117 protein-coding genes and 4 tRNA genes (1 of these 121 cut by a window edge) are annotated in these 111,190 nt (G+C 70.0%); 29 read left to right on the top strand and 92 right to left on the bottom strand.

From position 1 onward, the window contains the following. Positions 1 to 533 precede the first annotated feature (533 nt). Both eccCa and QSK30_RS17415 read right to left on the bottom strand, forming a co-directional pair. Positions 534 to 4,526 (bottom strand): type VII secretion protein EccCa, encoded by a 3,993-nt coding sequence (gene eccCa / locus QSK30_RS17410; protein ID WP_285504025.1) that lies wholly within the window; start codon positions 4,524 to 4,526, stop codon positions 534 to 536. 42 nt (positions 4,527 to 4,568) lie between these two features. Continuing rightward, entirely contained in the window at positions 4,569 to 5,237 is a 669-nt protein-coding gene (locus QSK30_RS17415; RefSeq protein ID WP_285504026.1) for a hypothetical protein, read from the bottom strand. A gap of 191 nt (positions 5,238 to 5,428) precedes the next feature. Between QSK30_RS17415 and eccD the strand changes: the two genes are divergently transcribed. After that, a complete protein-coding gene (eccD, locus tag QSK30_RS17420) occupies positions 5,429 to 6,820 on the top strand; it encodes a type VII secretion integral membrane protein EccD (RefSeq protein ID WP_285504027.1) in 1,392 nt (463 codons plus the stop codon). 10 nt (positions 6,821 to 6,830) lie between these two features. Then, positions 6,831 to 8,258 carry a type VII secretion-associated serine protease mycosin gene (gene mycP, locus QSK30_RS17425; protein WP_285504029.1) on the top strand — a complete coding sequence of 476 codons (1,428 nt, stop codon included), beginning with the start codon at positions 6,831 to 6,833 and terminating at the stop codon, positions 8,256 to 8,258. A gap of 51 nt (positions 8,259 to 8,309) precedes the next feature. Here the strand turns inward: mycP and hisS are convergent, their stop codons facing one another. Then, on the bottom strand, positions 8,310 to 9,590 hold the full coding sequence (gene hisS, locus QSK30_RS17430; RefSeq protein WP_285504031.1) for a histidine--tRNA ligase: 1,281 nt from the start codon (positions 9,588 to 9,590) through the stop codon (positions 8,310 to 8,312). Positions 9,591 to 9,716: 126 nt separating this feature from the next. On the opposite strand from hisS, the gene QSK30_RS17435 reads away from it, so the two are divergent. Beyond that, complete coding sequence (locus QSK30_RS17435) at positions 9,717 to 10,664, top strand: hypothetical protein (RefSeq protein WP_285504032.1); 948 nt, start codon at positions 9,717 to 9,719, stop codon at positions 10,662 to 10,664. Positions 10,665 to 10,666: 2 nt separating this feature from the next. Here the strand turns inward: QSK30_RS17435 and QSK30_RS17440 are convergent, their stop codons facing one another. From QSK30_RS17440 to eccB, 3 genes are all read right to left on the bottom strand, one after another. Then, entirely contained in the window at positions 10,667 to 12,082 is a 1,416-nt protein-coding gene (locus tag QSK30_RS17440; protein WP_285504034.1) for a WXG100 family type VII secretion target, read from the bottom strand. Between the two features lie 8 nt (positions 12,083 to 12,090). Then, a complete protein-coding gene (locus QSK30_RS17445; protein WP_285504035.1) occupies positions 12,091 to 12,405 on the bottom strand; it encodes a DUF2563 family protein in 315 nt (104 codons plus the stop codon). Positions 12,406 to 12,590: 185 nt separating this feature from the next. After that, the gene (eccB, locus tag QSK30_RS17450) at positions 12,591 to 14,222 is read right to left on the bottom strand and encodes a type VII secretion protein EccB (protein ID WP_285504037.1); all 1,632 of its coding nucleotides are present in this window, start codon (positions 14,220 to 14,222) and stop codon (positions 12,591 to 12,593) included. 568 nt (positions 14,223 to 14,790) lie between these two features. On the opposite strand from eccB, the gene eccE reads away from it, so the two are divergent. From eccE to QSK30_RS17465, 3 genes are read left to right on the top strand one after another with little or no spacing between them, the layout of a single operon-like run. Beyond that, positions 14,791 to 15,975, top strand: coding sequence for a type VII secretion protein EccE (gene eccE, locus QSK30_RS17455; protein ID WP_285504039.1), 1,185 nt, complete (start codon positions 14,791 to 14,793; stop codon positions 15,973 to 15,975). Then, a complete protein-coding gene (locus QSK30_RS17460) occupies positions 15,972 to 16,703 on the top strand; it encodes a hypothetical protein (protein WP_285504040.1) in 732 nt (243 codons plus the stop codon). Before eccE ends, QSK30_RS17460 begins: the two co-directional genes overlap by 4 nt. A gap of 54 nt (positions 16,704 to 16,757) precedes the next feature. Beyond that, a complete protein-coding gene (locus QSK30_RS17465) occupies positions 16,758 to 17,906 on the top strand; it encodes an ArsB/NhaD family transporter (RefSeq protein WP_285504041.1) in 1,149 nt (382 codons plus the stop codon). An 88-nt stretch (positions 17,907 to 17,994) separates the two neighbouring features. Here the strand turns inward: QSK30_RS17465 and QSK30_RS17470 are convergent, their stop codons facing one another. From QSK30_RS17470 to infA, 11 genes are all read right to left on the bottom strand, one after another. Beyond that, positions 17,995 to 18,681: a hypothetical protein gene (locus tag QSK30_RS17470; RefSeq protein WP_285504042.1), complete on the bottom strand. Its 687-nt coding sequence runs from the start codon at positions 18,679 to 18,681 to the stop codon at positions 17,995 to 17,997. After that, the gene (locus QSK30_RS17475; protein ID WP_285504044.1) at positions 18,665 to 18,859 is read right to left on the bottom strand and encodes a hypothetical protein; all 195 of its coding nucleotides are present in this window, start codon (positions 18,857 to 18,859) and stop codon (positions 18,665 to 18,667) included. The genes QSK30_RS17470 and QSK30_RS17475 overlap by 17 nt, the downstream gene beginning before the upstream one ends. Before the next feature lie 98 nt (positions 18,860 to 18,957). Next, positions 18,958 to 19,803, bottom strand: a complete 846-nt coding sequence (truA, locus tag QSK30_RS17480; protein ID WP_502871847.1) for a tRNA pseudouridine(38-40) synthase TruA — start codon at positions 19,801 to 19,803, stop codon at positions 18,958 to 18,960. Then, positions 19,800 to 20,498: a 50S ribosomal protein L17, sunset domain variant gene (gene rplQ, locus QSK30_RS37160; RefSeq protein ID WP_502871845.1), complete on the bottom strand. Its 699-nt coding sequence runs from the start codon at positions 20,496 to 20,498 to the stop codon at positions 19,800 to 19,802. Before rplQ ends, truA begins: the two co-directional genes overlap by 4 nt. 47 nt (positions 20,499 to 20,545) lie before the next feature. Further along, complete coding sequence (locus QSK30_RS17490) at positions 20,546 to 21,595, bottom strand: DNA-directed RNA polymerase subunit alpha (protein ID WP_285504045.1); 1,050 nt, start codon at positions 21,593 to 21,595, stop codon at positions 20,546 to 20,548. Positions 21,596 to 21,711: 116 nt separating this feature from the next. Continuing rightward, a complete protein-coding gene (gene rpsD, locus QSK30_RS17495; RefSeq protein ID WP_285504046.1) occupies positions 21,712 to 22,317 on the bottom strand; it encodes a 30S ribosomal protein S4 in 606 nt (201 codons plus the stop codon). A 23-nt stretch (positions 22,318 to 22,340) separates the two neighbouring features. Next, entirely contained in the window at positions 22,341 to 22,748 is a 408-nt protein-coding gene (gene rpsK, locus QSK30_RS17500) for a 30S ribosomal protein S11 (RefSeq protein WP_285504048.1), read from the bottom strand. Positions 22,749 to 22,763: 15 nt separating this feature from the next. After that, positions 22,764 to 22,946, bottom strand: coding sequence for a hypothetical protein (locus tag QSK30_RS17505; RefSeq protein ID WP_092777701.1), 183 nt, complete (start codon positions 22,944 to 22,946; stop codon positions 22,764 to 22,766). Continuing rightward, entirely contained in the window at positions 22,943 to 23,323 is a 381-nt protein-coding gene (gene rpsM, locus QSK30_RS17510; RefSeq protein ID WP_121389596.1) for a 30S ribosomal protein S13, read from the bottom strand. The genes QSK30_RS17505 and rpsM overlap by 4 nt, the downstream gene beginning before the upstream one ends. Before the next feature lie 170 nt (positions 23,324 to 23,493). Then, positions 23,494 to 23,607 carry a 50S ribosomal protein L36 gene (gene rpmJ, locus QSK30_RS17515; RefSeq protein WP_018682809.1) on the bottom strand — a complete coding sequence of 38 codons (114 nt, stop codon included), beginning with the start codon at positions 23,605 to 23,607 and terminating at the stop codon, positions 23,494 to 23,496. A gap of 82 nt (positions 23,608 to 23,689) precedes the next feature. Further along, positions 23,690 to 23,911: a translation initiation factor IF-1 gene (gene infA, locus QSK30_RS17520; protein WP_005166804.1), complete on the bottom strand. Its 222-nt coding sequence runs from the start codon at positions 23,909 to 23,911 to the stop codon at positions 23,690 to 23,692. 300 nt (positions 23,912 to 24,211) lie between these two features. Between infA and QSK30_RS17525 the strand changes: the two genes are divergently transcribed. After that, the gene (locus QSK30_RS17525) at positions 24,212 to 24,673 is read left to right on the top strand and encodes a DUF6416 domain-containing protein (RefSeq protein ID WP_285504052.1); all 462 of its coding nucleotides are present in this window, start codon (positions 24,212 to 24,214) and stop codon (positions 24,671 to 24,673) included. A gap of 33 nt (positions 24,674 to 24,706) precedes the next feature. Here the strand turns inward: QSK30_RS17525 and map are convergent, their stop codons facing one another. The 31 genes from map to QSK30_RS17680 all read right to left on the bottom strand — a co-directional run bounded on the left by map (position 24,707) and on the right by QSK30_RS17680 (position 44,684). Then, positions 24,707 to 25,477, bottom strand: a complete 771-nt coding sequence (gene map, locus QSK30_RS17530; RefSeq protein ID WP_285504220.1) for a type I methionyl aminopeptidase — start codon at positions 25,475 to 25,477, stop codon at positions 24,707 to 24,709. 53 nt (positions 25,478 to 25,530) lie between these two features. Beyond that, positions 25,531 to 26,085, bottom strand: a complete 555-nt coding sequence (locus QSK30_RS17535) for an adenylate kinase (protein WP_285504054.1) — start codon at positions 26,083 to 26,085, stop codon at positions 25,531 to 25,533. Then, the gene (gene secY / locus QSK30_RS17540; protein WP_285504056.1) at positions 26,082 to 27,383 is read right to left on the bottom strand and encodes a preprotein translocase subunit SecY; all 1,302 of its coding nucleotides are present in this window, start codon (positions 27,381 to 27,383) and stop codon (positions 26,082 to 26,084) included. Before secY ends, QSK30_RS17535 begins: the two co-directional genes overlap by 4 nt. Before the next feature lie 207 nt (positions 27,384 to 27,590). Next, positions 27,591 to 28,235 (bottom strand): LysE family translocator, encoded by a 645-nt coding sequence (locus QSK30_RS17545; RefSeq protein ID WP_285504058.1) that lies wholly within the window; start codon positions 28,233 to 28,235, stop codon positions 27,591 to 27,593. 452 nt (positions 28,236 to 28,687) lie between these two features. Then, a complete protein-coding gene (locus tag QSK30_RS17550; protein WP_285504060.1) occupies positions 28,688 to 28,861 on the bottom strand; it encodes a hypothetical protein in 174 nt (57 codons plus the stop codon). A gap of 88 nt (positions 28,862 to 28,949) precedes the next feature. After that, positions 28,950 to 29,396: a 50S ribosomal protein L15 gene (gene rplO, locus QSK30_RS17555; protein ID WP_285504223.1), complete on the bottom strand. Its 447-nt coding sequence runs from the start codon at positions 29,394 to 29,396 to the stop codon at positions 28,950 to 28,952. Further along, entirely contained in the window at positions 29,393 to 29,575 is a 183-nt protein-coding gene (rpmD, locus tag QSK30_RS17560) for a 50S ribosomal protein L30 (protein WP_285504225.1), read from the bottom strand. The genes rplO and rpmD overlap by 4 nt, the downstream gene beginning before the upstream one ends. A 2-nt stretch (positions 29,576 to 29,577) precedes the next feature. Continuing rightward, positions 29,578 to 30,246: a 30S ribosomal protein S5 gene (gene rpsE / locus QSK30_RS17565; protein ID WP_285504062.1), complete on the bottom strand. Its 669-nt coding sequence runs from the start codon at positions 30,244 to 30,246 to the stop codon at positions 29,578 to 29,580. 28 nt (positions 30,247 to 30,274) lie between these two features. Beyond that, positions 30,275 to 30,676: a 50S ribosomal protein L18 gene (rplR, locus tag QSK30_RS17570; RefSeq protein WP_285504064.1), complete on the bottom strand. Its 402-nt coding sequence runs from the start codon at positions 30,674 to 30,676 to the stop codon at positions 30,275 to 30,277. Positions 30,677 to 30,678: 2 nt separating this feature from the next. Then, positions 30,679 to 31,218, bottom strand: a complete 540-nt coding sequence (rplF, locus tag QSK30_RS17575; protein WP_285504065.1) for a 50S ribosomal protein L6 — start codon at positions 31,216 to 31,218, stop codon at positions 30,679 to 30,681. A 12-nt stretch (positions 31,219 to 31,230) separates the two neighbouring features. Continuing rightward, complete coding sequence (gene rpsH, locus QSK30_RS17580) at positions 31,231 to 31,629, bottom strand: 30S ribosomal protein S8 (RefSeq protein WP_285504067.1); 399 nt, start codon at positions 31,627 to 31,629, stop codon at positions 31,231 to 31,233. Positions 31,630 to 31,747: 118 nt separating this feature from the next. After that, entirely contained in the window at positions 31,748 to 31,933 is a 186-nt protein-coding gene (locus QSK30_RS17585; RefSeq protein ID WP_285504069.1) for a type Z 30S ribosomal protein S14, read from the bottom strand. Between the two features lie 3 nt (positions 31,934 to 31,936). After that, a complete protein-coding gene (rplE, locus tag QSK30_RS17590) occupies positions 31,937 to 32,500 on the bottom strand; it encodes a 50S ribosomal protein L5 (protein ID WP_285504070.1) in 564 nt (187 codons plus the stop codon). 2 nt (positions 32,501 to 32,502) lie between these two features. Continuing rightward, on the bottom strand, positions 32,503 to 32,820 hold the full coding sequence (rplX, locus tag QSK30_RS17595; RefSeq protein WP_285504072.1) for a 50S ribosomal protein L24: 318 nt from the start codon (positions 32,818 to 32,820) through the stop codon (positions 32,503 to 32,505). A gap of 1 nt (position 32,821) precedes the next feature. After that, positions 32,822 to 33,190, bottom strand: coding sequence for a 50S ribosomal protein L14 (gene rplN / locus QSK30_RS17600; RefSeq protein WP_285504075.1), 369 nt, complete (start codon positions 33,188 to 33,190; stop codon positions 32,822 to 32,824). Positions 33,191 to 33,266: 76 nt separating this feature from the next. After that, entirely contained in the window at positions 33,267 to 33,563 is a 297-nt protein-coding gene (rpsQ, locus tag QSK30_RS17605) for a 30S ribosomal protein S17 (RefSeq protein ID WP_285504077.1), read from the bottom strand. Continuing rightward, positions 33,560 to 33,811 carry a 50S ribosomal protein L29 gene (gene rpmC, locus QSK30_RS17610; protein ID WP_285504079.1) on the bottom strand — a complete coding sequence of 84 codons (252 nt, stop codon included), beginning with the start codon at positions 33,809 to 33,811 and terminating at the stop codon, positions 33,560 to 33,562. The genes rpsQ and rpmC overlap by 4 nt, the downstream gene beginning before the upstream one ends. 1 nt (position 33,812) lies before the next feature. Further along, positions 33,813 to 34,232, bottom strand: a complete 420-nt coding sequence (gene rplP / locus QSK30_RS17615; RefSeq protein ID WP_285504082.1) for a 50S ribosomal protein L16 — start codon at positions 34,230 to 34,232, stop codon at positions 33,813 to 33,815. Between the two features lie 3 nt (positions 34,233 to 34,235). Further along, a complete protein-coding gene (rpsC, locus tag QSK30_RS17620) occupies positions 34,236 to 35,066 on the bottom strand; it encodes a 30S ribosomal protein S3 (RefSeq protein WP_285504084.1) in 831 nt (276 codons plus the stop codon). Beyond that, positions 35,067 to 35,498 (bottom strand): 50S ribosomal protein L22, encoded by a 432-nt coding sequence (rplV, locus tag QSK30_RS17625; RefSeq protein ID WP_285504085.1) that lies wholly within the window; start codon positions 35,496 to 35,498, stop codon positions 35,067 to 35,069. Between the two features lie 51 nt (positions 35,499 to 35,549). Next, positions 35,550 to 35,831 carry a 30S ribosomal protein S19 gene (gene rpsS, locus QSK30_RS17630; RefSeq protein ID WP_092777667.1) on the bottom strand — a complete coding sequence of 94 codons (282 nt, stop codon included), beginning with the start codon at positions 35,829 to 35,831 and terminating at the stop codon, positions 35,550 to 35,552. Between the two features lie 18 nt (positions 35,832 to 35,849). Next, positions 35,850 to 36,686, bottom strand: a complete 837-nt coding sequence (gene rplB, locus QSK30_RS17635; RefSeq protein WP_285504087.1) for a 50S ribosomal protein L2 — start codon at positions 36,684 to 36,686, stop codon at positions 35,850 to 35,852. 14 nt (positions 36,687 to 36,700) lie between these two features. After that, positions 36,701 to 37,000, bottom strand: a complete 300-nt coding sequence (gene rplW, locus QSK30_RS17640) for a 50S ribosomal protein L23 (RefSeq protein WP_285504089.1) — start codon at positions 36,998 to 37,000, stop codon at positions 36,701 to 36,703. Beyond that, positions 36,997 to 37,695, bottom strand: coding sequence for a 50S ribosomal protein L4 (gene rplD / locus QSK30_RS17645; protein ID WP_285504090.1), 699 nt, complete (start codon positions 37,693 to 37,695; stop codon positions 36,997 to 36,999). Before rplD ends, rplW begins: the two co-directional genes overlap by 4 nt. Next, positions 37,695 to 38,345, bottom strand: a complete 651-nt coding sequence (gene rplC / locus QSK30_RS17650; RefSeq protein ID WP_285504091.1) for a 50S ribosomal protein L3 — start codon at positions 38,343 to 38,345, stop codon at positions 37,695 to 37,697. Before rplC ends, rplD begins: the two co-directional genes overlap by 1 nt. Positions 38,346 to 38,378: 33 nt before the next feature. Continuing rightward, positions 38,379 to 38,684: a 30S ribosomal protein S10 gene (rpsJ, locus tag QSK30_RS17655; protein WP_003938093.1), complete on the bottom strand. Its 306-nt coding sequence runs from the start codon at positions 38,682 to 38,684 to the stop codon at positions 38,379 to 38,381. Between the two features lie 335 nt (positions 38,685 to 39,019). Next, a complete protein-coding gene (tuf, locus tag QSK30_RS17660) occupies positions 39,020 to 40,213 on the bottom strand; it encodes an elongation factor Tu (protein ID WP_285504093.1) in 1,194 nt (397 codons plus the stop codon). A gap of 160 nt (positions 40,214 to 40,373) precedes the next feature. Then, positions 40,374 to 42,473 carry an elongation factor G gene (gene fusA / locus QSK30_RS17665; protein ID WP_285504094.1) on the bottom strand — a complete coding sequence of 700 codons (2,100 nt, stop codon included), beginning with the start codon at positions 42,471 to 42,473 and terminating at the stop codon, positions 40,374 to 40,376. Positions 42,474 to 42,545: 72 nt separating this feature from the next. Continuing rightward, positions 42,546 to 43,016, bottom strand: a complete 471-nt coding sequence (gene rpsG, locus QSK30_RS17670) for a 30S ribosomal protein S7 (protein ID WP_285504096.1) — start codon at positions 43,014 to 43,016, stop codon at positions 42,546 to 42,548. Position 43,017: 1 nt separating this feature from the next. After that, on the bottom strand, positions 43,018 to 43,392 hold the full coding sequence (gene rpsL, locus QSK30_RS17675; RefSeq protein WP_018682837.1) for a 30S ribosomal protein S12: 375 nt from the start codon (positions 43,390 to 43,392) through the stop codon (positions 43,018 to 43,020). A gap of 395 nt (positions 43,393 to 43,787) precedes the next feature. Beyond that, entirely contained in the window at positions 43,788 to 44,684 is an 897-nt protein-coding gene (locus QSK30_RS17680; protein ID WP_285504097.1) for a DUF4082 domain-containing protein, read from the bottom strand. A gap of 316 nt (positions 44,685 to 45,000) precedes the next feature. Here QSK30_RS17680 and QSK30_RS17685 point away from each other — a divergent pair, with 316 nt between their 5' ends. Both QSK30_RS17685 and QSK30_RS17690 read left to right on the top strand, forming a co-directional pair. Continuing rightward, entirely contained in the window at positions 45,001 to 45,591 is a 591-nt protein-coding gene (locus tag QSK30_RS17685; RefSeq protein WP_285504099.1) for a TetR/AcrR family transcriptional regulator, read from the top strand. A gap of 72 nt (positions 45,592 to 45,663) precedes the next feature. Further along, on the top strand, positions 45,664 to 46,380 hold the full coding sequence (locus QSK30_RS17690) for an SDR family NAD(P)-dependent oxidoreductase (RefSeq protein ID WP_285504101.1): 717 nt from the start codon (positions 45,664 to 45,666) through the stop codon (positions 46,378 to 46,380). A gap of 638 nt (positions 46,381 to 47,018) precedes the next feature. On the opposite strand, the gene QSK30_RS17695 is transcribed toward QSK30_RS17690, so the two are convergent. The 15 genes from QSK30_RS17695 to rplJ all read right to left on the bottom strand — a co-directional run bounded on the left by QSK30_RS17695 (position 47,019) and on the right by rplJ (position 68,075). Beyond that, entirely contained in the window at positions 47,019 to 50,918 is a 3,900-nt protein-coding gene (locus tag QSK30_RS17695; protein WP_285504102.1) for a DNA-directed RNA polymerase subunit beta', read from the bottom strand. Between the two features lie 103 nt (positions 50,919 to 51,021). Then, positions 51,022 to 54,525, bottom strand: a complete 3,504-nt coding sequence (gene rpoB / locus QSK30_RS17700) for a DNA-directed RNA polymerase subunit beta (RefSeq protein WP_285504103.1) — start codon at positions 54,523 to 54,525, stop codon at positions 51,022 to 51,024. 332 nt (positions 54,526 to 54,857) lie between these two features. Beyond that, a complete protein-coding gene (locus QSK30_RS17705) occupies positions 54,858 to 56,042 on the bottom strand; it encodes a hypothetical protein (RefSeq protein WP_285504104.1) in 1,185 nt (394 codons plus the stop codon). A 16-nt stretch (positions 56,043 to 56,058) separates the two neighbouring features. Continuing rightward, positions 56,059 to 56,640 (bottom strand): Rv1363c family protein, encoded by a 582-nt coding sequence (locus QSK30_RS17710; protein ID WP_285504106.1) that lies wholly within the window; start codon positions 56,638 to 56,640, stop codon positions 56,059 to 56,061. Positions 56,641 to 56,726: 86 nt separating this feature from the next. Continuing rightward, positions 56,727 to 57,992 carry an MCE family protein gene (locus QSK30_RS17715; protein WP_285504108.1) on the bottom strand — a complete coding sequence of 422 codons (1,266 nt, stop codon included), beginning with the start codon at positions 57,990 to 57,992 and terminating at the stop codon, positions 56,727 to 56,729. Beyond that, on the bottom strand, positions 57,992 to 59,197 hold the full coding sequence (locus QSK30_RS17720) for an MCE family protein (RefSeq protein ID WP_285504110.1): 1,206 nt from the start codon (positions 59,195 to 59,197) through the stop codon (positions 57,992 to 57,994). The genes QSK30_RS17715 and QSK30_RS17720 overlap by 1 nt, the downstream gene beginning before the upstream one ends. After that, positions 59,194 to 60,390, bottom strand: coding sequence for an MCE family protein (locus QSK30_RS17725; protein ID WP_285504111.1), 1,197 nt, complete (start codon positions 60,388 to 60,390; stop codon positions 59,194 to 59,196). The genes QSK30_RS17720 and QSK30_RS17725 overlap by 4 nt, the downstream gene beginning before the upstream one ends. Beyond that, on the bottom strand, positions 60,387 to 61,379 hold the full coding sequence (locus QSK30_RS17730; RefSeq protein ID WP_285504112.1) for an MCE family protein: 993 nt from the start codon (positions 61,377 to 61,379) through the stop codon (positions 60,387 to 60,389). Before QSK30_RS17730 ends, QSK30_RS17725 begins: the two co-directional genes overlap by 4 nt. After that, on the bottom strand, positions 61,376 to 62,410 hold the full coding sequence (locus QSK30_RS17735; protein ID WP_285504114.1) for an MCE family protein: 1,035 nt from the start codon (positions 62,408 to 62,410) through the stop codon (positions 61,376 to 61,378). Before QSK30_RS17735 ends, QSK30_RS17730 begins: the two co-directional genes overlap by 4 nt. Next, positions 62,407 to 63,768, bottom strand: coding sequence for an MCE family protein (locus QSK30_RS17740; RefSeq protein WP_285504116.1), 1,362 nt, complete (start codon positions 63,766 to 63,768; stop codon positions 62,407 to 62,409). Before QSK30_RS17740 ends, QSK30_RS17735 begins: the two co-directional genes overlap by 4 nt. Beyond that, positions 63,765 to 64,616 (bottom strand): MlaE family ABC transporter permease, encoded by an 852-nt coding sequence (locus QSK30_RS17745; RefSeq protein WP_285504118.1) that lies wholly within the window; start codon positions 64,614 to 64,616, stop codon positions 63,765 to 63,767. The genes QSK30_RS17740 and QSK30_RS17745 overlap by 4 nt, the downstream gene beginning before the upstream one ends. Positions 64,617 to 64,618: 2 nt before the next feature. Further along, positions 64,619 to 65,416 carry an MlaE family ABC transporter permease gene (locus tag QSK30_RS17750; protein WP_285504120.1) on the bottom strand — a complete coding sequence of 266 codons (798 nt, stop codon included), beginning with the start codon at positions 65,414 to 65,416 and terminating at the stop codon, positions 64,619 to 64,621. Next, positions 65,413 to 66,573: an ABC transporter ATP-binding protein gene (locus QSK30_RS17755; protein ID WP_285504122.1), complete on the bottom strand. Its 1,161-nt coding sequence runs from the start codon at positions 66,571 to 66,573 to the stop codon at positions 65,413 to 65,415. The genes QSK30_RS17750 and QSK30_RS17755 overlap by 4 nt, the downstream gene beginning before the upstream one ends. A gap of 491 nt (positions 66,574 to 67,064) precedes the next feature. Next, positions 67,065 to 67,451, bottom strand: coding sequence for a 50S ribosomal protein L7/L12 (gene rplL / locus QSK30_RS17760; RefSeq protein ID WP_285504124.1), 387 nt, complete (start codon positions 67,449 to 67,451; stop codon positions 67,065 to 67,067). Positions 67,452 to 67,514: 63 nt separating this feature from the next. Further along, a complete protein-coding gene (rplJ, locus tag QSK30_RS17765; protein WP_285504126.1) occupies positions 67,515 to 68,075 on the bottom strand; it encodes a 50S ribosomal protein L10 in 561 nt (186 codons plus the stop codon). A 276-nt stretch (positions 68,076 to 68,351) separates the two neighbouring features. Here rplJ and QSK30_RS17770 point away from each other — a divergent pair, with 276 nt between their 5' ends. Further along, complete coding sequence (locus tag QSK30_RS17770) at positions 68,352 to 69,119, top strand: hypothetical protein (RefSeq protein WP_285504127.1); 768 nt, start codon at positions 68,352 to 68,354, stop codon at positions 69,117 to 69,119. A 368-nt stretch (positions 69,120 to 69,487) separates the two neighbouring features. Here the strand turns inward: QSK30_RS17770 and rplA are convergent, their stop codons facing one another. From rplA to QSK30_RS17835, 13 genes are all read right to left on the bottom strand, one after another. After that, on the bottom strand, positions 69,488 to 70,207 hold the full coding sequence (rplA, locus tag QSK30_RS17775; RefSeq protein ID WP_285504128.1) for a 50S ribosomal protein L1: 720 nt from the start codon (positions 70,205 to 70,207) through the stop codon (positions 69,488 to 69,490). Between the two features lie 107 nt (positions 70,208 to 70,314). Further along, complete coding sequence (gene rplK / locus QSK30_RS17780; protein WP_285504129.1) at positions 70,315 to 70,746, bottom strand: 50S ribosomal protein L11; 432 nt, start codon at positions 70,744 to 70,746, stop codon at positions 70,315 to 70,317. Between the two features lie 106 nt (positions 70,747 to 70,852). Beyond that, a complete protein-coding gene (nusG, locus tag QSK30_RS17785) occupies positions 70,853 to 71,614 on the bottom strand; it encodes a transcription termination/antitermination protein NusG (protein WP_285504130.1) in 762 nt (253 codons plus the stop codon). Positions 71,615 to 71,678: 64 nt separating this feature from the next. After that, positions 71,679 to 72,107: a preprotein translocase subunit SecE gene (gene secE, locus QSK30_RS17790; RefSeq protein WP_285504132.1), complete on the bottom strand. Its 429-nt coding sequence runs from the start codon at positions 72,105 to 72,107 to the stop codon at positions 71,679 to 71,681. Positions 72,108 to 72,169: 62 nt separating this feature from the next. Further along, positions 72,170 to 72,242, bottom strand: a tRNA-Trp gene (locus QSK30_RS17795). Positions 72,243 to 72,467: 225 nt separating this feature from the next. Further along, positions 72,468 to 73,565 carry an aminotransferase-like domain-containing protein gene (locus tag QSK30_RS17800; RefSeq protein ID WP_285504134.1) on the bottom strand — a complete coding sequence of 366 codons (1,098 nt, stop codon included), beginning with the start codon at positions 73,563 to 73,565 and terminating at the stop codon, positions 72,468 to 72,470. Positions 73,566 to 73,616: 51 nt separating this feature from the next. Further along, entirely contained in the window at positions 73,617 to 74,021 is a 405-nt protein-coding gene (locus tag QSK30_RS17805; protein WP_285504136.1) for a MaoC/PaaZ C-terminal domain-containing protein, read from the bottom strand. Further along, positions 74,018 to 74,476, bottom strand: coding sequence for a MaoC family dehydratase N-terminal domain-containing protein (locus tag QSK30_RS17810; protein ID WP_285504137.1), 459 nt, complete (start codon positions 74,474 to 74,476; stop codon positions 74,018 to 74,020). The genes QSK30_RS17805 and QSK30_RS17810 overlap by 4 nt, the downstream gene beginning before the upstream one ends. A gap of 84 nt (positions 74,477 to 74,560) precedes the next feature. Continuing rightward, positions 74,561 to 74,725 carry a 50S ribosomal protein L33 gene (rpmG, locus tag QSK30_RS17815; protein WP_285504139.1) on the bottom strand — a complete coding sequence of 55 codons (165 nt, stop codon included), beginning with the start codon at positions 74,723 to 74,725 and terminating at the stop codon, positions 74,561 to 74,563. Between the two features lie 185 nt (positions 74,726 to 74,910). Further along, positions 74,911 to 74,983, bottom strand: a tRNA-Met gene (locus QSK30_RS17820). Between the two features lie 62 nt (positions 74,984 to 75,045). Next, positions 75,046 to 75,118: transfer RNA gene (locus QSK30_RS17825), tRNA-Thr, on the bottom strand. 65 nt (positions 75,119 to 75,183) lie between these two features. Beyond that, positions 75,184 to 77,913, bottom strand: coding sequence for a putative bifunctional diguanylate cyclase/phosphodiesterase (locus QSK30_RS17830; RefSeq protein ID WP_285504142.1), 2,730 nt, complete (start codon positions 77,911 to 77,913; stop codon positions 75,184 to 75,186). A 145-nt stretch (positions 77,914 to 78,058) separates the two neighbouring features. Beyond that, positions 78,059 to 78,844, bottom strand: a complete 786-nt coding sequence (locus QSK30_RS17835; RefSeq protein ID WP_285504143.1) for a PhzF family phenazine biosynthesis protein — start codon at positions 78,842 to 78,844, stop codon at positions 78,059 to 78,061. 61 nt (positions 78,845 to 78,905) lie between these two features. Between QSK30_RS17835 and QSK30_RS17840 the strand changes: the two genes are divergently transcribed. Next, a complete protein-coding gene (locus QSK30_RS17840) occupies positions 78,906 to 79,820 on the top strand; it encodes a GNAT family N-acetyltransferase (protein WP_285504145.1) in 915 nt (304 codons plus the stop codon). Here QSK30_RS17840 and QSK30_RS17845 read toward each other — a convergent pair. Together QSK30_RS17845 and QSK30_RS17850 are read right to left on the bottom strand one after the other, a co-directional pair. Continuing rightward, positions 79,789 to 80,754, bottom strand: a complete 966-nt coding sequence (locus QSK30_RS17845) for a winged helix DNA-binding domain-containing protein (RefSeq protein WP_285504148.1) — start codon at positions 80,752 to 80,754, stop codon at positions 79,789 to 79,791. The two genes, QSK30_RS17840 and QSK30_RS17845, sit on opposite strands and share 32 nt — an antisense overlap. Further along, positions 80,751 to 81,167 (bottom strand): VOC family protein, encoded by a 417-nt coding sequence (locus QSK30_RS17850; protein ID WP_285504150.1) that lies wholly within the window; start codon positions 81,165 to 81,167, stop codon positions 80,751 to 80,753. Before QSK30_RS17850 ends, QSK30_RS17845 begins: the two co-directional genes overlap by 4 nt. A 102-nt stretch (positions 81,168 to 81,269) precedes the next feature. On the opposite strand from QSK30_RS17850, the gene QSK30_RS17855 reads away from it, so the two are divergent. Together QSK30_RS17855 and QSK30_RS17860 are read left to right on the top strand one after the other, a co-directional pair. Beyond that, positions 81,270 to 81,794, top strand: coding sequence for a sigma-70 family RNA polymerase sigma factor (locus tag QSK30_RS17855; RefSeq protein WP_285504152.1), 525 nt, complete (start codon positions 81,270 to 81,272; stop codon positions 81,792 to 81,794). Further along, on the top strand, positions 81,791 to 83,008 hold the full coding sequence (locus QSK30_RS17860) for a hypothetical protein (protein ID WP_285504154.1): 1,218 nt from the start codon (positions 81,791 to 81,793) through the stop codon (positions 83,006 to 83,008). The genes QSK30_RS17855 and QSK30_RS17860 overlap by 4 nt, the downstream gene beginning before the upstream one ends. 62 nt (positions 83,009 to 83,070) lie before the next feature. On the opposite strand, the gene QSK30_RS17865 is transcribed toward QSK30_RS17860, so the two are convergent. From QSK30_RS17865 to QSK30_RS17875, 3 genes are all read right to left on the bottom strand, one after another. After that, entirely contained in the window at positions 83,071 to 83,622 is a 552-nt protein-coding gene (locus QSK30_RS17865) for a hypothetical protein (protein ID WP_285504155.1), read from the bottom strand. 548 nt (positions 83,623 to 84,170) lie between these two features. Then, a complete protein-coding gene (locus QSK30_RS17870; RefSeq protein WP_285504156.1) occupies positions 84,171 to 84,794 on the bottom strand; it encodes a ScbR family autoregulator-binding transcription factor in 624 nt (207 codons plus the stop codon). 112 nt (positions 84,795 to 84,906) lie between these two features. Continuing rightward, positions 84,907 to 85,536 carry a ScbR family autoregulator-binding transcription factor gene (locus QSK30_RS17875; RefSeq protein ID WP_285504158.1) on the bottom strand — a complete coding sequence of 210 codons (630 nt, stop codon included), beginning with the start codon at positions 85,534 to 85,536 and terminating at the stop codon, positions 84,907 to 84,909. Positions 85,537 to 85,780: 244 nt separating this feature from the next. Here QSK30_RS17875 and QSK30_RS17880 point away from each other — a divergent pair, with 244 nt between their 5' ends. The 5 genes from QSK30_RS17880 to QSK30_RS17900 all read left to right on the top strand — a co-directional run bounded on the left by QSK30_RS17880 (position 85,781) and on the right by QSK30_RS17900 (position 90,447). Next, the gene (locus tag QSK30_RS17880) at positions 85,781 to 86,665 is read left to right on the top strand and encodes a ScbA/BarX family gamma-butyrolactone biosynthesis protein (RefSeq protein WP_285504160.1); all 885 of its coding nucleotides are present in this window, start codon (positions 85,781 to 85,783) and stop codon (positions 86,663 to 86,665) included. Next, positions 86,658 to 87,650, top strand: coding sequence for an NAD-dependent epimerase/dehydratase family protein (locus tag QSK30_RS17885; protein WP_285504162.1), 993 nt, complete (start codon positions 86,658 to 86,660; stop codon positions 87,648 to 87,650). Before QSK30_RS17880 ends, QSK30_RS17885 begins: the two co-directional genes overlap by 8 nt. An 81-nt stretch (positions 87,651 to 87,731) precedes the next feature. Then, positions 87,732 to 88,931 carry a tryptophan synthase subunit beta gene (trpB, locus tag QSK30_RS17890; RefSeq protein ID WP_352231585.1) on the top strand — a complete coding sequence of 400 codons (1,200 nt, stop codon included), beginning with the start codon at positions 87,732 to 87,734 and terminating at the stop codon, positions 88,929 to 88,931. Further along, a complete protein-coding gene (gene trpA, locus QSK30_RS17895) occupies positions 88,928 to 89,698 on the top strand; it encodes a tryptophan synthase subunit alpha (protein ID WP_285504163.1) in 771 nt (256 codons plus the stop codon). The genes trpB and trpA overlap by 4 nt, the downstream gene beginning before the upstream one ends. Then, positions 89,695 to 90,447, top strand: coding sequence for a GntR family transcriptional regulator (locus QSK30_RS17900; RefSeq protein ID WP_285504166.1), 753 nt, complete (start codon positions 89,695 to 89,697; stop codon positions 90,445 to 90,447). The genes trpA and QSK30_RS17900 overlap by 4 nt, the downstream gene beginning before the upstream one ends. 6 nt (positions 90,448 to 90,453) lie before the next feature. Here QSK30_RS17900 and QSK30_RS17905 read toward each other — a convergent pair whose 3' ends face one another. Next, the gene (locus QSK30_RS17905) at positions 90,454 to 91,170 is read right to left on the bottom strand and encodes a hypothetical protein (RefSeq protein WP_285504167.1); all 717 of its coding nucleotides are present in this window, start codon (positions 91,168 to 91,170) and stop codon (positions 90,454 to 90,456) included. A gap of 277 nt (positions 91,171 to 91,447) precedes the next feature. Between QSK30_RS17905 and QSK30_RS17910 the strand changes: the two genes are divergently transcribed. Beyond that, positions 91,448 to 91,837 (top strand): helix-turn-helix domain-containing protein, encoded by a 390-nt coding sequence (locus QSK30_RS17910; RefSeq protein ID WP_285504169.1) that lies wholly within the window; start codon positions 91,448 to 91,450, stop codon positions 91,835 to 91,837. Positions 91,838 to 91,989: 152 nt separating this feature from the next. Here the strand turns inward: QSK30_RS17910 and QSK30_RS17915 are convergent. Further along, positions 91,990 to 92,070 (bottom strand) — tRNA-Tyr (locus QSK30_RS17915). Positions 92,071 to 92,223: 153 nt separating this feature from the next. Here QSK30_RS17915 and QSK30_RS17920 point away from each other — a divergent pair. Both QSK30_RS17920 and rfbA read left to right on the top strand, forming a co-directional pair. After that, positions 92,224 to 92,715, top strand: coding sequence for a YajQ family cyclic di-GMP-binding protein (locus tag QSK30_RS17920; protein WP_285504171.1), 492 nt, complete (start codon positions 92,224 to 92,226; stop codon positions 92,713 to 92,715). A gap of 244 nt (positions 92,716 to 92,959) precedes the next feature. Then, positions 92,960 to 93,841, top strand: a complete 882-nt coding sequence (rfbA, locus tag QSK30_RS17925; RefSeq protein ID WP_285504172.1) for a glucose-1-phosphate thymidylyltransferase RfbA — start codon at positions 92,960 to 92,962, stop codon at positions 93,839 to 93,841. A gap of 5 nt (positions 93,842 to 93,846) precedes the next feature. Here rfbA and htpX read toward each other — a convergent pair whose 3' ends face one another. Together htpX and QSK30_RS17935 are read right to left on the bottom strand one after the other, a co-directional pair. After that, positions 93,847 to 94,710: a zinc metalloprotease HtpX gene (gene htpX, locus QSK30_RS17930; RefSeq protein ID WP_285504174.1), complete on the bottom strand. Its 864-nt coding sequence runs from the start codon at positions 94,708 to 94,710 to the stop codon at positions 93,847 to 93,849. An 85-nt stretch (positions 94,711 to 94,795) separates the two neighbouring features. Then, the gene (locus QSK30_RS17935) at positions 94,796 to 95,578 is read right to left on the bottom strand and encodes a siderophore-interacting protein (RefSeq protein ID WP_285504176.1); all 783 of its coding nucleotides are present in this window, start codon (positions 95,576 to 95,578) and stop codon (positions 94,796 to 94,798) included. An 81-nt stretch (positions 95,579 to 95,659) separates the two neighbouring features. On the opposite strand from QSK30_RS17935, the gene QSK30_RS17940 reads away from it, so the two are divergent. Continuing rightward, complete coding sequence (locus tag QSK30_RS17940; protein WP_285504178.1) at positions 95,660 to 96,991, top strand: amidase; 1,332 nt, start codon at positions 95,660 to 95,662, stop codon at positions 96,989 to 96,991. After that, positions 96,975 to 97,517 carry a TetR/AcrR family transcriptional regulator gene (locus QSK30_RS17945; RefSeq protein ID WP_285504180.1) on the top strand — a complete coding sequence of 181 codons (543 nt, stop codon included), beginning with the start codon at positions 96,975 to 96,977 and terminating at the stop codon, positions 97,515 to 97,517. The genes QSK30_RS17940 and QSK30_RS17945 overlap by 17 nt, the downstream gene beginning before the upstream one ends. Here the strand turns inward: QSK30_RS17945 and QSK30_RS17950 are convergent. Beyond that, positions 97,498 to 97,644, bottom strand: a complete 147-nt coding sequence (locus QSK30_RS17950; protein ID WP_285504182.1) for a hypothetical protein — start codon at positions 97,642 to 97,644, stop codon at positions 97,498 to 97,500. The two genes, QSK30_RS17945 and QSK30_RS17950, sit on opposite strands and share 20 nt — an antisense overlap. 250 nt (positions 97,645 to 97,894) lie before the next feature. Here QSK30_RS17950 and QSK30_RS17955 point away from each other — a divergent pair, with 250 nt between their 5' ends. Continuing rightward, on the top strand, positions 97,895 to 98,278 hold the full coding sequence (locus QSK30_RS17955) for a hypothetical protein (protein WP_285504184.1): 384 nt from the start codon (positions 97,895 to 97,897) through the stop codon (positions 98,276 to 98,278). 182 nt (positions 98,279 to 98,460) lie between these two features. Continuing rightward, positions 98,461 to 98,793, top strand: a complete 333-nt coding sequence (locus QSK30_RS17960; protein WP_285504186.1) for a site-specific integrase — start codon at positions 98,461 to 98,463, stop codon at positions 98,791 to 98,793. Positions 98,794 to 98,997: 204 nt separating this feature from the next. On the opposite strand, the gene ddaH is transcribed toward QSK30_RS17960, so the two are convergent. Continuing rightward, complete coding sequence (ddaH, locus tag QSK30_RS17965) at positions 98,998 to 99,870, bottom strand: dimethylargininase (RefSeq protein WP_285504187.1); 873 nt, start codon at positions 99,868 to 99,870, stop codon at positions 98,998 to 99,000. 75 nt (positions 99,871 to 99,945) lie between these two features. Between ddaH and QSK30_RS17970 the strand changes: the two genes are divergently transcribed. The 4 genes from QSK30_RS17970 (at position 99,946) to QSK30_RS17985 (ending at position 104,371) form a co-directional block, all read left to right on the top strand. Further along, positions 99,946 to 100,395 carry an Lrp/AsnC family transcriptional regulator gene (locus QSK30_RS17970; protein ID WP_285504188.1) on the top strand — a complete coding sequence of 150 codons (450 nt, stop codon included), beginning with the start codon at positions 99,946 to 99,948 and terminating at the stop codon, positions 100,393 to 100,395. Between the two features lie 11 nt (positions 100,396 to 100,406). Further along, positions 100,407 to 101,180, top strand: coding sequence for an enoyl-CoA hydratase (locus QSK30_RS17975; RefSeq protein ID WP_285504190.1), 774 nt, complete (start codon positions 100,407 to 100,409; stop codon positions 101,178 to 101,180). A 237-nt stretch (positions 101,181 to 101,417) separates the two neighbouring features. After that, positions 101,418 to 103,316 carry a 2-oxoacid:acceptor oxidoreductase subunit alpha gene (locus tag QSK30_RS17980; RefSeq protein ID WP_285504191.1) on the top strand — a complete coding sequence of 633 codons (1,899 nt, stop codon included), beginning with the start codon at positions 101,418 to 101,420 and terminating at the stop codon, positions 103,314 to 103,316. Continuing rightward, positions 103,313 to 104,371: a 2-oxoacid:ferredoxin oxidoreductase subunit beta gene (locus tag QSK30_RS17985; RefSeq protein WP_285504192.1), complete on the top strand. Its 1,059-nt coding sequence runs from the start codon at positions 103,313 to 103,315 to the stop codon at positions 104,369 to 104,371. Before QSK30_RS17980 ends, QSK30_RS17985 begins: the two co-directional genes overlap by 4 nt. Positions 104,372 to 104,629: 258 nt before the next feature. Here the strand turns inward: QSK30_RS17985 and QSK30_RS17990 are convergent, their stop codons facing one another. The 5 genes from QSK30_RS17990 to QSK30_RS18010 all read right to left on the bottom strand — a co-directional run. Continuing rightward, the gene (locus tag QSK30_RS17990; RefSeq protein ID WP_285504193.1) at positions 104,630 to 104,998 is read right to left on the bottom strand and encodes a sunset domain-containing protein; all 369 of its coding nucleotides are present in this window, start codon (positions 104,996 to 104,998) and stop codon (positions 104,630 to 104,632) included. Between the two features lie 73 nt (positions 104,999 to 105,071). Continuing rightward, on the bottom strand, positions 105,072 to 108,122 hold the full coding sequence (locus QSK30_RS36895) for a sunset domain-containing protein (RefSeq protein WP_352231586.1): 3,051 nt from the start codon (positions 108,120 to 108,122) through the stop codon (positions 105,072 to 105,074). A 145-nt stretch (positions 108,123 to 108,267) separates the two neighbouring features. Further along, positions 108,268 to 109,281: a polyprenyl synthetase family protein gene (locus QSK30_RS18000; protein ID WP_285504195.1), complete on the bottom strand. Its 1,014-nt coding sequence runs from the start codon at positions 109,279 to 109,281 to the stop codon at positions 108,268 to 108,270. A 136-nt stretch (positions 109,282 to 109,417) separates the two neighbouring features. Continuing rightward, complete coding sequence (gene nuoN / locus QSK30_RS18005) at positions 109,418 to 110,986, bottom strand: NADH-quinone oxidoreductase subunit NuoN (protein ID WP_285504228.1); 1,569 nt, start codon at positions 110,984 to 110,986, stop codon at positions 109,418 to 109,420. 14 nt (positions 110,987 to 111,000) lie between these two features. Then, positions 111,001 to 111,190 carry the final stretch of an NADH-quinone oxidoreductase subunit M gene (locus QSK30_RS18010; protein ID WP_285504198.1) on the bottom strand. It continues 1,448 nt past the right edge of the window, so the window shows 190 of its 1,638 coding nt (coding positions 1,449-1,638); its start codon lies off the right edge, out of view; the stop codon is at positions 111,001 to 111,003.

Consider the following 111,190-nt stretch of genomic DNA (forward strand, 5'->3'; position numbering starts at 1 on the left):
CTCGATCTAGTGAACTCGCTTCGTGTGGGGCCCCTAGAGCACCGCGGTGGAGAGAAAAGGGCAGGTAAGGGCATCCCCACCCACGGCAAGTTTAGCGGCACTCTCCCCCCACACGAAGCGAGTCCACCAGATCGAGCATCCGTAGCGGGACTTGCGTTCCAGCGGGGTCGGCCTCACCGCTGCGGTTTACTGGGGGGGTACGGGCTTCACTTAGGTGTCAGCGGGGTCGGCCTCACCGCTGCGGTTTGCCGGGGGACGGGACTTGCTTGGGTGCCAGCAGAGTCGGCCTCACCGCTGCGGTCTGCTGGGGGGGCAGGATCCTGTTGCGTACCAGCGGGGTCGGCCTCACCGCTGCGGTCTGCTGGGGACGGGACCCTGGTCGCGTGCGGGTGGGGTCGGTCTTTCCGTGCGGGTGGGCGGATTGACGGGTGGCGCTTTGCATTCTTTAGTAGACATTGTTTCGATTCGGTTCAAAAGGCAATCCCCGACTACCTTGGTGCGGGCGGTAGTCGGGGATTGTTCGTGCCGAGTTGCTATTCCGGTTGGATCCAAGCGATGTGCATGAGGGATTGGCCCACCTTTCGGCTGACCAGGGTGCCTCGGCCCGGGGGGAGGGCGGACGGTTTGACCGTGCCCAGGAGGGCGCCTTCGTCCTTGCTGCCGCTCATGACGATGCCCGGGCTGGCGATCTCGCGGAGTTTGCCGAGGACCGGGTCGAACATCGCGCGGCTGGCGCCGCCGGTGCGGCGGGCGGTGATGACGTGCAGGCCGACGTCCTTGGCCTGGGGGAGGAACTCTGCGATGGGTTGCAGGGGGTTGTTGCCCTGGGTGGCCACCAGGTCGTAGTCGTCGACGATGACGAAGAGTTCTGGGCCCTTCCACCACGAGCGGTTGCGGAGTTGGTCCTGGGTGACGTCGGGGCCGGGGAGGCGTTTGAGCATGGAGCCCCGGACGTCCTTGATCATGTCGCCCAACTGGTTCGAGGACACCGCGTAGCCGAGGAGGTGGTCGGTGTTGACGAAGCCGAGCATGGTTCGGCGGTAGTCGACCAGGATGATGACCGCTTCCTTGGGGGTGTAGCGGTCCATGATGCCGCGCACGATGGTGCGGAGCAGGTTCGTCTTGCCCGACTCGCCGTCGGCGAAGGCGATGAAGTGGGGTTCGGCGTCGAGGTCGAGGTAGACCGGGGCGAGGTCGTTCTCGTCGACGCCGATCGGGACCAGTCTCGAGTCGCGGCGCGGGTCTTGGGCCAGGAGGTCCTCATAGCCGAGCAGTTCCGGCAGGAGTCGGACCTTCGGGGCGCCTCGGCCGCGCCAGCCTGCCTTGATCTTGGCCACGGCGTCCTGGACGCCGCCTGCGACGTCCTCGGGATTGCTCGAGCCGTCGACGCGGGGGAGGCCGGTGAGGAAGTGCAGCTTGTCGCGGGACAGGCCGCGGCCGGGGCGGCCCGCTGGGACGTTGACCGCGACTCGACGGTCCACATCGGACTCGCTGGGGTCGCCGAGGCGGAGTTCGAAGCGGGTGCCGAGCAGGTCCTTGAGCGCGGGGCGGATCTCGGCCCAGCGGTTGGCGGCCACGATGACGTGGATGCCGTAGGACAGGCCCTGCGCCGCCAGGTTGACGACCTGCATCTCCAGCGCCTCGAACTCCTGGCGGAAGTTCAGCCAGCCGTCGACGATCAGGAAGACGTCGCCGAAGAGGTCGTCCTTGATCTCGCCGCGGCGCTTGCGGTTGCGGAAGTCGGTCATCGAGTCGATGCCCAGGTCGCGGAAGCGCTGCTCCCGCTCGGTGACCAGGCCGGTCACCTCGGCGACCATCCGGCGCGCCTTGTCCGGGTCGATGCGGCCCGCGACGCCGCCGACGTGCGGCAGTCCGTCCAGTGTGCCGAGGGTGCCGCCGCCGAGGTCGAGGAGGTAGAACTGGACCTCCTCGGCGGTGTGCGTGAGCGCCATCGACATCACCAGCGTGCGCAGCAGCATCGACTTGCCCGACTGCGGGCCGCCCGCGATCGCCGCGTGGCCCGCGGCGCCGGAGAAGTCGGCCCACAGCAGGTCGCGGCGCTGCTCGAACGGCTTGTCGATGATGCCGAGCGGGATCTGCAGCCTGCCGTTGCCGTAGAACCCGACCGGCGAGAGGCCGCGGTCCTCGGTGGGCTGCAACGGCGGGAACAGCGTGTCGAGCGAGTTCGGCTCGTTGAGCGGCGGCAGCCACACCTCGTGCGCGGGCGGGCCCTGGCCGACGAGCCGGGTGACGACCACGTCGAGCTCGCTGGCCTCCTGGCCGCCCTCGGGCTTCTTCTCCTCGCGCGGCGCCTCGGCGGGCTGCTCGGGCTCCTTCGGGATCTCCACGTAGTCCGGCACGAACAGCTTCGCCCGCCGGTCGCCGCTGACCGCGGCCGCCGGTCCGGCCGCCTGCATGCCCGCGGGCCGGTACGGGCCGGACACGTAGGACGCCTTGAACCGCACCATGGTGCTGGTGTCGAACTTCAGGTAGCCCGAGCCCGGGATCGAGGGCAGCTCGAACGCGTCCGGAACACCGATGGCCGCGCGGGACTCGGCCGCGGAGAAGGTCTTGAGGCCGATCCGGTAGGACAGGTGCGAGTCGAGACCGCGCAGCTTGCCCTCCTCGAGGCGCTGCGAGGCGAGCAGCATGTGCATCTGCAGCGAGCGGCCCAGCCGCCCGATCGCGACGAACAGGTCGATGAAGTCCGGCTTGGCCGAGAGCAGCTCGGAGAACTCGTCGACGACGATGAACAGCGCGGGCAGCGGGTCGAGGTCGGCGCCGTTCTCGCGGGCCTTCTCGTACTCCCACACGTTCTTGAAGTTGCCACCGTTCTTCAGCGCCTCCTGGCGCCGGTTCATCTCCCCGGCGAGCGCGTCCTTCATGCGGTCGACCAGGGTGAGGTCGCCCTGCAGGTTGGTGATCGTCGCGGCGACGTGCGGGGCGCTGTCCAGCCCGAGGAACGTCGCGCCACCCTTGAAGTCGACCAGGATGAAGTTGAGCGTGGTCGAGGAGTGCGTGGCCAGCATGCCCAGCACCAGGGTGCGCAGGAACTCGGACTTGCCCGAGCCGGTCGCGCCGATGCACAGGCCGTGCGGGCCCATGCCCTCCATGGCCGCTTCCTTGATGTCGAGCTCGACGGCCTGGCCGAACTCGCCGACGCCGAAGGGCACCCGGTAGCGGTCGCGCACCGGGCGCGGGCGCCAGGCCTGCTGCACGTCGAAGGTCATCGGGTCGCCCGGGATGCCGAGCAGCTCCAGCAGCGTCGGGTTGGACAGCAGCGGCTCCTCGTCGCCGGAGTCGGCGGCCGCGGCGCTGAGCCGGTACGGGGAGAGCTTGCGCGCCAACGCCTCCGCCTCGGCCACGCTCAGCGTGTCCGGCTTGGCGAACCACTCCACCCCGCTGGCGCTGCGCGCGCCCAGCCGGTCCTCCTCGACGACCAGGCGCAGGCCGCGCCGGGCGGTCAGGTTGCCCAGGCTCTCCGACAGGTCCATCAGCGTGACGCCGACCAGGCCCTCCTCGAGGATGATCTGCTCCTCGCGGGTGACCTCGCCGTCGTCGATGACGATCACCACGTGCGGCTGGTCGGGCTGCGGCGGGGCGTTGCGGGTGAACCGCTGCCGGTCGCGCAGCTCCTCGTCGAGCCACTGCTCGATCTGGGCCAGCGACCCGGAGATCATCCGCAGCTGGCCGATGCCGTCGACCAGGGCGGGGTGCTGGGTGTGCGGCAGCCACTTCGCCCACTCCCAGTCCGCCTTGGCCTTGCCCGCCGTGACCACGGCGACCAGTACGTCATCCGGGGTGTGGAAGGTGACCAGCTGGGCCAGCAGGGCGCGGGCCAGGCCGCGGGTGAGCTCCTTGTCGCCGGTGAGCCCGACCGCGGCGAACCCGCGCACGGCCACCTGGATCGGCAGGTCGGGCACGATCGAGTGGGCCCGGACGAACCGGCGCAGGGCCAGCGTGGCGATCGGCTCCAGCTCGTCGACCGGACCGGTCTGCGGCGGCACCAGCCGGGTGGCCAGCCGCTGCGAGCCGCGACCGACGCGCAGGTGGCAGAAGTCGGAATCGGCCTGGCGGCGCTCCCACATCCGCCTGCTGGTGGCGATCGACCACAGGGCCTGCGGGTCCGGGTGGGTCCACTCCAGGGAGGCGCGCTGGTCGAGCGAGGCCTCGCGGGCGCGGTCGCGCATCTGGCCGAGGTAGCGCAGGTAGTCCTTGCGGTCCTCGTTCATCTCGGCCTTCTTCTGGCCGCCGCCGCGCCCGCCCATGCCGCCGGCCATCATGCCCACGGTGGACATCAGGAACATGCCGCCGAAGAGCAGGGACGTGGGGTTGCGCCCGCCCACGACGAACATGAACGCCATCATGCCCACCGAGGCCACGATCATGACCCCGGGCAGCACCTTCATCAGGATGTTGCCCGGGATGACCCTGGGCACCTCGGGCGGTGGCTCGAGGTGGACCTCACCGCCGGGCTGGCGCGGGGCGGCTAGGCGGGGCGAACGCTTGAACTGCAGCGTGCTCACCGGGTGGACACCTCTTCGACTCGACGTGCGCTTGGGAGGAAACTACCGAACAGCGGACCCACCGCCCGGCCGTTCGGCCGAACCGCCGCGCCCGGTGAGCACGAGCGCGGCGAGCAGCGCCACCAGGAACAGCACGCCCAGCACCAGCGGGACCGCGCCCCGGCCGGACACGGCCAGGAAGTAGACGAGCGCCGCGGACACCGCGCACACCAGGGCACCCGCGGCGAAGCGGCCCGGTCCCGCGGCCTGCCCGCTGACCAGGAACACCACGGCGGCGAGGAGGAACAGGCCACCGAACACCAAAGCCGACGGATCGTCCGGGGTGCTGAACACCTGGTGCAGGGCCAACCCGGCCGCGGCGGCCACGGCGACCAGCGGCAGCACCGAGGCGGGCCCCGATGCCCGGCGCACCAGGCTGTCGACCAGCGCGCCCGCCACGCCGACCGCGGCGAAGAACCCGGAGAAGAGCGACTGCGCGTTGTGGCCGCCCTGGTAGTACAGCAGGACCGAGATCTCGACCGAGGCGACCAGGGCCACGACACCGAGGGCGATCCGGCCCGGCAAGTCGGCGCCCGCGGCCGACCACACCAGCGCGGAGAACGCGGCGAGGTAGACCAAGCCGGGCAGCACGGCGGCGGGATGCCTGCCGGACACCACGAACATCAGCGCGCTGACGCCGATGGTGACCAGCACGACCAGGATGGGCGCCACTTTCCGCAGCATCGACGAGTCTCGACCCGAACCGCGCGCCGGCCCACGTCCGGACACCAACTAGCACCCCCGCTGGTCGACTTCTGGCGAACCGCCGCATCCGGCGATACCGGTGCGGCCATACTAGGACCGATCCCGGTCAGCCAGGGGTCGGTCCGAGCAGACCTGTGGACAACTCGAGGGAGCAGGCGGTGGCAACGGGTACGACCGTGTTCAGCCGAGTGACAGTGGTCGCGCCGAGGACACGCATCGACGTCGCGCTCCCGGCCGACGTCTCGGTGGCCGACCTGCTGCCGATGCTGCTGGAGATGGCCAAGGAGACCACCCCGGACGGCGGCGCCCGGCACGGCGGCTGGTGCCTGGCCAAGCTCGGCGACAACCCGCTCGACCCGAGTCGCACGCTGGGTTCGCTGGGCATCGTCGACGGCGACATGCTGCAGCTGCGCAAGCGCGCGGAGAACCCCCCGCCCCCGCTCTACGACGACGTCGTCGACGCCATCGCCGAGTCGACGCCGGACAGCTACCGGCCGTGGACCAAGGAGACGGCCAACCGCATCGGCCACATCGCGGGCGCGCTCGCCCTGCTGACCGCCGCCTTCGCGGTGCTCATGGCGGGACCGCTGTTCGGCGGCGGCAACGTCGGCCCGGCCGTCACCGCCGGTGCCGGGGCGGTGATCGCGGTCGCGCTCGGCGCGGTGATCGCGCGCGCCTACCAGGCCCGCACCACCGGCGTGCTGATCGCGGCGGCGGGCGGGCTGCCGCTGGCGTTCGTCAGCGGCCTCTCGATCGTGCCCGGTGAGCCCGGCCGGGCCAGCCTGCTGCTGGCCTCGGCGCTGGTGCTCATCGTGTCCTCGGCGTCGATCATGCTGATCGGCGCGGGCATCACCACCTTCGTCGCCGCCGGGACCGCCGCCACGCTGGGCGTCATCGCGTTCGCGGTGGCCACGCTGATCGCGCACCCGGCCGAGGGCATCGCGGCGGGGACGGTCGCGTTCGCGCTCGGCGCGCTGTCGGTGCTGCCGAGGCTGACCATCCAGCTGGCCAGGCTGCCGCTGCCCAACGTGCCCGGCAGCGCCGAGGACCTCAAGGAGGACACCGGTTTCCCGGACTACCGCTCGATCGAGCGGCGCGCGGGCCTGGCGCACGAGTACATGACCGGCATGATCATCGGCTGCGGGGTGGCCGCGGCGATCGGCGCGGTCGTCTCGGCGGGCTCGCCGAAGGTGTGGGGCGTCATCCTGGGCGTCGTGGCCACCGTGGTGCTGCTGCTGCGCGCGCGGACCTACGCCAACGGCAGCCAGGCGATCGCCCTGCTGGGCACCGGGATGCTGGCCGCGGCGGGCATCGTGCTCGGCTGGCTGTTCAGCGCCGACAACCTGCAGCGGCTGCTGTGGGTGTTCGGCGCGCTGGTGCTGCTGGCCGCCGGGGCGCTGGTGCTCGGCGTGATCTTCCCCGAGCAGCGCTTCTCACCGCCGTTGCGGCGCACGGTGGAGATCATCGAGGCCATCTGCATCGCCGTGGTGCTGCCGCTCGCGCTCGCGGTGATGGACCTGTACTCGACGCTGCGCCACGTGACCTTCTAGAGGGTTGGACATGCCGAGGACCAGTACACGGATCATCGCCGCGCTGATGGCCGCCGGACTCGCCGTGGCGGTGCCGCTGCCCGCGTCGGCCCAGCAGACCCCGGAGACCGCGGGTCCCACACCGCCGCCGCTGCCGCCCAACGCCGAGGTGCCCGGCGGCACGGAGCCGGACGCGAAGTACAACCTGGTCAACCGCTGCATCGGCTCGCTCAACCAGGGCGTCGACCTGAAGAACAAGCCGTGGGGCCAACTCCAGCTGCGCTTCGACGAGCTGCACCGGTTCGCCACCGGCCGGGACCAGCTGGTCGCGGTGATCGACACCGGGGTCAAGGGCGACCACCCGTACTTCGGCGGTCGGGTCGCCCCGGGCGGCGACTTCGTCCTGCCGGAGAAGCGCGGCCTGGAGGACTGCGACGGGCACGGCACGGAGGTCGCGGGCATCATCGCGGCCAACCCGCCCGCGGGCAGCGACATTGGCTTCCGCGGCATCGCGCCGGACGCGCGCATCCTGTCGATCCGCCAGTCCAGCGCGAACTACAAGGGCAAGCGCCCGACCACCGCGCGCCCCGAGGGCGAGGACCTGACCGCGGGAACCCTGGAGACGCTGGCCAAGGCCGTCGTCTCGGCGGCGAACCAGGGTGCCCGCGTGATCAACATGTCGGTGGACAACTGCCGCGCGGTCTCCGAGGGCCCGATCAGCCCCGCCGAGCGGCAGCTCCAGGCGGCGCTGCGGTACGCCTTCGAGCAGAAGGACGTCGTGCTGGTCGCCTCGGCGGGCAACACCGGCGAGCACGGCTGCCCCGACCAGCGCAACGGGATCGACCCGAACAAGCCGACGCACATCGTGACCCCGCCGTGGTTCGCCGACTACGTGATCTCGGTGGCGGCCATGCAGCGCAACGGCGACCCGGCGGAGTTCTCCGTGCAGGGCCCGTGGGTCACCGTCGCCGCGCCGGGCACCGACATCATCTCGCTCGACCCGGCGACCAACGGCCTGGCCAACCTGCAGGTGCTGCCGAACGGGCAGCCCGCGAGCATCCAGGGGACCAGCTTCGCGGCCCCGTACGTGGCCGGCCTGGCGGCGCTGATCCGCGACCGGTTCCGCAACCTGACGGCGAAGCAGGTGATGGAGCGGATCAAGTTGTCCGCCTCGCACCCGGCCGCACCCGGCGGGCGGGACAACCTGGTCGGCTACGGGATGATCAACCCCATCGGGGCGCTGACCACGTTGATCCCGTCGGAACAGGGTGTGCAGCCGGACAAGGCGCTCGACATCAAGGCGACCATGCCCGCGCCGGAGGTCAAGAACTGGGCCCCGATGCAGGTGGCGCTGGTCGGCGCGGGGGGCGGCGTGCTGTTGCTGCTGCTGACGTTGTTCGTCGTGCACACGGTGCGGCGCAACAAGCCCGGCAAGAAAGAAGTACGCGGGATGGCGTGAGGCCCGCCGCGCCGGTGTGGCCGATCGCGACCACACCGGCGGACGACCGGTCTACTTCGCCGAGCCCAGGGCGCGCTCGGTCTCGACGGTCCCGTCGGTCAGCACCTCGCGCAGGTGGACGAAACCGCTGTGCCCCTGGGCTTCCAGCCGGTTCAGCTGGGTCGGGAGCTTGCCGCTGCGGCGGATCACCGTGGTCTCGCGGCCCTGCGCGCGCACCTGGCGGGCGCGCTCGAGCGCGTAGGCGATCGGGACGTCCGGTTCGAACAGCACGGCCAGGGCCGAGCGGGCCGGGGTCTGCGGGATGAGGTCGACGATGCGCTCAAAGCCCAGCGAGAAGCCGCAGGCCGGGATGTCCTTGCCCAGTGAACGGCCGACGAGCCGGTCGTAGCGGCCGCCGCCCGCGACCGAGGAGGACGACCCCGGGTGCGAGATCTCGAAGATCTGGCCGGTGTAGTAGCCCATGCCGCGCACCAGGGTGGGGTCGAACTCCCAGCGGACCGGCCTGCTCCGACCGAGGTCGGCGAGGCAGCCGACGGTGGTGGCCAGGTCGGTGACGACCTCGTCGGCCAACGTGGGCACGGCGTCGGCGAGGCGGTCGGCGACCTGGTCGGCGGGCAGGCCGACCAGGCCCTCGATGATCGACTGCGCCTCGTCCACGGACTTCTCCGCCAGCCCGCGCTTGTCGACCAGCTCGGCGCGGACGCCCGCCCAGCCGATCTTGTCCAGCTTGTCCAGGCCGATGAAGAACCCCGCCCACTCGGACTCGGCGAGCCCGACGTGGCCCGCCAGCGCCGAGAGGAAGCGCCGGTCGGACAGCCGGACGGTGGTGTCGGTGATCCCCACCGCGTCCAGCGCCTCGGTGGTCGCCTCGATCAGCTCCACCTCGGCCAGCACCGACGCGTCGCCGATGAGGTCGATGTCGCACTGGTAGAACTGCCGGTAGCGGCCCTTCTGCGGCCGCTCGGCGCGCCACACGGGGGCGAACTGGAACGCCCGGAAGGGCGAGGGCAGCGCGGCGTGGTTGTTGGCGTAGAAGCGCACCAGCGGCACCGTCAGGTCGAACCGCAGGCCCAGGTCGACCAGGTCGCCGAGCTTGCCGCCCGCGGCCACGTCGTCCAGGCCGCGCTTGAGGATCTGGAAGATCAGTTTCTCATTCTCGCCGCCCTCGCCGCCCTGCAGCCGCCGGATGTCCTCCACCGCGGGCGTCTCGATGCGCTGGTAGCCGAACCGGTGGTAGACCTCGCTGATCCTGGCGAGCACGTGGTCGCGCACGGCGACGCTGTCCGGCAGCAGATCACGGGTACCACGCGGCGGACTGTTGTCGATCTTCACCTATCGGCCCTCTACGGCTCACAGCTCACGGTTGCGGACCGTTGAAAGGTACCCCTCCGGCCCAGCGAGTTCTCGGCACGAGCCCGGGCTGCCGGTCGAGGTGGGGCACCTGGCAGCCTGCCGCGGGTGAGCGAATACCAGTACTACGAGTTCCGCGCGGTGGACGAACCGCTCTCCGAACAACAGCTGGGCGAAGTCCGAGCGCTGTCCACCCGCGCCGAGATCACGCCCACCAGCTTCGTCAACGAGTACCACCGGGGCGACTTCCGCGGCGATCCCCGGGATCTGGTCGAGCGGTACTACGACGCCTTCCTCTACTACGCGAACTGGGGAACCCGGACCCTCGTCCTGCGCCTGCCCAAGAAGCTGCTGGAACCGAGCACGGCAACCCGCTACGGCGTGGACACCTGGACGCACAAGGGCGACGTCCTGGTGTCGTTGGGCTCCGACGACGAGAACGCGGACTTCGTCGACCAGGAGTTCACGCTGGACGCCTTGATCGAGGTCCGGGACGAGATAGCCGCAGGAGATACCCGTCCGTTCTACCTGGACTGGCTTGGCCGCGCGCGAATCAGGCTCGACGAGGACACAGCGCTGCCCCCGCCGCCTGCGGGCCTTGACGCGCTTTCGGATGCGCAGCAGACCCTTGCTGAGTTCCTGCGCGTGGACGACGAGCTGCTGGCCGCCGTCTACGGCGACCCGCGCCCACGTCGAGTGGACGACCTCCTCCAGGCCGCCCAGCAGCAGCGGGACGAGCGCGACCACCGGGCGCGGCTAGCACAGGCGCGGCAGGTGGAACTCGAGCGGGTGCAGGTGGCCGAGGCCGCGGCGAGGCGCGCGGAAAGGTTGCGGGGCAAGGAAGGGGAATCATGGGCGAAGGTGATGCGGCTGGTGGCGACCTACAGCCCGAAGGACTACGACTCCGCTGTCGCGCTCTTGGGCGACCTGCACGAGCTGAGCAGGCGAAGCGGCGACCAAGAGGAGTTCTTCCGCCGATGCGCCCACTTGCGCGCCGAGTTCGCCCGCAGACCCGCGTTCATCCGCAGGCTCGATGAGGCAGGTCTGCCCGGCTGAGGTCAGTCGTTGCCGATGACGGGTGGGGAGGACTTGGTGGGGTCGCCGAAGATGTCCTTGGGGTCACCGGTGACCTGGACGCGGCGCTTGTGCTCGCCGCCCGCGCCGCCCTGGCCCATTCCGCCCATGCCCATGGGCATGCCGCCCATCATGCCGCCCGCACCGCCCGCCTTCCCGCCCTCGGCGGCCGGTGTGGCGACGGGGAGGCCCGCGGGCTTGCCGGGGGCGGCTTCGCCGACCGCGACGTAACCGCCGGGTTGGGGTGGGGTCGCGCTCGCCGCGCTGCCCATGCCCGCGCCGCCGCCACCGATGCCGCCGCCGAGTCCGCCGCCGCCCAGGCCGCCACTCTTGAGGCCCGCCAAGGGATCCGCGCCTGCGGCGGCCGGGATCGAGGAGGTGTCGGAAGGCACGGTGACGGTGGGGACGTCGGTCTTGAGGGCCCAGTTCTCCTCGGGGAAGGTGTGCGCCATGGCGACCGACTCGAAGACGCGGGAGCCGTCCATGCTCTCGCACAGGCGGACCAGCGCCTCAAGGATTTGGCGGACCGCCTCGAACAGCTCGCGGGTCGGGCGGCGCATGCTGTCGAGGTACTGGCGGGTGCGGTCGTCGTTGCGGGCGGGCAGGCTCATCGCCCGCGAACCGTTGTCGGCGACCTCGGCGAGCAGGCCCGCCATGTCGGTGACGATCTCGCGCAGGCCGTCCGCGGTGAGGTCGAGGATCTCGCCCATCGCGGCCATCGCGTCGGACATGTCGTTGCCCGCCAAGCCGACCCGGGTCATGTACTCGATGAACGAGTCGGCGTCGGCGCCCTTCCAGGCGGCGTCGAGACCGCCGAGGGGTTTGGTCAGCTCGTTGGCCACGTGCTCGGCCTTGCCACCGACCGCGCGCCAGCGCTCGGCCTCGGCGTGCAGCTCGCTCCAGCGGCCGACGACCGGGGCGAAGTACTCCTCGACCGGGTCGGGCATGCCCAGCTGGCGGCACAGGGCGCTGAGGAAGTCGAGGTAGCCGGCGATGTTGGCCTGCAGCTCAGGGCCGTCGAGACCGCCCTTGGGGTCCAGCGCGGGCAGCGTGGTGGCCTCGACCTCGGGCTGCGCGGGTCGTGCCGGGTCCGGGGACTCGTCTTGGTCCATGTCGTCGAAGCGGATCGGGTCGGCCTCGTACCGGTCCGCGGGCACCGGTTCGGGGCGGGCGACCTCATCGCGGGCAGGTTCACCGCGGGCGACTTCGCTGCGGTCGACTTCACCGCGGGGAACGGGCTCGTGGTCCATGTCGTCGAACCGCATCGCGTCGCCGTCGGGCTCCGGGCGCGGCTCGCTGCCGCCGAGCGGGGCACCGGTCAGCGCGGTGCCGATGTCATCGCCGCCGATGGCATCGGCACCGCCGAGGAGATCCGCGTGCTCGTCCCGTCGCGTCCGCATCGCTCCCCCTACGCCTGGCCGCTGCGCTTGATCGACTGGGCGCCGTCGTCATCGGAGCCCTGGTACTTGTCGGCGACCTGGCCGAGCGCGGTGGCGGCCGACTCCAGGGCCTCGACACCACGGGTGAGCTGGGTGCGCAGCGCGTCGGCCGCGCGGGTGTAGGAGTCGGAGACCCTGGCGGTGCGGCCCAGGGAACCGAACGCCTCCGGGGTGAGCGGGGCGGTGCGCAGGATCTCGGCGCCCTTGGACAGCTCGTCGGCGGCGGCGGAGACCTTCTGGGCGTACGCGCTCACCCAGGCCGGGTCGACCTCGATGGCAGCCACGATCGACCTCCTCGGCGCGGGGATGGTGACCCTTTGACGGTAGGCGATCTGGGCTGGTTCCGGTGAGTTTCTTCGCTTGCTGCCCGTTGGGGCTTGCCGGGTGCCGCTCTGCTGGATGTTGGCCCCGGTGCTCGCGTTGTGGGCTCGATGGGGTGCGGCGTGCAACAACCACCGGACTAGCGGGGTCAGCCGCCCCCGGTGGGGGTTTGGGGTTGGGGGGCGGCGGCCTGGGTGGTGGAGGGGAACTGGCCGGGGGCCACCGGGACGACGTCGTAGGTCTGCAGGACATCCCGGGTGTTCAGGGACGCGCCGTTGGGAAGCAGGCGGACGATGGCGTCGGGTGCGGGCAGCTGCTCGGTGAGGCCAAGGGCCACCGCGGTGCGCTGGTCGGGGACGCCGAACTTCACGCCGCGGTCGGAGATCAGGTAGATCGGACCGGTGCGGAAGTCCTGCTGCGAGGTCGCGCCGCGGACCACCGCCGCGCGGCCAGGGGGCATGTAGAAGTGGTGCAGCCGCTGGCCGTCGGCGCTGGGGCTGCTGACGTCGATCGACGCGGGCTTGCCGGTGGCGTTGCGCGGGAGCGGGAGCTGTTTGCCGACGTGGACCTCGGTGTGCTGGTCGGCGTTGGGGCCCTCGCCGACGACGTTCCAGCCCAGGCAGGCGACCGGGTAGTTCGCGGGCGCCAGCGCCTCCGGGATGACCTGCGGGAACGTGGTGTCGTCGATGGTGCCCTGGCTGGGCGCGGCCGGGATCTGGTCGGGGCGGACCTTGGTGATCTCGGCGCCGCCCGCGGTGGCGGTGAAGCGGATCAGGTCGGCGGTGGTCTTCTTGATCTGCTGCACGCCGTTCTGCAGCAGCACGTAGTAGTCGGTCTGGCCCGCGCGCTCGACCTGCACGACCGAGCCGACCGGCAGGTTGTTGATGTTGACCTGGCTGCCCGAACCCTGGCCGGGGATGGTCGGCGGGGCCAGCGCGGGGGCCTCGGGGATCGCGTTGAGCAGGCCGGTGCTGATGCCGCGGATCGCGCTCTCCTTGAGGTTGAGCGCGGAGCGGACGTTGCCCTTGGTCATGTCGACCTCGGCGCGCACGGTGTTGGCGTTCTTGATGTTGGCCGTGGCGGGCGTGCGGTAGACCAGGTACGCCTTGCCGGTCGGCGACTTGACCAGCAGCGCCTCGTTCTCGGCCAGCTCGGGGCCGAGTTCGGTGACGCCCGCGGCCACGGTGGTCTCGATCTTGTTCTCGCTGGCCGGGTTGATCAGCGTCGGGTCGAGCTGGTAGTCGTCGCAGACCGCCCAGTCGCTGCCGATGCGCTGGCCCTTCTCGGGCAGCAGCTGCGGGCCGTCCTGGATACCGGTGAGCCGGTCGCGCGGGATGTCGACGAGCTTGGCGTCCGGGATGACCTCGGCGGGGGCCGGACCCGCGTCACCACCGCCCTCGGTCTGGCTGCCGGGCTGCTGCTGGGCGCCGGGGTTGGAGCGCGCGAGCAGCAGCAGCCGGGCCGAGGCGAGGTTGAAGGTGGGGACGAGGACCTTGCCCTTCTCGGTGTTGGTGAGCAGCACGTACACCGCCCCGGAGGGCTCGGCGATGATGATCCCGGGCTTGTCCGGGACCTTCGGCGCCGGGCTGAGCAGGCCGTAGACCAGGAAGCCGACCACGCCCACCGCGGCCAGGCAGACCCCGACGACGGTGGCGCGGGTGTGCGTGCGCATCGGGTCGTGCAGCATCACCGCGTCCTTGCGCACCAAGGCGGACTGCATCCTGCGCAGGACGAAGCGGTAGGCCTGGACCTGTGACTTCGTGGTGGGTGTTGATGGCATTCGTGGCCTGCTGCTCTCCCCGTCGCGGTACCGTTTCGCAGGATAGCCGTACCGTGTCGGCCACATGTGGGTTCTCCACCAAAGCTGTGGACAACTCCGCGCGCACCGAGCTTGAGGGGAAGAGAACGAGCGGATGTCGGTGACCACTCCTCCACGACAGGGCCGCACGCCTCCCCCCGGCCAGCCACCGCGACGCGGTCCGGGCGGTCCAGGTGGACCGGCTGGTCCCGGTGGTCCTAACGGTCCCGGTGGCCCCGCGAACCCCGGCGCCCCTAACGGACCCGGTGGTGCAGGCGGCCCCACCGGGCCCGGTAATTCCGGTAGGCACAACGCCCCGAACGGACCGGGTGCACAAGGCAGCGCTGGCGGTCCGGGAGGACCAGGCAGCCCTGGCGGACCGGGTGGCCCAAGTGGTCCTGGTGGACCCGGTGGTCCTAACGGTCCTGGTGGTCCTGGTGCACCCCCGCCCGGTAGACCGCCAGCGGCCGAGCCGCCGCAGCCGAGCGGACCGCGCACCAAGGTCGCGGCCCGCAGGCGCAACCGCGGCGCGAGCCTCGGCGCGCTCCCGGTGGCGAACCTGATCGTCCTCGAGCTCGGCGTGGCGATCGGCCTGATCTTGCTGGCCGTCAACCTGAACCTGCGCTACATCGCCATCGGTATCGCCGCCGTTGCCCTGATCGTGGCATTCCTGCGCTGGCGCGGCCGTTGGTTCACCCAGTGGGTCGGTCTGACGGTCCGCTACACCTTCCGTTCGCACTCCCGGGTGAGCAAGCCGCCGAGCCCGGTGACCATCGAGAACCTGGCCGCCGAGGACGGCGCCGCGGTCACCGGCCCGGACGACGCGCGGGTCAGCCTGCTGCGGCTGGCCGTCCCCGACCTGGTGGTGGCGCACGGCGTCGACCACGAGCGCAGGCCGCTGGGCCTGGCCTGGCACGAGGGCACCTGGACCGCGGTGCTGCTGGTCGACCCGGCGCCCGCGCTGGTCAGCCAGGTCGGTTCGACGCCGAGCCTGCCGCTGGGCGCGCTGGCGCCGTGCCTGGAGGACCGCGGCGTGGTCCTCGACGCGATCCAGGTGATCTGGCACTGCTACCCGGGCAGCGCGGCGCTCCCGCCGAACTCCCCCGCGCTGGCGTCCTACCTGGAGGTTCTCGGCCCGCTGTCCGCGGTGGCCCGACGCACCACGTGGGTGGCGGTCCGGCTGGACCCGCGCCGCTGCCCGGCCGCGGTGCGCGAGCGCGGCGGCGGCGTCGTGGGCGCCCACCGCGCGCTGATCGGCGCGCTGTCGCGGGTGCGCAACGCCCTGGAGTCACGCGGCGTGCCGACCCGGCCGCTGGACCCGGACGAGCTGCTCAAGGCGGGCATCGCCTCGGCCGAGCTCACCGGGGTGGCGGGCTCGAACGACAAGGTCAACCTGCGCGAGCGCTGGACCGGCGTCACCGCGGCGGGCATCGGGCACGCCAGCTACGCGATCACCGGCTGGCCCCAGGGCAAGGTCGCGACCAGCCTCAACGCGCTCACCGGGGTACGCGCGCTGTCGGCCACCGTGGCAATGTCGATCTCGCCGGGCGCCGACGAGGGCCAGGTCGGCCTGCGCGGTCTGGTCCGGGTCAGCGCCCGGACGCCGGAGGAGCTGGCGCACGCCGACGACCGGCTGACCGCGATCTCCGACCGGCTCGGCATCACGCTCACGCCGCTGCGCGGGCTGCAGGTGGCCGGGCTGGCGGCGACGCTGCCGCTGGGAGGACGGGCATGAGCGGGTCGAGCAGGCTGCTGGACACCCAGGGCGGCGCGGGCGGCATCGCGCCGGAGTTCCTGGTCTCGCCGGAGATGCTGGACGCGGTCAGCCCGTCCGGCGACCGCGGCGGCATGGTGCTGGGCTCCGGCCTCGCGGGCGAGCCGCTGACGATCTCGGCGCTGCGGCCCGCACCGACCAGGATCGTGCTGGTCGGCGGGCTCTACCTGGCCCGACAGGTCGCTTTGCGGGCGATGGCGGTGGGCGCGTGGGTGGTCGTGGCCACCGGTCGCCCGGCGGCCTGGCAGGTGCTGCAGAAGGCCGCCGGGACCACTCCGGACGGTCGGCCCGCGCCGCTGGTGCAGATCCGCCGGTTGAGCCCGGTGGAGCTGCCGCGCCCGTCCGAGGACGGCCCCCTGCTGGTCGTGCACGACGGCGGTCCGACACCGCAGGAGCTGTTCCCGCCGCGTTCCCCTTGGCAGACCACGGTTTACGTCCTGCCGTACATGCACCCGCAGGCAGGCGCGACGGCCAACGCGGCGGATCTCGTCCTGCTGCAACGGCTCCCGGTCGGCCAGGCCCAGCTGGCGGCCCGCATCTGGCGGCTGCCCCCGCCGATGGTGCAGCAGCTGACCACCCTCGCCGACGACCAGGTGGTGGCCCTCGGCCGCAACCTCTGGCGCCCGCTGCGGCTGGTCACCACGGCGAAGGAGCAGCAGATCCTCGGCCCGGTCCGCCGGGGCGACTGAACGGGTCAGGCTCGGCCGAATTGCGCTTCGCCCGCGAGGTTGCGAGCATCGCGCGTGCGCATCCAACCGCTGGACTGGGTCCGAATCGGCCTGCTGGCCCTCGGAGTCCTGTTCGTCCTCACCGGACTCCTCCCCGCCACGGACGCGGCGGCCAGTATGCGCCGGATCGCGCCGCTGCTGCTGTTCCTGGCCAGTGTGATCGTCTTGGCGACCCTGGCCAGGTACGCCCAGGTCTTCGACGTCATCGCGACCCGACTGGCCATCCTGGGCCGGGGCAACCGGGTGGCGCTCTTCCTGCTGTGCGCCGGTTTCGCCGCGCTCACCACCACGATCCTCAACCTCGACACCACCGCGGTGCTGCTGACACCGGTGTTCCTGGCACTGGCGGCACGCTGCGGACTGGCACCGCTACCACTGGCCATGACCACGATCTGGCTGGCGAACACCGCGAGCCTGCTACTCCCGGTGTCCAACCTGACCAACCTGCTCGCCGCCGACCGCGTGGCCATGTCCGCGACGGAGTTCGCCGCGCGGATGTGGCTACCCCAACTGGTTTCCATCATGGTCACGCTGGTGTTCCTGTGGTTCTGCTACTGGCGCAAGACCACGAAGTACGTGCCGCCCGAACCGCTGCGCCCCGACCACCCGGTCCTGTGCGCGATCTCAGCGGTGGCGTGCGTGCTGTTCGTGGCAGCCATCCCGATCTTCGGCGACGCGATCGGATTCGCGGCACTGGGCGCGGCCCTGGTCGTGGTGGCGGCATTCGCGGTACTGGACCGACCACGACTCCGCCCCACACTGGTCCCGTGGCGACTGCTGGTGTTGGTGACCGGCCTGTTCCTCGTGGTGCCAACACTGGGCAGATTGGGGTTGACCGACCTGGTGACCGCGGTGGTCGGGACGAACCCGGACGCCCTGCGAGTGGCCCTGAGCGGAGCCGGACTGTCCAATGTGGTCAACAACCTACCCGCCTACGCGGCGGTGGAACCCGCCGTACCAACGGATCGCTTGCTGGCACTGTTGGTGGGAGCGAACGTCGGCCCGATCGTGACCCCGTGGGCCTCACTGGCCACGCTGCTGTGCCTGGAAATCTGCCGCACACACGGACTGCGCGTCAGCCTCCGCAGATTCACCCTCACCGGACTGGGACTGGCCGCAATAGCACTACCGGCCTGCGTCGGAGCCCTACTCCTGACCGCGTGAGCAACACGATCAGGTCCAACTGGCGGGCCGCCCGCACGATAGACATCCGACTCGACCGACTTCAGAACGGCTGATCGAGAACGCGGCGTCACCAGCAGTGCAGCGCCTTGGGTTCGTCCATCGGGTGTCCACCAGCGGGTGGGAGCACCGTGTAACCCAGTCGACTCAGGGCGGTGGCCGCGGTCTCGGGCATGTCCCTGACCACGGTCATCGCCTGGTAGCGCCGCCACCGTGCCCGACCACCTCGAACGAGGTGCTCCCAACCGGGTTCGGCGTCCATGCCGCAGTCGCGCACCAAGAACTCGATGACGTCCTCGACGCACGGCCGGAATCGAGCACCGCCAACCGGGAGGTGCAGGGATTCCATGCTGTGCGGGGTCGAGTGACCTGCACGGGCAAGGAGGTGGGAGAGGGCGCCACGGTGGCCATGGACCTGGATGTGGGCGGTGGGCTTGCTGTGCGCGTCACGTTCGTAGTCCCAGCGGACTATGGGCGCCCGGTCGACGTCAGCACTGAGCTTCATCGTCGACTTCTCGACCGCGAGGAACGACCGGGAGGAGTCGACGCGGCAGCGCACACTGATGTCGAGCCTGCCCAGCCGCAGGCCTTGGGCGCGCAACGAGATCGGCGTCTCCGGCCGGACGACCCGCCGATCATCGAGGCGTTCGACAACCACGTTGGGGGCGTCGGCGAAGACGCCGCCCAGCAGTGTGCCGAGCTCGTCGGCGAAAACCGCGACCCCGTCGTCCAGGAGATCGTCAAGCGGCTGGGTCATGTTCACCGAGGAGGAAACCGATCTCCTGCAGGTCGTCCCAGTCCGCCCACTCTTCACCTGTCAACTCGAAGGAGGCAGCCCGCCGGTGCATCTCGGCCAGCGTGGTGCGGCGCGTCTCGAGGATCCGACGGCGGCGCTCAAGGAGTTGCGTGTGGGTCACATCCACGATCCGGGTCATCACACCTCCGCAGCCGAAGTCCAGGGTCTCTTTGTACCACCGGGGACCGACGAAAGCCGAGGCCGAGTCCGCACCCGGACCTCACCCCATCAGGTGATTCACCGGGTGCGTACGTTGCGGGTGACCTGGGCTCTCGCGGCCAGGTCCTCGTCCGCCGGGTAGTCGACGCCGATCAGGGCGAGGCCGTGGGCCGGGGCGACGGAGATCGCGCTGGGGCGTTCGGTGGCGCTCAGCATGGATGCGGGCCAGTCGACCGGTTTGCGCCCTTCTCCCACCGCCAGCAGTGCGCCCACGAGGCTGCGGACCATCGAGTGGCAGAAGGCGTCCGCTGACACCCAGGCCTCCAGCAGAGACCCCGTGCGGGTCCACTTGAGACGTTGGAGTTCGCGGATCGTGCTGGCGCCGTCGCGGCGTTTGCAGAAGGCGACGAAGTTGTGTTCGCCGGTCAGCAGGGTTGAGGCGGCGTTCAGGGACGGTAGGTCCAGGGGGCGCGGCCACGGCACGATGTGCCCCCGGGTGAGCGGGTCGGCCTGCCAAGCGGCGTCGCACACGCGGTAGACGTAGTGCCTGCGGAGTGCGGTGAAGCGGGCGTCGAAGTCCAGCGGGACTTGGCGCATGGCGGAGACGCGCACATCTACGGGCAGGGCGCGCGAAAGGCGTGGCACCAAGGCATCCACGTCGACGTCACTGGGGATGTCCATGTGCGCCACCTGGCCCGTCGCGTGGACCCCGGCGTCGGTGCGGCCCGCGACGGTCAGCCGGACGCGGCGGCGCAGGATCTGGGTCAGGGCCTCCTCCAGCACCCCGCACACCGTGCGGCGGGCCGGTTGTACCGCCCAACCCGAGAAATCCGTGCCGTCGTAGGCGATGTCGAGCCGGACGCGGACGAGCCCGCCGTCCCCGGGGGGAGTGGCGGGCTCGTCTGCTGGGTCGTGCTGGGTCAGGACTTGTCCTCAGTGGACTCTTCGGCCGCGTCGGTCTGCTGCGACTTGGGCAGCGAGAAACCGGCCGCCTCGGCCGCCTCGGCGGTGGCGAACCACACCTCGGCCACGGTCCGGTCGTAGAACTGGCTGTCCGGCACGTGGTAGAGCATCGAGTCGGCGTTGCCCTTGATCGAGAAGCCCTCGGGGGCCGAGCCGTCCGCCAGCGGGGCGTGCGAGCCCTCGCCGTAGGGGGCCTCGTCCGCCGGGTCGGCGGCCTCGGTCTTCGGGGTCTCGTCGACCTTCTTGGTGTCCTTGGCGAACTTGGTCTTGCGCGCGGCCTCGGCCTCGGCGGTGACCGTCTTCTCCTGGATCAGCTCGATGACCGCCATGGGGGCGTTGTCGCCCTTGCGCGGCATGGTCTTCACGATCCGGGTGTAGCCACCCTTGCGGTCGCTGAAGAACGGGCCGATCTCGACGCACAGGCGCTGCACGACGTCCTTGTCGCGGATCACCTTCATGATCTCGCGGCGGTTGTGCAGGTCGCCGACCTTGGCCTTGGTGATCAGGCGCTCGGCGTACGGGCGCAGCCGCTTCGCCTTGGCCTCGGTGGTGGTGATCCGGCCGTGCTGGAACAGCGCGGTGGCCAGGTTCGCCAGGATCAGCCGCTCGTGGGCCGGACCGCCGCCGAGACGGGCGCCCTTGGTTGGGGTGGGCATTTCTTGCTCCTTGGGGAAATCCGCTGCTCAAGCAGTCCGGTATGGACTTAGAGCTGCTCGGTCTCTGCGTAGTCCTGGCCGTCGTCGGTGCCGGTGTCCGGGGTGTCCGACCAGCTGTCGGTCGCGTAGTCCGCGGCGGCCGCGGTCGGGTCGAACCCGGGCGGGCTGTCCTTGAGCGCGAGGCCGAGGCCGACGAGCTTCATCTTGACCTCGTCGATCGACTTCGCCCCGAAGTTGCGGATGTCGAGCAGGTCCGCCTCGCTGCGCGAGACGAGCTCGCCCACCGTGTGGATGCCCTCGCGCTTGAGGCAGTTGTAGGAGCGCACGGTGAGGTCGAGGTCCTCGATCGGCATCGCGTAGGCGGCGATGGTGTCCGCCTCCTGCGGCGAGGGGCCGATCTCGATGCCCTCGGCGTCGACGTTGAGCTCGCGCGCCAGCCCGAACAGCTCGACCAGCGTCTTGCCCGCGGACGCCACGGCGTCGCGCGGGGTGATCGACGGCTTGGTCTCGACGTCGAGGATGAGCTTGTCGAAGTCGGTGCGCTGCTCGACGCGGGTGGCCTCGACCTTGTAGGTCACCTTCAGCACCGGCGAGTAGATCGAGTCGACCGGGATCCGGCCGATCTCGGCGCCCGCCTGCTTGTTCTGCACGGCCGGGACGTAGCCGCGACCGCGCTCGACGACGAGCTCGATCTCCAGCTTGCCCTTGCCGTTCAGGGTGGCGATGTGCAGGTCGGGGTTGTGCACCGTGACACCGGCGGGCGGCACGATGTCACCCGCGGTGACCTCACCGGGGCCCTGCTTGCGCAGGTACATCGTCACCGGCTCGTCCTCCTCCGAGGAGACGACGAGCTCCTTGAGGTTGAGGATGATGTCGGTGACGTCCTCCTTGACCCCCGGCACGGTGGTGAACTCGTGCAGCACACCGTCGATGCGGATGCTGGTGACCGAGGCACCGGGGATCGAGGACAGCAGGGTGCGCCGCAGCGAGTTGCCCAGGGTGTAGCCGAATCCGGGCTCGAGCGGCTCGATGACGAAGCGGGAGCGGGTCTCGACGACCGGCTCCTCGGCAAGGCCGGGACGCTGTGAGATGAGCACTTCTTGGTTCTTCCTTCCCGATGGCGCCCGCTATTTGACGCCGGTGGTGATGGGACGGCCGCTCTCCGGGGAGAGCGGCCGGGGCGGCGGCTCCCGCGCCGCCGCCCCGTTCTCGCTTACTTCGAGTAGAACTCGACGATGAGCTGCTCCTGCACGGGCACGTCGATCTGCGCGCGCTCGGGCAGCTGGTGCACCAGGATCCGCAGGTTGGACTGCACGACCTGCAGCCAGCCCGGGATCGGGCGGTCGCCGAAGGACTCCTTGGCGGCCACGAAGGGCAGCGTCGGCAGCGACTTGGGCTTCACGTCGATGATGTCGAACTTCGACACCTGGAAGCTCGGGATGTTGACCTTCTTGCCGTTCACGATGAAGTGACCGTGGCTGACCAGCTGGCGGGCCTGACGGCGCGTGCGGGCGAGCCCGGCGCGGTAGACCACGTTGTCCAAACGGGACTCCAGCAGCTGGAGCAGGACCTCACCGGTCTTGCCCTTGCGGCGCACGGACTCCTCGTAGTACTTGCGGAACTGCCGCTCGAGGATGCCGTAGGTGTAGCGCGCCTTCTGCTTCTCCTGCAGCTGGAGCAGGTACTCGCTCTCCTTGACCCGACCGCGGCCGTGCTGGCCGGGCGGGTAGGGACGACGCTCGAACGCCTGGTCGCCGCCGACGAGGTCGACCTTGAGCCTGCGCGAGATGCGGGTCGCGGGGCCGGTGTAACGTGCCATGACTTGCTATTCCTCCCCGTTCCTCAGACCCGGCGCCGCTTGGGCGGGCGGCAACCGTTGTGCGGCTGCGGGGTCACGTCCTGGATGGTGCCGACCTCGAGGCCCGCCGCCTGCAGCGAGCGGATCGCGGTCTCCCGGCCGGAGCCGGGACCCTTGACGAACACGTCGACCTTCTTCATGCCGTGCTCGGCCGCCTTGCGGGCCGCGCTCTCCGCGGCCATCTGGGCGGCGAACGGGGTCGACTTGCGGGAGCCCTTGAAGCCGACGTGGCCGGAGGACGCCCAGGCGATCACCGCGCCGGTCGGGTCGGTGATCGAGACGATCGTGTTGTTGAACGTGCTCTTGATGTGGGCGTGCCCATGCGAGACGTTCTTCTTTTCCTTGCGCCGGACCTTCTTGACTCCGGTGCCGGTACGGGACTTCGGTGGCATGTCTGTGGGGTTCTCCTAGCTGGTGCGCGAGGTGGTGATCTCAGGAGCTGCGTTGCGGATGATTGATCCGGCGTCCGTGTAGAGCTCGCGCAAAGCGGCCGGGCGGGCACACTTGGGCGCGACGGTGAGGGCCATGAAGGCCCGGTTCCGGCGTCGTTGGGGAACGACGGCGACCACGGTCTCGCAGCTCTTGGTCACTTCTTTCCGGCCTTCTTCTTGCCTGCGACCGTCTTCTTCGGGCCCTTGCGGGTACGGGCGTTGGTCTTGGTCCGCTGACCGCGGACGGGCAGACCGCGGCGCCACCGCAGGCCCTCGTAGCAGCCGATCTCGATCTTGCGGCGAATGTCGGCCTGCACCTCGCGGCGGAGGTCACCCTCGACCTTGAAGTTGGTCTCGATGTATTCCCGGAGCCGGACGACGTCCTCGTCGGACAGGTCCTTGGCCCGCAGGTCCGGACTGATTCCGGTGGCGGTCAGCAGCTCCTTGGAGCGGGTCCGACCGATACCGAAGATGTAGGTCAGCGCGATCTCCATCCGCTTTTCGCGGGGGAGGTCCACGCCGGCGACGCGTGCCATTGCGGCGATGTCTCCTCTTGAGTTCGCTCCAGGTCTGCTCCCGCACCACCCCGGGCGGTTGCCCGGGCCCCGGCCTGAAGTCCGGGGGTGAGCCGGATCCGTGTGATCCGACAGGTAGCGGGAGGTCGTCTTCGTGCTGTCGCGTCGTTCCGCGACCGGCTAGGCGGCGATCAGCCCTGGCGCTGCTTGTGGCGCAGGTTCTCGCAGATCACCATGACCCGCCCGTGACGGCGGATCACCTTGCACTTGTCGCAGATCTTCTTGACGCTCGGGTTGACCTTCACGTCTGCTTTCTCCTGCTTCGGCCGCGTGTCCCCGCACGAGCGGGGACACCAGTAGTGGCTTCCCGGCTGGTTCGCCGGGGGGTCACTTGTAGCGGTAGACGATGCGGCCGCGGGACAGGTCGTAGGGCGAAAGCTCTACGACGACCCGGTCCTCGGGCAGGATGCGGATGTAGTGCTGCCGCATCTTGCCGCTGATGTGTGCCAGGACCTTGTGGCCGTTCTCCAACTCGACGCGGAACATCGCGTTGGGGAGTGGCTCGACCACGCGGCCTTCGACCTCGATGGCCCCGTCCTTCTTGCCCATGTCCTCCGCGTTTCGTGACAGTTGTGGGTGTAGCTTCGGCTTGTTCGAGCTGGCCGCCAAGCACGCAGCACGGCAACAACCAGCACACCGGGCGACACGCACGACGGAATCGGCGCTTTGACAGCGCCAGCGGTCAAGTGTACGCGCGTGTACACCAGGCACCCAAATCGGGTCCCGCGCGGGGCCGTGTCGAACACCCATCCCCGCTCCCCACCTCTCCGAGATGTCTCTCAGGGGGTATTGGATATCTCCGCCGCCATCCAGTAGGCTTTGAGGTATCCAAGAGCCCTGGGAGGTTCCATGCACACCCACACGACCGATGTAACCGTCGCGGTCCCGACCGACCGACTGCCCGAGTTCTACAGCTGGTACGGGGCCTGGCTCGGCGGGCGGGTCGCCGACGCCGAACAAGGCGTCGCAGAGACCGAGCCCGCGGTCGCCACCGCGTGGACGGCTGAAGACGACGAGCTCGCGGCCGCTCTCTGGGCGAAGCTCAGCCGAACCGCGCGCGCCCTCTTCTCGACCTGGATCGACGCGCCTGAGCACCGGTTCAGCGGAGACGAGCTGGCCGAACTGCTCGGCCAGAGCAAGGGCAAACACGCCATCGCGGGCATCCTCGCGTGGCCGGGCAAGTACTGCACCGCGCTGGGGCGCACGTGGCCGTGGTCTTGGGAGTACCCGGAGAACAGCACCGCCCGGTACTGGATGAGCACGACCATGGCGACGCTGTTCGCCGCTGCCCGCGCTCAGGTCGACGGGTGATCAACAGTGAGGGGCGGTTTCCGGCGCTGAGCGCTACTCCGGGGCGGTGAGGACCCAGGGGCCGTCTTCGGTGACGGCGACCGTGTGCTCCCAGTGCGCCGCGCGGGAGCCGTCGGCGGTGACGACGGTCCAGCCGTCCTCCAGCTCGACGGTCTCCTCGGTGCCCAGGGTCAGCATCGGCTCGATGGCGATGGCCATGCCGACCCGCAGGCGGGGGCCCTTGCCGGGCTTGCCGTAGTTGGGCAGGAACGGGTCCATGTGCATCGCACTGCCGATGCCGTGGCCGCCGTACTCGCGGACGATGCCGTACGACCGGCCGTGTGCCCGCTCGGAGGCGTGCACCGAGGTCTCGATCGCGTGCGAGATGTCGGTGAGCCGGGCACCGGGGGTGACCGCCTTGATGCCCGCCTCCATCGACGCCCTGGTCGCGTCCGAGAGCGCCTGCTCGGTGTCGGCGATCGAGCCGACGAACAGGGTGACCGCCGAGTCGCCGTGCCAGTCGTCGAGGATGGCGCCGCAGTCGACCGAGATCAGGTCGCCGTCGGCGAGGACCTGGGTCTTGGCCGGGATGCCGTGCACGATCTGCTCGTTCACCGAGGCGCAGATGCTCGCCGGGAAGCCGTGGTAGCCCTTGAAGGACGGCACGGCCCCGGCGTCGCGGATGGTCTGCTCGGCGATCTCGTCGAGCTCGGCGGTGCTCACGCCCGCGCGGGCCTGGGCGGCGACGTTGGCCAGGGCCTTCGCCACCACCAAGCCCGCGGCGCGCATCGCCTCGAGCTGGGTCGGGGTCTTGATCTCGATCATCCGCGCGCGCCAGGACGCGAGCGCCAGGCGGAACCCGCCGAGAACGCCACCGGTCACGTCCGGTCGCGCAGCGCGGTGAGCACCCGCGCGGTGATCTCGTCGACCTCGCCGACGGCGTCCACCGTGATGAGCGCGTCGCCGTAGTAGTCGAGCAGCGGCGCGGTCTCCGACCGGTAGACCTCCTGCCGGTGCCGGATGACCGACTCGCTGTCGTCGTCCCGGCCGCGGGCGAGCAGGCGCTCGACCACCAGTTCCTCGTCGATCTTGAACTCGACCACCGCGTCCAGCTTGGCGTCCGCGGCGCTGAGGATCTTGCCCAGCACCTCGGCCTGCCCCACGTTGCGCGGGAAGCCGTCGAGCAGGAAGCCGTCGCGGGCGTCCGGTTCGTCGAGCCGCACGCGCACCATCTCGTTGGTCACCTCGTCCGGGACCAGCTGTCCCGAGTCGAGGTAGCGCTTGACGTCCTGGCCGAGCTCGGTGTTGTTCGCGATGTGCGCCCGGAAGAGGTCACCCGTGGAGATGTGCGGTACGCCGAGCTCGTGGCTCAACGCGGTCGCCTGGGTGCCCTTTCCCGCTCCGGGCGGGCCAACGAGAACAACACGCGTCACTTGAGGAACCCTTCGTAGTTGCGCTGCATCAGCTGGCTCTCGATCTGCTTCACCGTGTCCAGGCCGACGCCGACCATGATCAGCACCGCGGTGCCGCCGAACGGGAAGTTCTGGTTCTGGCCGGAACCGGTGACGTCGAGGAAGAAGTTCGGCAGCACAGCGATGATGCCGAGGTAGATGGAGCCGGGCAGGGTGATCCGGCTCAGCACGAAGCTCAGGTACTCGGACGTGGGCCGACCCGGTCGGATGCCCGGGATGAACCCGCCGAACTTGCGCATCTCGTCAGCGCGCTCGTTCACGTTGAACGTGATCGTGATGTAGAAGTACGTGAAGAAGATGATCAGTGCGAAGTAGACCGTGATGTGCACCCAGTCGGACTGGCTCACGATGTGGTTGGCGATGAACTGCTGCCACCACGAGTTGTCCTGGCCGACCAGGCGCGAGATCAGGTCCGGCAGGTAGAGCAGCGACGAGGCGAAGATGACCGGGATGACGCCCGCCTGGTTCACCTTGAGCGGCAGGTAGGTCGAGGTGCCGCCGTACATCCGGCGCCCGATCATGCGCTTGGCGTACTGCACCGGGATCCGGCGCTGGCCCTGCTCGACGAACACGACGCTGGCGATGATGACCAGGCCGAAGACGCAGACCACGGTGAACACCAGGCCGCCCTGGCCGGAGAGGATGTTGGCGCCCTCGGCCGGGATCCGGGCGGCGATGTTGACGAACATCAGCAGCGACATGCCGTTGCCGATACCGCGCTCGGTGATCAGCTCGCCGAACCACATGATCATCGCGGTACCCGCGGTCATCGTGATCACCACGACGGCCAGGGTGAACACGGTGCTGTTCGGGATGATGTCGTCCGGGCAGTTGGCGAAGAGCTGCTTGCGGTCGGCCATCGCCACGATGCCGGTCGCCTGCAGGATCGCCAGGGCGATGGTCAGGTAGCGGGTGTACTGCGTGAGCTTGCCCTGACCGGCCTGACCCTCCTTCTTGAGCTGCTCGAAGCGCGGGATGACCACCGTCAGGAGCTGGATGATGATGCTCGCGGTGATGTAGGGCATGATCCCCAGCGCGAAAACGGACAGCTGCAGCAGGGCACCGCCGCTGAACAGGTTCAGCAGGCCGTAGATGCCCGAGCTGTCAACGCTCTCGATGCACTTCTGCACGTTGGGGTAGGAGACACCCGGTGACGGAAGCGTTGCACCCACGCGATAGATCGCGATGATCCCGAGTGTGAACAGGATCTTGCGGCGCAGGTCCGGCGTCGCGAGAGCCGAGCGGAAGGCGCTGAGCACCGCAGGAACCTCCTCGGCGTCACCGGCACTCTGTGCCGGTGAACGGCTTAACCGGCTGGTCGCCGGCGGGTACAGGGCCCGGCCACCAGGTACTGGCAAGCCAGGAACGCTTCGGGGGCCTATACCCCGAAGCGTGCTCTCGACTCTAACAGCACCACCAGCGCGTCCAGCACCCCGTGGGTCCTACAACCTGGTCACCGAACCGCCTCAGCGGGGTGACGTGGCCAACAGGGCCGCCAGGCCCAACAGGACGACGCCGGTACCGCGGTCGATCCGGCGGTGCGCCCGCCCGCTCATCCGCACCACCCGCACCACGGCGCCGATCCCGACGTAGATGCTGCCCGCGGCCAACTCCGCGACCAGGTACACCGCGCCGAGCAGGAGCACCTGCCCGGCGACCGCGCCGCGACCGGGGTCGACGAACTGCGGGACGAACGCGGTGAAGATCAGCACGGCCTTGGGGTTGGTGACCGCGACCAGGAACTCCTTGCGCGCCAGGGCGAGCAGCGTCGGCGCCGGGGTCAGGTCCAGGTCGGCCTCGGGGGCGGGGCCCGCGCGGAAGCTGGTGTAGAGGATGCGGCCGCCGAGCCAGAGCAGGTAGGCGACACCGACCCACTTGATCACGGTGAGCGCGGTCTCGGAGGCGGCCAAGAGGCTGCCGAGACCGGCGGCCACGGCCGCGATGAGCAGGGCGAACCCGGTGAGCCTGCCGAAGAGGGCGGCGACACCGCGGGCGGTCCCGTAGCGCATGCCGTGGTGCATGCCGAGCAGGTTGTTGGCGCCCGGGGTCATAGCGACCAGGAACGCGGCACCGAGGAAGACGAGCAGCCACATGGCCGCTAGTCCTATCATCCGATGGGTGCTGGTTCTAAGGGGTTAACCGGGAAATCACCAGTTGTGCTTGTGGCTTGGGCGGCGTTTGGCGCTGCGGCCCTGGGGCGTGGTCGGGCTGTGGCGCTGTGTTGCCCTGGTTGGGTCTAGCGGCCCTGGGTTGCCCGGGTTAGAAGCGGGGGCTCGATCTAGGAGTCGCCTTGGTGTTGCCGTCTTCGTTGCCCGGGTTAGAAGCGGGGCTCGATCTAGTGAACTCACTTCGTGTGGGGCCCCTAGAGCACCGCGGTGGTGAAAAAAGGGCGGGTGAAGGGCATCCCCACCACACGGCAAGTTTAGCGGTGCTCTCCCCCCACACGAAGCGAGTCCACTAGATCGAGCATCCGTAGCGGGACTTGCGTTCCAGCGGGGTCGGCCTCACCGCTGCGGAACCAGCGTGGTCCGCCTTCGGCAGCGGTACCAGCGGGGGTCGGCCTTCACTCGCCTTCCAGGGGGGGAAACGTTTTCGTTCGTCTCTTCCTCTTTCTGACTCTTCTCTGTCTTCCTCCCCTCGCCCTCTCCCTCTGGTCCTCTCCCTCTGGCTCTCTCCCTCTGGCCCTCTTTCTCCCCCTCTCCTCCTTCCTCTCCCCTCTTCCTCCCTTCCTCCTCACTTCTCCCGCTCGCCGCCTGGGCTTCCTGGAACGCGCCGAGGCCGGGCACGCTGTGCGTGCCCGGCCTCGGTTTGTAGCTGTGCTGGGTCTAGACCTTCGTGGCGGTGCCGCCCGCCGCGGTGAGCTTTTCGGCCGCGCTGGCCGAGAACTTGTCCGCGGTGATGTCGAGCTTGACGCCGTTGAGGTCGCCGTTGCCCAGGACCTTGACCAGGGAGCCCTTGCGGACCAGCCCGGCGTGGACCAGGTCGGCGATGCCCACGGTGCCGCCGTCGGGGAAGGCCGTGGCCACGTCGCCGACGTTGACGACCTGGTACTCGACCCGGAAGCGGTTCTTGAAGCCCTTGAGCTTCGGGAGCCGCATCTGGATCGGCATCTGGCCACCCTCGAAGCGCGCGGGGACGTTCTTGCGCGCCTTGGTGCCCTTGGTACCGCGACCGGCGGTCTTGCCCTTGGAGCCCTCACCGCGACCGACGCGGATCTTGTCGGTCTTGGCGCCGGGAGCCGGACGCAGGTGGTGGATCTTGATAGCCATCAGTCGACCTCCTCGACGGTGACGAGGTGGCGGACGGTGTGGATCAGGCCGCGCACCTGGGGAGTGTCCTCGCGGACCGTGGTCTGCCGGATCTTGCGCAGGCCCAGGGTGCGGAGGGACTCACGGTGGTTGCGCTTGGTGCCGATGGAGCTCTTGACCTGGGTCACCTTGAGCTGAGCCATGGTCACGCCCCCGATCCGGCCGTCTGCGCCGCCGCACGGGCGCGCAGCATGCCCGCGGGAGCGACATCCTCCAGCGGCAGGCCGCGGCGGGCCGCGACCTCCTCCGGGCGCTGCAGGCCGCGCAGGGCGGCCATGGTCGCGTGCACGATGTTGATCGCGTTGTCGGAGCCGAGCGACTTCGACAGCACGTCGTGCACGCCCGCGCACTCCAGCACCGCGCGGACCGGACCACCGGCGATGACGCCGGTACCGGCGCTTGCCGGGCGGAGCAGCACGACGCCCGCGGCCTTCTCACCCTGGATCGGGTGCGGGATGGTGCCGCCGATGCGCGGGACGCGGAAGAAGTTCTTCTTCGCCTCCTCGACGCCCTTGGCGATCGCGGCGGGCACCTCCTTGGCCTTGCCGTAGCCGACACCGACCATGCCGTCGCCGTCGCCGACGACCACCAGGGCGGTGAAGCTGAAGCGACGACCGCCCTTCACGACCTTGGCGACGCGGTTGATCGCCACGACGCGCTCGAGGTGCGGGGTCTTCTCGGCGGGGGCGCCACGGCCACCGCCGTCCCGGCGATCCCTGCGGTCACGACGCTCACCGCGGTCGTTGCCGCCACTGCCACCCTGACCGCCGCCCGGGCCGCCCTGGCCGCCGAACTGCCGCGTACGTCCCGGCATCAGGCGTTCCTTCCCTTGTTGCTCTTCATCAGAACTCCAGCCCCGCTTCGCGGGCCGAGTCGGCCAGCGAGGCGATCCGGCCGGTGTACTTGTTGCCGCCCCGGTCGAAGACGACCTTGGCGATCCCGGCGTCCTTGGCCCGACCAGCGAGCAGGGCACCGACCTTGGCCGCGCGGGCCTTCTTGTCGCCATCGACCGCGCGCACGTCCGCCTCGAGGCTGGACGCGCTCGCGAGGGTGTGGCCCGCCAGGTCGTCGATGATCTGCGCGGTGATGTGCCGCGCGGACCTGTGCACGACCAGGCGCGGGCGCTCCGTGGTTCCGCTGACCTTCTTGCGGAGCCGGAAGTGCCTGCGGGTCTTGGAGACGCGCCGGGCGGTGGAGATGTCCTTGCCCACCGGCTTGCGCTTGGTGACAGTCGCTTCGCTCATGATCACTTACCCGTCTTTCCGACCTTGCGGCGGATCTTCTCGCCCGCGTACCGCACGCCCTTGCCCTTGTACGGGTCGGGCTTGCGCAGCTTGCGGATGTTGGCCGCGACCTCGCCGACCCGCTGCTTGTCGATGCCCGAGACGGAGAACTTGGTGGGGCTCTCCACCGCGAAGGTGATGCCTTCGGGAGCGGGAACCTTCACCGGGTGGCTGTAACCGAGCGCGAACTCCAGGTCCGAACCCTTGGCCACGACGCGGTAACCGACGCCGTGGATCTCCATCTTCTTCTCGTACCCGGCGGTGACGCCGACCACGACGTTGTTGACCAGCGAGCGGGTCAGGCCGTGCAGGGCACGGTTCTGGCGCTCGTCGTTGGGCCGGGTGACCTCGAGCGTGCCGTCCTCGGCACGCGCGACGACGATCGGCTCGGCCACGGTGAGCGCGAGGGTGCCCTTGGGACCCTTCACGCTGACCTGCTGGCCCTCGATGGTGACGTCAACCCCGGCCGGGACGGGGATCGGAAGCCTTCCGATGCGAGACATTCGTTTTCCCCCTTACCAGACGTACGCGAGGACTTCGCCGCCCACGCCCTGCTTGCCCGCCTGGCGGTCGGTCAGCAGGCCACCGGACGTGGAGATGATCGCCACGCCCAGGCCGCCGAGGACCTTCGGCAGGTTGGTCGACTTCGCGTAAACCCGCAGACCGGGCTTGGACACCCGGCGCAGACCCGCGATGCTGCGCTCGCGGTTCGGGCCGTACTTCAGCTCGACGACGAGGTTCTTGCCCTTCTCGCCGTCCTCATCGCGGTACCCCGCGATGTAGCCCTCACGCTGCAAGATCTCGGCGATGTTCGCCTTGAGCTTGCTGTGCGGCAGCACGACCTGGTCGTGGTATGCCGAGTTGGCATTGCGCAGACGGGTCAAGAAGTCTGCGATCGGGTCGGTCATCGTCATGGTGACCTGGCAACCTTTCTCACCGTGGTTCCCTCTCGGGCCTGCGGTGTTGCGATCCTCGCGGGCGGCGAGCGGACTCGCGCCGCGAGAGGGGGGTCTCGCTACCAGCCGGACTTGGCTACCAGCTGGACTTGGTCACACCGGGCAGCTCGCCGCGGTGCGCCATCTGCCGCAGGCAGATCCGGCACAGGCCGAACTTGCGGAACACCGAGTGCGGACGACCGCAGCGGCTGCAGCGGGTGTAGGCACGCACGCCGAACTTGGGCTTGCGAGCGGCCTTGGCAACCAGCGCCTTCTTCGCCATGGATCAGTTCTCCTTGAACGGGAAGCCGAGGTGCTTGAGCAGCGCCCGACCTTCCACGTCGTTGATCGCGGTGGTCACGATGGTGATGTCCATGCCGCGCTGGCGGTCGATCGAGTCGGGGTCGATCTCGTGGAACATCGACTGCTCGTTGAGACCGAAGGTGTAGTTGCCGTTGCCGTCGAACTGCTTGCCCGACAGGCCGCGGAAGTCGCGGATACGCGGCAGCGCGATCGTCAGCAGGCGGTCGAGGAACTCCCACATGCGGTCGCCGCGCAGGGTGACCCGGGCGCCGATCGGCATGCCCTCGCGCAGCTTGAACTGCGCGATGGACTTGCGGGCCTTGCGGACCTCGGGCTTCTGACCGGTGATGGTGGCCAGGTCGCGGACCGCGCCCTCGATCAGCTTGCCGTCGCGGGCGGCGTCGCCGACGCCCATGTTGACGACGACCTTCACCACGCCGGGGATCTGCATGATGTTGCTGTAGTCGAACTCGCCGCGCAGGGCGGTGACGATCTCGTCGCGGTACCGGGTCTTCAACCGCGGGACGATCTTCTCAGTGGTGGTCATGATCAGATCTCCTTCCCGTTACCGGCACCGCGAGCGATGCGGACCTTGCGGCCGTCCTCGTTGAACTTGTAGCCGACCCGGACCGCCTTGCCCTCCGACACCAGCATCACGTTGCTGACGTGGATGGGGGCTTCCTGGGTCACGATGCCGCCGGACTGCGCGCCGCGCTGGGTCTGGGTGACCCGGGTGTGCTTCTTGATCCGGTTGACGCCCTCGACCAGGACCTTGCTGGTGGTCGGGTAGGCCTGGATGACCTTGCCCTTCGCGCCCTTGTCCTTGCCGGAGATGACAACGACGGTGTCGCCCTTTTTGATCTTCATGTCAGAGCACCTCCGGCGCCAGCGAGATGATCTTCATGAACTTCTTGTCGCGCAGCTCGCGGCCCACCGGGCCGAAGATGCGGGTCCCGCGCGGCTCGCCCTCGTTCTTGATGAGGACGGCGGCGTTCTCGTCGAACCGGATGTACGAGCCGTCCGGGCGGCGACGCTCCTTGACGGTGCGGACGATGACGGCCTTGACCACGTCACCCTTCTTCACACCGGCACCTGGCATCGCGTCCTTGACGGTGGCGACGATGATGTCGCCGATACCCGCGTAGCGGCGACCGGAACCACCGAGAACACGGATGCAAAGGATTTCCTTCGCACCGGTGTTGTCGGCGACCCGGAGCCGCGACTCCTGCTGGATCACTGCTTACTCCCTGACCATTCTTGGCCTGCCAGATTTCCGACCTGACAGGCTCGGCCTTGCTCGTGGAACTACGGGTTTACTTGGCCTTCTCGAGGATCTCGACCAGGCGCCACCGCTTGGTGGCCGACAGCGGTCGGGTCTCCATGATCAGCACGCGGTCGCCGACACCGGCGGTGTTCGCCTCGTCGTGCGCCTTCACCTTGGTGGTGGAGCGCAGGACCTTCGCGTACCGCGGGTGCTTCTTGCGGTCCTCGAGGGCCACGACGATGGTCTTGTCCATCTTCTCGGACACGACCAGGCCCTCGCGGACCTTGCGGTTGTTGCGGACCTCGGCGGCCGAGGCCTCGGTGGTCACGGTCTCGTTCTCACTCATGCGGCACCTTCATTGCTCGTCCCGTCAGGGGACGCCGAGAGGCCGAGCTCGCGCTCGCGCATCACGGTGTAGATCCGGGCGATGTCGTGCCGCACGGTGCGCAGCCGACGGTTGTTGTCCAGCTGCCCGGTCGCCATCTGGAAACGAAGGTTGAACAGCTCTTCCTTCGACTCCCGCAGACGCAGCACGAGCTCCTCTTCAGTGAGCTCACGCAGGTCGGAAGCGGTCCCCGCCCCTGTGCTGGCCATCCTAGAAGTCACCACCCTCACGCGTGACGATCCGGCACTTCATCGGGAGCTTGTGGATCGCGCGGCGCAGTGCCTCGCGCGCGATCTGCTCGTTCGGGAAGCTCATCTCGAACATGACGCGACCCGGCTTGATGTTGGCCACCCAGTACTCCGGCGAGCCCTTGCCGGAACCCATGCGGGTCTCGGCGGGCTTCTTGGTGAGCGGGCGGTCCGGGAAGATGTTGATCCAGACCTTGCCGCCACGGCGGATGTGCCGGTTGATGGCGATACGGGCGGACTCGATCTGGCGGTTCGTCACGTAAGCGGGCTCGAGAGCCTGGATGCCGAACTCGCCGAAGGTGACCTTCGTGCCGCCCTTGGCAGCACCGGACCGCTTCGGGTGGTGCTGCTTGCGGTGCTTGACCCTGCGCGGGATGAGCACTACTCAGCCCTCCCCATTACCCGTGGTGGGCGCGTCCGCTGCCGGAGCGTCCACCTTCGTCTGAGCCTCGGCGGCCGCACGGCCCGCCTCGGTGCTGGTGGCGGTGGTGCCCGAGGCGCCCGAGCGGCGGGCGCGGTTCGGGCGCTCACGCCGCGGCTCGCGCCGGGCGTCCGGGGCGGCCGAGCGGGCGTCGGACTCGCGCCGACCGCCGACGACCTCACCCTTGTAGATCCACACCTTCACGCCGATGCGGCCGAAGGTGGTGCGCGCCTCGAAGAAGCCGTAGTCGATGTCCGCGCGCAGCGTGTGCAGCGGGACGCGACCCTCGCGGTAGTGCTCCGAGCGGGACATCTCGGCGCCGCCGAGACGGCCACCGCACTGCACCCGGATGCCCTTGACCTGCGGCGAGCGCATGGCCGACTGGATGGCCTTGCGCATCGCGCGCCGGAAGGACACGCGGTTGGACAGCTGCTCGGCGGTCACCTGGGCGACCAGCTGGGCGTCCGACTCGGGGTTCTTGACCTCGAGGATGTTGAGCTGGACCTGCTTCTTGGTGAGCTTCTCCAGCTCACCGCGGATGCGGTCCGCCTCGGCGCCGCGGCGGCCGATGACGATGCCCGGGCGGGCGGTGTGGATGTCCACCCGCACGCGGTCACGGGTGCGCTCGATCTCCACGCGGGAGATACCGGCGCGCTCCATGCCCTTGGACAGCAGGCGGCGGATCTTGACGTCCTCCGCCACGTACTCCGCGTACTGCTTGTCGGCGTACCAGCGGGACCGCCAGTCGGTGGTGATCCCGAGCCGGAAGCCGTGCGGGTTGATCTTCTGCCCCATCTAGCGGGCACCACCCTTCGTGCTCGTCTTGCGAGCCTTGGCGGCCTGCGGCTTCTGCACCGGCCGGGACTCGACCTCGACCGTGATGTGGCTCGTGCGCTTGCGGATCCGGTACGCCCGACCCTGCGCCCGCGGCCGGAACCGCTTCAGCGTGGGGCCCTCGTCCACGTACGCCACGGACACCCAAAGGGTGTCGGGGTCGAGGTTGAGGTTGTTCTCGGCGTTGGCGACGGCGCTGGCGAGCACCTTCGCGACCGGCTCACTGGCTGCCTGCGGCGCGAACCGGAGCACGGCCAGGGCCTCGCTTGCGCTACGTCCCCTGATGAGCTCGACGACGCGGCGCACCTTCATCGGCGTGGCGCGAACGTAGCGAGCCCGAGCCACGGCGCGCGGAAACTCTTCCTGCGCCTCGGCATCGTTACGGGCGTTCATCGCTGCTTCCCTTGCTCTCTTTACAGCTTGCTCTGGTGATCGAGCCGCCTGCTAGCGGCGACGGGCCTTGCGGTCGTCCTTGATGTGGCCCTTGAACGTGCGGGTCGGGGCGAACTCGCCCAGCTTGTGACCCACCATGGCCTCGGAGACGAACACCGGGACGTGCTTGCGGCCGTCGTGCACCGCGATGGTGTGGCCCAGCATGTCCGGGATGATCGTGGACCGGCGGGACCAGGTCTTGATGACGGTCTTCTTGCCCGACTCGTTGAGCACGTCCACCTTCTTGAGCAGGTGGTCGTCCACGAACGGGCCCTTCTTCAGGCTGCGTGGCATATTCTTCTACCTCCCTGCTCAGCGCTTGTTCTTGCCGGTACGGCGACGGCGGACGATCAACTTGTCGCTCGGCTTGTTGCGACGGGTGCGGCCCTCGGGCTTACCGGCCGGGTTCACCGGGTGGCGACCACCGGAGGTCTTGCCCTCACCACCACCGTGCGGGTGGTCGACCGGGTTCATGGCGACACCGCGGACGGTCGGGCGCTTGCCCTTCCAGCGCATCCGGCCCGCCTTGCCCCAGTTGATGTTGGAGTGCTCGGCGTTGCCGACCTCACCAACGGTGGCGCGGCAGCGCACGTCCACGTTGCGGATCTCGCCCGAGGGCATCCGCAGCTGGGCGTACGGGCCGTCCTTGGCCACCAGCTGCACGCTCGCGCCCGCGGACCGCGCGATCTTGGCGCCGCCACCGGGGCGGAGCTCGATCGCGTGGATCACGGTGCCGACCGGGATGTTGCGCAGCGGCAGGTTGTTGCCCGGCTTGATGTCGGCACGGGGGCCGTTCTCAATCGGGTCGCCCTGCGACAGCTTGTTCGGCGCGATGATGTAGCGCTTCTCGCCGTCGGCGTAGTGCAGCAGCGCGATGCGCGCGGTGCGGTTGGGGTCGTACTCGATGTGCGCGACCTTGGCGGGCACACCGTCCTTGTCGTTGCGCCGGAAGTCGATCAGGCGATACGCGCGCTTGTGACCGCCACCCTTGTGCCGGGTGGTGATCCTGCCGTGCGCGTTGCGCCCGCCCTTGCCGTGCAGGGGGCGGATCAGCGACTTCTCCGGCGTCGACCGCGTGATCTCGGCGAAGTCCGAGACACTGGCGCCGCGACGACCGGGGGTCGTCGGCTTGTACTTGCGGATACCCATGTCTGCTCAGTCCCTTACGCGGCCGGGCCGCCGAAGATCTCGATCGGCTTGCTCTCGGCGGACAGCGTCACGATCGCCCGCTTGGTGTCCTTGCGCTTGCCGTACCCGGAGCGGGTGCGCTTGCGCTTGCCGTTGCGGTTCAGCGTGTTCACGCTGACCACCTGGACGCCGAAAACCTTCTCGACCGCGATCTTGATGGCGGTCTTGTTGGCGCTCGGGTGCACCACGAAGGTGTACTTGTTCTCCTCGAGGAGCCCGTAGGACTTCTCGGAGATCACCGGCGCGAGAAGGATGTCTCGGGGGTCGGGGATCACTTGTCCTCCTTGGAAGTCGCAGTCTCGTCGACCTCGGCTTCGGTGGACGTGGCCCGACCCTTGGCGGCCTTGACCGGCCGGGACAGGAACGCGTCGAGGGCAGCCTTGGTGAACACCACGTCGTCGTTGACGAGCACGTCGTAGGTGTTGAGCTGGTCGGGCGCGATCACGTGCACGTGCGGCAGGTTGCGCACCGACACCCAGGCGACGTCCTCGTCCCTGGTCAGCACGACCAGCAGGCGCTTGGCCTCGCTGATCGTGGCCAGCAGGTCGCGGGCGGTCTTGGTGGAGGGCTTGTCGCCGTCGACCAGACCGGTCACCACGTGCACCTGGCCCGCGCGGGCCCGGTCGGAGAGGGCACCGCGCAGGGCGGCGGCCTTCATCTTCTTGGGGGTCCGCTGCGCGTAGTCGCGCGGCTGCGGGCCGTGCACCACGCCACCGCCGACGAACTGCGGCGCGCGGGTCGAGCCCTGGCGGGCGCGGCCGGTGCCCTTCTGGCGGTAGGGCTTGCGGCCACCGCCGGACACCTCCCCGCGGGTCTTGGTCGAGTGCGTGCCCTGGCGGGCGGCCGCCATCTGGGCCACCACGACCTGGTGCATCAGCGGCACGTTGGCCTGCACGTCGAAGACCTCGGCAGGCAGGTCGACACTGCCCTCGGTCTTACCGCCGGGAGCCTTGATGTCCACGCTGCTCATCAGGCACCGCCCTTCGCGGCCGTCTTGAGGAACACCAGGCCACCCTTGGGGCCGGGAACGGCACCCTTGATCAGGATGAGGCCGGACTCGGCGTCGACCTGGTGGACCTTGAGGTTCTGGGTGGTCACCCGCACGTGGCCCATCCGACCGGCCATGCGCAGGCCCTTGAAGACCCGGCCGGGGGTGGCGCAGCCACCGATGGAACCGGGCGAGCGGTGCTTGCGCTGGGTGCCGTGCGAGGCGCCGAGGCCCTTGAAGCCGTGTCGCTTCATGACGCCCGCGGTGCCCTTGCCCTTGGTGGTGCCGGTCGCGTCGACGACCTGGCCCGCCTCGAACACCTCAGCGGTGATCTCCTGGCCGATCTCGTAGGAGTCGGCGTCGGTGGTGCGCAGTTCCGCCACGAAGCGGCGCGGGGTGACACCGGCCTTGGTGAAGTGCCCGGACTCGGGCTTGTTCACCTTGCGCGGGTCGATCGCGCCGAAGGCGAGCTGGACCGCGGCGTAGCCGTCGTTGTCCTGGCTGCGCACCTGGGTGACCACGTTGGGTCCGGCCTTCACAACGGTCACCGGCACGATCCGGTTGTTCTCGTCGAAGACCTGGGTCATCCCGAGCTTGGTGCCCAGGATTCCCTTCATCTGCCTGTCAGACATGACTGTGTTTCTCTCCGCCGCTCAGCGCCGCACTTACTGGATGTTGACGTCGACACTCGCCGGCAGGTCGATGCGCATGAGCGCGTCGACCGTCTTCGGCGTCGGGTCGAGGATGTCGATCAGACGCTTGTGCGTACGCATCTCGAAGTGCTCGCGCGAGTCCTTGTACTTGTGCGGCGAGCGGATGACGCAGTAGACGTTCTTCTCCGTGGGCAGCGGCACAGGCCCCACGACCCGCGCGCCAGTGCGCGTCACGGTCTCCACGATCTTGCGCGCGGACGCGTCGATCGCCTCGTGGTCGTAGGCCTTGAGCCGGATGCGGATCTTCTGTCCCGCCATGGTGGCTTGCCGTTCCTCTTCATCGTTGCGATCTTCGGCAGACCTGTCAGGCCGAACCGCGCCGCTTCCCTGTTCACAAGTTTCGATCCACCGCTCCCGGTCCACGCGGTCGGGCGTGTCGCGCCCGCTTCGCATACCGGTCCCTTGGACGAGATCCTTGGGCTAGCCGTGCATCTTCTTTTCTCAGGACCATGGATCCTGACTCCCGTGCGAGGGCGGCCGGTAGTGGAACTCGAACCGGCCGCCCTGCGACGAGCAACCCATAAAGGATGCCACACCGGGGTGCGGCGATCCAAATCGGGGTGGCCGAGCACACTCGGCCACCCCGACGGGGACTACTTGATGATCTTGACGACCCGGCCGGCGCCGACGGTGCGGCCACCCTCGCGGATCGCGAACCGGAGACCCTCGTCCATCGCGATGGGCTGGATCAGGTTCACCGTCATGCCCGTGCTGTCGCCCGGCATGACCATCTCGGTGCCCTCGGGGAGGGTCACCACGCCGGTCACGTCGGTGGTGCGGAAGTAGAACTGCGGGCGGTAGTTGTTGAAGAACGGGGTGTGCCGTCCGCCCTCGTCCTTGCTCAGGATGACGACCTGGGCCTCGAACTCGGTGTGCGGGGTGGTGGTGCCCGGCTTCACGATGACCTGGCCGCGCTCGATGTCCTCGCGCTTGATGCCGCGGAGCAGGAGGCCGACGTTGTCGCCCGCCTGGCCCTGGTCGAGCAGCTTGCGGAACATCTCGACACCGGTGACGGTGGTCTTCTGCGCCTTCTCGCGGATGCCGACGATCTCGACCTCCTCGTTGACGTTGACGATGCCCCGCTCGATGCGACCGGTCGCGACGGTGCCGCGGCCGGTGATCGTGAAGACATCCTCGACGGGCATGAGGAAGGGCTTGACGACGTCCCGCTCGGGCTCCGGGATGCTCTCGTCGACGGCGTCCATGAGCTCGATCAGACGAGCGCCCCACTCGGCGTCGCCCTCGAGCGCCTTGAGCGCCGAGACGCGCACGACCGGCAGGTCGTCGCCGGGGAAGTCCTGCGCCGAGAGCAGCTCACGGACCTCGAGCTCGACGAGCTCGAGGATCTCCTCGTCGTCCACCATGTCGGCCTTGTTCAGGGCCACCACGATGTAGGGCACACCGACCTGGCGGGCGAGCAGCACGTGCTCACGCGTCTGCGGCATCGGGCCATCGGTCGCCGCGACCACCAGGATGGCGCCGTCCATCTGCGCCGCACCGGTGATCATGTTCTTGACGTAGTCCGCGTGGCCCGGGCAGTCGACGTGCGCGTAGTGGCGCTTCTCCGTCTGGTACTCGATGTGCGCGATGGAGATCGTGATACCGCGCTGCTTCTCCTCCGGCGCCTTGTCGATCTCGTCGAACGGCGTGAAGGGGTTCAGGTCGGGGTACTTGTCGTGCAGGACCTTCGAGATCGCCGCGGTCAGCGTCGTCTTGCCGTGGTCGATGTGACCGATGGTCCCGATGTTGACGTGCGGCTTGGTCCGCTGGAACTTCGCCTTCGCCACTTGATTGTCCTCCTGGACTTGTACTTTCCGCCTGACCGAGTGTTTTCGGATGGCGGCTGCTGGGTCAATTGTGCGGACCCGGGGAGTTCCCGGAGAGCCCGCACCTACTGTGCGGAGCTCCGGGGCTCAGTCCCGCGCACGCGGGACTGGGAGTGCTTGGTCACTCCCCCGTAGCCTTTGCGATGATCTCCTTGGCGACGTTCGCGGGAACCTCGCTGTAGGAGTCGAACACCATCGAGTAGTTGGCGCGGCCCTGGGTCTTCGACCGCAAGTCACCCACATACCCGAACATCTCCGAGAGCGGCACCAGCGCCTTGACGATGCGGGCCCCGCTGCGCTCCTCCATGGCCTGGATCTGGCCGCGGCGGGAGTTCAGGTCGCCGATGACCTCACCCATATAGTCCTCGGGCGTGGTCACCTCGACCGCCATCAGCGGCTCCAGGATCACCGGACCGGCCTTGCGGGCGGCCTCCTTGAGCGCCATGGAGCCTGCGACCTTGAACGCCATCTCGGAGGAGTCGACCTCGTGGTAGGCACCGTCGAGCAGCGTCAGCTTCAACCCGACCAGCGGGTATCCGGCGAGCACACCGTACTGCATGGCGTCCTGGGCACCGGCGTCGACCGACGGGATGTACTCCCGCGGCACGCGGCCGCCGGAAACGGCGTTGTCGAACTCGTAGAGCACGCCGTCGGTGGTGGCCAGCGGCTCGAGCTTGATGACGACCTTCGCGAACTGGCCCGACCCACCGGTCTGCTTCTTGTGGGTGTAGTCCAGCTTCTCGACCGTCTTGCGGATGGTCTCGCGGTAGGCCACCTGCGGCTTGCCGATGTTCGCCTCGACCTTGAACTCGCGGCGCATCCGGTCCACCAGGATGTCCAGGTGCAGCTCGCCCATGCCCGCGATGATCGTCTGGCCGGTCTCGTCGTCGAGGTGCACCTTGAAGGTGGGGTCCTCTTCGGCGAGCTTCTGGATCGCGGTGCCCAGCTTCTCCTGGTCGGCCTTGGTCTTGGGCTCGATGGCGACCTGGATGACCGGGTCCGGGAAGGTCATCGACTCGAGCACGATCGGGTTGGCCGGGTCGCTCAGGGTCTCACCGGTGGTGGTGTCCTTGAGCCCGATCACCGCGTAGATGTGACCGGCGATGGCCTCGTCGACCGGGTTCTCCTTGTTGGCGTGCATCTGGAAGATCTTCCCGATGCGCTCCTTGCGGTCCTTGGTCGAGTTGATGACCGGGCTGCCGCTGGGAACCCGGCCCGAGTACACCCGGACGTAGGTGAGCTTGCCGAAGAACGGGTGCGTGGCGATCTTGAAGGCCAGCGCGGAGAACGGCTCGGTCATCTCGGGCTTGCGGAAGGCGGGGGTCTCCCCGTCCTGCAGCGTGCCCTCGACCGGCGGGAGGTCGAGCGGGGAGGGCAGGTAGTCGATCACGGCGTCGAGCATGGGCTGCACGCCCTTGTTCTTGAACGCCGAACCGCACAGGATCGGGTACGCCGAACCGGCGGTCACGATCTTGCGGATACCGCCCTTGATCTGCTCGACGCTGAGCTCCTCGCCGCCGAGGTAGAGCTCCATGAGCTCGTCATCGGTCTCGGCGACGGCCTCGATGAGCGCCTCGCGGAACTCCTGGGCCTTCTCCAGCAGGTCGGCCGGGATCTCCTCGACGGAGTAGTCCTCGCCCTTCTTGACCTCGCCGCGCCAGGTCAGCGCGCGCATCTCGACCAGGTCGACGACACCGATGAAGTCGCTCTCGGAGCCGATCGGGATCTGGATCGGGAGCGGCTTGGCACCCAGGCGCTCGGAGATGGTGCGGATGGTGAAGTAGAAGTCCGCGCCCAGCTTGTCCATCTTGTTGACGAAGCAGATCCGGGGGACGTCGTACTTGGTGGCCTGCCGCCAGACCTGCTCGGACTGGGGCTCGACACCTTCCTTGCCGTCGAACACCGCGACCGCGCCGTCGAGCACCCGCAGGTTGCGCTCCACCTCGACGGTGAAGTCGACGTGCCCGGGGGTGTCGATGATGTTGATCTGGTGGTCTTTCCAGTAGCAGGTGGTGGCGGCCGAGGTGATCGTGATGCCCCGCTCCTGCTCCTGCTCCATCCAGTCCATGACCGCGGCGCCGTCGTGCACCTCGCCGATCTTGTAGCTGATCCCCGTGTAGAAGAGGATCCGCTCGGTCGTCGTGGTCTTGCCCGCGTCGATGTGGGCCATGATCCCGATGTTGCGGACCTTGGCCAGGTCGGTCAGCACGTCGAGTGCCACGGGTGTTTCCCCTGTCCTTGATGCAGAGCTACGGCGCCGCTGCAGCCCCGACCGGGCGGTCGGGGCCGGTTGTCACCAGCGGTAGTGGGCGAAGGCCTTGTTGGACTCGGCCATCTTGTGCGTGTCCTCGCGGCGCTTGACGCTGGCGCCAAGGCCGTTCGAGGCGTCGAGCAGCTCGTTCATCAGCCGCTCGATCATGGTCTTCTCGCGGCGGGCCTGGGAGAAGGAGACGAGCCAGCGCAGCGCGAGCGTGGTGGAGCGGCCCGGCTTGACCTCGATCGGCACCTGGTAGGTGGCGCCACCGACGCGGCGGCTCTTCACCTCGATGGTGGGCTTCACGTTGTCGAGCGCGCGCTTGAGCGTGACCACGGGGTCGGTGCCGCTCTTGTCCCGGGCACCCTCGAGGGCGCCGTAGACGATGCGCTCGGCGACGGAGCGCTTGCCGTCCTTGAGCACCTTGTTGATCAGCTGGGTGACCAGCGGCGAGCTGTACACCGGGTCGGAGATCAGCGGCCGCTTCGGGGCCGGTCCCTTACGGGGCATGTCAGCTCTTCTCCTTCTTCGCGCCGTAGTGGCTGCGGGCCTGCTTGCGGTTCTTCACGCCCTGCGTGTCCAGCGAGCCGCGGATGATCTTGTAGCGGACACCCGGGAGGTCCTTCACGCGGCCACCGCGGACGAGCACCATGGAGTGCTCCTGCAGGTTGTGACCCTCGCCAGGGATATACGCCGTGACCTCGATGCCGCTGGTCAGCTTCACGCGCGCGACCTTGCGCAGCGCGGAGTTCGGCTTCTTCGGGGTGGTGGTGTACACGCGAGTGCACACGCCACGCCGCTGCGGGCTCCCCTTGAGAGCCGCAGTCTTCTGCTTGGCGACCTTGTCCTGGCGGCCCTTGCGGACCAGCTGCTGGATCGTGGGCATAGACCGGCTTTCTCCTGTTAACGCTCGACACCCGAACCGGGGGCCGAAGGCACTGTGTACTTGCGGTTCCTGCTGCTCCGCCCGTCCCCCGAGGTCGGGCGTGTCGCCCGAACTCGCGGCGCCCGTGCGGGATCGAATCATCCCAACGGGGTTCGAGAGGAACTCCGGCGTGTCTGGCAGGAGGCCGGTAGCCGGCCATCGTCTGAACGATCACCGAAACCAGACCGCGCGGCACAGGCACACGGACCGACCCGACATGGGTCGGGCACGAGTAGCAAAGATACCTCGGGCGTGGGTCGGAGGTCAAAACGGGGTACCCCTGGAACGCGCCGAGGCGGCCCCCACTCAGGGGACCGCCTCGCCCAACGCGTCACCGACCGTGGTGGTTCCCCGGGTCAGGGGGTCAGCTGGAAGTGCGGGATGACCCAGTAGTAGCTGCCGCCCCAGGTCTGGTCCGGGAAGCCGCCGAGCTCGGGGACGGGTCCCTCGTCGGCGTAGTGGTAGACGCCCGCGTCCGGGGGTGAGGAGAAGGGGGCCTCCACGGTCCCGGCACCGGTGAAGTGCCCGTTCGTCACCGCGTAGTGGCCGTACGGGGTGAAGTAGGAGACCACGTAGGTCTCCCCCGGCACGACCGGGACGGGCTCGGGGAAGTAGAAGAACCGCGACCAGGGCGACTCGTGGGCCTCGGCCAGCAGCACGCCGTCGGCCGACCAGACGCGCGCGAGGAGGTCGTCACCCGGGTAGTAGTTGCCCAGCGTGACACCGGTGATGTAGCCGGCGCGGTCGACCTGGACCTTCTGGCCGACCTCCACCGGCCGGGCGTCGGAGTCCACCGCGACGTAGTCCCGGTCGCCGCGCAGCGGCTGCCAGAACTCGCACCGGGTGCACGGCAGCGGCTTGAGCGGACCGCTGCCCGCCGCGTAGCGGGTGTGCCTCCAGGGCGACTCGACCTCGGTCGCGCTGCGCGCCCGGGAGACGACGTCCACCTGACCGGTCGTGGTGGCGGTGTGGATGTAGCTCCACTCGCCGGTGCCCTGGGCGAGTTGCCAGGTGTGGCCGCCGTCGACGGAGACGTCCACCGCGGTGACCGCGGCCGGGCCGTCGTCGGAGGTGCTGTAACCGGCGATCATGATCGGGACGTTGAGCGGCAGCACGTTGCCGTCGGTCGGGAAGACGACGAACGAGCTCGGGTGCACCTCGGCGCTCGCGGCGCTCGCGGCGCTCGCGGCGCTCGCGCTGAGGACGGGGACGAGGAGCACGGCGGCGGCGGCCGCGGCGAGTCTGTGGAACACGGTTCCTCCGGTCAGGCCGGGATGGCGGGTGGGTCACCGCGGTCTCACCGCACTGCGGCCACGAGCGGGCCAAGAGCAGGATCGCGAGCCCGCGCGACACAGGTCCTCCGGGGAGAGGGTGGCCCCGACGTCGACCGCACGGTATCGGTCAGGGCACCGGGCCCGAATGTTCCAGACGGGTGACAACCGCGCGGGCGGACCAGGCTGGGTGACCTGCAACACTTGGCGGCCAACGAATTTCGTCTGTCCATTTGGGATTAACGAAGTCGTCCCGGGAGGGCTACCATTCCAAGACGACCGGTCGTATACTTCCGGCGTGGCGCGACCGAGACTGAGCGAGGACACCCGGCGACGGCTGCTCGAGGTGAGCGCGGCGCAGTTCCTCCGGCAGGGCTACCACGGCACCGGGATCAAGGACCTGCTCGACCGGGTGGAGATCCCCAAGGGCTCGTTCTACAACTACTTCCCGAGCAAGGAGGCCCTCGGCGTGGCGACCATCGAGTACACCGCCCGCTGCACCGCCGCCGCGCTGACCAGTGCGTTCGACGGGGCGCCGGACCCGCTCTCGGGGGTGCGCGCGTTCTTCGAGTCGCTGCTGGCCCACTTCGAGGACAACGACTTCACCGGCGGCTGCCTGCTCGCCAACCTGGCGTGCGAGCTCGACGACAGCGAGACCTGCCGGGTGGCGATCTCGGTCGCGTACCGGCAGTGGCGCGACGGCCTGGCGGGACCGCTGGCCGCGGCGCAGGCGGCGGGCACCGTGCGCGACGACGTGCCCGCCGAGGAGTTGGCGGACACGCTGATCGAGGCGTGGGAGGGCGCGGTGATCCGGATGAAGGTCGACCGGTCCGCGGCCCCGCTGCGGCGGTGCATGCGCCTGCTGCTCGACGGCTACCTGCGGCCGTGAGCGGCTCTCTTTTTTTGTGGCCGTTCGAAGACGACCGGTCGTATCACCCTGGGGGTAGTCATGGTTCGGACAGTGGTCATCACAGGCGCGAGCAGCGGCATCGGCCTCGACGCCGCCCGCGGGTTCGCCGAGCGGGGGGACAACGTAGTGCTCAACGGCCGCGACCCGGACCGGCTCGCTGCGGCCGCCGCGGGGCTCCCGGCTGAGCGGGTGGCGGCGGTGGTGGGCGACATCGGCGACCCGGGGACCGGGGAAGCGCTGGTCAGCGCGGCCCTTGCGGCGTTCGGCGGGGTCGACGTGCTGGTGAACAACGCCGGGGTGTTCGAGACCAAGCCGTTCCTGGAGGTGACCGAGGAGGAGCTGGACCGGTACCTGTCGACGAACCTGCGCGGCACCTACCTGGTCACCCAGGCCGTTGTGCGGCAGATGGTCGCGCAGGGGCGTGGGGGGTGCGTGATCAACGTGGGGACGGTCTTCGTCACGCAGGCGAAGACGGGGGTGCCCGCGTCGGCGCCGTTGGCGAGCAAGGGCGGGGTGCACGCGCTGACGGTGAGCCTGGCGGCTGAGCTGGCGCCGATGGGGATCCGGGTGAACACGTTGGCGCCGGGGGTGATCCGGACGCCGTTGTTCGCCGGGGCGGACATGGGGGAGCTTGGCGGGTGGGCGCCGATGGGGCGGGTCGGGTCGGTTGGGGAGACGACCCATTCACTGCTCTATCTGGCTGATTCGGCTTTTACTACTGGGCATGTGTTGGCGCTTGATGGTGGGTATTCGGTGGGGCGGGGCTAGCTGCTTTTGGTGCTGGGTGTGCCTTGGGGCTTGTTTGGGGTTTGCTGCGTCGGGGTTTGCTCGGGCGGGGTGCTGGATTGGGTGGAGTGGCTTTGCCCGGGGCCCCTAGGGGCGATCGTCGTGGGAAAAGCGGGTGGGAAAGGGAGCCCCACGACCACAGCAAGTTTACGATCGCCCCTCCCCCCAGACAAAGCCACTCCACCCAATCCAGCAGGCGCGTTGTCCAGGTGCGGATGCGTGGGAAGTGGGTCTACGACCAGGGAGTCTGCGACCAGCGCGGCTGCTGCCGATTCATCAGGTGGGGCGTGCGGGTGCGGGTGCGTTGGAGGCGGGGTTTGGATTGGCGTGTCTCCTGCGATCCAGCACGTGGGCGTGCGGGTGCGGTTGCGTTGGGGGACAAGGGTTTTTGGAGTGTTTATCGTCCTGGGTGGGCTTGGCTTGGGGGGCGGGGGCTTGGGTAGAGCTGCCTGAGGCTTTGTCTGGCGCCGGAGCAGGTGCGGTGCGGCTCGGGTTGGCGCTGGGGGTGTCAATCCGGGAGGGACAAAGAAAAGGGAACGGCCCCCGGAGCGAGGTGCTCCGGGGGCCGTTCCGTGTGGTGCTGACTTTTTGTTCTACTGCTACTACTGCTTCGCCATTGGCTAGCGGTAGTCGCGGCCGAAGTCGTAGTCGTCGAGCGGGACCGCCGCACCAGTGCCGGTGCCGAAGACATCCGGTGTGTAGTAACCGTCGTCGTAGGACGGGATCGCGTATGCGGCGACCCGGGCCTCTTCGGTCGGCTGGACCTGGATGTTGCGGTACTTGTTGATGCCGGTGCCCGCCGGGATCAACTTACCGATGATGACGTTCTCCTTCAGGCCGATGAGCTTGTCGCTGCGGCCGTTGATCGCCGCGTCGGTGAGGACGCGGGTGGTCTCCTGGAAGGAGGCGGCCGAGAGCCACGAGTCGGTGGCCAGCGAGGCCTTCGTGATGCCCATCAGCACCGGGCGGCCGGAGGCGGGCTCGCCGCCGGAGGCCACGACGCGGCGGTTCTCCGACTCGAACACGGCGCGCTCGATGAGCGCTCCGGGCAGGAACTCGGCGGCACCGCTGTCGAGGATCGTGACCCGGCGCAGCATCTGCCGGACGATGACCTCGATGTGCTTGTCGTGGATGGACACGCCCTGTGCCCGGTACACCTTCTGGACCTCGTCCACCAGGTGCAGCTGCGCCTCGCGGGGACCCATCACGCGCAGGACCTCGTGCGGGTCCCGGGTGCCCTCGAGCAGCTGCTGGCCCACCGACACGTGGTCGCCGTCGGACAGCGGGCCGTCCGGGGTGGCCGCGAGCCGCTGGCGCTTGGACAGCTTCTCGAAGATGATCTCCTCGCTGCCGTCGTCCGGGATCAGCGTGATCTTCCAGAACCGGTCGCCGTCCTCGATCCGGACGCGGCCGTCGACGTCGGCGATGGGCGCCTTGCCCTTCGGGACCCGGGCCTCGAAGAGCTCCTGCACACGGGGCAGACCGGTGGTGATGTCGTCGTTGACGACGCCACCCTGCTGGAAGGTGCGCATGGTCAGCTGGGTGCCCGGCTCACCGATGGACTGCGCGGCCACGATGCCGACGGCCTCGCCGATGTCGACCAGCTGGCCGGTCGCCATCGAGCGGCCGTAGCAGGTGGCGCAGACACCGACCGCGGCCTCGCAGGTGAGCACCGAGCGCACCTTGACCTTGCTGACGCCCGAGGACAGCAGCCGCTCGATCGCCGGGTCGCCCAGGTCGTCGGCCCGGTTGAGCAGGACCTCGCCGTTGGGCGCCTTGACCTCGTCGGACACGCAGCGCGCGTAGACGCTGGTCTCCACGTGCTGGTCGCGCAGCACCTTGCCGTCGGCGGTGGGCTCACCCAGCGGCATGATGATGCCCCGGGTGGTCCCGCAGTCGACCTCGCGGACGATGACGTCCTGCGAGACGTCCACCAGGCGCCGGGTCAGGTAACCCGAGTCGGCGGTGCGCAGCGCGGTGTCGGCCAGACCCTTGCGGGCGCCGTGGGTGGCGATGAAGTACTCCAGCACCGACAGGCCCTCGCGGAAGTTGGCCTTGATCGGCCGCGGGATGAACTCGCCCCGCGGGTTGGTGACCAGGCCGTTCATGCCCGCGAGCTGGCGGATCTGGGTCATGTTGCCCGCCGCGCCCGACTTCACGATCGTGGGGATCGGGTTGTCGTCGGGGAAGTTCTCCTCCATGGCGCGCGCGACGTCCTCGGTCGCGTTCGACCACACCTTGACGAGCTCGTTGTTGCGCTCGGTCGAGGAGAGCTGACCGCGCTGGTAGCGCTTCTCGACGGTGTCGGCCTTCTTCTCGTACTCGTCGAGGATGCCCTGCTTGGCGGGCGGCACGACGACGTCGGAGATCGCGATGGTGACACCCGAGCGGGTGGCCCAGTAGAAGCCCGCGTCCTTGAGCTTGTCCAGCGTCCGCGCCACGGTGACCATCGGGTACCGCTCGGCGAGGTCGTTGACGATCGCGGCCTGCCGCTTCTTCGGCATCGGCTCGTTCATGAACGGGTAGTCCGGCGGGAGCAGCTCGTTGAACAGCACCCGGCCCAGCGTGGTGTGCGCCAGCCACGGCTGACCCGGCGTCCAGTCCTGCGGCTGCATGCCCGGTCCCGGGTAGCGGTCGGAGATCCGGATCTTGACCGCCGACTGCAGACCGATGATCTTGCGGTCGAAGGCCATGATCGCCTCGGCGGGCGAGGAGAACGCCAGGCCCTCGCCCAGCCCGTTCTCCTTGGGCCGGGTGAGGTGGTAGATACCGGTGACCATGTCCAGACGGGGCATCGCCAGCGGGCGACCCGACGCCGGGGACAGGATGTTGTTCGAGGACAGCATCAGGATCCGGGCCTCGGCCTGGGCCTCGGCCGAGAGCGGCAGGTGCACCGCCATCTGGTCGCCGTCGAAGTCGGCGTTGAAGGCCTCGCAGACCAGCGGGTGCAGCTGGATCGCCTTGCCCTCGACCAGCTGCGGCTCGAACGCCTGGATGCCGAGGCGGTGCAGCGTGGGCGCGCGGTTGAGCATCACCGGGTGCTCGGTGATGACCTCCTCCAGCACGTCCCACACGGCCGGGCGGGCCCGCTCGACCATGCGCTTGGCGGACTTGATGTTCTGCGCGTGGTTGAGGTCGACCAGCCGCTTCATCACGAACGGCTTGAACAGCTCGAGCGCCATCGCCTTGGGCAGGCCGCACTGGTGCAGCTTGAGCTGCGGGCCGACCACGATGACCGAACGGCCGGAGTAGTCGACGCGCTTGCCGAGCAGGTTCTGGCGGAACCGGCCCTGCTTGCCCTTGAGCAGGTCGGACAGCGACTTCAGCGGCCGGTTGCCCGGGCCGGTGACCGGACGACCGCGGCGGCCGTTGTCGAACAGCGCGTCGACGGCCTCCTGCAGCATCCGCTTCTCGTTGTTGACGATGATCTCGGGCGCGCCGAGGTCGATCAGCCGCTTCAACCGGTTGTTGCGGTTGATGACCCGGCGGTAGAGGTCGTTGAGGTCGGAGGTGGCGAAGCGGCCACCGTCGAGCTGGACCATCGGGCGCAGGTCCGGCGGGATCACCGGGACGCAGTCGAGCACCATGCCCATGGGCGAGTTGCGGGTCTGCTGGAACGCGGCGACGACCTTGAGCCGCTTGAGCGCGCGCAGCTTCTTCTGGCCCTTGCCGCTGCGGATGGTCTCGCGCAGGTTGTCCGCCTCGGCGTCGACGTCGAAGTCGCGCGCCAGGGTCTGGATGGCCTCGGCGCCCATCGAGCCGGTGAAGTAGTCGCCGTAGCGGTCGATCAGCTCGCGGTAGAGCATCTCGTCCGCGATGAGCTGCTTGACGTCGAGCTTGGTGAAGGTGGTCCAGATCTCGTCGAGCCGGTCCAGCTCGCGCTGGGCGCGGTCGCGGAGCTGGCGCATCTCCCGCTCGCCGCCCTCCTTGACCTTGCGGCGCACGTCGCTCTTGGCGCCCTCGGCCTCGAGCTGGGCCAGGTCGGCCTCGAGCTTCTGGGCGCGGCCCTCGATGTCGGCGTCGCGCTTGTTCTCGACCTGCTTGCGCTCGACGCCCATCTCGGACTCGAGGGTCGGCAGGTCGTTGTGGCGCAGCTCGGCGTTCACCGTGGTGATCACGTACGCGGCGAAGTAGATGATCTTCTCGAGGTCCTTGGGGGCCAGGTCGAGCAGGTAGCCCAACCGGGACGGGACGCCCTTGAAGTACCAGATGTGGGTGACCGGCGCGGCCAGCTCGATGTGGCCCATCCGCTCGCGGCGCACCTTGGCGCGGGTGACCTCGACGCCACAGCGCTCGCAGATGATGCCCTTGAAGCGCACGCGCTTGTACTTGCCGCAGTAGCACTCCCAGTCCCGGGTGGGACCGAAGATCTTCTCGCAGAACAGGCCATCCTTTTCCGGCTTCAACGTCCGGTAGTTGATGGTCTCGGGCTTCTTCACCTCGCCGAAGGACCACTGGCGGATGTCGTCAGCGGTCGCAAGGCCGATGCGGAGCTCGTCGAAGAAGTTGACGTCCAGCACGTCGGTTCTTCTCCCCTTCTTGGTTACAGCACGTAAATGGGGGGATCAGCGCCTGCCCGCCGGGAACGGTTTCCGGCCGTTCCCGGCGGCGGCAGCGAGGTTGCTAATTGACGACGTCGTCCACCGACGGCGACTCATTGCGGGACAGGTTGATGCCCAGGTTCGCGGCGGCGCGCTCCAGGTCCTCGTCGTCGCCGTCGCGCATCTCGATGGCGGCGCCGTCGCTGGACAGCACCTCCACGTTGAGGCAGAGCGACTGCAGCTCCTTGAGGAGCACCTTGAACGACTCGGGGATGCCCGGCTCGGGGATGTTCTCCCCCTTGACGATCGCCTCGTAGACCTTGACGCGACCGAGCACGTCGTCGGACTTGATCGTCAGCAGCTCCTGCAGCGTGTAGGCCGCGCCGTAGGCCTGCATCGCCCAGCACTCCATCTCACCGAAGCGCTGGCCACCGAACTGGGCCTTACCGCCGAGCGGCTGCTGGGTGATCATCGAGTACGGGCCGGTGGACCGGGCGTGGATCTTGTCGTCGACCAGGTGCAGCAGCTTGAGGATGTACATGTAGCCGACCGAGACCGGGTACGGGTACGGGTCGCCGCTGCGGCCGTCGAACAGGATCGCCTTGCCGTCCTCCTTGACCATCCGCTCGCCGTCGCGGTTGGGCCGGGTGGAGGCGAGCAGGCCGGACAGCTCGTTCTCGCGGACACCGTCGAACACCGGGGTGGCGGTGTTGGTGTCCGGCTCGACGTCGTAGAGGTCCTCGGTGAGCTTGCTGGCCCACTCCGGGGTGCCCTCGATCTGCCAGCCCTGTTTGGCGATCCACCCGAGGTGGGACTCCAGGATCTGACCGATATTCATACGACGGGGGACGCCGTGGGTGTTCAGCACGACGTCGACCGGCGTGCCGTCCTCCATGAACGGCATGTCCTCCACCGGGAGGATCTTGCCGATGACGCCCTTGTTGCCGTGCCGGCCCGCGAGCTTGTCGCCGTCCTGGATCTTGCGCTTCTGCGCGACGTAGACCCGGACCAGCTCGTTCACGCCGGGGGGCAGCTCGTCCTCGTCCTCGCGGCTGAAGACCCGGATGCCGATGACCTTGCCGGTCTCGCCGTGCGGGACCTTGAGCGAGGTGTCGCGGACCTCGCGCGCCTTCTCACCGAAGATCGCGCGGAGCAGCCGCTCCTCCGGGGTCAGCTCGGTCTCGCCCTTGGGCGTGACCTTGCCGACCAGGATGTCGCCCGCGCCGACCTCGGCGCCGATCCGGATGATGCCGCGCTCGTCAAGGTCGGCGAGCACCTCCTCGGAGACGTTCGGGATGTCCCGGGTGATCTCCTCGGCGCCGAGCTTGGTGTCCCGGGCGTCGATCTCGTGCTCGTCGATGTGGATCGAGGTGAGCACGTCGTCCTGCACGAGGCGCTGCGACAGGATGATCGCGTCCTCGTAGTTGTGGCCCTCCCACGGCATGATCGCCACGAGCAGGTTCTTGCCCAGCGCCATCTCGCCGTCTTCGGTGCACGGCCCGTCGGCGATGACCTGGCCCGCCTCGACCCGGTCGCCCTCGCCGATGATCGGCTTCTGGTTGATGCAGGTGCCCTGGTTGGACCGGCGGAACTTGTGCATCCCGTAGGTCTGGCGGGTGCCGTCGTCGGCCATCACGGTGATGAAGTCCGCGGACAGCTCCTCGATCACCCCGGCCTTGGCGGCGACCACCAGGTCACCACCGTCGACCGCGGCGCGCAGCTCCATGCCGGTGCCGACCAGCGGGGACTCGCTGCGCAGCAGCGGCACCGCCTGGCGCTGCATGTTGGCGCCCATCAGCGCGCGGTTGGCCGCGTCGTGCTCGAGGAACGGGATCATCGCGGTCGCGACCGAGACCATCTGGCGCGGCGAGACGTCCATGTAGTCCACGTCGAACGGCTCGATGAACTCGACCTCGCCGCCCTTCTTGCGGACCAGGACGCGCTCCTCGGCGAAGTGGCCGAGCTCGTCGAGCGGGGCGTTGGCCTGCGCGATGACGTGCCGGTCCTCCTCGTCCGCGGTCAGGTAGTCGATCTGGTCGGTGACCTGGCCCTCGACGACCTTGCGGTACGGGGTCTCGATGAACCCGAACGGGTTGACCCGCGCGTAGCTCGACAGCGAGCCGATCAGGCCGATGTTCGGGCCCTCCGGGGTCTCGATCGGGCACATGCGGCCGTAGTGCGAGTGGTGGACGTCGCGGACCTCCATGCCCGCGCGCTCCCGGGACAGACCGCCCGGGCCCAGCGCCGAGAGGCGGCGCTTGTGCGTCAGCCCGGCGACCGGGTTGGTCTGGTCCATGAACTGGGAGAGCTGCGAGGTGCCGAAGAACTCCTTGATCGCCGCCACCACCGGGCGGATGTTGATCAGGGTCTGCGGGGTGATCGCCTCGACGTCCTGGGTGGTCATCCGCTCGCGGACGACGCGCTCCATCCGGGACAGGCCGACCCGGATCTGGTTCTGGATCAGCTCGCCCACGGTGCGCAGGCGGCGGTTGCCGAAGTGGTCGATGTCGTCGACCTCGACCGGCACCTCGCGCTGGTCCTCGCCCTGGCCGACGACCATGTTGGTGTCGCCCGCGTGCAGCCGGACCAGGTACTCGATCGTGGTGACGATGTCGTCCTCGGTGAGCACACCGCGGTTGGTCGGCATCACCAGGCCGAGCTTCTTGTTGACCTTGTACCGGCCGACCTTGGCCAGGTCGTAGCGCTTGTCCTTGAAGAACAGGTTCTCCAGCAGGGTCTGCGCGGACTCCTTGGTCGGCGGCTCACCCGGGCGCAGCTTGCGGTAGATGTCGAGCAGCGCCTCGTCGGTGCCCGCGGTGTGGTCCTTGTCGAGGGTCGCGATCAGGGTCTCGGAGAAGGAGAACCGCTCGCGGATGGCCTCGGTGGTCCAGCCAAGGGCCTTGAGCAGCACGGTGACCGGCTGGCGGCGCTTGCGGTCGATCCGCACGCCGACGGTGTCGCGCTTGTCGACGTCGAACTCCAGCCACGCGCCGCGGCTGGGGATGACCTTGACGCTGAAGACGTCCTTGTCCGTGGTCTTGTCGATGTTGGTGTCGAAGTAGACACCGGGCGAGCGGACCAGCTGCGAGACCACGACACGCTCGGTGCCGTTGATGATGAACGTGCCCTTGTTGGTCATGACCGGGAAGTCGCCCATGAACACCGTCTGGCTCTTGATCTCGCCGGTGGTGTTGTTGGTGAACTCGGCCGTGACGAACAGGGGCGCCGCGTAGGTCATGTCCTTGTCCTTGCACTCCTCGACCGAGGCCTTGACCTCGTCGAAGCGCGGGTCGGAGAAGGACAGGGACATGGAGCCCGAGAAGTCCTCGATCGGAGAGATCTCGTTGAGGACCTCCTCAAGACCGCCGACGGGATTCTCGTCACCGGCGTCGACGCGGCGCTGGAACCACGCCTCCGCGCCGGTGAACCACTCGAACGACTGGATCTGCAGGTCCAGCAGGTTGGGCGTGCTCAGGGGCTCGCGGATCTTGGCGAACGAGACCCGACGGGGGGCGCCCGGGATACCCGAGTTCGAAGCAGTGGAGTTGGTCGCAGCAGTGGCCTTGGTCGCGCGGGAGACTGCCAAGATGCGTCCTTCCAGGACTATGAGCGGTTGACAGCCGCGCTAGCAACAGATAACGCGCCTGTCAAGGGTGCCGTGGTGCCCAACATCCTAGCTCTTGGCAAAGGGCGTGCGGAAAGTGGGCAGCGCAAAGGGGCAGTCTAGCCACTAGAAGGGCGACTGTCGAGGCCCGCTGCTCAATCGGTCCTCCCGCTCAGTGCGTGCTGGGTAACAGCCTGACTCGGCGGGGTCGCCGAGTCAAGATGCCACGCCAACCCGACCACTTTTGCAGCAGTGTGCTCGCGCTCACCGATCAACGCTTGACCAGGGGAAACACCCCTGCTAGACGGGCGGGCTCAGCACTGGGCGGGGGCGTCGCCGCTGGGCAGCGGCTGGTTGAACATGTCGAAGTCAGTGATCTTCCAGACACCGCCGGAGCGCTCGGCCCGGATGCCGAACTGGGCCCCGCTGGCCGAGGTCTGGTCCTGGTCGGCGCGGGTGGTCGACTGGTCGACGAAGACCAGCAGGTCGGCCTTGTCCGCCTCCAGCCGCTGGACGCCGATCTGGCGGACCTTGGTGGTCAGCACCAGCTTCTGCGCCGGGGCGAGCTGCTTGAGCTGGCCGAAGAGCTTGTCGTACTCGCAGACCGCGGTGCCCGCGAGCGTCTCCTTGACGGCCTTGGCGTTGGCGTCGAGGTCGGTGTAGCTGTAGGAGAGCGTCCGCTCCACGGCCACGGTCAGCTTCCCGATCACCTCGCTGGTCGCGGCCGGGTCGGTGATCGCCCGGTTGGTGCTGTCGGCGGCCGCGGTGAGCGAGTCGGCCTCGCCCTTGAACCACAGGCCCGCGCCGGTGAGCACCACGATCAGGGCGACCGGGACGGCGATGCCGACCCAGCTCGGCCAGCGCTGCTTGGCGGGGCGGCCTGCGGCCGGTTGGTACCGGGGCGGACGGTCGTCGGAGACCATGGTCGCGGCCGTGGTGGGCACAGCGGCGCCGGTCGACCGGCGCTTGCCCGCGGGGCGGCGGACGGCGGACGCGGGCTCTTGGTCGCTGTCGAGCTCGTAGTCCTCGTCGAGTTCCCGGTCGTCGTCGAGCTCCGGGTCCTCGTCGAGCTCCGGGTCCCTGTCGGCCGGGGCGGCGGGAGCCGGGGCGGGGCGGCGGGTGCCGGTGTCGTCACTGTCCGCAGTGGACAGAGCGCCGATCACCCCCGACGCGGTGATCCCGGTGTCCGCGGGGGTGGACTCGTCCGGGGACTCCGGTGCGGGAGCCGGGGCGGGCTTGGCGCGCGGCGAGACCGGGGTTTTCGGGGTGCCCGGCACCTGAGCGGCGGGCACGGGGGTGCTCGGCGCGGGCGGCTCGGGGGCAGGCGCGGCGGGTCCCGGGGACTGGGCGTCCACCGTGTCCTGGGCGTCCTGGGCGTCCAGGGTGTCCTGGTCCGCCTCGGGCGGCTGCGGGGCGCCGGTGGGCTTGCGCAGGCCGGCGACCTTGGGGCGGCGGCCGGTGGGGCCCGCCGGACGGCGGCGAGAGGGGGGCGTCGGCACTGCGGGGTCCTCTCGGCTATCCGGCTGGGGTGAACGGCACGTAGCCGATACCGCTGAGCTTCCACCCGTCCGCGGTGCGGTCGAGGGTGGCCTGGATGCGCAGGTACTTCGGGGTGGCGGCCTTGCCCTCCGGGGTGACCTCGACCCGGACCGCGGCGATGACCTCGGCCTTGCCCTCGCGGTCCGCCAGGCTGGTGACCGCGATCTTGAGCACGGTGGCGGTGGTGACCGTCTTGGCCTGCTCGATGGTGCTCTTGCTCGACGCCCGCCTGCTGGTGACCTCGTCGCGCAGCTGGCCGGTTGAGGTGCTGACCCAGCGGTCGAGGTCCTGGTCGACCTGGCGGTAGTCGAGCGTGTTCAGGGTGACGATGGCGGCGCTGCCGACCCGGGCGACCTCGTCGCGCATCCGGGCGATGTCGAGGTCGTCGTCGTTGCCCGCGGTGACCCAGGCGACCGCGAACCACACCGCGAACCCCGCGGCGACCAGCGCCAGCGCGGACAGGACGATCACCAGGTAGCTCGGTCCGCGACGTCGCACCGGGGCCTGCCGAGGAGCGTCGACCTGCTCCGTCGGCTCTCCGGTGTCCGTGGTGGTCATGGCGCTCCAGCGGATAGGCGGGGGTGGGCGGTTCTGGAGTTGTGGCGGCGGTCGGGTGGCGGGATCAGCGTGTACCGGAGGGTAGGTTAGCGCCCCAGGCCCAGCAGGCCCGCGAGGTCGGCGAGTCCGCCGATTCCCGGTTGGGTAACGGTGCCGGGCACGCTGTTCTGCGCCATCGCGGCCAACTGCTCCTGGGAGCGGTTCTGGCTCGCCGCGAGCTCCTCGGCGGTCGGCTCGACCGGCTTCCCGCCGAACGGCGCGTTCTGCGATCCGCGCACGTTGATCGGGCTGCCGACCGGCTCGGCGCAGTAGGCCTGCCCGTTGGCCGGGGTCGCCGCCGTGTCGTCGCCGTCGCGGCGCTTGGTGGTCTCGTAGCCGCGGGTGCAGCTGGGCGGGTCGAACAGGTTGAGCGCCAGGCCCAGGTGCGCGGTGCCGTCGCCGGGCACCACGGTCTTGGGGCCGACGGCGACCACCGGGTAGGCCACCAGCGCCAGCTCCAGGCCGTCGACCCGGCTGAGCAGGATGTTCGACGTGGTCAGCAGGTTGGCCATGACCACGCCCAGGCCCTGCCCGGACTCGCGCAGCAGCCCGGTGATCGCCGCCGCGGTGCCCGGGGTGGCCGCGATCAGGGTGCGCAGCTGGGGGTCCGACTCGCGCAGCTGGGCGGAGAGCGCACGCAGGTCGCCCGCGAAGGACTTGATGTTGCCCGACTGCGCGGCCTGGGTGCCCAGCACGATCGCGCCGTCGTCGATCAGCTTGATCGTCTGCGGCAGGTTGTCCCTGGCCACCTGGGTGAACTCCCCCGCGGTGTCGATGAGCACCTGCAGGTCCTGGCCGGTGCCGGAGAACGCCTTGTCCAGCTCGTCGACCACGGTGCGCAGCGACTCGGTGGGCACCGAGGTGGCCAGGCCGTTGAGGTCGCGGATGACGGTGTCGGTGCTGACCGGGGTGGTCGTCCGGCCGGACGGGATCACCGACCCGTCGGCAAGCAGGGTGCCGCCCTCGGCGCGCGGGCGCAGGTCGACGAACTGCTCCCCGACGGCCGACCGGTTGGCCACCACGGCGTCGAGGTCCGCTGGGATGTCCGGGGCGGACGGATCGATGTTGAGCTGGACGTCCATGCCCCCGTGGGTAAGCCGGATCTCGCCGACCCGGCCGACGTTCACGCCCCGGTAGGTGACCTCGGCGTTGGTGAAGATGCCGCCGGAGTCGACCAGTTCCATCCTGACCTGGTAGCCGTTCGCGCCGAAGACGCGGCCGACGTCGGTGAACCGGAACGCGGCGTAGACCACCGAGACCACGGCGATCACGAAGAACGCGAGCAGCTGCAGGCGAACCCTCTTGGTCAGCATCAGCGACCGCCTCCCAGCAGGATGTCGAAGATGCTGCTCACGCCTGTCTGCGGCGTCTGCGGCACCCCCGGGACCGGCACCGGCAGGGTGGGGACGCTCAGCGCGGGCAGCGGGAGCGGGGCGGGCGCGGTGGCCGCGGGCACGCCGGTGCTGCCGTTGGTGGCGCCGCCGATGATCGGGACGTCCTGCAGCGGGTTCTGCCGGGTGCGGCTGAGGTTGTCCAGCACGCTCTGCAGGTTGAGGTCGATCTTGGCGTAGAGGTTGAAGTAGTCGCCCTTGACGCCCTTCACCGCCTGGTCGGTGAACGGGAAGGTCAGCAGCAGCTCCAGCGCCTTGGGCAGGTTGTTGCCCGCCTCGCCGAGCTTCTGCAGGGTCGGGGTGAGCGCCTTGAGGTCGGCGACCAGGTCGGCCTGGCTCTTGTTGACCGTGTCGACCGCGACCCCGGAGAGCGAGTCGAGGCTCTGCAGCATGGTCACCAGCTGGCGGCGCTGGTCGGTGAGCACCTTGAGGCCGGGGCCGATGTCGTCGATCACGCCGGTGATCTGGTCCTTCTGCCCGTTGAGCGTGCTGGCCAGCCGGTTGATCCCGTCGAGGGCGCGGGTGATGTCGGACTTGCCCGCGTCCAGCGTGGTCACCATGGTGTTCACGTTGTCCAGCAGGGCGCGGATGTTGGACTCGTTGCCCTCGGTGGCCGCGTTCAGCTCCCGGGTGATGGCGCGCAGCTGCTCGACACCGCCACCGTTGAGCAGCAGCGACAGCGCGCCGAGGACCTCTTCGACCTCGGTGTTGCGGTTCGTGCGCTCCAGCGGGATGCGGGCGCCGTCGGCGAGCCTGCCCGCGGCCTGGCCGCTGGGCGGCGCCGACAGCTCGACGTACTTCTCGCCGAGCAGGCTGGACTGGCGCAGCTTGGCGAAGGCGTTGGCGGGCAGCTCGACACCGCCGTTGACCAGCACGGTGACCTCGGCGGTCCAGCCGTCCGCGGCGAAGCCGATCGAGTCGACCCGGCCGACGGTGACCTCGTTGACCTTGACCCCGGACTGCGGGACCAGGTCGAGCACGTCGCGGAACTCGACCTCGACCCGGTACGGCTGGTCGCCCAGGTCGGCGCCGCCGGGCAGCGGCAGGTCGTAGATGCCGCTGAAGCCGCAGCCGGAGAGGGTGAGCGCCGCCGCGGCCAGCAGCGCCGCGGCCTTGATCCGGGTCATCGGGTGCCCCCGGTGCCGTAAAGGTCGCCGACCAGCGGCAGCGGCAGGGTGGGCAGCTTGCCGGTGCGCAGCCCGTCGATGATCTGGGCGGGCGACTGGAGCGGCACGAGGCCCTGGACGACCGGTGCGAGCTGGTCGCACAGGTCGGCCAGCGTGGTCGGCAGCGGCTTGGCGGTGCCCTGGCGGACCAGCTTGCACACGGTCACGATCGGCGGCTGGGCCAGCTCGTTGAGGTTGGCCCTGGCGTCGAGGGTGCCCGAGGAGGCGTTGTAGGTGTTGATCACGTTGCTCAGCGCCAGCGGGGCGATGTCCAGGGTCTCGGCGAGCGCCGCGCGCTGGTCGACCAGGACCTGGGTGACCGTGGCCAGCTTGTCCACATTGGACTTGATCCGGCCGCGGTTGTCGTTGATGAACTGCTGCACGGTGCCCAGCGCGACGCCGAGCTGGTCGACCGCGGCGGCGAGGTTGCCGCGTTCACCGGCCAGGAACTTCGACGCCTCGGCGAGCTGGTCGCCGAACTGGCGCACCTGGCCGTCGCTGCCCGCCAGGGTGGTCGTGAACTTCTGCAGCTGGGTGATGGTGGCGAACAGGTCGTCGGAGTTGCCCGACAGGGTGCTGCTGAGCTGGGAGAGCTGGGTGACGGTGTCGTGCACCGCCTGGCCGTTGCCGTCGAGGTTCTTGGCCAGGGTGTTGAGCAGGTCCGAGAGCGCGCCGTTCTTGTTGGCGCCGTTCGGGCCCAGGGCCTCGCTGACCCGGGTGAGGCTGGCGTAGAGGTCGTCGACCTCCAGCGGCGTGGAGGTCCGCGCGCGGGGGATCACCGCGCCGGTGGCCAGCACCGCGCCGCCGGTGAAGGCCGGGGCGAGCTGGACGTAGCGGTCGGAGACCAGCGACGGCGCCACGATCACGGCGCTCGCGTCGGCGGGCACGTCGACCGTGCGGTCGACCAGCATCTCCACCACCACGTGGTCGCCGCGCGGGGTGACCTTGTCGACGACGCCGACCTTGACGCCGAGCACCCGCACGTCGTTGGCCTCGTAGAGGCCGACCACGCCGGTGAACTCGGCGGTGTAGCGCTTCTGGTTCGGCTCCCGCAGCAGCCACCACAGCGCAGCGGCGAGGACCAGCCCGAGCACGCAGGCGATGGCGACCAGGCGCGCGGTGTCGCGGCCCGCCTTGCTGGCGAAGGTGCTCATGCGGGGTCCCCCAAGCAGCCCGGCTGGTTGATCGGGCCCAGCGACGGCGGCAGCAGCCCGCAGATGTAGTTGTCGAACCAGCGGCCGTTGCCGATCGCGTTGTTGAACTGGCGGGCGAACGGGGCGAAGTTCTTGATCCCCGCGGCGAGCGAGTCCTGGTTGCGCTGGAGCATCGCGGTGAGCTGGTCGAGGCTCTGCAGCACCGGCCCGAGCTGGGCGCTGTTGTCGCTGACCAGGCCCTGCAGCTCCGTCGAGAGGGCCTGCGTGCCGGTCAGCAGCGCCGTGATGGCCTTCTTGCGGTTGTTGATCTCGCCGAGCAGCAGGTTGCCGTCGGTGAGCAGCTTGACCACCTCGGCGTCGCGGTCGGCCAGGGTCTTGCTGATCTGCTTGGTGTTGTCCAGCAGGGTGGCCAGTTCCTTGTCCCGCGAGGAGATGGTGCGGGACAGGGACTGCAGGCCGTTGAGCGCGCCGCGCACGTCGTCGGGGGTGTCGGCGAAGGTCTGCGAGATCACCTCGAAGCTCTTGGCGAGCTGGGTGGTGTCGACGTCGTTGACCGTCTCGGCCAGGCCGCGGAAGGCCTCGAGCACGTCGTAGGGCGCCGTGGTCCGCTCGCGCGGGATCCGCGTGCCCGGGTCGAGCACCGCGCCGCCGTCGGGCTCCAGGGCCAGGAACTTCTGGCCCAGCAACGTCTTGATCTTGATGGCGGCCCGGGTGCGGTCGCCGATCCAGGCGTCCTTGACCTTGAAGCTGACCACCACCCGGTCCCGGTCGAGCTCCACATCGGACACCTTGCCGACCTTGATGCCCGCGACCCGGACCTCGTCGTCGGCCTGCAGGCCCGCCGCCTCGCTGAACTCGGCGCTGTAGGTGGTACCGCCACCGATCACCGGCAGGTCGTCGGAGTAGACCGCGGCGAGCAGGACCAGGCCGATGGTCAGCAGGCTGACCAGGCCGATCGGGATCGGGTTGCGCGAGCGGAACGGCTTCATCCGGAACACCTCGCCTGGCTGGCCGGGAGCAGCGGCAGGTTGATCGGCGTGGTGATCAGGCCGGGCACGCTGATCTCCCCGCTGGCCTCGCACAGGTAGAAGTTGAACCACGAGCCGTAGCTGACGGTGTGGGTGAGCGCGGCGGTCTTCTGCGGCAGGAACTGGATGAAGTGCTCGACGACCTGCTCGTTGTCGTTGAGGTTGTTCGTCAGCGAGCCCAGCGCGGCGATGTCCTGCTTGAGCGGCTCGCGGGCCTGCTCCAGCAGCCCGGAGGTGGTGGTGGCCAGGCCGCCGAGCGCGTCGATGGCGTCACCGATCGGCTTGCGGTCCTCGGCCAGGCCGCTGACCAGCTGCTGCACCTGGACCACGAGCTGGGAGAGCTCCTCGCCGCGGGAGTTGACCGCGGTGAGCACGCCGTTGAGGTTGCCGATCACCTCGCCGATCACCTTGTCCTTGTCGGCGAGCGTGGTGGTCAGCGACGCCGTGTGGGTCAGCAGGTTCTCCACCGTGCCGCCCTCGCCCTGCAGGACCTGGATGATCTCGTAGGACAGCTTGTTCACGTCGTCGGGCGAGAGCGCCTGGAACAACGGCTTGAACCCGTTGAACAGCTCGGTCAGGTCCAGCGCCGGCCTGGTGCGGGCCATCGGGATCGTGTCGCCGGGGTTGAGCACGGCGTTCGGGTCGTAGCCCGGGCCCTGGCTGAGCGCGACGTAGCGCTGGCCCACCAGGTTGCGGAACTTGATCTGCGCGGTGACCGAGGCGGGCAGCTTGCGGCCCGCGTCGACGGAGAAGGTGACCTGGGCCTGCGTGCGGTCGGCGACCGCGACCTCCTCGACCTGGCCCACCCGGACACCCGCGATGCGCACGTCGTCGCCGGGCAGCAGCAGCGTGGCGTCGGAGAAGCGCGCCGCGTAGCTGTTGGTGGCGCTGAGGTTGGTGTTGGCGATGCTGATCGCGAGCACGCCGGTGGCCGCGATGGTGACCACCATGAACACGGCCAGCTTGATCAGCGGCGGGACGAGGCTCCTCACCGGATGCTCACCTCCGCGCCGCGGAAGGCCGGGCCGAGCAGCAGCGTGCTCCAGCCGGGCACCTGCCGCGGGTCGTCGACCCCCAGGCCCGGCGCGAGCAGCTGCTGCATGAAGGCGGCCTCCTGCGGGGAGTTGGCGATGCCCAGGCCGTCGGTGTCGGCCGCCGAGCTCGGCGAGGTCTGCCCGAGGTTGGCGGTGTTCGCGCCGGGCAGCAGACCGTCCTGTGTGGAGCGGGCGGCCGCGGGGCTGGACGCGCCGTCCTTGAGCGGGCCGTCGGGCGGGGACTGCGGGAACGGCGAGGGGAACTTGGTGAAGTCGTAGCAGCGCGGGCCGCGGTCCTCGTCGTAGCGCGGGGTGTCGACACCGGGCTTGTACGGGCCGCGGTTGACGGTGATCTCGATCGTGGCGTGCAGACCGGGCTGGTTGGTGCCCTTGCCCAGCGCGGTGTCGAGGGCGTCGACGTCCTCGGAGAGCAGCTGCAGCAGGCACGGGTACTCGGGCGAGTAGCGCGCCAGTGTCTCCAGCGTGGGCCGCGAGGAGTCGGTGAGCTGGATCAGGTTGTTCTTGTTGACCCGCAGGAACGACTCCAGGTCGCGCGCGGCGGTGGTCGTGGTGGCGAACAGCGAGTCGAGGTTCGCGCGCTGGTCGGCGACGGTCTTGGACGTCACAGTGAGGTCGGTGAGTGCCTGCACGAGGTCGGGCGCGGCGTCGCTGTAGGTGTCGGTGACCGTGGCCAGCGTGCGCAGGTCCTGCTGCAGCTTGGGCAGGTGCGGGTTGAGGTCGCCGACGAGTTCGCCCAGGTCGGACAGGGTGTCACCGAGCGATTTGCCACGGCCCTCGAGGGCGGTGGAGATCGCGGTGAGCGTGCTGGACAGCTTCTGCGGCTGGACCGCCTGGAGCACCGGCAGCAGGCTCTCCAACGCCTGCTCCAGCTCGACCGCCTTGACCGAGGTGTCCTGGGTGATCCGGTCGCCCGCGGCCAGCGTGGTCGGCGCCGCGTTCTCCGGGATCTGCAGCGCGACGTAGCGCTCGCCGAACAGCGTCTTGGGCAGGAAGCGGGCCGAGACGTTGCTCGGGATGACGTCGATCTTCTCCGGGTCGATCGCCAGGTCGAGCTCGGCGCCGGTCGCGGTCGGGGTGATCTTGCGGACCTCGCCGACGATCAGCCCGCGCACCTTCACATCGGAGTGCACGGCCAACTGGTTGCCGACCTTGTCGGTGGTCAGGGTGACCGAGTCGACCGCAGTGAACGCCTTGTTGTACATCGCGATGCTCAGGCTCACCAGGCCCGCGACCAGCGCGAGGAACGCCAGCCCGTAGAGCCTGCGCTTGATCACCTGCCCGAGGCCGCCGCTCATCCCGCGATCCGCACCGTCGTGGTGGTGCCCCAGATCGCGAAGCCGATGAAGAAGTTGACCAGCGCGACGGTGACGATGGTGGTGCGCACCGCCCGGCCCACCGCGATGCCGACCCCGGCCGGGCCGCCGCTGGCGGTGTAGCCGTAGTAGCAGTGCGACAGGATGATGATCACCGCGAAGATCAGCACCTTGCCGAAGGACCAGAACACGTCCTCCGGGGGTAAGAAGAGGTTGAAGTAGTGGTCGTAGGTGCCCGCCGACTGGCCGTAGAAGTAGACGGTGATCGTCCTGGACGCGAGGTACGAGGTCAGCAGCCCGATGATGTAGAGCGGGATGACCGCGATGAAGCCCGCGATGATCCGGGTGGTCACCAGGAACGGCAGGCTGGGCACGGCCATCACCTCGAGCGCGTCGATCTCCTCGGAGATCCGCATCGCGCCCAGCTGCGCGGTGAAGCCGGAGCCGACGGTGGCCGAGAGCGCCAGGCCCGCGACCAGCGGCGCGATCTCCCGGGTGTTGATGTAGGCCGAGGCGAACCCGGAGAACGCGGCGGTGCCGATCTGGTCGAGCGCGGCGTAGCCCTGCAGGCCGACCACGACCCCGGTGAACACGGTGAGCCCGACCATCACCCCGACCGTGCCGCCGATGACCGCGAGCGCGCCGCTGCCGAAGCTGACCTCGGCCAGCAGGCGCATGGTCTCGCGGGTGTAGCGGCGCAGCGCGCGCGGGATCCAGGCGATGGCCCGGATGTAGAAGGAGAGCTGGTCGCCGAGCTGGTCCAGCGTCTGGAGTGGACGGTCGATGGTCTTGCGCGCCGCGCGCCGGGCGGAGTTGCCGATCGAGGCCATGCTCAGCTCCCCTTCGCCGGGACGACCTGCAGGTAGACCGCGGTCAGCACGAAGTTGACGAAGAACAGCAGCAGGAACGTGATCACCACGGACTGGTTGACCGCGTCGCCGACGCCCTTGGGGCCGCCCTTGGGGTTGAGGCCGCGGTAGGCGGCCACCACCCCGGCGATGAAGCCGAAGATCAGCGCCTTGAGCTCGCTGATCCACAGGTCCGGCAGCTGGGCCAGCGCGGAGAAGCTGGCCAGGTAGGCACCCGGGGTACCGCCCTGGAGGACCACGTTGAAGAAGTAGCCGCCCATCACCCCGACCACGCTGACCAGGCCGTTGAGCAGCACCGCCACCAGCATCGCGGCCAGCACCCTGGGCACGACCAGCCGCTGCACCGGGGAGACGCCGAGCACCTCCATGGCGTCGATCTCCTCGCGGATGGTGCGCGAGCCGATGTCGGCGCAGATCGCCGAGCCGCCCGCACCGGCCACCAGCAGCGCGGTGACCAGCGGCGCGGCCTGCTGGATGATCGCCAGCACGCTGGCCGCGCCGGTGAACGACTGCGCGCCCAGCTGCACGATCAGCGTGCCCAGCTGCAGCGCCACGATCGCGCCGAACGGGATCGCGACCAGCGCGGTGGGCAGGATCGTCACGCTGGCGATGAACCAGCACTGCTGGATGAACTCCCGGGTCTGGAACGGGCGCCGGAAGATGTTGACCACGACGTCGAGGCCGAGCGCGAACAGCCGCCCGGTCTCGCGCAGCGCCCCCGCGCCCGGGAAGTCGGACTTCTTGGCGGCCCCGGCGGTCATCCGCGACCACCGGGCGGTGACCAGCTCGTGCGGGGCAGCTCGGCGATCTCCTGGGTCTCCCCCAGGTCGCCGCTGAACTGCTCCGGCGCCTGCCGAGGCCAGGGGCTCGGCGACACGGGACTTGGAGAAACGGTGGCCGGGACCCGGTGGGAGTGCACGTTGTAGCGGGCGCGCTCGGCGTCGGTCAGCGAGGCGATGATGCCCTCCTGCGCCGCGGCGGGCAGCTCGTGCAGGATCCGCATGACCCGGTCCTTGCGGCGGCGCACGGCCTGGCGCTCCGGCAGCCCCGGGGTCGGCTCGATCTGCGGCACGATCCCGCGCAGGTCCTCGGTGGAGGAGCCGTCGGAGTGACCCGCGTCGGCGTGCGCCTGCTCCTGCGCCATCTGCGCGGCGTCCTTCTCCTCGGACATGCCGATCGGACCGAGGCGCCGGCCGTTGAGGAACTGCTCGACCACCGGCTCGTCGCTGGTCAGCAGCACCTCGCGCGGGCCGAACATGACCAGTTCTTTGCGGAAGAGCATGCCCAGGTTGTCCGGCACCGTCCGGGCCAGGTTGATGTTGTGCGTGACGATCAGGATGGTGGCGTCGATCTGGGCGTTGAGGTCGATCAGCAGCTGGCTCAGGTAGGCCGTGCGGACCGGGTCCAGGCCGGAGTCCGGCTCGTCGCACAGGATGATCTCCGGGTCGAGCACCAGCGCCCGGGCCAGTCCGGCGCGCTTGCGCATACCGCCGGAGATCTCACCGGGGAGCTTCTTCTCCGCGCCCTGCAGACCGGTCAGCTCGAGCTTGTCCAGCACGATCCGCTTGATCTCGGCCTCGGACTTCTTGGTGTGCTCGCGCAGCGGGAAGGCCACGTTGTCGAACAGGTTCATCGAGCCGAACAGCGCGCCGTCCTGGAACAGCACGCCGAAGAGCTTGCGGGTCTCGTACAGCTTCGCCTCGCTGCACGTCACGATGTCCACACCGTTGATGACGCACCGGCCCCGGTCGGGCTTGAGCAGGCCGATCATCGACTTGAGGAACACGGACTTGCCGGTGCCCGACGGCCCGAGCATGACCGAGACCTCACCGGGCGGCAGGGTCAGCGTGACATCCCGCCAGATGGCCTGGTTCCCGAAGGACTTCGTCAGCCCCTCGATGACCACCTCGGCGCCCATCGAACCTCCCTCGTACCGCGGCGATGACCGGCGTGGGCCTGATCACCGCTGTCACTGAGGTGCAACGACGGCGACCCGCACTGGTTACTCGCGAAGTTACTGCCGAGTTGGAAAAGTACTCGGATCCTTCCGCGATCGCCCATCTGGGTCTCACCACCCCCGGCCCCACCCCGGCCAGCCGCCCCCGTTCCCACCTCCGACCCCAGCCACCCCGCCGACCCGTCCCCACCCCACCGGCCGGCCTCCGCTACGCACCCGCAGGCCGCCCACAAAACCCCACCCCGCCGACCACTCCCGCCCCTGCATCCCATACGCAGCCAAAAACACGGGCTGTATCCCCTTGTCAAGGCATCTTTCCCGCCTTGACAAGGGGATACAGCCCGTAGTCACACTTGGCGTAGGGGAAGCAGGGAACCCCGGGGCGCGGTGGCAAAAGAAACAGGGCCCGACACCGTGCGGTGTCGGACCCTGTTTCGAGCAGTGGGGCTAGATCACTTGATGGTGATCTTGGCGCCAGCGGCCTCGAGCTTCTCCTTGGCGGCCTCGGCGGCCTCCTTGGCGACCTTCTCCAGGACGGCCTTCGGAGCGGCCTCGACCAGCTCCTTGGCCTCCTTGAGGCCCAGGCCCGAGACGACCTCGCGGACGACCTTGATGACCTGGATCTTCTTGTCGCCTGCGGCCTCGAGGACGACGTCGAACTCGTCCTGCTCCTCGGCGGCCTCGACCGGGGCAGCGCCCGGGCCTGCGGCGGCGATGGCGACCGGAGCGGCGGCGGTGACCTCGAAGGTCTCCTCGAACTGCTTCACGAACGCCGAGAGCTCGAGGAGAGTCATCTCCTTGAAAGCGTCGAGCAGCTCGTCGGTGCTGAGCTTCGCCATGATGGCGTTCCTTTCACTAAACACACCCGGTCAAGCGGGCGCGGTCCATTTCCGGGTGGTAAATCAGCTCTCGGCTGCAGCGTCCTCGGCGGGAGCCTCGGCACCGCCTTCGGCGGCCTTCTTCTCCTGCAGGGCAGCGGCCAGGCGGGCGATCTGCGAGGCCGGGGCGTTGAACAGCCCGGCGGCCTTGGCGAGGTTGCCCTTCATCGCGCCCGCCAGCTTGGCGAGCAGGACCTCACGGCTGTCGAGGTCGGCGATCTGCGCGACCTCTTCCACCGTGAGCGCGCGGCCGTCCATGTAGCCGCCCTTGATGACCAGGCCCTTGTTGTCCTTCGCGAAGTCGCGGAGCACCTTCGCGGCGTCCACCGGCTCACCCTCGACGAAGGCGATCGCGGTGGGGCCCAGGAACAGGCTGTCGAGGCCGGACACACCCGCGTCGGCGGCAGCCCGCTTGACGAGGGTGTTCTTGGCGACGCGGTAGGACGTGCCAGAGCCGAGAGCGCGACGCAGCGTGGTCAGCTGGGCCACGGTGAGGCCGGTGTACTCGGTGACGACGGTTGCCGAGCTGGAGCGGAACTTGTCCGCGATCTCGGCGACTGCACTCACCTTTGCGGGCTTCGCCATGGGTCGCCTCCTCTCGTGATGCGGGGGAAATCGCCGGCACCCGAGGGTCGTGCAACGACAAACGCCCCGGCGCAGATGGCACGGGGCGTGGGAGAGTGCTGGGCACTCACTACGAACCTCGTCCTCCTGCGCGGGCCGCCCGCTGCTGCGGGACCTTCGGCTCCGGCGCCTCGCGGCACTGGAGCAACCAGCGGTCTTCGGTGAACCAGGGGCAACAGTACGCCCAGGCCGCCGCCGCCACCAAATCGGGGTCCCGGACACGGCATGATGTTGGTCATGGCCGATCACGAGCACCCGGAACGCGACCAGCCGATCAGCGGCCCGCCCGCCATCCGGCCGCCGGGCCCGCCCCCGGCCGGTGTTCCCGGTGACGAGCAGTGGCGGCAGTTCCAGGAGTTCCAGCGCTTCCAGGAGTTCCAGCGGACGCAGGGAGAGCTGCCGGAGGGCCCGTCGCCGCGCAGGCGCAGGCCGTTGTGGCTGCGCGTCCTGCTGAACCGCTGGTTCCGGCGGCTGGTGTTCCTGCTGGTCGTGCTGCTCGCCCTGTCCTGGGCCTACGACCACTACTTCGGCAACCCGGACGAGGACAAACCGGCGTCCGAGACCGGCGGCCAGCGGACGAAGAACACCCTGCTCTTCGCCACCAGCGCCAAGGAGGCGGTGCGGGCGTTCTACGACAACGTCGCCCAGGACATCGCCAAGGACGCCTGCGGCAGGTTGGAGACCCTGGAGGTCGAGGACCAGTTCGCCCGCCACTTCAACGCCCCCGACTGCGTCTCGGCCATCCACCGGCTGCACGGCGAGGTGGAGAAGGGCCAGGTCAACAACTACGCCGAGGTCCGCGTCCCGATCACGGTGGACCTGACGCCGGGTGCCGACGGCACGGTCGTGGTGAGCTCCTGCGACTTGGAGGTCGTCGGCGGCCCCCGCCTGGGGCGGTTCACGCTGCGGGTCATCCCGGAGTCGCGCGGCCAGCAGTGGATCATCTCCCGGCACGAGGCCGAGTCCTCGCCGTGCCCGGCTGACGCCAGCCCCCCAACCGGCTGAGGTCGCACCCGTGCGTGCCCACGGGCAAGGTCGCCGACCGCCCTCTGGTGTCCCGCCGCTTGAGGTGCCCACAAGTGAAGAGGTGGGCTCGATCTGGTGGACTGCCTTTGTGCGGGGCCCCTAGGAACCCTGCGTGGGGAAAAAGGGAGGGGTGAAGGGATCCCCACGCCACAGCAAGTTTGCAGGGTCCCCCACCCCACACAAAGGCAGTCCACCAGATCGAGCAGAGAGCGTCGGGGGCCGCCGGTACCAGCGGAGTCGACTTCTCTTCAAGAACCGCCGAGGGCTGCGGTCCTCCGGCTCCACCTTCTCGTGAAAAGCCAAAAGGGTGGTCCGCCGGAGCGGACCACCCTCTTGTGCCAGCGTGCTTAGACCGACGCGTCCTCTTCGAGGAGGTTGCGCAGGCGGGTCGGGTCGACCGGGATGCCGGGGCCCATGGTGGTGGAGAAGGTGATCTTGCGGAGGAACCGGCCCTTGGCCGCCGAGGGCTTGGCGCGCATGACCTCGTCGAGGGCGGCGGCGTAGTTCTCCACGAGCTTGGCCTGGTCGAAGGAGACCTTGCCGATCACCAGGTGCAGGTTGGACTGCTTGTCCACCCGGAAGTTGATCTTGCCGCCCTTGATCTCGTTGACCGCCTTGGTGACGTCCGGGGTCACCGTGCCGGTCTTCGGGTTCGGCATCAGGCCGCGCGGGCCGAGGATGCGGGCGATGCGACCGACCTTGGCCATCTGGTCGGGGGTGGCGATGGCGGCGTCGAAGTCGAGCCAGCCGCCCTGGATGCGCTCGATCAGGTCTTCGGAGCCGACCGCGTCGGCGCCCGCGGCCTCGGCCTCGGCGGCCTTGTCGCCGGTGGCGAAGACGATGACGCGGGCGGTCTTGCCGGTGCCGTGCGGCAGGTTGACCGTGCCGCGGACCATCTGGTCGGCCTTGCGCGGGTCGACACCGAGCCGGATGGCGACCTCGACGGTCGCGTCCAGCTTCACCTTGGAGGTCTCCTTGGCGAGCTGGGCGGCCTCGAGCGGGCTGTAGAGCCGCTCGCGGTCGATCAGCTCGGCGGCCTCGCGATAGGCCTTGCTGCGCTTTGCCATTGCTGTTCCTAGTCTTGTGTGCGAGCCGGGACAGGAAGTACCCGGTCGTCGCGGATCAGTTGTGGTGCGAGCCGGCGCGTGGCCCTCCCACGGAGTGCGGGGTACTGCTATTCGACCGTGATGCCCATCGAGCGGGCGGTGCCGGCGATGATCTTGGCGGCCTGGTCGATGTCGATCGCGTTCAGGTCGGTCTTCTTGGTCTCGGCGATCTCGCGGACCTGGTCCCAGGTGACCTTGGCGACCTTCTTGACGTGCGGCTCGGCCGAGCCCTTCTCGATCCCGGCGGCCTTGAGCAGCAGCTTGGCCGCGGGCGGGGTCTTGAGCTTGAAGTCGAACGAGCGGTCCTCGAACACGGAGATCTCGACCGGCACCACGGTGCCCCGCTGCGACTCGGTCGCGGCGTTGTAGGCCTTGCAGAACTCCATGATGTTGACGCCGTGCTGGCCCAGCGCGGGGCCGACCGGCGGGGCCGGGTTGGCCAGGCCCGCCTTGATCTGCAGCTTGATGATCGCTGCGAGCTTCTTCTTCTTGGGTGGCATTTCGTGCTTCCTGTTGCAGTCGGGTGCGCCGCCGCCAGGCGGCGCGATGTCCACGGCGGGCGAATGGCTGCGCCCGCCGTGGCCGCCCGGTCCGTGCCCGGACCGGTCAGATCTTGGAGACCTGGGTGAACGAGAGCTCGACCGGGGTCTCCCGGCCGAAGATCGACACCAGGACCTTCAGCTTCTGCCCGTCGGCGTTGACCTCGCTGATCGTGGCGGGCAGCGTGGCGAACGGGCCGTCCATGACGGTGACCGACTCGCCGACCTCGAAGTCGACCTCGACCGCCGGGCCGCGCGAGGCGGCGTTCGACGAGCCCTTGGCCGCGCTCGGCTTGGCCTCCTCGACCTGCGGGAGGAGGAACTTGAGCACCTCGTCGATGGTCAGCGGCGACGGCTTGGAGGTGGCACCGACGAAACCGGTGACCCCCGGGGTGTTGCGGACCGCGGACCAGGAGGCGTCGTTGAGGTCCATCCGGACCAGGATGTAGCCGGGCAGCACCTTGCGCTGCACCAGCTTGCGCTGGCCGTTCTTGATCTCGGTGACCTCTTCGGTCGGCACCTCGACCTGGAAGATGAACTCCTCCTGGTCGAGGGTCTGGATCCGGGTCTCGAGGTTGGTCTTGACCTTGTTCTCGTAGCCCGCGTAGGAGTGCACCACGTACCAGTCACCGGGCGCGGAACGCAGGGCGTCGCGCATCTCGGCGGCCGGGTCGGCGGGGGCCTCGTCGATCGACGGGGCGGTCTCGGGGTCGAACTCCGCAGCCTCGGCCGCCTCGTCGGCGCCACCGTCCTGCTCGGCGCTGATGACCTCGTCGTCGGAGAGGCTGGTGAGGTCGCTCCCGGCGGCGGTGCCGTTCTCGGAGGTCACGGTCGGTCTCGCTTCCTTTCGTGCATCTCGTGTCCCGGCAGGCCGCCGCGCGGAGGGCGCGAACTCAGCCGAAGAGCCAGAACACGCCCTTGCCCAGGGCAAGGTCGAGGCCCGCGACCAGCGCCACCATGAACGCGACGAACACCAGCACCACGGCGGTGTAGGTGACCATCTGCTTGCGCGTGGGCCAGATGACCTTGCGCAGTTCGGCGACGACCTCGCGGAGGAACCGGAAGAGGCGGGCGAAGATCGAGCCCTTCTCCTCCTTGCGGTCGCGGGTGGGAGTCGGGCGGCCCTTGCGGTCCGCGGCGGTGGAGGAGGCGGAGTCGGCCTTCTCGGCGCGGGCCTTGGCCCGCGGCTCCGGCTTGCCCTCGGCGTCCTTGCGCGCGGCGGGGCGAGCCGTGCCGCGGCGCTCACGCCGGGCAGCGGCGGTGACCGGACGAGAGGGACGCTCCTGCGCCTGCCCCTCTTCCCGCTCCTTGTCCTCGGCCACGCCATCCTCCACTCAGTGGGTTCCCGGTCCGGCGCGGGATCAGCCGGACCGGACGTCAAACGCAGGGGCGACAGGAATCGAACCTGCAACCTGCGGTTTTGGAGACCGCTGCTCTGCCAATTGAGCTACACCCCTTCGCGGGCCACCAAGGGCTTGACCCACGTTCGGACACACACTTGACCATCCCCACCATAGTAGCCACCACCGGATCAGCGCTGGAGGCGAGCCACCGCGGGGACGGTCAGGTCGTTCCAAGCACGGGAGCATACGGCACCGCCGCGCCCGCCTCGAAATCGATCCCGCCGCGAGCTGCTGACCTGCCGGTTCGCCGCGACCGCGGTCACGGCGAACCGGCGCCGGTCAGCCCTGCAGCGAGCGCAGCGCCGCGGCCAGGCGGGAGACGCCCTCTTCGATCTGGTCGACGCGCACCCCCGAGTAGGCCAGGCGCAGGGTCGACTCCCCGCCCTCGAGCAGGAAGTCGGTGCCCTTGACGAAGGTGACCCCGAGCGCCTCGGCGGCCGGGAGCAGCTTGGCCACGTCGACGCCCTCGCCGAGGTCGACCCACATGAAGTAGCCGCCCTCGGGGGCGGTGAACCTCGCCTGCGGCAGGTGCCGGGACAGCGCGTCGCAGAGGGTCTTGACCCGCTCGGCGAGCGCGGCGTTCACCACGGCCACCGACCGGTCGACGCCGCCGTCGGCGGTGAACCGGTGCACGATCGCCTGGGCGAGCATGTTCGGCGAGATGTAGGTGTTGGTCGCGCGCACGCGCACCCGGCCCACCAGCTCGGCCGAGCCGACGATGTAGCCGACCCGGACACCGGGGGCCACCGTCTTGGAGAACGAGCTGGCGTAGACCACGCGGCCGCGGCCCTCGTCGAGCTCGAGCATGGTCGGCAGCGGCTCGCCGGCGAAGCGGATCTTGACGTACGGGTCGTCCTCGAAGATGACGAAGTCGTACTGCCCGGCCAGCTCCAGCAAGCGCTTGCGCTTGGCCAGGCTCAGCGTGTAGCCGGCCGGGTTCTGGAAGTTCGGGATGATGTGGGCGAAGGTCGGGCGCAGGCCGCCCTCGAGCAGGCCCGCGAGCTCCTCGACATCGATCCCGTCGACGTCCAGGGACACCGGGCGCACGTCGGCGTCGCGGTCGCGCAGGCCCAGCAGGGTGCGGTCGTAGGTGGGGCGCTCCACGACGACCGGCTGCCCCGCGACGACGAGCTCGTCGAAGAGGAACGCGTCGGCCTGCATGGAGCCGTTGGTGACCAGCACCTGGTCCTCGGCGACGCCGTGCCACTCGGCGAGCAGCTTGCGCAGCGGGGGGTAGCCGATCGCGGTGCCGTAACCGAGGGCACCGCCGGGGTCTTGCGTGAGTGCGGCGTCCGCGGCGGCCTTGAGGCCTGCCACATCGATGATGTCGAGGGAGGGGGCGCCGCGGGCGAAAGAGATGAGTTCAGATGCCGTCACGCGTGAAATCTAGATGAACCGCCCCCGGCGGATGAGCCGGGGGCGGAGTGCTCAAGCGGGCCGGACGATCGCGATCGCCTTGCCCAGGACCGAGCGGCCGTCGAACTTGGCGTCCAGGTTGACCCGGACGGTGCCGTCGTCGTTGACCGCTCCGATCTTGCCGGTCAGCTCCAGCAGCGCGCCGGTGTCGTCGTTGGGGACCACCACGGGGCGGGTGAAGCGGGCCGAGTAGGTGACCAGCTCGCCCAGCCCCCACGCGGTGAGCACCCGGCCCGCCAGGGCCATGGTGAGCATGCCGTGCGCGATCACGTCGGGCAGCCCGACGCCGCGGGCGAACGCCTCGTTCCAGTGGATCGGGTTGAAGTCGAGCGCGGCCCCGGCGTAGCGCACGAGGTCGGCCCGGGTGATGTGGGTGGACAGCGGCGGCAGCACGTCGCCGACGGTGAGCTCGCTCATTCGCCCGCCTCCTCGGCGTCGCGCACGACCAACTGCGCCCGCGCGGTGACCCGCGGTTCGCCGCCCTCGGTCGCGATGTCGGCCCGCAGGGTGATGAAGTCGTTGCCCGCCCGGCTCATGATCGCCTCGACGGTGCTGGTGACCAGCAGCCGGTCCCCGGCCACCACCGGCGAGTGGTAGGCGAAGCTCTGGTCGCCGTGCACCATCCGGCTGTAGTCCAGCCCGAGGTCCGGGTCGCTGACGATCCGGTTGATCGCCGCCAGGTTCACGATCGTGGTGAACGTCGGCGGCGCCACCACGTCGGTGTACCCGAGGGCCCGGGCGGCCTCGGCGTCGACGTACTCCGGCCGCGGGTCGCCGATCGCCTCCGCGAACTCGCGGATCTTGGCCCGCCCCACCTCGTACACCGACTCCGGCGGGTACGTCCGCCCCACAAACGACTGATCAAGCGCCACGGACGAACCCTACCCAAGCCACGACGAGGGCCGGCCCACCCAGGGGTGGACCGGCCCTCGTCGAACTCGTGGGGAACTCGCAGGTCAGCGAGTTTCCTTGTGCAGGTTGTGCGTCTTGCAGTTCGGGCAGAACTTCTTCATCTCCAGGCGATCCGGGTCGTTGCGCCGGTTCTTCTTGGTGATGTAGTTCCGGTGCTTGCAGACCTCACACGCCAGCGTGATCTTCGGCCGCACGTCAGTAGAGGCCACGACAACACCCTTCCAAACTAGTGCCCGATCCCCGCCCGAACACCAGAGTCCCGGGAAGGCCGCCAGGCCGACCCCGGCGGGGGTCCGGGGGCTAGCCCCCGGCTGGGGGTCTGGGGGCTCGGCCCCCAGAACAATGCCGAAGCGATCCAGTCGATGCTCTCCATCGACACAGGTCGCCCATCGCGTAGCGGTGGCCGGACTTGAACCGGCGACACAGCGATTATGAGCCGCTTGCTCTACCGACTGAGCTACACCGCTTTGACATGGATCAAGCCGCGCCACACCGCCGATGTTCCCGGTGTACCGCGGCCGAACCGTCGAGCCCCTTTACGGAATCGAACCGTAGACCTTCTCCTTACCATGGAGACGCTCTGCCGACTGAGCTAAAGGGGCCTTGTCCCTGGGGACGGGCGTAACTTTACACATACCCCCGCAGAGCTCCAAAACGGGGGGTGGGCCTAGGAGAGCAAGGTCAGCACGGTCTCGTCGCGCAGGCCCCTGGCCTGCGTGGTCCTGGCCTGCAGCCACGCTTCCAGCCTGCTCTCGGAGAGCGGGCGGGAGATCAAGTAGCCCTGCGCGACGTCGCAACCCATGCCCGCCAACTGGTCCCGGGCGGCGTCGTCCTCGACACCCTCGGCCACCACGGTCAGACCGAGTGAGTGACCGAGCTCCACGATCGAGCGGACCACCGCCAGGTCGCCGAGATCGGTGCCCATGCCGAGCACGAAGCTCTTGTCGATCTTGACCTCGTCGACCGGCAGCTGGCGCAGGTAGGCCAGCGAGGAGTAGCCGGTGCCGAAGTCGTCCACGGCCAGCACCACGCCGAGGGCGTGCAGCCTGCGCAGCACCGGCAGGGCGCGCTGCGGGTCGGCCATCACGCCCGACTCGGTCAGCTCCAGGGTGAGCAGCTCCGGCGGGACACCGTGCAGTTCCAGGGCCTCGGCGACGCGGTCGGGGAAGGCCGGGTCATCGAGGCTGCGCACGGACAGGTTGACCGCCGCGGCGATCCGCAGGCCGCGGTCCATCCACTTGCGCACCCGGATCAGCGACTGGTCCATCACGAACCCGGTGAGCGCGTCGACCAGGCCCGCCGCCTCGACCGCGGGCACGAACTCGTCCGGGTCGAGCCTGCCGAACTCGGGGTGGCGCCAGCGGACCAGCGCCTCCACGCCGAGCACCTGGCGGCTCGGCAGCGCGACCTTGGGCTGGTAGTGGACCTTGACCTGGCCGCTCTCCAGCGCCGAGCGGAACTGGGTGACCAGCTGGAAGCGGCGCAGGAAGATCTGGCCCATGGTGGGCAGGTAGGCGCGCACGGTGTCGCCGCCGGAGCGGGCCGCGCGCAGCGCCACGTCGGCGCGCTGGAGCAGGGCGTCGACGTCGAGCTCGAGCGCCGCGCCGTCGCCCTCGCCCGAGCGCGGGGTGGAGTAGCCGACGACGGAGTTCGCCTCGACGGTGAGCCGGTCCACCGGGTACGGCGCGGCCAGCCCGGCGCGCAGCCGCTCGGCGATGGCCTGCGCCTCGTCGGGGGTGGTCTCGGTGAGCAGGACGGCGAACTGGCCGCCCTCGAGCCGGGCCAGCGGCACGTCCGGGCCGAGCGCGTCGCGCAGCCTGCGGCCCGCGGCGACGACCATCCGGTCGCTCCACGCGTAGCCGAGGGCGTCGCTGACGGTGGAGAGCACGTCGAGGTCGATGCGCAGCACGACCGACTCGTGGTGCTGGCGCAGGGGTTCGCCCGCGATGCGACGGAAGCCCGGGCGGTTGAGCAGGCCGGTCAGCGGGTCGTGGTAGGCGTCGTGGCGCAGGGTGGCGAGCAGCCTGCGGTTGTCCATCGCGGTGGCCAGGTGGCTGGCCATGGTGCCGATGAGCCGGTTGTCCGCCTGGCCGAAACCGCGCCAGCGGGAGAGCTTGTCGTGCGCCTCGACCACGCCGAGCAGGTGGCTCGCGCTGCGCAGCGGCACGACCAGGGCCTCGTCGGCGCCGCGGCGCAGCAGCGCGTGGCGGACCTCGGGGACCGAGTCGCCGCGGCGGAAGTGCCGCACGTGCGAGCCGGGCAGCCGCAGCAGCGCGTCGGCCCGGGAACCGGTGGCCTCGACCTGGTGGACGTCGGCGGGCAGCTCGTCGCCGGAGACCACGGTGTGCAGCGGCAGCTGCGGGTCGAAGCGCAGCCGCAGCACGATCCGGGCGGCGCCGAGCTGGTCCTTGATCCGGTCGGCGATGACCTGCCACTCGTCGTTGTCGGTCACCTCGGCCAGCTCGGCCGGGTCGGCCAGGCCGAGGGACGGCTTGGCGGCGGCCTGGTGCCCGGAGCGGGCGACGACCAGGCTGACCTCGGAGAGCGCCTCGAGGTCGCGCTGCTCGCGGAGCAGCCCGGAGTAGGCGATGTAGAGCGCGGAGAGACCGCCGAGAGCGAGTACCAGCAGGGGCCAGCCAGCCTCGGCGTGCACCACGACCTGGTAGCCCACCACGCCCATCGAGGCGTTGACCAGGCCGAGGACCAGGGTGCGCAGGACCAGGCGGACGGCGGCGCCCAGGCGCATCCGGCGGCCGAGGATGCGGACGCAGACCAGCGCCAGCAGGGTGCTGGAGAGCGGCGCGGCCAGCGCGCCGGCGAGCACACCGGCCCAGGCGGGCCCGTAGCCCAGCGAGTTGACCCAGGCGGCCACGGCGAAGGCGCAGGTGATCTCGAAGACCATGGCGCCGGCGTTGTAGAGGATGCGGTCCTGGACCTTGCGGACCAGCAGGGTGCCGACGCCCGCGAGCAGGTGGGCGGCGAGCACGACCTCGAACGGGGCGACGAACAGACCGATGACGAGCGGGATCTCGGAGAAGGAGATCGTCCAGGACACGCCGGTGCGGACGTCGACGTTGATCGCGAGCTGCTCGGCGAGCAGGAACCCGAGCGCCAGCAGCACCCCGATCCAGATGACCCCCGGGCGCTCCTGCGGCGCCAGCCGCCAGGAGACCAGCGCGGCGGCGGTGATCGCCGAGACCAGGATCAAGATGGAGAAGGCGAGGAAGCGGCGGTTGGGCGCGGGGTCCTCGACGAGCCACTGCTGGCCCTCGGGCTGCCCCTGCGCCGCTCGGCCCTCGGCCGGAACGCCTTGGGCCGGTTGGCCGCCGACCGGTCGGCCCACCGCGGTCGGCGCACCTGCCGGACGCTGATCGGCCGCGCCAGGGTGGTCCGGCATGCAACCTCCTCGAACGGCCGATGAGTGGCCCCTGCTGGCCCGTACCCGCGCATGGCAGGTCCCCCGACGGCGAGCTGACTGTACCCCGATCAGGCGAAAGAGGCACGTGTGCTAGTTACTCCCGGACACCAACTTTTGTCCGGGCTCAGCAGGTGAGACGGCCGCTGAGAACGGTGACAGCGCGACCGGTGAGGCGTACGCGCGCGCCGTCGACGGCCACCCCGACGGTGCCGCCCCGGGCCGAGAGCTGCTTGCCGACCAGCAACGACTTGCCGAGTTCCGGCGCCCAGTAGGCGGCCAGGGTGCAGTGCGCCGAGCCGGTGACCGGGTCCTCGTCGACCCCGACCGCCGGGTAGAAGCAGCGGCTCACGAAGTCGGCGGGGTGATCACCGGAAGCGGTGACAATCACTCCTCTGGCGGATTCCCGCGCGAACGCAGCGAGATCAGGTCGCAGGGCCCGCACCTCGTCGGCACTGGCGACCCGGACCAGGAAGTCCTCCCGGCCGCGGGCGACCTGCTCGATGGTGACCCCGGGCAGCGCGGCGACCAGCACCGGCGGTGGCTCGACCGGCTGCAGCGTGTCGGCGGGGAGGTCGAGCTCGATGCCGTTCGCGGTCGGGGTGCAGGTCAGCACGCCGCTGCGGGTGGCGAACCGCCGCTCGCCGCCCAGCACGTGCGCCGCGGCCAGGGTCGCGTGGCCGCACAGGTCGACCTCGGCCACCGGGGTGAACCAGCGCAGCGGGATCGGGTCGGTCCCGCGCACGTCGGCGAACGCGGTCTCGGAGAGGTTGAGCTCGGCGGCCACGGCTTGGCGCCAGTCGTCGTCGCGGTCCTCGGTCAGCAGCACGACCCCGGCCGGGTTGCCGCGGAACGGTTGGTCGGTGAACGCGTCGACGACGTGCACCTCGGGCGCTGTCCTGGGTCCGGCCATGCCCGCGACGTTACTGCGCTCCGCTGACCCCGGTCGGCCGCGAATGGCCTTGAATGTCGGGGTGCAGCCAGAGGAGATCGCCGAAGAGCACGCCGCGCGCCTGCTGGCGCTGGACCCGTTGCTGCCCGCGCCGCCGCCGCTGGCGCCCGGGGCGGGCACGCCGCTGAGCGTGCCCGGTGGGGCGGCGGTGGCCTGGTACCAGGAGTTGGCGGTGGGCACGGCGGCGCGGACGTGGGAACCGAGTCGCAAGCACAACCTGGAGGTGCGGCTGGCCGGGGCGCACCAGGCGAGCAGCCTGGGCGCGTTGCTGGACCAGTGGTTCGACCTGGTCTACAGCTCGGTGGAGCCCGGTGACACCGACTGCGCGGCGGTGGTCGAGCTGCCCAGCCGGGACACCGAGGCGGTGTTGGCGTTGGTGCGCCGGGGTTTCTCGCCGGTGAGCGTGATCGCGGTCCGGCGCGCGGGTCGCCCGGGACCTGCCGGGGATTCGGGCGCGCGGATCCGCGCCGCGACCGCGGCCGACCTGGACGCGGCGCTGGCGCTGAACCTTGAGGTAGTGGCCTACGACGCCCCCTTCGGCAAGATCACCCCGCGCGAAGACACCGCGGAGGCGCTGCGCAACCAACTGGTCTACCTGCTGGGGTTGGCCGAACCGGTGGTGTGGGTGGCCGAGCGGGACGGGCGGGCGGTGGGACTGGTGCACGTCCAACTGCCGCCGACCTCGTCGTGGGCGCAGCGCTACACCGCCGCCGACGGTGTGGGGTACCTGGCGTGCCTCGGGGTGACGGCGTCCGAGCGCGGCAGCGGGGTGGGCAGCGCGTTGGCCGCGCACGCGCACGCGGTCTTCGACGCAGCGGGCCTGCCGGTGACCTTGCTGCACCACGCGCTGCCCAACCCGCGCTCGACCCCGTTCTGGTACGCGCACGGCTACCGTCCACTGTGGACTACCTGGCTGCGTCGCCCGGTCCGCCGCTGAGGAAGCGGGCCAGGTCGGCGGCCTCGGCGGCGACGTCGACCGGCGGGTCGGTCAGCACACCGGCCCCGGTCTGCTTCCAGGTGGCGACCACCCGGCCGTCGACCAGGACGGTGGGCATGATGAACCCGCCTCCCGCCTGGACGCGCTTGGCCAGCTCCGGCGGGACAACGCCGTCGCGGGAGCGGTAACCGAGCAGGTAGCCGTCGAAGTGGCCGAGGAGCCGGACGGTGCGCCCGGGGTCCGGCGGGATCGGCGGTTGGTCGAGGCCGCGGAACGCCGTGCGCGCCTTGCCCAGCGGCAAACCGGACCAGGCGGCGAAGTCCTCGGCGGTGGCAGGCGCGTGGCCCGCGAGGTAGCGCTCGGCGAGGCGGGCGAGGGCCACCGGTTCGTCCACCGCCGGCCCGGGGTCGAAGCGGACGTAGGTGGGCTCGGTGTCCGAGCGGTCCGGTCCGCGCCGGATCCGGCCGGTCATCGCGGCGTAGCTGATCAGGTGCGCCGGGGCCTGGGTCTTGGCGTCGAGGGCGATGCCCGCGGCGGCCAGGTCGGCGAGCAGCTCGGCCCGACTGCGCGGGACGTCGGTGGTGATCACCTCGGCGGCCTGCTCGACCAGGGCGTCGTCCAGGCCGAGGCGGTGGCGGCGACCGCGCAGACCGTGCGCGAAGCGCGGCCCGAGCAGCTGCACGACCCAGCCCGCGTCCTCGGTGGCGAGCATGTGCAGGGTGCCGCGCATCGCCCAGGTGCGGACCACCGCGCCCGCGGCGCACGCATCGTCCACATCGGACTTGACCAGCCCGCCCGTGCGCGCCCGCACCGCCAGCCGGGCGGCGCGCACGTCCTGCGACTGCACCGCGAGCACGCGCCGGACCGCCTCGACCGCGGTGCTCGACCGCGGCCCGGCCAAGCCCTGGGCCACCGTGCGGGCGACCAGGCTCATCGGGCGAACAGCAGCCCGGGATCGGCCAGCGCCTTGAACTCCAGCGCGTTGCCCGCCGGGTCGCGCAGGAACATCGTCCACTGCTCCCCCGGCTCGCCGGCGAAGCGGACGTAGGGCTCGATCACGAACTCGGTGCCCACCGCGCGCAGCCGATCGGCGAGCTCGTGGAAGGCGGGCACGTCGAGCACCAGGCCGAAGTGCGGCACCGGCACGCCGTGGCCGTCGACCGGGTTGGTCGCGGCGTCCCCGCGCGCGGGTGCGAGGTGGGTGACGAGCTGGTGGCCCGCCAGGTCCCAGTCGACCCAGGTGTCGCTGTCGCGGCCCTGGGGACAGCCCAGGACGACGCCGTAGAAGTGCCGGGCCGCGGCGAGGTCGTCGACCGGTATGGCCAGGTGGAAGGCGGGCTTGCTCATGGCCAGACGGTAGCGCGGAAGTTTTCCGCCGACCTTGGCAACCTTTCCCGCCGCGGCACGGTCTAGGGGGTGAACGGGAGCGACGGCGGGGGAGGTGGCGGTGTGCGGGGCGGCGATCTGGACTTCGACGGGTTCGTCCGCGAGCGCTACGACCAGCTGCTCCGCTACGCCGTCATGCTCACCGGCCGCCGGTGGGACGCCGAGGAGATAGTGCAGGAGGCGTTGCTGCGTTGTTTGCGGCGGTGGCGTCGGGTGCCGGCGGACAACGCGGTCGCTTATGCCCGTAAGGCGATCTATCACGAGTTCTTGCGGGTGGCGAAGCGGAAACCGCAGGTGCCGTTGGACGAGCTGACCGAGCAGCTGGACCTGGAGGACTTCTCCGGGGCGGTGGTCGACCGCGACCACGTCTTGATCATGTTGCAGCAGCTGCCGCCCCGGCAGCGGGCCGCGGTGCTCGCGCGGGTGGTGCACGACCTGTCCGAGGCGCAGGCCGCGGTCGAGCTGGACTGCTCGGTCGGCACCGTGAAGTCGCTGACCAGCCGGGGGATGGCCCGGGTCAGGCAGCTGTGGGGACAGGGGCAGTGGGGGCAGGAGCAGGCGGCCGCACCGGGAAGGAGGGGGTCATGATCGCTGAGGAGCAGGACCGCACCGTCAGCAGGCTGCGGCAGGAGCTGGGCACCGTGGACGTGCGCAGCAGGTCCGACCACCTCGACCGGGTGCTGCGGCAGGTGCACGGGCGCAGGCGCGAGCAGCGCCAGCAGCGCTTGCAGATGCTGGCCGCGATGGCCGTCGTGGTGCTCGCCGTGGCGGGGGCGTTCGTGGTGATGTGGCGGACCGCCGACGGCCCGGACCAGGTGGAGACCGCCTCGGTGCTGGACTGGCCGGTGCGCGGCGACCGGGCGGGCGACCAAGACCTGTTGTCCCGGGCCGAGGCCGCGTGGCGCGGGTCGGCGCGCGGTCCGGGCGGGCCGGTGCGCGCGGTGTACGCGGGCACCTCGCCCAACCGGGCGGCCAGTTTCCTGGTGGTGGCGCTGGTGTCGCCGGGCACCGCGGGCCGCGACCGGGTGGCGTTCGTGACCACCCCGGTGAGCGTGACCGGGAAGCCGGACGCGCGGCGGCTGCTGGTGCGGTCGGTGACCACGGTCGACGCGACCCAGCGCGGCATCGGCTTCCTGGCCGCGCACGCGGCGGGCGGCGACGAGCCGATCAGCGGCGGCGCCACCATCGGCGTGGCCATCGCCGCGCCGGGGGCCGCCGAGATCGAGGTGCGCACCTCCCTGCTCGACGACCAGGCCGACACCCCCGAGATCGAGCCGGGCGTGCTGTGGCCGGTGTTCGAGACCGGGGTCGGGGCGTGGAACTCCGGGATGACGGTGACCTCGGGCGGTCGGCCCGCGTCCTTCCGGCTCGCCGCCGGGGTCGACGACGCGCGGACCGAGCCGGTGGCGCTGCGCACCGTGGACTCGACGCTGCGCGCGATCGGCGACGACGTGCGCCCCGGCGACCTGATCGCGACCCCCGAGGGGGTGCTGGGTGTGGTCCGCGACGCCACCGGCACGGTCGACACCCGGCTGACCGCGATCGGTCAGGTCGGCCTGGTCCGGTTGGCGATCTCCACCGTGCCCGGCCGCTTCGTCGACGGACCCGGTGGGACCACGCTGTTCGAGGCGACCGGGCCGGGTGAGTTCACCTCGGGCAACCGGGTGCTGCTGGTCGGGCGGGACCGCCCGGAGCTGTCGTTCAACGTCGCCCGGTTGTCCCGCTCGGGCGGTCTGTGGCAGGCCGAGCGGGTCGTCGACCCGCTGCGGACGAGCGCGGTGATGAGGATCGAGAACCCATGAGAAGACCACCGAGCAGGACGGGGACGGGGCGGCAGGGGCTGCCCCGCCCCCGGACCTGCCGATCAGCTGGCCGAGGCCCAGCCGTTGCCCCACACCCGGGCGCCGGGGCCCCAGTCCTTGGTGAGCTTGAAGAAGTGCTCGTGGTAGGGGTAGAGGCCGGTCCAGCAGTAGCCGTAGTAGCTGCCGTTGAGGGAGTAGCGGACCGGCACGCCGACCCGGGTGTCGGTGCCGAACGCGTTCCAGATCTCGACTCTGATCTCCTTGGCGAAGTAGGTCGGGTCGGTGCTGCCGGTGCCGCGCAGGCTCACGCACACCTTGCCGCCGCTGGTCGGCCAGAAGGTGCGCGAGGCCAGCGTGGAGCTGAAGTCGTAGGAGAAGTTGAAGGGCAGGCTGACCGCCTGGGCCGCCACCCCCGCGCCGGTGGGCCGGTCGGTGCCGTCGTCGGGCACCAGCGGCAGATCGGGTGCCCCGGGGATTGGTCGCCCCGCGGTGACCTTGGCGACTTCGGTCGGGTCCTTGTCCTTGTCCCGCGGCTCGGCGGTGGCTTGGGCGGCGCACGCCAGAACCGCGAGTATTGACAGGACCAGGGCAGCGAAACGCTTTATCGATGACATGGGATAACCCCCGAACTTCGATTCCGGAAGACAGGAAAGGAAAGCTAGCCAGTGCACATGGTGGTCCACGTCCCGCAATCGGGTGACACCGGCGTCAAATGTGCTATTGACCGGCAACAATGCAGCGAATGACGGAACCGGCAATGACCGACGAGAGTAGCCCGCGCGGCCGTTCGGCTGAATGGGTTTATTCTGTGAATTACCGGGAGCCACCACCGGCTGGGCCATGCGGGTCCGCGCGCCGCCCGACTGGCGCCCGGGGCGCGGCCGGGCCGGGTGCCAGTGTGGCCCACGCGGACCGACCTGCGGCTATTCGACGTATTCGGTTAAGGCAGCCCGCGGGTCCGGCCTGCTGAACCGCAAAGATTTCCGCCGGGTTGGCTCCCCCGCGGAAATCGCGCTCCCATCGCGCCGCCCTCGCGTGCGATGTGAGCGCGGGGGACCGGCCGCACTGTGCAGGGGTGCGGCCGGTCCCACCACCTTTCGTCGATTCACTGTGATCATTGTGAAAAGCCGCCCAGGGCCGTGGAAATCCCGACCGGAACGGGTCAGGCGTCCTCGAACCGGCTGCCCCACATGCCCTCCGGGCTGAACCCGGTCGCGTCCGCGCCCGCCAGCGCGGGCAGCAGCATCCGCCACATCTCGGTCAGGCTGCGCGGGAGGTCGACGCCGTCGCGGCGGTGCCACCAGACCAGCTCCAGGCCGACGGCGACCGCGGTAACCAGGGTGGCCTGCAGCTCGACCGCGGGCGGGTCGGCCAGCGGCGAGTCCGCGGCCCGCAGGAAGTGGTCGACCGCGGCGCACCAGTGCTGCAGGAACGGGTCGCGGCGGTCACCGGCGCGGGCCAACCGCAGGCTGGCCCGCACGGTTGGCTCGCTCTGCAGCCAGCCGACCAGCGCGTGCGTCAGGTCGATCACCGACTGCAGCGCGGGCCGCTCGGCGGTGGCCAGCTTGCCGACCAGCTCGGCCACCAGGTCGCAGGCCTCGTTCTGCACGGCCCGGCAGATCTCGTCCTTGGAGGCGAAGTGGAAGTACAGCGCGCCCTTGGTGACCCCGCCCGCGCGGCAGATCCGGTCCAGGCTGGCACCGGCGTAGCCGTGCCGGGCGAACTCCTCGGCCGCGGCCTCCACCAGGTGCGATCGGGTGAGCTCGGAACGCGCCTGCCTCGGCATCAGCCCACCCGCCGGATCGATAACGAGCCCAAGAAGTCCATCGCGGTCGCTCCCCCTGTCGGCACGTCGGGAGCACAGTACAAAACCGACCGCGCGGTTTGTCAAGGCGGTCTCAGGCCGAGATGGCGGCCGCCCCTGACTCCACAATGGACTTGAAGCGGGCGCTGCGCCGGGGTGGGACCAGGCCGGGGAGCACGATCTGCCACATGTCGCGCATCCGGTCGGCCAGGTCCGCCCGGCCCGCGAGCACCTGCGAGGTGGTCTGCACCCCGGTGAACGAGGCGACCATGAACGCCGCGACCGCGTCCGGCTCGAGCCCCTCGCGCAGGTCGCCGTCCTGCTGGGCGGCGACCAGGCAGTCCCGGCACAGCGCGATCCACCAGCGGTAGGCGTCCGGCGCGGGCGAGGTGAAGGTGCCCTGCTCGATCACCAGCCGGATGCCCGCGCGCACCCGCACGTCCTCGCGCAGGCTCTCCGCCATCCGGAAGCTGAGCTCGATGAGCGTGCGCAGCCCGAGCTCGGCGCCCTGCGCGGTGTCCCAGACCCCGAACTGCTCGTCGATCAGCGCCTGGGCGAGCTCCTCCTTGGAGGCGAAGTGGAAGTACAGCGCGCCCTTGGTGACCCCGGCCTTGACCAGGATGTCCGATAGGCTGGCGGCCGCGAATCCGTGCTCGTCGAACACCGCCGCGGCCGCGTCCAGGATGACCGCTCTGGTCCGCTCTGCCCGTTCTTGGCGTGGCACAGGCCAATCCCTCCGAAAGTCCCTAACTGGGTTACCCACCGGTGGTGCAAGATGCGCGCGAAGCGCAACGCAGAGCGTAGCCCAAACTTCTGGCGAATCTTGAAAGAAAACCGTCCGGTAGGTATTAGCTTATTGGTGTCCCGCACGCCCAGGTGGGGCCAGGCACGAGGGGGAACCGATGGCGTCCATGATGGCGGACGAGAGAAACGGCGCCGCGGGGCCATTACCCCACGCGGGGCCGTCCATGTACGAACAGACGGTCCCGCGGCACCTCGTCCACCGTTCGGCGGTGTCGGAGGTGTTCCTGACCGGGTTCCAGCAGGTCGGCGTCGACACCTTCCACGTCGCGGCGCAGTGGCCGCGGGCCCACACCTTCTTCGGCCCGCGCAACCCGACCACGCACGACCCGCTGCTGTTCGTCGAGACCATCCGCCAGGCCGGGCTGCTGGTGGCCCACCGCGGCCTGGCCGTGCCCCTCGACCACCGGTTCCTCTCCCACCACAAGACCTACGACATCGACCCCGAGGGGCTGGTCGTGGGCAGGCGCCCGACCGACGTGCTGCTGGTGGTGACCGTGCCCGCGGGCCCGCCCGCGCAGGCCCGGCGGATGATGCGGTTCAGCTGCCACCGCGACGGCGAACTGGTCGCGACCGCGGCGGTGCAGTGGAGCTGCCTGAGCGACGGGTCCTACCGCCGGGTGCGCGGCGACCGGATCACCTGCGGCCAGACCCCGACCGAGCCCGCGGCGGGCCCGGTGCCGCCGCGGTCGGTGGGCCGCGTGCGCGCCGAGGACGTCGTGCTCACCCCGACGCCGGTCGACCGGGCCTGGTCGCTGCGGGTGGACACCCGGCACCCGGTGATGTTCGACCACCCCACCGACCACGTGCCGGGCATGGTGGCGGTGGAGGCGGCGCGGCAGGCGGCGATGCTCACCATGGGCACCCCCGACGCGCTGCCGGTGGCCGCGCGCTTCGGGTTCCACCGGTTCATCGAGTACGACGAGCCGTGCGTGGTGGCGGCCGATCCGCCGGTGGTCGTCGACCACGACCGCACGGAGGTCGCGGTGCGGCTCACCCAGGGCCGCGACGTCGCGGTGGACGGTGTCCTTACGCTTGTCAGGCATGACTGAGTCTGCGCTGTTGAGTTGCCCCACCGACCTCGGGCAGGTCCTGGTGACCGGTGGCACCGGCTTCATCGGCTCGGCGGTGGTGCGCGCGCTGCTGGGGGCCGGGGTGAGTCCCGCCAAGACCAGGGTGCTCTCCCGGCGCGGCCTGCCGGAGTGGATGAGCGCGGTCGGCGTCCGGTCGGTGCGCGCCGACCTGCCCGATCCGTCCGGTGTGGACAGTGCGGTGGCCGGGGTGGACACGGTGCTGCACCTGGCCGCACACGTCGGCTCGGACCCGCGGCGCTGCGACGCGGTGAACATCGGCGGCACCCGGGCGATCCTGAGCGCGGCGCGCCGGGCCGGGGTGCGCCGGACGGTCCAGCTGAGCACGTCCTCGGTGTACGGCGAGTCCGTCCACAGAGGACACCGCGAGGTGGAGATCACGCCCGCGCCCGCCTCGGCCACCAGCCGCTCCCGGCTGGCCGCCGAGGAGGTGGCGCTCGGCGAGGGGTCGATCGTGCTGCGCCCGCACCTGGTCTACGGCGCGGGCGACCGGTGGTTCGTCCCCACCCTGGCCCGGGTGCTGCGCGCCGTCCCGACCTGGGTCGACGGCGGCACCGCGCTGGCCTCGCTGGTGGCGGTGGACGACCTGGGCGCGGCCATCGCGCGGCTGGCCGACCCGGCGGTGGACCTCGAGCCGGGCGCGATCCTGCACGTGAACCACCCGGTGCCGGTGAGCATGCGGTGGCTGATCAGCTCGCTGGCGGCGTGGACCGGCTTCCCGCTGCCGTCGGGCTCGCTGCCCCGCGCCGAGCACCGGGAGCGCACGCGGCGGGCGCTGCCGTGGCTGACCGACCACCAGTTCTCGCTCTTCGCCGACGACCACTACTACGACAGCACCCGCATCTGGACCGCGACCGGCGTCGACCCCGGCCCCGGGCCCGGGGTGCGGCTGGCGGCGGCCGCGGGCTGGTACCGGGAGACCCTCGCGGGCGCCAACTCGAACTGAGGGTCATAAAGTTCTAGAACTCTTGGCGGTTGTGAGCTACCGTCTGCGTCATAGAGTTCTAGAACTTTAAGGGAGGCTCCCGTGCGTGACGCACCCGCGGTGGATCGCATCCGCGCTGGTCAGATGGCCGAGCCCAGCACGGCGGGCCGCTTCGGCGGGTTCGGCGGCCGGTTCGTGCCCGAGTCGCTGGTACCCGCGTGCCAGGAGGTCGAGCGGGCCTTCCGCGAGGCGTGGGCCGACCCCCGCTTCCGCGGCCAGCTGGACCGGCTGCTCGCCGGCTACGCGGGCAGGCCCACGGCGCTGACCCCGGCGTGGCGGCTCTCGGGTGACCTCGGGATCACCCTGCTGCTCAAGCGCGAGGACCTGGCGCACACCGGGTCCCACAAGATCAACAACGTCCTCGGCCAGGCGCTGCTGGCCCGGCGGATGGGCAAGACCCGGCTGATCGCCGAGACCGGCGCGGGCCAGCACGGTGTGGCCACCGCGACCGCCGCCGCGCTGCTGGGGATGCGCGCCACGGTGTTCATGGGCCAGCGGGACATCGAGCGGCAGGCGTTGAACGTGTTCCGGATGGAGATGCTGGGCGCCGAGGTCGTGCCGGTCACCTCCGGCAGCCGCACGCTCAAGGACTCGTGCAACGAGGCCATGCGGCACTGGGTGGGCGCCGTCGAGGACTCCTACTACTGCATCGGCTCGGTCATGGGACCGCACCCGTACCCGTGGATGGTCCGCGAGTTCCAGCGGGTCATCGGCGACGAGGCCCGCACGCAATGCGCGACGGAACTCCCCGCTGCCGTCCCGGACTACGTGGTCGCCTGCGTCGGCGGCGGGTCGAACGCGGCGGGCACGTTCGCCGGGTTCGTCGACACCTCGGCCCGGCTGATCGGCGTCGAGGCGGCGGGCGGTGCCGCGATGACCGATGGCGCCGTGGGTGTCCTGCACGGCTTCCGGTCCCGGGTGCTGCAGGACGACCAGGGGCAGATCGCCGAGGCGCACTCCGTCGCCGCCGGACTCGACTACCCGGGGATCGGGCCGGAGCACGCACATCTGGGTGAACTCGGTCGAGCGACATACGTGACCGTCGGCGACGACGAGGTGGTCGCCGCCGTGCACCGGCTGGCCCGCAGCGAGGGCATCCTCTGCGCGCTGGAGTCGGCCCACGCCGTCGCCTGGGTCATCCGCGCCGCCGAGTCGGGAGAGCTGCCACCGGGGGCGACCGTGCTGCTCACGCTGTCCGGCCGGGGCGACAAGGACATGAGCGCACTGATGGAGCTGGCATGACCCTCGAGACCCACCTGCGCGCCGTCCGGGAAGGCGGCCGCACCGCACTGGTCCCCTACGTCACCGGCGGCATCACCGAGTCGTGGACCGATCTCCTGGCCGCGTACGAGGCGGCGGGCGCGGACGCGATCGAGATCGGCCTGCCGTTCTCCGACCCCATGCTCGACGGCGTCACCATCCAGGAGGCATCGGACCGGTCACTCGCCCGGGGGACCACGGTCGAGTCGATCCTGTCCGACCTGGCGGGGATCTCGGTCGGCATCCCCTTGATCGCCATGACCTACGCCAACCTGGCCCTGCGGGACGGCTTCTGCGCCCGGCTGCGCGCCGCGGGCGTCGTGGCCCTGGTGGTCCCGGACGTCCCGTTGGACGAGGTGTCGGACCTGGAGCGGTCCGCGGCGGCGGCAGGGGTGGAACTGGTCCTGTTGGCCGCACCGTCGACCCCGCCCGCCAAACTCCCGGAGATCGCCACCCGCAGCCGAGGTTTCCTGTACGCAATCAGCCGCATGGGCACCACCGGCGAAGCAGGTGAACTCGCCGAGTCGGCCACCGTCCTCGCGGACGCGATCCGCAACGCGACAGATCTCCCGGTCCTGGTCGGCTTCGGCGTCTCCACCCCCGCGCACGCCGTCCACGCGGCCCGCCACGCCGACGGCGTCGTGGTCGCGTCCACGCTGATGCGCGCGCTCCTCGACGGCGCCACGCCGAGCGAAGTCGGGGCCCGAGTGGCGGCGATGCGCACCGCCCTGGACACAATGGCCCCATGAGCGAACGGCGGCGTACCCCCAAGTACGCCGCCATCGCCGAAGACCTGACCACCAAGATCCACAACGGCGAGTACGCCCCGGGCACGGCACTGCCCGGCCAGCACGAGCTGAGCGCCCACTACGGCGTCACCCTCATGACCCTCCGCCAGGCCTTGAGAGTGCTGGCGGACGACGGGTTGATCTCCCAGGAACCCGGCCGCGGCACCTTCGTACGGTCCCCCACCGCCGCCTACCGCTTGGAGTCCCTGCGCAGCATCGGCGACGACCTGCGCGCCCAAGGTCTGCCGTTGACCACCCGCGTTATCCACCGGAGCGTGCGCGCCCTCCCGGTGGGGATCGCCGACATCTTGGCCGCGCCAGGCGGTACCGGCCTGCGCCTGGAACGCGTCCGCGAGATCGGCGGGCGGCCAGCCGTGCACCAGGTCTCGTGGGTCCCCGCCCCGCACGGCCCCACCATCCGCGACCAGGACTTCACCGCGGTGTCGCTGTACGAGGCCTTGGCATCGGTGGGCGCCCAGGTCCACACCGCCACTGAACGCCTGATCCCGGTGGCCCTGCCCGCGCCGGTCGCCGCGCTGCTGGACCGGCCCCCGGGCACCCCGACCTTCCAGAGCAACCGCACCACCCACGCCGCCGACGGCACCCCACTGGTCCACGACCAGGCCACCATCCTCGGCGACCTCATGGAAATCCGCACCGAGCGCTCCGTCCACACCCAAACCGTGCACTGGACCCCCGCCACGCCCTGAGGACAGTCACAGCCCAACCGGCACCATCCCCAAGCCGGGCGGAAGGTGCAGCCAGGCCGTGGACTCCGCGTCCCACCCGGTCAACACCGCCGCCCCACACGGTGCGACAACCGGGACGTACTGCGCGGTGAGAAGACCGCTTACAGTCAGATGCACGGCATCGATGTCCTCGGCCGCTTGAGCCCAGTGCACCCGGGTGCTGCCGTTCACCGAGCGCGGATAGTGGTTCACGAGGCGCTCGTAGTCGGCCGGGGACCCGATGGTGAACACCCTGACGGCCGCCGGGTCGAAGGTGACGGTGAACAGCTGCCTGTCGTGGCCGAACTCCGCCCACTCGCCCCACTGCCAGGTGCTGGTCCCGTCGGGGAGGAACGAGGAGGTCCACAGCGCGCCACCCGGCTTGTCGTCAGCCGCGGTTCCGTCGACCAGCGAGATCGCACGCGGGGCCGCGTCGTCGGCGAACCGCGATTGAGGCGAGCGCAGCGCGGCGTCGCCGAGGGGACCGGTCGACACGCGCCGCAGGACGGCCGCGGCCATGTCCTCGATCTCGGGCGCGGGCCGGGCGGTGAACTCGCGGCCGGAGTGCCGCAGGGACGCCGCGAAGGTGACGTGCCGGTAGAGGTCAACGTCGGCGAGGTGGTCGACCTGGTCGGTGTCGGCGAGGAAGTCGCGCAGGAGCAGGCACAGTTCGATGAGCACGGGACTGCGGACGTGATCGACCACGAGCAACCCTCGAAGTGCCTAGGCGGCTGGAGTACCCGACTGTAGCCACGCGGGGCGCGGGGCATCGCACGCTCGCTCGCACCCCGCGGCGGACTAGCAACTGACGGGCACGATCCCGTCTGGCGGCTGTGCTCGTGCCGCCGCCGCTTTGGGCTCCAGTCCCAATACCTCTTCATGCCTTTACAGTTGATCACCACGCTGCTGGTCGCGTTACCTGCGTCCACGAGCAATTCGATCCCGCGCTAATGTCGCCCAGAGTCGGAACGCGGAGGAATACGTGGACGAGGATTGGTCGGCGGTCGCGACGGCCATCAAGTCGCGGTTGCGTGAACTCAATCTGGGCCAGCGGAAGCTCGCGGAGCGGTCGCAGGTCTCGCAGGCCATCATCCGCGAACTGGAGAACCACACAGTCGAACGCCGCCGCAACACCAAGACCCTCGAAGCGCTGTCCCTCGCCCTCGAATGGCACCCCGGCCACCTGGCCGCCGTGCTGTCGGGCCGGACACCGCTCAAGCCCGGCGAGACCGGCGACATGACCAGCGACCTGATCCTGTCCAGACTGGAGGCAATCCAAGATCGCCTCGACGACATGAACGACCGCCTCGAAGCACTCACCACGGACGTCATCAGCCTGGTTCACCAGAACGAGCAGCCCGACCGCCGGTAGGCCGTACCTCCGGGAAACTCGCCGGTCTGGACGCCCTGCGGGGCTGACGGGCCTACAGGACTTCGGCCACCCATGGCCTGCCGGTTCTGGTCAGACAGCGCGAAAAGCCCCTGTGACTTAAAAGCACAGGTCACAGGGGCTTTTGGCTGGCGTGGCGGGTAGAGGATTCGAACCTCTGTAGCTTTCGCGACGGATTTACAGTCCGCTCCCATTGGCCGCTCGGGCAACCCGCCGGGTGTCCGGTGCGACCGGACGGCAGGAACCTTACCCAACCGATCGGGGGGACTTCCACGGGGTACCCCCTGCGCGGCGCGGGGGTGGGTGGGGGTGGCGGCGGTAGCATGCGGGCCGTCCTGAGATCCCCTGATCGCGGAGGTGCGTGGCACGTGGCGGACCCGTCATTCGACGTGGTGAGCAAGGTCGACCGGCAAGAGGTGGACAACGCGCTCAACCAGGCGGCGAAGGAGTTGGCCACCCGGTTCGACTTCCGCAACACCGGGGCGCAGGTGAGCTGGTCGGGCGAGGAGGCGATCGCCTTCGAGGCCGAGACCGAGGAGCGGTGCGCGGCCGCGATCGAGGTGTTCAAGGAGAAGCTGATCAAGCGCGGCATCTCCCAGAAGGCCTTCGACATCGAGGAGCCCGCGCTCTCCGGCAAGGTCTACAAGGTCACCGGCACGCTCGTGCAGGGCATCTCCTCGGAGAAGGCCAAGGAGATCGCCAAGAAGGTCCGCGACGAGGGCCCCAAGGGCGTCCAGGCGCAGATCCAGGGCGACCAGCTCCGGGTCACCGGCAAGAAGAAGGACGCGCTGCAGGACGTCATCACCCTGCTCAAGGGCGCCGACTTCGGGATCGCGATCCAGTTCACCAACTACCGCTGACCGGCGGGGGCGGCGGTCTCGGGACCTGAGACCGCCGCGTCACCCGGCTGCCGTGCAGGCACGTGGCGAGGGACTCGTAACTCCACGCTCCGTGAGGACGATTCACTCAGGGGTGTGGGGACGAACAGGGGTCGACAAGGGCTGCCGCGGCAACCGGACGCGTCGGTAGCCTCGACGGCGGAACCCGTGCCCGAGCCGCGCTGAGCACTCTCGGCGCGGGTCCAGCCACGACAGGAGCCGTGTGATGAAGGGCATCGTCCTCGCAGGTGGTAGCGGGACCAGGCTGCACCCGATCACCCAGGCGGTGTCCAAGCAGCTGCTCCCGGTCTACGACAAGCCGATGATCTACTACCCGCTCTCGGTGCTCATGCTGGCCGGGATCCGGGAGATCCTCATCATCTCGACCCCGGCGGACCTGCCGAACTTCCGCCGCCTGCTGGGCGAGGGCACCCAGTACGGGCTGAGCTTCTCCTACGCCGAACAGGCCCACCCGAACGGTCTGGCCGAGGCGTTCATCATCGGCGACGAGTTCATCGGCGACGACGACGTGGCCCTGGTCCTGGGCGACAACATCTTCTTCGGCACCGGGTTCTCGCAGCTCATGCAGGCCAACATCAGCGCGATCGACGGCGCGGTGCTCTTCGGCTACCCGGTCAAGGATCCCGAGCGCTACGGCGTCGGCGAGGTCGACGAGACCGGCACGCTGCTCTCGATCGAGGAGAAGCCCGCCGTGCCCAAGTCGAACCGGGCGATCACCGGGCTGTACTTCTACGACAACGACGTGGTCAAGATCGCCAAGAACCTCACCCCGTCCGCGCGCGGCGAGCTGGAGATCACCGACGTCAACCTGGAGTACCTGCGCCAGGGCCGGGCCAAGCTGCTCGACCTCGGTCGCGGTTTCGCCTGGCTGGACACCGGAACGCACGACTCGCTGCTCGAGGCCGGGCAGTTCGTGCAGGTCCTGGAGCACCGCACCGGCGTGCGGGTGGCGTGCCTGGAGGAGATCGCGCTCGACCGCGGCTACATCACCGCGGACGAGTGCTACGCGCTGGGCGCGAAGCTGGCGAAGTCCGGCTACGGCGAGTACGTGATGAACCTGGCCAAGGCCGCGGGCGCCACTGGCTGACCGGATCAGAGCCGGTCGTCGGCCATCCGCTCCAGGCGGGCGACGCGGTCGGCGATCGGCGGGTGCGTCGAGAAGTGCCGGGAGAGGCCCTCGCCGGGGCGGAACGGGTTCGCGATCATCAGGTGCGACTGCGCGGCGACCGCGGGTTCCGGCGCAAGAGGGGCCAGCTGCGTACCTGCGTCGAGTTTGCGAAGAGCGGACGCGAGCCCTAAGGGGTCTCCGGTGAGCTGAGCACCGGATTCGTCGGCCTGGTACTCGCGGGAACGGCTTACCGCCATCTGCACGATGGTGGCGGCGATGGGCCCTAAGAGGGCCACGAGGATCAGCGCGATGGGGTTGGCTCGGTCTTCGTCGTCGTCACCGAAGATGCCCGCGAACATCGCGAGGCTTGCGAGCATGCTGACGACGCTCGCCAGCGCGCCAGCGACGCAGGAGATCAGGATGTCGCGGTTGTAGACGTGCGAAAGCTCGTGCGCCAAGACTCCGCGTAGTTCGCGTTCGTCAAGCAGGTCTAAGAGGCCGGTGGTGCAGCAGACGGCGGCGTTGCGCGGGCTGCGGCCGGTAGCGAAGGCGTTGGGGGCCTCCGTGGGGCTCAGGTAGAGCCGCGGCATCGGCTGGCGGGCGGTGGTGGCCAGTTCACGGACTATCCGATACAGAGCGGGCTGCTCGGCCTGGGAGACCGGCCGCGCGTGCATCGCGCGCAGGGCCAGCTTGTCGGAGTTGAAGTAGGTGAAGCCGTTGACCCCGAGGGCCAGGACGATGCCGATCATCAGGGCAGTGCGGCCGAACAACGAGCTGACCAGCAGGATCAGCGCCGTCATACCGCTCAGGAGGAGTGCGGTCTTCAGCCCGTTGAAATGCCCGTGCACACGCCCCTCCTCCGGTGTCAAGTCGCCGTGTGGCCCGGAAGGTTCAACGCCCACAGCGGGTGAGAAGTTCCAACCGGACAGTCGCTCAGTTGCCGCTCTCGCCCAACCGCCAGTACGTCGTCGGACGTACCCGTTGGCGCGGGTAACCGCGTTCGTCCAAGAGGTGCGCTCTTATCGCCAGCATCGCCGTGCGCTCACCGGCCATCCACACTTCCGGTAGCCCATCTGGCAGCAACGCGGCTCTTATCGCGTCCACCAAGACCGTGCTCTCGCCAGCGGCTGCGCCATCACGGTGCAGCCAGGTAACCCCCGCGATCGACTGCTCTTCGGCAGAATCGGCTACCTCCACGAACGCCAAAGCGCGCTTACCGTCGGGGAGAGCGCTAAGAATCGCCGTAATCGCCGGTAGCGCTGTCTCGTCTCCAGCAAGCAGGTACCAGTCCGCTGCGGGGTCCGGCTGGTAGGCGGGCGAGGGACCCACGAAGATCATCTCGTCGCCGGGCACCACGCGCTCGGCCCAGGCGGACGCGGGGCCCGAGTCGCCGTGCAGGACGAAGTCGAAGTCGACCTCGTTGGTCGCCGGGTCGTGCCTGCGGATGGTGTAGGTCCTGGTCAGCGGCCTGACCTGGGACCACAGCGCGCGGGCCGACTCGAGCGTGAGCGGTTCCGGCAGGTCGGTGCCCGGCGGGTAGAAGTAGAGCATCACGTTCTGGTCGGTGCCCGCGCCCGCGAGATCGGCCAGGGAGTCGTGCTGGACGGTGACCCGCGCGAAGTGCGGGGTCACGCGCTCGACGCGGATGACGGGGACGCGCCAGAGGCGGGTCTCCTGCCTGCGGGAGCGCCTGCGGGCTTCGGGTCTCGTGCTCATCGCCACCATCCTCGCGCCCGTGACACGGCTGCTGCGGCCGGGTTACTGTTCGTTCGAACGAACAGATCTCGGGAGGCACGGATGACCGGGCTGGAGACGTCAGTTCAGCTGCTGGCCGATGGTGCGGTCAGTTCCGTGGAGTTGGTCGACCAGGCTCTTACGGCTATCGAGAAAACCCAGCCGACGGTCAACGCATTCCGGCGAGTGCGCACGGAGGCAGCTCGTACGGAGGCTCTTGGTGCAGACGCTCGTCTAGCCGCAGGTGAACGGCTTCCCCTGCTCGGCGTGCCTATCGCGATCAAAGACGACGTGGACATCGCAGGCGAGCCGACGGCGTTCGGTTGCGCGGGGGACTTCCCGGTAGCGCAGACCGACTGCGCGCTCGTCGGAAAGCTCAAAGCGGCTGGCGCGGTGATCGTCGGTAAGACGAACACGCCCGAGTTCGGTCAGTGGCCTGTCACCGAGGGGTCCGCGTTCGGCGCTACACGCAACCCGTGGGATCTCTCGCGATCTCCAGGCGGCTCGTCCGGCGGGTCAGCCGCCGCGGTGGCGGCAGGCATCGTGCCTGCGGCGGTCGGGTCCGATGGGGCCGGTTCTGTGCGGATCCCGGCAGCGTGGACGCACTTGGTCGGCATCAAGCCACAACGCGGCCGTGTGTCCAGCGAAGAGCTCTTCCACGGCATCACTACCGACGGCGTCCTCGCGCGCACCGTCGCCGACGCGGCTCTCCTGCTGGGAGTCTTAGCGGATAAGCCCTACCGGGCAGCGGTAGACCGCACGCCAGGGCGGCTACGGATAGGACTATCCCTCCGACCAGCGTTTACCGGTGTCCGCGGAGTGGTCTTGGACCCTCTTGTGCGCTCGTCGGTGATCCGACTCGCACGAGTGCTGCGGTCTCTTGGGCACGAGATCGTCGTCGCGAACCCGGCCTATGGGCTGATCGGCCTCAACTTCCTCCCGCGGTCCCTGGGCGGCGTGCACGACTGGCATGGCCGTGTGCCAGACCAGCTGTTGCTCGACCCCCGAACGCGCGGCAACGGGCGTGTCGGGAAGCTCTTACGCGGACGCGCGCTAGGGGTATCTCGAGCGACTCTTGGCGCGTTCCAGCGTCAGGTGGCGCGGGTGTTTGACCGAGTGGACGTGCTTTTAGCGCCGACGACCGCTCAGGTACCGCTGCGGGTGGGCGCGATCGACGGGCTGACCGGCTGGCAGACCGACCAGGCGATCATCCGGGCCTGCCCGTACGCATGGCCGTGGAATGTGCTGGGGTGGCCGGGGATCAACGTGCCCGCGGGCCACGCGCCGCTGCCGGTGGGCGCGCAACTGCTCGGGCCGTCGGACAGCGAAGAGCTGCTGATCGCTCTCGCGGCGCAGCTGGAGGGTGTGGAGAGGTGGCATGAGCGATACCCGTGAGCGCATCCTGCGCGCGGTGCTGCGCGTGATCGCCGAAGAGGGCGTCGCGGGCGTGACCAATCGCCGCGTCGCGCGGGAGGCAGCGGTGTCGTTGGGGTCGATCACGTACCACTTCGCCACGCAAACAGACCTGCTCAGGGACAGTCTGCTGCTATTCGTGGGCGAGGAGACCACCCGCCTGGCAGCCCTGGCCGAGGCACAGCGTGGCGCGGCGGTGACCGTCGAGCAGGCGGCAGTGCTGGTGCAGCGCGTGGCGGAGACCCTGCCGTCGGAAATCGCGCCGCTAGAGCTCTACCTGCACGCCGGTCGTGACCCAGCACTGCGGGGCGCGGCCGCGGCGTGCTTCGCGGCCTACGACCAGCTGGCTGTGGAGGTGTTGACCGCGCTCGGCGTGCCGTCACCCGATCGATTGGCTGGTCCGGTGGTCGCCCTGGTGGCCGGGACGCAGCTGCGCGCACTGGCGACGGGGACCGCCCCGGCCGTGGCCGACGCGCTGTTGTTGCTGGTCAGCCCTGCGGCGCGCTGAACACCGGGATCGCGATGGCGGTCCGCTGCACCGGAATGGTCTCAACCTCCGGCGGCGCGACCTCGGCCACCGCGGTGCTCTGGAAGACGGGGGTCTGCGGCTTCGGCCGGGGGGTCTCGTTGTGCATGTGTGTCCTTAGATCCGGGGGGTGCCGCCTCCGGAGTGCCCAGTCGAGGGCCGTCCGTAACGGCGTCAGGAGCATTCGATCACCGGGGTACGACAACTCCCGGCCCACCCATCGAAAGCCCGGCGCCGGGCGGTGGCGCTGTACTGCCTGCCGTGAGCGTAGCCGCCATTGGGGCCGCTGTCGCGGGTCTTTGGTACCTGGGATGAACGAGCCCTCCCCGCGCGGGGACGCGCCCGGGCAGACTGTGCCGATGACAGACCCTGCTGCGCCGATCACAGACCCTGGCAAGGCCTTCGCGGAGGCCCTGGCGGCCAAGGACCCCACCGCCATCCGCGCCCTGACCACCCCTGACCTGGACTTCCGCGCGATGACTCCGGGGAAGTTCTGGCAGACCTCCTCACACGAGGACCTCTTGGACGTCCTCTTCACCTCTTGGCTGGAACCAGCGGATGAGGTACTCGCCCTCTTATCCACGGAGACCGGAGACATCTCTTCCCGAAGACACGTCTCTTACCGCATGCGGATACGCAACGGGGACGGCGAGTTCTTGATGGAGCAACAGATGTACTACCAACTGGACGGCAACAAGATCTGCTGGGCACGCGTGATGTGCTCGGGGTTCATCCCCGTATAGAACAAGAGGCGGACGGCTCGGACTCGGCCAGGAAACTCACCATCACGCGTTATCGGTGGCGGTGGCGGAGTTGAGTCGAAATCCGCTCACTGGGTTCAACTCCAGGGAGCCGGTGGGAGCAACCGGCGCTCAAGCGGCGGGCTGCGGGTGCCGTGGGGGAGGTTCCGATCCAGCCTGAACTGGTGGGGCACCAGGACCGGTTCGGGGTCACGTGGGATGGGCGGCTCTTCCGGGGACAGCAGAAGAGCGAGCCGCTAACCCCTGCCGTCTACACCGACGCTTGGCAGCGGGCTCGGGTGATCGGACTCGGGGAACAGGCGAAATCACCGCTGGCGAAGCGGCTGTACGGCCAACGGCACGCGGCAGTGTCCACCTGGCTGGCGGCTGGAGTGCCGGTCGCGGAGGTCGCCGAGCGGGCGGGGCACGCGGTGGACGTGTTGCTCAAGGCGTACGCGAAGGGCCTGGATGGGCAACTGGACGGCTCGAACAGCCCGATTGACGACTGGCTCTCGTGACGAAAACGCACGTGAACGGCTCCCGAGTGGTCGACTCGGGAGCCGTTCGGCGTTCCGTGATGGTTCCGTGGGCAGCCACATTTCGCGCCGGCGATGGACGGACAGTCACAGACGACCGTCCATACCGGAAAGCGAGATCACTGCTGGTCAGAAAGCTAAACAGTCACCATGCAGTGCGACCGAAAGTCACGCTGGGTAGCTGATTTATCCCCTGAGTTCCATCGTGCAGCACTTGGGGCCGCCGCCGGATTTGCGGAGTTCCGAGATGTCCACGAAGTGGGGCTGGTAGCCCTGGGCCGCGACCTCGGCGGCCAGGTGGGTCGCCTCTACCGGGAGTACCACGTTGTGGCCGTCCGAGACGGCGTTGAGGCCCAGGCAGGCGGCGTCGGCTTCGGTGGCGAGGATGGCGTTGGGGTACAGGCGGCGAAGGGCGCGTTGGGTGCCCGGGGAGAACGCTCCGGGGTAGTAGGCGATGTGGGCGCGGGAGGTTCGGGTCGCGTTCTGCAGCACGAACAGGGCGACATCCAGGTGGTAGTAGCGGGGGTCCACCAGGTGTAGCGACACCACCGGCACGCCTAGGACTTCCTGGGCTTCGGCGTGGGCGCCGGGGTCGGTGCGGAAGCCCGTTCCCGCCAAGAGGACATCTCCCGTCCAGACGAGGTCGCCTTCCGCCTCGTTGACGCGGTCGGGCATCACGACGTCGCGGTAGCCCTTGTCCAGGAACCACTTGCGGTAGAAGTCGGCCTCGGCCGCTCGCTGGGGGGCTCGGAAGCGGGAGCCCAGGACGACGCCGTCGATGACCGTGCCGGAGTTGGCCGCGAAGACCATGTCCGGGAGCGCCGGCTGCGGCTGGATGGTCTCGACCTGGTGGCCGAGGCGCTCGTAGGTCTCCTTCAGGGCCGTCCACTGCCGGACCGCCAGCTCCGTCGACACCGGGCGGTTCGGGTCCATCCACGGGTTGATCGAGTACTCGACCGTGAAGTACCTGGGCTCGCACATTAGGTACCTGCGGGCCGTGGGCACGCGGTCCTGCACTGCGGGGGCCGGGACGGTGAGCCGTACAGGTGCCGATGTCATGGATCGAAATGTATGGTCCCGCCCCTACCACGATCAATGTCGCTTCGATGCCCTCTTACATGCAGAATGTTGCGCGTGGACGTCATCGATCAGCGAATCATTTCGCAGCTTGTCGCCGATGCCCGGTCTAGCTACGCCGAGATCGGCAAGGCCGTCTCGCTGTCCGCCCCGGCCGTCAAACGGCGGGTGGACCGGCTGCTGGAGACCGGCGTGCTGCGCGGTTTCACCGCCGTGGTCAACCCCGAGGCCCTGGGCTGGGGCACCGAGGCCTTCGTCGAGGTGCACTGCCAGGGCAACGTCTCGCCCGACCGCATCCGCCAGCGCCTCGAGCCGTTGCCGGAGGTGGTGGCCGCCTACACCGTGTCCGGGGCCGCGGACGCCATCGTGCACCTGCGCGCGGCCAACATCCACCACCTGGAGGACGCGCTGGAGCGACTGCGGGCCGTCGACATGGTGTCGCGCACCGTTTCGACCGTGGTGTTGTCCACGCTCCTGGAGCGACCGCCCGCGCCGGAGCCCGGCTAGGGTTTGGGGACATGAGCGCCGACCACGTCCTGCTCGACCGCCGCGACGGGGTCGCCGTGATCACCCTCGACGACCCGGACCGGCGCAACGCGCTCACACTGCCGATGTCGGCGCGGCTGGCCGAGCTGGTCACCGCCTGCGAGGACGACCCCGAGATCGGCGCTGTCGTGGTCACCGGCACCCCTCCCGCCTTCTGCGCGGGCGCGGACCTCACCGTCCTGGGCGAGTCGCGTGAAGAGGGCCTCAGGGCCATCTACGCGGGGTTCCTGGCCGTCGCGCGCTGCACGCTCCCCACGATCGCCGCGGTCGGTGGGGCCGCGGTCGGCGCGGGGCTGAACCTGGCGCTGGCCGCCGACGTGCGCATCGCCGGGCCGCGGGCCCGGTTCGACTCCCGCTTCCTGCAGCTGGGCATCCACCCCGGTGGCGGGATGACCTGGATGCTGCAGCGCCTCGTCGGCCCGCAGACCGCCACGGCGATGACCTTGTTCAAGCACGTGCCCGACGCCGCCGAGGCGCTGCGGCTGGGGCTGACGATCGGGACCGTCGACGGTGACCACGCCGCGCTCGTCGACGCCGCTGTCGCGTTGGCCGGGCCCGCCGCCCGCGGTCCGCGAGAACTCGTCACCTCGATAAAGAAAACCTTGCGCGCGACCGCGAACCTCGATGCGCACGACGACGCGATCGAGACCGAGCTCGCGGCCCAGGTGCGGTCGATGGACACCCCGGAGTTCGCGCAGCTCCTGGCCGCGATGAAGGCGAAGATCTCCGCCGCGGGCGTCTCGTAGACTGGGAGTGGCATCCACGGACCGGAAGGCGCCGCCCACCATCCGGGATACCTGTAACCTACGGTTACACTTAAATCAGGTCCCCGTCAGCCCCATACCCGATACTTTTGAACCGGGTCGCGGGTACGACTGTGATCTGTAGCGCGTTGCGCGGGCCCGGGGACCGCCGGTGCCTACCGTTGAACGCGACACGACCAGCCACAGCACGGGTGTCAGGAGAGAGGGATCGGCGAGCTCATGAGCACAGGTGTGGACGGTGGCACTGCGGCCACTGGGGCCCAGCGACCGCCAGCGGTCACCAAACTCGACCGGGTGGTGATCCGGTTCGCGGGGGACTCCGGTGACGGCATGCAGCTCACCGGCGACCGCTTCACCTCGGAGGCCGCTGCCTTCGGCAACGACCTGTCGACGATGCCCAACTTCCCGGCGGAGATCCGCGCGCCCCAGGGCACCATCCCGGGCGTCTCCAGCTTCCAGGTGCACTTCGCCGACTACGACATCCTCACCCCCGGCGACCGGCCGGACGTGCTGGTCGCGATGAACCCCGCCGCGCTCAAGGCGAACATCGCCGACCTGCCCGCGGGTGGCACGCTGATCGTCAACACCGACGAGTTCATCAAGCGCAACCTGACCAAGGTCGGGTACGCGGCGAACCCGCTCGAGGACGACTCGCTGGCCGCCTACCAGGTGCACCAGGTCGCGATGGCCACCATCACCCAGGGCGCGCTCGCCGACACCGGGCTGGGCAAGAAGGACGCCGAGCGCTGCAAGAACATGTTCGCCCTCGGCCTGCTGTCGTGGATGTACCACCGGCCCACCGAGGGCACCGAGCGGTTCCTGCGCGAGAAGTTCGCCAAGAAGCCCGACATCGCCGAGGCCAACGTGCTCGCGTTCCGCGCGGGCTTCTACTACGGCGAGACCACCGAGGCGTTCGCGGTCACCTTCGAGGTGGCCCCGGCCAAGCTCGCCCCGGGCACCTACCGCCAGATCACCGGCAACACCGCGCTGGCCTACGGGCTGGTGGCCGCCGCGCAGCAGTCGAAGCTGCCGGTGCTGCTGGGCACCTACCCGATCACCCCGGCCTCGGACATCCTGCACGAGCTGTCGAAGTACAAGCAGTTCGGCATCACCACGTTCCAGGCCGAGGACGAGATCGCGGGCATCTGCGCGGCCCTGGGCGCCAGCTACGGCGGCGCGCTGGGGGTCACCTCGACCTCCGGGCCGGGCGTGGCGCTCAAGTCCGAGACCATCGGCCTGGGCGTGATGACCGAGCTGCCGCTGGTGGTCATCGACGTGCAGCGCGGCGGGCCGTCCACCGGTCTGCCGACCAAGACCGAGCAGGCCGACCTGCTGCAGGCGATGTTCGGCCGCAACGGCGAGTCGCCGGTGCCGATCGTGGCCCCGCAGTCGCCCGCCGACTGCTTCGCCGCGGCCCTGGAGGCCACCCACATCGCGCTGAAGTACCGCACCCCGGTGCTGCTGCTCTCCGACGGCGCGGTCGCCAACGGCTCCGAGCCCTGGCTGATCCCGGACGTCGACAGCCTGCCCGACCTGACCGTCGAGTTCGCCACCGAGCCCAACGGGCCGGACGGCACCTTCTGGCCCTACGTGCGCGACCCGGAGACCCTCGCCCGCGCCTGGGCGATCCCTGGCACCCCCGGCCTGCAGCACCGCATCGGCGGCCTGGAGAAGGCCGACGGCTCGGGCAACATCTCCTACGAGCCGGACAACCACGAGCGGATGGTCCGGCTGCGCCAGGCCAAGATCGACGGCATCGAGGTGCCCGACCTGACCGTGCACGACCCCTCGGGCAAGGCGCGCGTGCTGGTGCTGGGCTGGGGCTCGTCCTACGGCCCGATCGGCGCGGCCTGCCGCCGGGTGCACAAGCGCGGGCACGCGGTGGCCCAGGCGCACCTGCGCAACCTCAACCCGTTCCCGAAGAACCTGGGCGAGGTCCTGCGCTCCTACGACAAGGTCGTCGTGCCGGAGATGAACCTCGGGCAGCTCGCGCTGCTGCTGCGGGGGAAGTACCTGGTCGACGTCATCAGCTACACCAAGGTGGCCGGACTGCCGTTCAAGGCCGAGGAACTGCAGGACGTGCTCACCGACATCGTGAAGGGGGTTGACGCCGCATGACCGCCATCGACCTGGGCCTCCCGGGGCTCGCGGGCGTCCCGACGACCGACGAGCCGCAGAAGGCCAAGGACTACAAGTCCGACCAAGAGGTGCGCTGGTGCCCGGGCTGCGGTGACTACGTGGTGCTCAACGCCGTGCAGTCGTTCCTGCCGTCGCTGGGCCTCAAGCGCGAGAACATCGTGTTCGTCTCCGGGATCGGCTGCTCGTCGCGGTTCCCGTACTACATGAACACCTACGGCATGCACTCCATCCACGGGCGGGCCCCGGCGATCGCGACCGGCCTGGCCACCGCGCGCCCGGACCTGTCGGTGTGGGTGGTCACCGGCGACGGCGACGCGCTCTCCATCGGCGGCAACCACCTGATCCACACGCTGCGGCGCAACGTGAACCTCAAGATCCTGCTGTTCAACAACCGGATCTACGGGCTCACCAAGGGCCAGTACTCGCCCACCTCCGAGCCGGGCAAGGTCACCAAGTCCACCCCGATGGGCTCGCTGGACCACCCGTTCAACCCGGTCTCGCTGGCCCTGGGCGCCGAGGCGACCTTCGTCGGGCGCGCGCTGGACAGCGACCGCAAGGGGCTCACCGAGGTGCTGCGCCAGGCGGCCGAGCACCGCGGGTCGGCCCTGGTGGAGATCTACCAGAACTGCCCGATCTTCAACGACGGCGCCTTCGACGTGCTCAAGGAACCGGGCGAGGCCGCCCAGCGGCTGATCGACCTGGAGCACGGCAAGCCGATCCGGTTCGGCGCCGAGGGCGAGTTCGGCGTCGTGCGGGCCGGTTTCGGGTCGCTGGAGGTGGCCAAGGTCAGCGAGGTCGGCGAGGACGCGCTGGTGGTGCACGACGCGCACCTGGAAGACCCGTCGTACGCCTTCGCGCTGTCGCGGCTCTCGACCCAGGACCTGAGCCACACGGTCACCGGCGTGTTCCGCTCGGTGCGCCGGGCCACCTACGACGACCAGGCCCGGGCGCAGGTCGAGGACGCCAAGGCGGCCAAGCCCGCGGACCTCGCGGCGCTGCTGCGCGGCAAGGACACCTGGACCGTCATCGCCTGAGGTCCCCGCTCGACTGGAACCCCGTCCGCGCTCGCCGCGGGCGGGGTTCTGGCCGTTCGGGGCGGTTGAGACCGGACCGCCGATCGAGGTGACCCGACTCGAACAGCTCGGCCGGGCCGAACGCGCACCGCAACGGCCGCGGCCGCGTTCTGGAGCGCACGTGTCGACCGCACCGGGAGACTGTCCGCCTGCCGCAGCCGCTCTTGACCACGGATCCGGGGCGGAGGCCACCGGGGGTCTCCGCGCTGAGCCTCGGGTCTACTCGGCGTTCCAGGCAACGAAGCCGGCGCGTTCGGCGTCGGTGACCGTCTTGAACCAGACGGTGGCGGTGATCTGGGGGTAGTCGGGGGACTCGGTGGTGTGGAAGACGCCCTGGATGCCCTTGACGGTGTACTCGTCCGAGGGGGCCAGGCCGTCGGGGCCCGCGGCGGCGGCCTCGTGCAGGGCGTCGTCGAGGGTGCCGGAGTGGCGGGTGACCTCGTCGTCGGCGAGCACCGGGATGCGGCCGGTGGGGGTGTCGTCGACCCAGGCCTTGTCGTCCACAGTGGACTGCCGGGAGCGCAGCCACCAGGTGGCCGCCGCACCGAGCAGGAACGAGAGCACGCACCACAGAACCGGTCGCCTCACCGGGGATCCTCCCCGCGGCCGGGATTGGGCAGGCCGCGAGACCCTTGTATCACCCCGGGTGGATCACTGCCACTCAGGCGAGCGGGCGGAAGCCGACCCGCTCGGCGTCGGCGACCGAGCGGAACCAGACCTCGGCGACCGTGCGGTCGAACTTCGGCGAGTCCGGGGAGCAGTAGCGCAGCGCGGTCACGCTGGCCTTGATCGTGTACTCGCTCGACGGCGAGCGGCCACCGGGCAGCGGCATGGCCGACCCCGGGCCGAACGGGCCGGGCGGCACGAACGGGTCGACACCGGAGGACGACTGCTGGAACGTGCGGGCACCGCGCAACCGGTGCGGCGGCGGCGGGACGGCCTTCGCCTCGGCGGCGGCCTCGTCCGCGGGCAGGATGGGCTCGAAGAGCGACCGCTCGCGGTCGGGGGTCCTCGGCGCCGACGAGGTGACCGGGGCCGCGGCGGTGGCCGACGCGGCGGGCGCGGGCTGGGGTGCGGTGGCGGGAACGCTGGGCGTCGGCGCGGGGGCGGCGGTGGGCGAGGTCTGCACGCCGAAGGGGAAACGGTTCTGCGGCTTGGACGGAATCCGCTTGGGCAACACGTTCGACGTCCTTCCCGGCTGCGCCTGGCCATAGGCGGCGGTGGGCGAAATGGGCTGCTGGAACCCGGTCTGCTCGACCGCCCCGGCGTGCGCGTGGGCAGGCTCGGCGACCTCGGTCGCGGCGTGCGCGGGCCCGCTCGGCTCGACCTCGGCCGCGGGCTCCTCCTCGGACTCGCCGTACCGCGGCTCGGAAGACGGGTCGGTGTACCCGGAACCGGCGTAGCGGCCCGCGGTGCGCGACTCGGGATCGGCGTAGCGGCCGGTGGACTCGGCGGCGTCAGCGGACTCGGTGTCGGCCTGGGCGTAGCGCCCGACCGGGTGGCGGTTACCCGGGCGGCCCGTGGCGGGCCGCGGGTCGGCGTAGCGGCCGGACTCGGCGGGATCGGTGTCCGGCTGCGCGTAGCGGCCCGACAGGTCGGACTGGCGCGTGCCGGAATCGACGTGCTGGGCCGCGGCGGACTGGGCCTCGGGTTCGGCGTAGCGGCTGGACTCCGCGTGGTCGGCGGAGTCCGCCTCGGACCGCGCGTAGCGGGCGGCCAGGCCCGACTGGCGACTGCCGGAATCGGTGTAGCCGGGCTGGCGGGTAGCGGACTCGGACTCGACCGCATCGGCTTCCGACTGCGCGTAGCGAGCGGCCAGGCCCGACTGACGGCTACCCGGACCGGCGTAGCCAGCGTGGGTGGCGGACTCGGACTCGACCGCGTCGGGCTCGGACTGCCCGTAGCGACCCGCCCGACCCGACTGCCTGCCACCAGGATCGGCGTAGCCGGCCCCGTGAGTGGTGGACTCGGTGTCGACCGCGTCGGCCTCGGACCGCGCGTAGCGACCCACCCGGCCCGACTGCGGGCCACCAGGATCGGCGTGCTGGGCGCCGGGGGCGGTCTCGTCCACATCGGACCGCGCGTAACGGCTGGTCAGACCAGATTCGCGGCCACCCGACTCGGCATAGCCGGGCGCGGCGGACTCGGACTCGACCGGATCGGCCTCCGACCGCGCGTAGCGTGCGGCCGGGCCCGACTGGCGGCTACCCGGATCGGCGTAGCCGGCCTCGTGGGCGGCGGGCTGGTCTGCCTGCTCCTCGTCGGGCTGGGCGTAGCGGTCCGGGTCGGCGTAGCCGGTGCTGGACTCGGCCTCGTCGGTGTCCTCGACCGGGTCCGCGACGGGCTGGGTGTAGCGGCGGGCGCCGGGGTCGACGTACCGAGTGGCCTCCGCCTCCGGTTCACCGGTGGACTCGGCCGCGTCGACGGGATCGGCGTAGCGGCTGGTCTGGGCGGCGGAGTCGGACAGGTGCTGGGCGTAGGCGCTGTCGGACTCGCCGTACGCGGTCGCCGGGTCGGCGTAGCGGTTCGCGCGGGACGGGGTGTCCTCGGCGTAGCGGTGGGTCGGCTCGACCTTGGGCTCGGTGAAGCGGGCGACCACCGGGTCGGCGTAGCGGCGCGTCAGCGCGGGCGCGGTCTCGGACTCGGCATAGCCGCCGGTGTCGCCGGGGCGCTCGGGGTCGTCACGGCGGTAGCGGTCGGCCAGGCTCGGCTCGGGCGCGTAGGGCTGCTCGTCCTCGGCGCGGACCGGCTCGACGTACTGGGTCTCGGTCGCGTCCGGCTGCTGGGCGCGGACCGGCTCGACGAACGCGGTGGCGTCGACCGCGGCGATCGCGGGCGCCTCGTCGGCGGTGTCGTCGTCGTAGTGGCCGCCGAGGACGCCGCTGTTCGCGTAGCCGTCGGCCGCGGGCACCTCGTCCAGCTCGCCGTCCAGCTCATCGTCGAGGTCGTCGACCAGGGCGTGGTCCTCGGCCTCGGCCTTGCCCTCGGCATCGATGCGGCGGATCAGCTCACCCGGGATCGGCGTGGTGTGCTGGGTGAAGATCGTGCCCGTGTCGTCGCCGTAGTGGTGGTCGGACTCGTGCTCGGGCTCGTAGTCGGCGGCCTCGTCCGCCGCGTCCTCGTCCCCTTCGGCGAGAGCGGCGGGCTCGGTCTCGTCGGTCTCGTCGGCTTCGTCGCCCGCGGCCTCGTCGAGGTCGTCGACCTCGGTGCCGTCGAGGTCGTCGACCAGCTCGGCGTCGTCGCGGTCGCCCACCCACTCGGGCCGGTCCGGTTCGAGCTCGGAGCGGTCGGTGGCCGGGATGTACTGCGTGGCCTCGGACCGGGACAGGTCGACCGGTTCGAACCCGGAGTCGGTGTGCGAGTCGGCGGCGGGCGCGGGCAACGCGCGCAGACCGTCCTCGTCGTCGTCGGGCAGCGTGAGCAGACCGCGGCGGATGTCGTCGGCGCCGTCGCGGTCGGCCGCGGGCTCGCCGACCGGGCGCAGGTCGTCGTGCGTCCCGAAACCGGGGACCAGCGAGGACGGGCCGCGCTCGCGCGTGGTCGGCTCCGGGTCGGCGGCAGGCGTGGCCTCGCGCTTGCGCGCGCCCGCCAGCCTGCCCTCCAGCTCGGTGACGCGCTTGCGGGCGGGGTTGGCGATCAGCGCCCAGCAGAGCACCGCGCCGACCAGGAAACCGGCGAGGCTCCACACCCACACCTGCCCGAAGAACGGCATCGCCGACGTCTCCCTCCCGGCCGCGCCAAGGCGGCGCGTCACACGGTTGTCCAAGCCTAGGGGAGGTTACTGCCGTCCAAGGGACGACTGGCAGCGCGCCGCGCAATTCAACGGTACGTCACAGTCCGTTGAAGAAATCTGTGCCTTACCGGGTTCGCTCGACTACATAACGTGTCAGCAGTTCCAGTGCGTCACGAGCCGGTCCCTCGGGCAACGAGAAGAGTTCGGCGTGGGCGCGGTCGGCGTAGGAGTCCAGCGTCCGGCGCGCGCGCTCGAGACCCGAGGACCCGCGCAGCAGGGTCAGCGCCTCCTCGACCTCGGCGTCGTCGGTGATCGGGCCCGCCAGCAGCTGGGTGAGCCGCGGGTCGGCGCCGTCGGCCAGCGCGTAGAGCATCGGGAGCGTGCGCACGCCCTCGCGCAGGTCGGTGCCGGGGGTCTTGCCGGACTCGTCGGCGGGCGAGGCGATGTCGATGACGTCGTCGGAGATCTGGAACGCCGCGCCGAGGACCTCGCCGAAGCGGTACAGGGCGGCGACCTGCGCGGCGGGGGCACCGGAGAACATGGCGCCGTAGCGGGCCGCGGTGGCGATCAGCGACCCGGTCTTCTGGCCGATCACCGACAGGTAGTGCTCGATCGGGTCGTCGTCGCCGGGGCCGACCGTCTCGCGCATCTGGCCGGTGACCAGCTCGCGCATCGTCTCGGCGATCACCCGGGTGGCCAGCGCGCCGAGGTCGGCGACCAGCATCGAGGCGTGCGCGAAGAGGAAGTCGCCGGTCAGGATCGCCACGGAGTTGTTCCACCGGACGTTGGCGCTCTCGTCGCCGCGGCGCATGGTGGCCTCGTCCATGACGTCGTCGTGGTAGAGCGTGGCCAGGTGGACCAGTTCGACCGCGGCGGCGGAGGCGATCACCTCGTCGGTGCTGCCGTCGTTGAGCTGCGCGGCGAGCAGGGTGAACAGCGGCCGAAAGCGCTTGCCGCCCGCCTTGACCAGGTGCAGCGCGGCCTCGTCGACGAAGTCGAAGTCGCTGTGCACGACGGACCGCAGCAGGTCCTCGACCCGGACGAGGCCGTCGTTGATCAGCTGGACCAGTGCCGGGTCGGCGTGCTCGAGGCCCAGTGATCTGGACAGCGCTCCGACGGAGTTCTCGGTGGCAGTCACGTCAGCGGCACTCCTGATCAGCTGTGGCTCTTGACTCCCGAGCGTACTTGCCCGCACCCGCGCACCTGCCCCGGATGTCTCGAAGGCCACCTCCGCGAACCGCGGAAGTGGCCTTCGAGTGGGAAGAACAGTGGAACTAGCGGATCGCGAACACGGCCCCGGAGGCCCAGTCGAGCGCGAACGCGGGCGCGACGCCCAGCAGCAGGGTGACCAGCACACCCAGGGTGATCGCGGCGGTGGTGAAGGCGCCGGGCACGGTGACCGTGGGGCCGTCGGCGGCGGGCTCGCTGAAGTACATCAGCACGATCACCCGCAGGTAGAAGAACGCCGCGACCGCGGAGGCGACCAGGCCGACCACGACCAGCGGGGCCATGCCGTCGTCGATCGCCGCCTCGAAGACCACGAACTTGCCGACGAACCCGCTGGTGAGCGGGATCCCCGCCAGCGCGAGCAGCAGGAAGGTGAACACCGCGGCCACCAGTGGCGAGCGCTTGGCCAGGCCCGCCCACTGCGACAGGTGCGTCGCCTCGCCGGAGGCGTCGCGCACCAGGCTGATCACGCCGAAAGTGGCCAGCGTGGTGAAGCCATAGGTGAGCAGGTAGAACAGCGTGCCGGACAGGCCCTTCTCGGTGAGCGCGATCGAGCCGATCAGCAGGAAGCCCGCGTGCGCCACCGAGGAGTAGGCGATCATGCGCTTCACGTCGGTCTGGGTCAGGCCGAGGACGGCGCCGATGACCATGGACACGATGGCCACGCCCCAGAGCACGCCGCGCCACTCCCAGTTGGTCGATTGGAACGCGACCTGCAGCACGCGCAGGATCCCGCCGAACGCGGCGACCTTGGTGCAGGCGGCCATGAACGCGGTGACCGGGGTCGGCGCGCCCTGGTAGACGTCCGGGGTCCAGGTGTGGAACGGGCCGACCGACGCCTTGAACAGCAGGCCGACGACCAGCAGGCCCATGCCCGCGAACAGCAGCGTGTCGGAGCGGTCGGTGCCCGCGGCGGCGGCGGAGATGTCGGCCAGGCGCACCGAACCCGCGTAGCCGTAGAGCAGCGCGACGCCGTAGAGGAAGAACGCCGAGGCGAACGCGCCGAGCAGGAAGTACTTGACCGCGGCCTCCTGCGAGAGCAGGCGGCGACGGCGGGCCAGGCCGCACATCAGGTACAGCGGCAGCGACAGCACTTCCAGCGCGATGAACATCGTCAGCAGGTCGTTGGCCGCGCAGAAGATCATCATGCCGCCGAGCGCGAACAGCGTCAGCGGGAAGACCTCGGTCTGCATCCCGGTCGAGGCGACCTGCGCGCGGTCCTGCACGGTGCCCGGCCGGATCGCCGCGCTGGCCACGAACGCGCCGCCCGGCTCGACCGAGCGGTCGGCGATCAGCAGCACCGCGCCCAGCGAGAGCGCCAGCAGCGTGCCCCACAGGAACAGCGCGGGGCGGTCGACCGCGAGGGTGCCCTTCATGGCCAGCTCACCGGCCGCGGGGGCGTCGGTGGCGTAGGCCACCAGCGCGATACCCGCGCCGACGACGGTCAGCAGCGAGAGCACGACCTGCGCGGGCCAGCGCTGGTGCCGGGGCAGGAACGCCTCGAACAGCACGCCGACGCACGCCGCCCCGAGCACGATCAGGATCGGCCAGATCGCGCCGACCGGTGGCGCCTCCACCTTGGCGGGCGCGGTCGGCTGCTGCTCCTGCGCGAGCAGGAGCACCGAAGAGATCACGGACACTGCAGTTGCCTCTCTGCGGACTGGACCGGGTCGACCAGGCCCGCCGCGCACATCGTGGCGTCCACGGTCGGGGTCACGGTGTCGAGCACGGGCTTGGGGAACAGGCCCAGGCCGACGATCAGCAGGATCAGCGGCGCGAGGACCGCCTTCTCCCGGAGGTTCAGGTCGAGGATCGCCTTC

The organism is Actinokineospora sp. NBRC 105648, from assembly GCF_030269645.1.
In the GTDB taxonomy this organism is placed as follows: domain Bacteria; phylum Actinomycetota; class Actinomycetes; order Mycobacteriales; family Pseudonocardiaceae; genus Actinokineospora.

What these genes read in the sequence shown, in the direction of transcription:
- mycP (WP_285504029.1), top strand. Translation starts at nt 6,831, where the DNA reads ATGCCGAGGACCAGTACACGGATCATCGCCGCGCTGATGGCCGCCGGA.
- QSK30_RS17545 (WP_285504058.1), bottom strand. Translation starts at nt 28,235, where the DNA reads ATGATAGGACTAGCGGCCATGTGGCTGCTCGTCTTCCTCGGTGCCGCG.
- rpsJ (WP_003938093.1), bottom strand. Translation starts at nt 38,684, where the DNA reads ATGGCGGGACAGAAGATCCGCATCCGGCTCAAGGCCTACGACCACGAG.
- QSK30_RS17845 (WP_285504148.1), bottom strand. Translation starts at nt 80,754, where the DNA reads ATGAGCCTGGTCGCCCGCACGGTGGCCCAGGGCTTGGCCGGGCCGCGG.
- QSK30_RS17715 (WP_285504108.1), bottom strand. Translation starts at nt 57,992, where the DNA reads ATGCTGACCAAGAGGGTTCGCCTGCAGCTGCTCGCGTTCTTCGTGATC.
- QSK30_RS17880 (WP_285504160.1), top strand. Translation starts at nt 85,781, where the DNA reads ATGTACGAACAGACGGTCCCGCGGCACCTCGTCCACCGTTCGGCGGTG.
- rpsK (WP_285504048.1), bottom strand. Translation starts at nt 22,748, where the DNA reads ATGCCACCGAAGTCCCGTACCGGCACCGGAGTCAAGAAGGTCCGGCGC.
- rplK (WP_285504129.1), bottom strand. Translation starts at nt 70,746, where the DNA reads ATGCCACCCAAGAAGAAGAAGCTCGCAGCGATCATCAAGCTGCAGATC.
- QSK30_RS17805 (WP_285504136.1), bottom strand. Translation starts at nt 74,021, where the DNA reads ATGAGCGAGCTCACCGTCGGCGACGTGCTGCCGCCGCTGTCCACCCAC.
- QSK30_RS17730 (WP_285504112.1), bottom strand. Translation starts at nt 61,379, where the DNA reads ATGAAGCCGTTCCGCTCGCGCAACCCGATCCCGATCGGCCTGGTCAGC.
- QSK30_RS17985 (WP_285504192.1), top strand. Translation starts at nt 103,313, where the DNA reads ATGACCGCCATCGACCTGGGCCTCCCGGGGCTCGCGGGCGTCCCGACG.
- QSK30_RS17835 (WP_285504143.1), bottom strand. Translation starts at nt 78,844, where the DNA reads ATGGCCGGACCCAGGACAGCGCCCGAGGTGCACGTCGTCGACGCGTTC.
- trpA (WP_285504163.1), top strand. Translation starts at nt 88,928, where the DNA reads ATGACCCTCGAGACCCACCTGCGCGCCGTCCGGGAAGGCGGCCGCACC.
- QSK30_RS17470 (WP_285504042.1), bottom strand. Translation starts at nt 18,681, where the DNA reads ATGACCCAGCCGCTTGACGATCTCCTGGACGACGGGGTCGCGGTTTTC.
- QSK30_RS36895 (WP_352231586.1), bottom strand. Translation starts at nt 108,122, where the DNA reads ATGCCGTTCTTCGGGCAGGTGTGGGTGTGGAGCCTCGCCGGTTTCCTG.
- infA (WP_005166804.1), bottom strand. Translation starts at nt 23,911, where the DNA reads ATGGGCAAGAAGGACGGGGCCATCGAGGTCGAAGGCCGCGTGGTCGAG.
- rplD (WP_285504090.1), bottom strand. Translation starts at nt 37,695, where the DNA reads ATGAGCAGCGTGGACATCAAGGCTCCCGGCGGTAAGACCGAGGGCAGT.
- QSK30_RS17850 (WP_285504150.1), bottom strand. Translation starts at nt 81,167, where the DNA reads ATGAGCAAGCCCGCCTTCCACCTGGCCATACCGGTCGACGACCTCGCC.
- rplA (WP_285504128.1), bottom strand. Translation starts at nt 70,207, where the DNA reads ATGGCAAAGCGCAGCAAGGCCTATCGCGAGGCCGCCGAGCTGATCGAC.
- rplE (WP_285504070.1), bottom strand. Translation starts at nt 32,500, where the DNA reads ATGACCACCACTGAGAAGATCGTCCCGCGGTTGAAGACCCGGTACCGC.
- rpmD (WP_285504225.1), bottom strand. Translation starts at nt 29,575, where the DNA reads ATGGCTCAGCTCAAGGTGACCCAGGTCAAGAGCTCCATCGGCACCAAG.
- rpsC (WP_285504084.1), bottom strand. Translation starts at nt 35,066, where the DNA reads ATGGGGCAGAAGATCAACCCGCACGGCTTCCGGCTCGGGATCACCACC.
- rpsG (WP_285504096.1), bottom strand. Translation starts at nt 43,016, where the DNA reads ATGCCCCGTAAGGGACCGGCCCCGAAGCGGCCGCTGATCTCCGACCCG.
- QSK30_RS17935 (WP_285504176.1), bottom strand. Translation starts at nt 95,578, where the DNA reads ATGAGCACGAGACCCGAAGCCCGCAGGCGCTCCCGCAGGCAGGAGACC.
- QSK30_RS17585 (WP_285504069.1), bottom strand. Translation starts at nt 31,933, where the DNA reads ATGGCGAAGAAGGCGCTGGTTGCCAAGGCCGCTCGCAAGCCCAAGTTC.
- QSK30_RS17710 (WP_285504106.1), bottom strand. Translation starts at nt 56,640, where the DNA reads ATGACCACCACGGACACCGGAGAGCCGACGGAGCAGGTCGACGCTCCT.
- QSK30_RS17740 (WP_285504116.1), bottom strand. Translation starts at nt 63,768, where the DNA reads ATGAGCGGCGGCCTCGGGCAGGTGATCAAGCGCAGGCTCTACGGGCTG.
- rplJ (WP_285504126.1), bottom strand. Translation starts at nt 68,075, where the DNA reads ATGGCGAAGCCCGCAAAGGTGAGTGCAGTCGCCGAGATCGCGGACAAG.
- QSK30_RS17860 (WP_285504154.1), top strand. Translation starts at nt 81,791, where the DNA reads ATGATCGCTGAGGAGCAGGACCGCACCGTCAGCAGGCTGCGGCAGGAG.
- QSK30_RS17940 (WP_285504178.1), top strand. Translation starts at nt 95,660, where the DNA reads ATGACCGGGCTGGAGACGTCAGTTCAGCTGCTGGCCGATGGTGCGGTC.
- eccB (WP_285504037.1), bottom strand. Translation starts at nt 14,222, where the DNA reads ATGCCATCAACACCCACCACGAAGTCACAGGTCCAGGCCTACCGCTTC.
- QSK30_RS17720 (WP_285504110.1), bottom strand. Translation starts at nt 59,197, where the DNA reads ATGACCCGGATCAAGGCCGCGGCGCTGCTGGCCGCGGCGGCGCTCACC.
- rpsQ (WP_285504077.1), bottom strand. Translation starts at nt 33,563, where the DNA reads ATGAGTGAGAACGAGACCGTGACCACCGAGGCCTCGGCCGCCGAGGTC.
- QSK30_RS17885 (WP_285504162.1), top strand. Translation starts at nt 86,658, where the DNA reads ATGACTGAGTCTGCGCTGTTGAGTTGCCCCACCGACCTCGGGCAGGTC.
- QSK30_RS17770 (WP_285504127.1), top strand. Translation starts at nt 68,352, where the DNA reads ATGGCCGATCACGAGCACCCGGAACGCGACCAGCCGATCAGCGGCCCG.
- QSK30_RS17745 (WP_285504118.1), bottom strand. Translation starts at nt 64,616, where the DNA reads ATGGCCTCGATCGGCAACTCCGCCCGGCGCGCGGCGCGCAAGACCATC.
- rplL (WP_285504124.1), bottom strand. Translation starts at nt 67,451, where the DNA reads ATGGCGAAGCTCAGCACCGACGAGCTGCTCGACGCTTTCAAGGAGATG.
- rplX (WP_285504072.1), bottom strand. Translation starts at nt 32,820, where the DNA reads ATGAAGATCAAAAAGGGCGACACCGTCGTTGTCATCTCCGGCAAGGAC.
- QSK30_RS17980 (WP_285504191.1), top strand. Translation starts at nt 101,418, where the DNA reads ATGAGCACAGGTGTGGACGGTGGCACTGCGGCCACTGGGGCCCAGCGA.
- QSK30_RS17750 (WP_285504120.1), bottom strand. Translation starts at nt 65,416, where the DNA reads ATGACCGCCGGGGCCGCCAAGAAGTCCGACTTCCCGGGCGCGGGGGCG.
- QSK30_RS17725 (WP_285504111.1), bottom strand. Translation starts at nt 60,390, where the DNA reads ATGAGCACCTTCGCCAGCAAGGCGGGCCGCGACACCGCGCGCCTGGTC.
- QSK30_RS17900 (WP_285504166.1), top strand. Translation starts at nt 89,695, where the DNA reads ATGAGCGAACGGCGGCGTACCCCCAAGTACGCCGCCATCGCCGAAGAC.
- rplC (WP_285504091.1), bottom strand. Translation starts at nt 38,345, where the DNA reads ATGTCTGACAGGCAGATGAAGGGAATCCTGGGCACCAAGCTCGGGATG.
- rpsS (WP_092777667.1), bottom strand. Translation starts at nt 35,831, where the DNA reads ATGCCACGCAGCCTGAAGAAGGGCCCGTTCGTGGACGACCACCTGCTC.
- QSK30_RS17945 (WP_285504180.1), top strand. Translation starts at nt 96,975, where the DNA reads ATGAGCGATACCCGTGAGCGCATCCTGCGCGCGGTGCTGCGCGTGATC.
- rpsD (WP_285504046.1), bottom strand. Translation starts at nt 22,317, where the DNA reads ATGGCACGTTACACCGGCCCCGCGACCCGCATCTCGCGCAGGCTCAAG.
- ddaH (WP_285504187.1), bottom strand. Translation starts at nt 99,870, where the DNA reads ATGACATCGGCACCTGTACGGCTCACCGTCCCGGCCCCCGCAGTGCAG.
- QSK30_RS17460 (WP_285504040.1), top strand. Translation starts at nt 15,972, where the DNA reads ATGAGCGGGTCGAGCAGGCTGCTGGACACCCAGGGCGGCGCGGGCGGC.
- QSK30_RS17525 (WP_285504052.1), top strand. Translation starts at nt 24,212, where the DNA reads ATGCACACCCACACGACCGATGTAACCGTCGCGGTCCCGACCGACCGA.
- rplQ (WP_502871845.1), bottom strand. Translation starts at nt 20,498, where the DNA reads ATGCCCACCCCAACCAAGGGCGCCCGTCTCGGCGGCGGTCCGGCCCAC.
- rplR (WP_285504064.1), bottom strand. Translation starts at nt 30,676, where the DNA reads ATGAGCGAAGCGACTGTCACCAAGCGCAAGCCGGTGGGCAAGGACATC.
- QSK30_RS17975 (WP_285504190.1), top strand. Translation starts at nt 100,407, where the DNA reads ATGAGCGCCGACCACGTCCTGCTCGACCGCCGCGACGGGGTCGCCGTG.
- QSK30_RS17950 (WP_285504182.1), bottom strand. Translation starts at nt 97,644, where the DNA reads ATGCACAACGAGACCCCCCGGCCGAAGCCGCAGACCCCCGTCTTCCAG.
- rplB (WP_285504087.1), bottom strand. Translation starts at nt 36,686, where the DNA reads ATGGGTATCCGCAAGTACAAGCCGACGACCCCCGGTCGTCGCGGCGCC.
- QSK30_RS17865 (WP_285504155.1), bottom strand. Translation starts at nt 83,622, where the DNA reads ATGTCATCGATAAAGCGTTTCGCTGCCCTGGTCCTGTCAATACTCGCG.
- rpsH (WP_285504067.1), bottom strand. Translation starts at nt 31,629, where the DNA reads ATGACGATGACCGACCCGATCGCAGACTTCTTGACCCGTCTGCGCAAT.
- QSK30_RS17475 (WP_285504044.1), bottom strand. Translation starts at nt 18,859, where the DNA reads ATGACCCGGATCGTGGATGTGACCCACACGCAACTCCTTGAGCGCCGC.
- rplF (WP_285504065.1), bottom strand. Translation starts at nt 31,218, where the DNA reads ATGTCTCGCATCGGAAGGCTTCCGATCCCCGTCCCGGCCGGGGTTGAC.
- map (WP_285504220.1), bottom strand. Translation starts at nt 25,477, where the DNA reads ATGATCGAGATCAAGACCCCGACCCAGCTCGAGGCGATGCGCGCCGCG.
- QSK30_RS17955 (WP_285504184.1), top strand. Translation starts at nt 97,895, where the DNA reads ATGACAGACCCTGCTGCGCCGATCACAGACCCTGGCAAGGCCTTCGCG.
- rpmC (WP_285504079.1), bottom strand. Translation starts at nt 33,811, where the DNA reads ATGGCCAGCACAGGGGCGGGGACCGCTTCCGACCTGCGTGAGCTCACT.
- rpsE (WP_285504062.1), bottom strand. Translation starts at nt 30,246, where the DNA reads ATGCCGGGACGTACGCGGCAGTTCGGCGGCCAGGGCGGCCCGGGCGGC.
- rpsM (WP_121389596.1), bottom strand. Translation starts at nt 23,323, where the DNA reads ATGGCACGCGTCGCCGGCGTGGACCTCCCCCGCGAAAAGCGGATGGAG.
- QSK30_RS17830 (WP_285504142.1), bottom strand. Translation starts at nt 77,913, where the DNA reads ATGCCGGACCACCCTGGCGCGGCCGATCAGCGTCCGGCAGGTGCGCCG.
- QSK30_RS17440 (WP_285504034.1), bottom strand. Translation starts at nt 12,082, where the DNA reads ATGCGGACGCGACGGGACGAGCACGCGGATCTCCTCGGCGGTGCCGAT.
- QSK30_RS17870 (WP_285504156.1), bottom strand. Translation starts at nt 84,794, where the DNA reads ATGCCGAGGCAGGCGCGTTCCGAGCTCACCCGATCGCACCTGGTGGAG.
- rpsL (WP_018682837.1), bottom strand. Translation starts at nt 43,392, where the DNA reads ATGCCCACGATCCAGCAGCTGGTCCGCAAGGGCCGCCAGGACAAGGTC.
- QSK30_RS17755 (WP_285504122.1), bottom strand. Translation starts at nt 66,573, where the DNA reads ATGGGCGCCGAGGTGGTCATCGAGGGGCTGACGAAGTCCTTCGGGAAC.
- rplV (WP_285504085.1), bottom strand. Translation starts at nt 35,498, where the DNA reads ATGAACGCCCGTAACGATGCCGAGGCGCAGGAAGAGTTTCCGCGCGCC.
- rfbA (WP_285504172.1), top strand. Translation starts at nt 92,960, where the DNA reads ATGAAGGGCATCGTCCTCGCAGGTGGTAGCGGGACCAGGCTGCACCCG.